The organism is Lacrimispora sp. (assembly GCF_031982545.1).
Taxonomy (GTDB): Bacteria; Bacillota; Clostridia; order Lachnospirales; family Lachnospiraceae; genus Lacrimispora.
The window spans coordinates 115,344-230,686 of the sequence record NZ_DALYXB010000009.1 but is presented as its reverse complement, the minus strand read 5'-3'; the positions used below and the strand labels follow the sequence as shown (position 1 = coordinate 230,686).

Here is a 115,343-nt window from a genome sequence, read left to right as displayed (position 1 = left end):
ACATTTTTAAGATTTTCCCTTGCAGGCAAATCTCAAAAATTGCTTAGAGAGCCACCCTTCCGGTGTGACACGCACCACCGGACAAGCGGCTCCGCCGCAACGTAATATTCACAGAGAACTACGCTGAAAGGGTTGATGTTATTGGACAAGGCAATCAAGGTCGTGAGCCTAGAGATGAGGGGATTTGACCAAGAGATGGTGATTGTTACGAAGATGAATAAATAGGAATATCAAATAAGGAAAAATGACTGCAACTGTAGTAGGAGCAGTTTCATTCCCGTTCAGTTAACATCCTATCACGTCCCCAATTATAAATAACTTCCAATGCAGGCACAAGTTGTAGTCCGTTTTCTGTTAATGAATACTCTACTCGAGGTGGAATTTGGTTAAATACTAATCTACTCACGAGTCCTTTTTCTTCCAAACTTTGAAGTGATCTTGTCAACATTATATTCGTAATCCCTACCAAACTTCTTTTAAGTTCATTATATCGCATGGCTCCATTTTGATATAATTTCCATAATATCGGCATTCTCCATTTTCCGCCGAGTATATCCATAGTATAGATCATTACACAATTTCGATTGGTAATTACTTCTTGGTGCTTATTGTTGGGCATAAAAATCTCCTTTTAAGGGCACAAAAATGTGCGTACTTGTATATTTGTGGCTAATTGTTTATATTTATTTTAACATTCAACAGTCTTAATGAAAAGTAAATATCAAATGACTATAAGGAGGATGAAAATGAAAAAGAATCAAATTCAAACTGAAAAAGCACCTAAAGCAGTTGGCCCTTATTCACAAGCGATTGAATTCAATGGTATTGTATATGTATCTGGAGTTATTGCAATTGATCCGCTCACAGGGACTTTATCCGGCACTGTAGAAGAGCAAACAGAAAGGATTCTGACCAATATGAAGGCAGTTCTGGAAGCGGCAGGTAGCTCTATGGCTAAAGTAATTAAAACAACAGTGTTTCTTAATGATGTAAATGATTTTGCAAAAGTAAATGCTGTTTATGAAAAGCATTTTGTAATGCCATTTCCAGCACGAATCTGCGTTCAAATAGCAAGAATACCCTTAGAGGCACTGATTGAAATAGATGCCATTGCACACGTATAGTTAGGAGGCAAGCGATATGTTGAAATACTATGTAGCTGATGCATTTGCGGATAAGATTTTTGAAGGAAATCCAGCAGGAGTATGTATATTGGACGATTGGATTTCAGAGAGCAAAATGGATAAAATCGCAAGAGAAAACAATTTATCAGAAACTGCTTTTGCTGTTAAAGAAGGAGATGTATACGGTCTAAGATGGTTTACTCCTGGTGGAGAGGTGGACCTTTGCGGTCATGCAACACTTGCAACGGCGTATATTTTATTTAGGTTTGTTGAAACTGATGCAAATGTACTCCACTTTAATACCAAGATGAAGAATTATCATTTGGTCGTAACAAAGAAAAATGATTTGTACGAAATGGATTTTCCGACTTCAACACCAGAAAAATACCATTTGACAGATATGATGTTCGAGGCATTGGGTGTGACTCCAACTGAGGTGTTAAAAACTGATCGGGATTTAATATTTATCTTTGACTCGGAAGATACTGTGAAAAATTTAACACCTGATTTCTCAAAGATGAAACAATTTCCAGAAGGACTATCGGCGTTTGTTACAGCAAAAAGTGAGAAATTTGATTTTGTTGCAAGGGCATTTTGGCCTAAGATCAATATTGATGAGGATCCAGTTTGTGGGTCAATGTACTGCTGCCTTATTCCGTATTGGAGAGAAAGAATCGGACTTGATAAAATGGTGGCAAGGCAAGTATCTGAGCGTGGAGGCACGGTTTACTGTGAGTATTGTGGCGATAGAGTCAAATTGAGTGGTCGAGCTGCTCTTTACGCTATTGGAAATATTTGCGTAGACGAAAAATAGCGCATTAGATTGTGTGGTAGAGAATCAGGGCAGATTTTAAATAATCTGCCCTGATTCTCGAGATAACTTAGTTGATGAATTACCGGTGTTTTACGTAATTGTATTAAATAAAGCCATCAAGCCGCAATTTGTTTGATAGTTCTATTATGTACTATTTTTAATAGCTTTTGAGTTGTAGCATCACTTCAAAGTGCAAGACAGAAGAGCAATTTTATCGGGTACAAGAAGAAATGAAAAGATGAAGCGCGAAAGTGAAAAAGATCCCTGGCAGAAGATACAGTTCAAAATATTCCCTAAGCAGACTTATCATCTACAGCGAATGCAAGAGTACTTACAATCGAGTAACGTGGCAGAACAAAGGTGGAAAATCATATGTCTGGCGATGTAAGAAAAGGTTGAAAACTGGGACTGCTTAGTACAAACAATCAGCATCAATACGAGAATATTGAGGTTAATGACATAACAAAGCAGATACTGAATAAAGTGATTGACCAAATTGTCATCAAGAATGAAAAAACTGCAACGGTGCACTTCAAATTCGGATTAATAATGGAAAAGACTTTAACATGACAATTGAATAATTGTTCAGAATAAAGCTCTCAAACCACAACAAGTTTGAAAGTTTTATTGCGCACAATTTTTACTAACCGGTAAAGTTGTAACAGCACTAATGTGCTGAACAGAAATGATGACACTTCCGATGTAAAAGAGCGGAGGCGGAAGCTAGAAAAATGAGGTTTTGAGAAACTTGTTTTCAGAAAAATACCTTTCCACCAAGGCATCAGTAGGTCTTCACGACATCATTTTTGTATACTCAAGGCACGTTGAGACGGTGGTATTGATGACAAATAGTGGTTCGGGCAAGATTAGGTAGCATATGACCAGAAGATGTTGTGGTCTTGTAACAAAAAATGAACAAAAATTCGGGCCTGAAAAGTGCGTTTTCAGCCCGATTTTTTTACCTTTTTTTATAGATGAATTCGGCATTCTTGCCAGAAACAACTATTGACATATTTCTCCCTTCATCCGTATCGAGTTGGAATTTCAGGCTTGACGTTTTTGGAGCATTTTTAGCCCCGATATCTTTCTCCGCTCTCATATATGGAGTCAGGCTGCATCAATTGAAGCCCGACTCGGATATCATGTTTGGTTCATTAGAAATTCTTTTATTTTTTCTTCTGTTTCTGATCCCGGCAAAGCGGTAAGAACTGTAAGCTTTAAGTTGGTATCTGATAAAACTTGATAGCTGGTATACTCAAACTTCAATTGTCCTAAAACCGGATGATTTATGTTCTTAAACATTTCCTCATCCGTTTTGACGTTATGCGTTGTCCACCATGAATCAAATTCTGTGCTTTCATGCCTAAGCTCATTTACAAAATCCTCAACCCATGGATCACCAGCAAATTTACCGTAAGTTGCGCGAAATATGGCAACCATCTTTTGCGCTGTGAGTTCCCAATCAGTATTCATTTTTTTGTATTCATCATTTGTAAACATGATTCGGAGTAAGTTACGTTTACTGGCACTGATTTTGCTATAATCCAGCAAAATTTTTGTAGTTGCTCTATTCCATGCAATAACATTCATACGGGAATCAAGAACCGTTGCAGGAGAAAAAATTAAACTGTCCAGTACATGCTGCAACATTGGGGTAGCCGTATCATTACAGATCGGGAAACTGGTTGGCGGTGTCTGTTTAGCAAGAGTATAAAGGTGCATTGTTTCCTGCTCATCAAGCATAAAAGTCCTTGCTAGACTTTCAAGTACTTGCGAAGATATTTGCATAAGACGGCCTTGTTCAAGCCATGTATACCACGTTAAACCAACGCCTGAAAGGAAGGAAACTTCCTCTCGTCTAAGACCGGGTGTACGCCTGCGTGTACCTTCAGATAAACCAACCTGCGATGGTAAAATTTTAGCCCGGCGTGTTTTTAAAAAATCTCCTAATTCTTTATATCGTTGACTTGGGTCATTCATAAACATATACCTTCCTTTATCATAGTAGTAGTAATACTAGTATAATTACATATCTATTACTATTATAAATATAAGAGTAAAATAAATACAAGCCAATGTTTCAAAACTGCGGATAAAGCAGAAAAATTCTGATTGGCGGAATTTATAAGAACAAAAAATTATTAAGAGATGGGAGATGTTTTTATCTATGAAAAAAATCGTAATTTTAAATGGAAGTCCACACAAAATTGGAAACACAATGGCGCTTGTCAATGAGGTGGTAAAGACTATGGAGAATAAAGAAACCGAAGTGAAGATTCATAATCTGAATACAATGCAGATAAGAGGCTGTCAGGGATGTTATGGATGTAGACCGACAGGCAAATGTATCATAAAAGATGATATGCAGCAAATATATCAAGATATTGATGATGCTGACGGCATTATTTTCGCTACACCTGTGTTTATGTGGCAAATGTCTGCACAGCTGAAGCTTGTCATTGACCGCCTTTTGCCTTATCTGAAAGAAGATTATTCAAGTTATCTTTCTCCAAACAAAAAAGTTTTATTTGCAGTGACATATGGTGGAGGGATTTTGTCTCAATATCAGGAGTATTTTGATTTGACTTGCAAAAGCCTTGTATTCCTAGGTTTTGGTGAATACAAAATTCTTATTACAGGAGGCTTAAGCGAGCCAAAAGAATTATTGGAACGTTCAGAAGTTTTGGCAGAAATAAAGGGACTGAGTGAATGGTTATTGGGGTGATAAATTCACTTTCAATTGTAGCTGCTAATATTGCATTGAGGCAAAAGGAGGGAAGAAATAATGAGTAATATCAAGAGTGCACTGATAACTGGTGCTAACAAAGGGATTGGTCGCGAAATTGCACGACAATTGGGAACGGATGGATATTCTGTATGGCTTGGTTGTCGGGACGCGGAGCGTGGTGAACGGGCTGCAGCCGAGCTGCGCGAAGCAGGTATTGATGCACATGCACTACTTCTGGATGTTACCAGCGATATAAGTGTGGTCGAAGCTGCGGCCAAGTTTGCTAAGGTAAGTGAGCACCTCGATGTGTTGGTCAACAATGCTGGCATCAATATTGACAGAAGAAGAGCAAGTGAGACAAAGATCGATAATATGCGTAACGTCTATGAAGTGAATGCTTTCGGACCAGTCCGTGTTACCCTTGCATTTCTGCAATTTCTTCGTAAAGCAGAGCATGCCAGAGTTGTTATGATGAGCAGTAGCCTAGGATCAATTGCTGCTGCGCTTGATCCCACTAGCGAAACCTATGATGTGAACCTTCTCAGTTATAATTCATCTAAGGCAGCATTGAATATGATTACTGTTATGCTTGCCAAAGACCTTCATGCCGAGGGCATCAAAGTCAATGCAGTCAATCCCGGCTTTACTGATACTGACCTTAATCAACATCATGGACATCGTTCAGTTGAGGAAGCAGCCAGGATTGCCGTAAAGCTGGCAACAATAGGAGAAAACGGTCCAACCGCAGGTTTTTTCCATGATGGCTATTTCAACGATCTCGGACGACATGCATGGTGAACACGAGTACTGATTATGAGAAATCAGTGCTTAATAAACAAGAATTATATTCATATTATTGAATTAATAACTTTATCCTAAAAGAAGATTGTATTCTCGATTTATTTTTGAATTTATGACTTGGAAGATTTAGTCACTACAACAAATACATTCTTATCATAAACCAGGAGATTCTGAGTAAAAAGATTATAGACATAGTAGTTCAGGAGAAATTTATGTTTCTGAAATAGGAGCTATATTCGAGCGGTAAGCTTAGAAATGTACTTTGTGTTTAAAAAGAATAACTACCCGCCAAGGCCCCGCCAGGCGCGGTTGGCATCTTTATTGACCTTTCAAGGCATGTTGAAGCGGTGATAATGATGACGTATTGTGGTTTGGACAAGAAAAACAGGGGTTAGACCACAATATGTTGTGGTTTTTGGGCGAAAAATGAGCAAAAAATGGGGCTAAAAAATACGGTTTTTGGCCCCGTTTTTTTGGCTCTTCCACGGATGACATAGGATAGTTGAAGGCAAAATCTTTCCAAATTGCTTTTATATATAGGGAAAAAGATGGGATATAGCTTAGCTGGGAGAATGCTTGAATGACATTCAAGAGGTCAGCGTTCGAATCACCCTTCCGCTTAAACAATAAGCTACAGACATGAATGCTTCTGGCTATTATTTTAACTTATAGGGCTGGGACACTTGGAAAATCAGGGACAGATATTGAAAGGCATGTTTTCAGTTATGAGAATGTGCCTTATTTTTGTGCGCCTTGCGGCGCACGTTTCTAATGGGTGAAAGTCCCTAGTCCGCCCTAGTAGTGGGAAGGACACAGCCAAGACCAAGGGTGTCCACCGTGAGGTGGAATCTGAAGGAAGGTGGAGGCAAATCTCTGGTCTGACGAACAGAAATCACAAGCGCTTGAATGGCATTCAAGAGGTCATGGGTTCGAGTCCCATTATCTCCACTTAAACTATAAGCCACGGGCAGGGATGCTTGTGGCTTAAATTACAACTTATAGGGACGGGGCACTTGGTAAATCAAGGGTAAAAAAGGTACATTTTCATTTTGAGAATGTGCCTTTTTTGCCCTAATTGTAAATAACAGGGGGGCATTATTAAGGTTATGTAAAAATGGTGATTTATTATGTGTGAGAAGTAGATAATTATATTTGTTGAATTATTTTATAATTTGACATAAAATAAATAAAGTACTCAAGTTATAAAATGTAAGTATATATTATGAAAATTTAAAATTAAGAATATTATATAAAATATTTGCATTTGAAAGGTTTAAAATGGTGTCTATGATTTTGAATTTGAAACATTGGGTTAAGGAAAATAAACATGTTATAGCCATAATAGGAACTCATTATTACTATGGATTGTAGTTAGCTGTGTTTAATTTGATGCATGAAGTAGATATATAGATTTGGAGGTAAATGTGCAGTACAGAGTGTTATTATTTGACCTGGATGGAACCTTGTTAAGAAGTGACAAAACAATATCCGGAAACACAATAAATATCATCAATATGTGCAGAAAAAAAGGGGTCATTATAGGTGTTTCAACTTCTAGAAGCAAAAAGAATATTATGATTTATTTAGATGATTTGAATCCAGAGATAGCGATAACGAGTGGAGGGGCATTAGTACATTTACATGATAAAATTATATATACTGCAAATTTTATGATAGATGAAGTGAATCATCTCATAGAAACAGCTAGAGCGATATGTGGCAAATTATGTGAAATTACAGTTGATACCCTCAATGAACATTATTGGAATTATAAAATTGATCCCCAAAAACTTGATGCCAACTGGGGGAGTAGTATTTATACAGATTTTGAAGATTTTAATCTGGAAGCGTTGAAAGTATGTGTTGAAATACATACCCCTGTTTTAGCACAAAAATTAAAAAATGTTTTTCCTGAATATGATTGCATTAGATTTTCCGATGGTGATTGGTATAAGTTTACAAAGAAAAATGCTACGAAAGAAAATGCAATTACTTATTTATGTGATTATCGTAATATTTCAAAAGAAAGTATAATTGCATTTGGAGATGATTACTCAGATATTGGAATGTTAAAATTATGCGGAATAGGAATCGCCATGGGAAATGCAATTCAAGATGTTAAAGTCATTGCAGATGAAGTAATTGGTAGAAATGATGATGACGGAATTGCAGATTATTTGATGCGGAAATTTATGATATAATTTATAGACTTTTATTGCTGATTACTTATATTAAGCGAGGTGAGTAACATAGTAAATTTAAGAAATGAGATAACAGATGCAATTGGAATTATAGCTCCTAATACCATACCTCATGTTGAGTATAGACTGCTGGACTCCACAAAGGCAGATGGATATACAAGACAATTAATTGAGTATGATTCTTGCGGAGACAAGGTCGTCGCTTTTCTTTTGCTTCCGGAAATTCTTGATAAAAATCCAGCTATTCTCATCAATCACCAGCACAACAGGGAACATCATTTAGGAAAGAGTGAAGTTTGCGGTTTAGCTGGAAATCCTTTGCAAGCTTTTGGGCCTGAATTAGTGAAAAAGGGATTTGTTGTGTTAGCTCCTGACTCAATATGCTTTGAGGAAAGACGTCAAGCTCCTCACGTGGAGGGTTTTGACTTTTGGCAGCATTTTAATGAAATGTGCTATCGAATAATAAAAGGCGATTATTTGATGAAAAAAGTACTAGATGATGCTATGAATGGGATAACATTGCTTTCTAATCTTACTTATGTTGATAATAAAAAAATTGGCACACTGGGACATTCATACGGGGGGAATACGGTCTTATTTCTTTCTGCGTTAGATGAACGAATAGCTTTTAGTTGTGCAAGCGGTAGTGCTTGTACGTATGAAAATCGCATGATAAATAATGTTGGAATTGAAATGGCGAGCGTAATTCCAAACTTCCACGGCAAATACGATATATATGATTTGGTATCTTGTATTGCACCAAGACGACTGCTTCTTGTTTCTGCGGAAGATGATAAATATTCAAAAGATGCTTCATATATCGTTGGAAGAGCCAGCTCAACCTATTTAGAATATGATGCCTTACAAAACCTGCACCACAAGAGATATCCAGGTGGTCATGGATTGACGGAAGAACGATTCGATTTTATTATAGAGTGGCTTGAATCAAATGCGAAACATTGTGTAGTATAAGTATAATGAGAAATTAACAAATCACAATTTTGTCTAGCAGTTTTAACTATCTAATATAATTAATTGGTTATATAAATCAACTGAGAGGAAAATTTCAGGTCTGGAGGTGATTAAGTTGAAAACTCTTTATGTTACAGATTTAGATGGAACATTATTAAATACACATGATACAATAAATCAGAAAAGTATCGATATTATAAATAATCTAGTTGAAAAGGGAATGAAGTTTACATATGCTACTGCACGTTCTTTAGTATCGGCATCAGTAGTAACAAAAGGCTTATCCACTAACATTCCGGTGATAACATATAATGGTGCTTATATTATTAATCCTGCTACGAATGAAATTTTATCATCCACAGAATTTACAAAAGAAGAAGCCGATAAGGTTATTTCAGTCATGAAAAAATATGATATTAGTCCATTGGTATATTCTCATATAGATAATGTAGAAACGGTTTCCTGGGTTACATGCAAAGAGAATAATGGAATGAAAAGATATCTCAGTTTAAGAAAGGGAGATAAGAGGTTACGCCCATTAATTAGTGATACAAAACTTTATCAGGGGATTATGTTTTATTATACCTGTATAGGTGAAAGAGAGGAATTACTTCAAGTATATAGGGCTTTTGCAGATGATGATAGATATCGTTGTACAATTCAGCAGGAATTATATCGTACGGAATATTGGTGTGAGATTATGCCAAAGAATGCAACAAAAGCAGAAGCTATCCTTAAGTTGAAAGAACTATGGGGATGCGATAAGGTAATATCCTTTGGTGATGCAATAAATGATATTCCAATGTTTCAAGTCTCTGATGAATGCTATGCAGTAGCAGATGCAGTGCTTGAATTAAAAAAAGTAGCTACAGGAGTTATAGGAAGTAATGATGAAGATGGAGTATCACAATGGTTGAAGTCGTATGCTAAATTCTAATGTATTGAATTATTGTGAATTCAAGGAAGGACTGTGTTTTTGAATAATTCCAGGTATTAAGCACTTTATCAAACTGTCCATTATGAATATACTATGCGAAGGTAGTATTGTTTGGTCTTTCATATAATTTAAAGGAGAAATACGAATTATGATATCAAGAACATGGCACTGAATTGTAAAAGGGGATTTATAGCTCAGCTGGGAGAGCGCTTGAATGGCATTCAAGAGGTCATGGGTTCGAATCCCACTATCTCCACTTAAACAATAAGCCGCAGGCATGAAAGCTTGCGGCTTAAATTATAACTTATAGGGACGGGACACTTGATAAATCAAGGACAAAAAAGGCGTATTTTCAGTTTGGAAAATGTACCTTTTTTGCCTTTAATCTAAGTTGAACTAGAGATAATAGGCAGTGAGCAATTGAAAAACTCACTGCCTATTTTTTATAAAAAAAAGCATCAAAAACATATCAAGTACTTTTTTAAAAGTTTATTTCAGCAGTGAAATAATGAATATTGCTGAGTTTTACGGAGCCGAGTGTGAGCAGTAGGCCCCCTTTCCGTGATACTCTAAATTACTTGCTTTTGAAAATTATTTGGATTGAATGTTTTTGAAATCAAGGCTGAAATAGTGAATACAGTCGATTTGTTTCCATGAACAAATGAATATGTAAAACGTTAATATAATTTTAAGGATAATATATAAATCAATTTAAGTTATTTATTAGAATTTGGTAAATTTTATGGTATAATTTAAAATAGAAAGTATAGCAATAGTGGAAAAATATATAAATGTAATTTGTAATAATATTGTAAAGCGAAAAGGAGGTTGAACATATGTCTACTCCCGGAATTGGAGACCCTTATTGGTATGAATGGTATGTAGGATTAGAAAATGTAATAAAAATGCTAAATCCAGATTTCGGGATTTCTTGCGTTATCTTTCAGCATGGATCTTATAACACTATCGATGATGTAGTAGTAGAATTTATTGATGGCAAAAAGCAATTGTGTTATCAGGTAAAACACGAAATTGATACTTCTACACCAAATAATCTAACATTCGGAAAAATGTTAGAATCTAAGAACGATAAGAAATGCCTGTTCGAAGCAATGTTTCAAGGATGGAAAGAATCCAGAACCACTACTGATTCTGCAATTAAACCAATTCTCTTTACGAATCGTAAGATTTTAAATAGACACGCCGGCCGTAGCCTTAATGGCGAAACCTATAGTGCTTATCCTGTTGATAAGTTTTTATTGAAAATGCAGACTGTAATTAGAAATGTAACGGACTACGAGAATGTCATAATTGATGACTCAACACTACTTTTCCAATGGAATGAATTATGTAGTGTTCTACCAAATGTGGATTCCAAAGAGTTAATGTTATTTTTGAAAGAGTTTTCAATCAACGCAAATCAGATGAGCTTAGCCTTAATGAAGAAATCATTAATTGCCTTGTTGGCACAAGTGTTTTCCTGCAACGAAGGTATCGCTTTGGAATTGTTTAGTAAACTGCTTTTAGGTCTTACCGAATGGACAACGACTGAACGGAGTAACGAGCGTGTTACTTTAGAGGATGTGTACTCGGTACTGGGTCTTGAGGAAGACATTGATGAAAGTCAACACAGACTAGCACCTCCATACCCTTTTTTTGAAAGCAGGCAAGTGTTTTGTGAGCAATTACAAACTCAGATCCATTCAACGGAACACAAGATTGTTTTTCTTTCTGGGGATCCGGGATCAGGAAAGACAAGTACGATCAGTTATCTGCAATCAAAGACCAATTTGTTTTGGCTTCGCTATCACACATTTAAACCCATTTCCCCAGAGCAGCATTTCTATAATGCGGATCCCGGTATGTGCACAGCTGATAATCTGTGGGGTACACTATTAATTCAGCTCCGAAAGAGATTTAAAGGTAAATTGGCTGAATACAATGTTCCAATTAGCAATAAGTTGGTAACCGCTGAAATGATGCGAAATCACGTTATCCGTTTGTTGGGCATTGCTGCTCAAGATACTGCTGGATTAGAAAAACGGATATTTGTTTGCATTGACGGAATTGATCATGCAGCACGTGCCAATGCTCCACTTTCATTTCTAACCACATTGCCGTTACCAAATGAAGTACCTGATGGTGTTTGTTTTGTAATTGTCGGGCAACCAATTACTATTTATCAAGACCAATATCCTTTATGGCTGTCGAACAAGGATTATGTTGAACATATCAGCATGCCAAAACTTAGCGTTGCCGATATAAAACAGTTGATTCTGGCACAAGCCAATCAATTTGAAAGCGATGCCGATGGCCTTGCGGATTTTATTTATAACAAAACGGAAGGCAATAATCTTTCAGCAGTTTTTGCAGTTGAAGAAGTAAAGGCATTATGCACTTTAGATGAAGCAGTCACAAAACTTCAAGAAAGCGGAATAAGTGCAGATGCTCAACAATATTACAATCATATTTGGACTTATATGAAGCGAGAACTTTCGGCGATTGTTCATATATCCGTATGTCCTGAGAGCATTGTTGCTTGCCCCATACTTTTGATGAATGGTCGTGTAAATACTAAAATTCTTGCAAAAGCTCTCACGTATGGAATGAGTGAGAGTGATTGGGAGATGATATTGAGCCGACTATATCCGCTTGTTGTACCAACAAAGAATGAAGGAGAGTATGCACTTTTTCATAATGACTTCCGGGTATTCCTTATGGGAATAATTAGACCATATCAAGCGCGTTACGAAGAAATTGCATTGACACTTGGAGAGTACCTCCTTCAAAGAGAGGAAGGTACTCTAGCATGTACCTTGGGTATTTATTTACTGAAATGTGCCAACAAAGAACATCTTATTCCGAAATACTTTACTCCAAATTTCGTTATTAATTCCTTAGCTGAAGGTGTGTCATTACAGAGATTAGACGAATTCGTTCACCTTTCATATGACGCTGCATGTATCAATCAAGATATGAAGGGATATCAAAATACATATCTGGCAATTAAAACGTTATATCAACATAAGCGGTGTTTTGAATATTTTGACAGGGACTATATAAGCGATGATTTCCCTGAATCAAGTTCAATTGATATTTCTGAAATACGAACGTTACCAATTACACCCCAGAATCTAGGTGAATTTAAAAATGTGCTAACTCTGTGCAGAAAACTTTATTCTTCCTGCAATCCAAACCATTGTTCGCGGGCAATTACACTGTATAAAAAATGGTTTGGAGGTTATTCCCCCATGTCATTTGTACCTCTTTGTGCAGATAAAGTTGCAGAAGATAAACCCTGGGAACTAAGGTCTACTGAAGTAGGTTTTTTCATTCAACATTGGGGAGCAGTCGCTGCCGAGTTAAACATTACTGTTCCACTAATGAGTGAAATCGACTCTGATATTAATCGTTATGCTGTAACCGCTTTTGGTGAACAATATTTCAATAATTGCATCAAAAACAAAAAGTTTAAGCTTGCCATACATGCTATACAATCAGGCTACGTGGCGCAAAGCATCTTCGCTGACAAATTAGAAGAAATTTATTTTGTAGGCGCTGCACATATATTTGAACCGGTGTTAACTCGAGTAAGCGAAAATAAGGAAAAGTCAGCATGGCAGCCCCTTGCGATTGCCATGAAAACAACGTGTGATCAACTATATCTACCTGATCAATTGGTAGTTAATGCGGAAGTCACTGTTAAACGAATATATGATGAATCCTGCTTTACACTTGTGTTAAGGGCATTTCTGCTTGGATGTATCGAAAAAGAAATTGATGACGACATCTTGATTGAACATTCAGCGAAATATTACTTGGAGCTTGAGGGTAATAAAACAGAGAAAAGCCAAGCGGCTTTTCTTATTAGGGTAGCATGTCTGCTAGGTAAATACTACTGGGATAGTGCACCAAACTCCAGTGCATTTGATGGTTGTGTAGAATGGCTTTTATCTGCACGTTTGTGGCGTTCACTAGATTATTCAAAGGCTCGCAGATTTCTACTTTATACTTTGCTTAATAGTTCTGCAGGTAAAACATTTAACAATGAAGAATGGTTCGTTGCTGCGCTACACGTGAGCTTATTCGACATTGACCACCTAGGGATGTATTATAAGACTTATATCCTGGACTATCTCCAACAGTTTAAACGTCTTGACATTATCAGTGAGTATATTCATGAGCTATATGGAGAAAACTGCTGTAACATAAGTTTGGAAGAAAATAGAGCCGATATGCATGCTCGCTTTCGTCCATATGGTGAACTTGTTGAACCGGAAATGATGCTTAAGTTCACAATGCAGCTCAAATGGGATGTTGTTGGTTACGTGGGTGACAAAGAGTATGCAATGCATGCACCGCTAGATTGTTTTAATTTTATTACCGAAGTTGATCCTAGCAGATGGAAAGACCTTGGGACAAATCTGTATAAACAATCCAGAATAGCTGAATTAACAAGCAATCATGCAGCTTATGAAATTAGCAACAACATTACGAAAGCCGCTGCAACATGTGGCATAATAGATTATTGGGAATTGCGCAATTGGGATGATGAATTTGCCATGAATCCTGACCAGATATACCATTCTCTTTTTGAGTTCATCCATAATGCGGTCAATGAAACTGATTTAGAAGTGATTTGGATATTAAGCTGCGGAATTCATTCGTGGTATACACAGCAGGGTCGTAGTGGAGCCAAATGCATTTATGATGCGTGCCAAGAGAAAGCAACAGAATTAAATAGTGATTTTGCTTTAAAAGTAAAGTCATTAACGCCGCAATGGTTAGTAATCATTGGACACCTTTCGGAAAGATCTGATTGGAAATCTGATTTAGATGATTATTCTAGTCGGTGTGCCAAGGATATCGGTGCTATACAAGTTCAATATGCCGATATTTCAATAGAGGAATCATTAGAACTACTTTCAACATTGAAAGCATCAACAAATCCTGTGGATCATTATTGTATAGTATTGAAAAAAATACTGTCGAGTGAAACAGATTGTAGTGGAAACTTCAAAAGTTTTCTGGACGTTGTTTGCCATTACCTTAAGAGCAAGGATTGGACATATGATAGGTATGATTCTGTAATTAGCTCACTTATTTCCGCAATGGGCAGTGAAGCATTCTGGGCACTGGCATGCTGTATTAGAACTCAATTATCAGACTACGATTACCAGATTTCTTCACGTAATATGCAACTGCTTTTCAAGTTAAATCGCAAAGAGGACATAGCCGAAATGCAAACACTACTCGAAGCAGAACTTCAAACTCAGGAATTATGGGTTACAGGAAATAATCATATTGAAGTTACCATAGATCAGAAAAAGTCTGTATCGCTATTCTCTACACCAAAGTCTATCCAAGAACTGGCACTTTATATTATGTTAGAACAGATAGATACTCAGAATGCCAGAAAGATGGAATCAGCAATATACGCTATCAGCCTGTTAGGCAAACAGTTTCCGTATGTTATGGATATTATTGCTGGGGTATGGGATACATTTACCCAAAATCAAGAAGAATGTCTGTTAATTATTATTGCAAGATGGGCATCTGATGGGATTTGCGCGGATAGTTTACGCAGTATATTGCAGAATATGTACGATGCTTGTACAGAGCTATCCAGAAAGTATTATTTACACAGCATCCTACTTCATCTGAATTCAGAGGGGATAAATCCAGAAGTGATTTCTTACAATGCTCCAGCTATAAATCACACACCTTCAACAGTCGGGATGGTGGTAGATGACAGCTACTATGAACGATTTTTTTCGTTGGTCGAAGATTGTGAAAATAGCGCCTCCATTGACTCAATTCGTAGATATATTTCCCAAATAGCGCCGTTGGAAATGTATTTGGAAGATCGCTATGGCGAAACTGGTGATAATAAAATCCCTATCGTCAACATGCAACCGGGCGAGATTCTTTATGGTAAAGACAAAGCAGGAGAATGGACATCTATTCCTTTGATACGCAAAAAATCCCGATTACTTCCAGTGGAGGATCCGTTCCTATTAACGGAAATGCCAATCGTTAATTTTGATAAAGAATGGTTTCCTGATGTACAGACCGCATATAATACAGAAAAAGAAAATGGGTTATCCAACGAACAACTACATGATATTGCACATGCACACATATCGGAAGGCAAAGTATTGCTTGCTGCAAGCCTATGGTATCCGTGGGGTCATAAAGGGGGAACTATATATATTGAGTCCTCTAAAATTGATTTCTCATTTACCAAGAGTCGGAGACAAGAATTTGATTGGTGTATTGGAAACTTTGGTCTACTTGCTTGTGAAGGCTCAATAGATGAAACTTGTAGGTCAACTTTTGGCAACGGTGGAGTTAGTCTATTCAATCGAGTTGGTGGAGGTCTAAAATTGTTCTTTGGAAACTGTCAAGTGGCACCAGCAGCGATCTGGCGCAAAATTTTTGCATGCCATCCAAAGCAAGGAAATCCCTACATTTGGCTAGATCAATATGGGCGTGAAGTTTTGTGGTTTGAACGTATTGTGTCGCCTGATCGAGAGGCGATGCAGGAAGCGTATATTCGACAGCCCATTTTGTTTAGATGGATTTGCGATGATAATTGGCTGACAAATATCCTGAATGGTTTTGTTATTAACCAAGTAATTGCAGTTGAATTATACTCCAATTTAACGAGAGAAGACTGAGATATTTTCTTGGTTTATTTTCTGTAGAATAGGTTGTATTACTTCCTGATATATTTGTCATGCACCATCGGAAGACGCGGGTAGTGCCTAACTCCAAATATTCCATTGATGGGAGGAGCATTACTTTAGGTTATGCTTCTTAATTACAATCTATATTGCCTCCTTTAAGAATTTTCAATTACAATAGAGGATACATATTGAAGGAGGTATATTTAGATGACAGATCAAAAAGAAATCAAAATTATTCCACCAACAGAAAATCATGACAAACATATATGAGTGGAACAAAAGCAACTCAAGGTAGCTGCCTATTGCAGAGTCAGTACACGGTTTGAGCAATAGGAAAATAGCTATGAAGCTCAGGTGAAGTATTATTCAGAAAAGATTGTAGCCAATCCAAAGTGGAGTTTGGCAGGTATTTATGCTGATCAAGGTAAACCGGCAACCAGTACTAAGCAGCGAGATAGCTTCAATCATATGATTGAAGATTGCTACGATAGTAAAATTGATATGATACTTACTAAGTCCATCAGTATGTTTGCAAGAAATACCGTGGATTTTCTAAGGATTATTCGTGAGCTTAAAGAACGGCAAATTCGTATTGTTTTTGAAAAAGAAAACATTGATATTATGGACAGCGCCGATAAACTGTTGATTACCATATTGAGCAGCCACGCGCTAGAAGAAAGCCAAATCCTAAGTGAAAATAATCGCTGGGGTATTGCTAGAAAGTTTGAGCAAAGCATTGTACAGGTAAACTACATGAAGTTTATGGGATACACAAAAGATGCTAACGGTAATTATAGTTCCCGAAGAAGCAGAGATTGTCCAAAAGATATTTGACCTATACTTACAAGGTTTAGGAACATATCGAATTGCAAAGGAATTAGAAAGATAAGGAATAAGAACATAAACGTTAATCCACAGGTATGAAAGTTTGTGAATTAAATTATGTATTATAGGGACGAACCACTTGGTAAACTAAGCAAAAAAAGTTACATTTTCAGTTTTTAAAATGTAACTTTTTGCCCTAATTGTAGATGATAAGAGAGCATTATTGCGGTTATGCAAATATGGTAATTTATAATAAACTACCATATTTTGATTGAATTATTTTACAATTTGTCATAAAATAAAAATAAGGTACTCAAGTTAAAAAATGTAGGTACGTATATAATTTATGAAATATTGTTGAGAGTATTTTGTACACAAGGCATAAGTATAGTAGTTATGGAAATACTTGAGATTGGAATTTTATTAATTATAATTGAACTTATTACTAATAAAACCGATTTCTTATTGATGAATTTCACTGAAATTATTCATAAAAGGTTTTTGCAGGTCATGGTATGTACTTCATTAAAATGTTTATTAGAAATGTATTGAGACGAACAAGGTAATGATGATACTAAAAATTATAGTAATTTGATGTAATCAGTAGTGCGGCACTCTAAATACTAACGTATAAAGGAGAAATAGCTATATGAATGGTTTTAATGAAAAAATTGAACTTAAAATACAAGAAACATGTGAGATTAAAATGCGTACATATTTTTCAATTCAACATATTCAGTCAGCAGCGCTTTTTTGCAGGTTAAGTAGTAAATTAGAAAATGAATATATTGGTAAGTTTAATCAAGAGTTAATTACAGAATATAAAGCTTATGTTACTAATTCGATTTTTTCATGTGTATGTTTTCTAGAAGCTAATATTAATGAGATCTTTTGCGATACGGTAGATAATCCGGAGAATATTAAAGGACTATCTAAAGATGAGATACGACTGTTAGCTAATATGTGGAATTTAGATATACCTCGGACAGCATCTTATTCTATATTAGAAAAATATCAGATAGCATTGACCTTACTGGGAAAACCAATAATTAATGAATGTGAATCGCCGTTTCAGAATGTAAAAATACTTATACAGCTACGAAATGCTTTAATGCATTATGAACCAGAATGGTCTATGGGAAAATCAAATAATTGTCATGAAAAAGTAGTACAGAATAAGATGGAGAAAAAGTTAATTGGAAAATTTGAAGTTTCAAAAATATTTATGAATTCGGGTAATCCTTTTTTCCCTGATAAAGTTTTGGGTTGTGGTTGTGCGAAATGGGCAGTGGATAATAGCATAAATTTTGTTGATTTATTTTTAAGTAAACTTGGAATAAAAGCCAATTATGATCATGTAAGAGATAAATTAAGATTATCATAAAAAGCTTATAGAATTTTTTATACCAAACAAGGTGAAGTACCTATGGGATCCATTGTCGATAGAGTCATCATTAATTTGTTATAAAATAAAACAAAGTATACAAATTATAAATATTTTCATATGGTTTTATACTATACTTTAATTAAAAGGAAAATTAATAAAGGAGTCTAAAATATGTTGCATCGTATTGGATCAATTGAAGATGGTGATAAAGAAAGTATCGTTGATCAGATTATTAATGAATTTGATTTAAAATATGTAGACATCGAAGGTGAAGCTTATTTAGGATACCCTATTTATATTGATGAGATAGCTAATAGGAGAATTTGTGTTGATTTAGCACTAGTAACTAGAATTGGAATCTTTATATTTAATATTTTATTAGATGCTGTAACTGACTATTGCCAAATTCAAGATGAAATATATATGAAAGTGAAAGCTAAATTTGAAAAACAACCCTTTTTAGTAAAAAAAAGGGAATTAATTTTTAAATTTTATACTATCACTTATTCAGTTGAAAAAATAAAAATACAAGAAGATAATCTTATAGGATTTTCTGTAAAAAATATTATTGATATTATTGATGAGTACAAAGAAGATTCTGTATTTAGCGATACTAAATATAACAATATACTTTCTGGAATTCAAGAGGCATATGGGATTAATAATAGAATAGAACGAAGTGATGCAGAAAATGGAACAAAAGCTTATTATATCAATCAAATGAATTCATTAATCGAGAAGTATGATGGTAGGCAAATGGAGGCAATTTTAGCTGACACAAGAGGAATCCAAAGAATAAGAGGTATGGCTGGTAGTGGAAAGACTATTGTTTTGGCTAGAAAAGCTGTAGAATTGCATATGGCACATAAAGAATGGACAATAGTTGTAACATATTCTACACGATCATTAAAAAATCAACTTGTTAATCTTATCTCAAAATTTTATGCTGCTAAAAATGATGGCTCTGATTATGATAGAACTAAAATTAGAGTAATGCAAGCATGGGGTTCATCTAATGCTATTGGTGTATATTATGATATATGCTTAAAGCATGGGGTTAGCCCATGGAATTTTACTGAAGCAAAAAATAAATATGGTAAAAATAGGGCTTTTTCTAAAGTATGTGAAATGGCTCTAAAGGAAATTAGTATTTTTAGCAAAATGTATGATTGTATTCTTATTGACGAGGCCCAAGATTTTGATAAAAATTTTATGTCGTTGTGCCTAAAGATATTAGGAGATGAGCAGAGATTAGTATATGCATATGATGAATTACAAAAATTAAATGAAGAAACTATGCCAACACCTATAGAAATATTTGGACAGGATATCTCCAAAGATACTCCATTAACAGTATGCTATCGAAATCAAGGGCCTGCTATAGTTACGGCTCATGCTATAGGGATGGGGTTATATAGGAAAAACGAAGGGTTGTTGCAAATTCCTGGATCAGCTGATGTATGGAATGCAATTGGTTATAGTAGTGACGAGCCTATTCAAGAAGGTAAATCTGCGTTATTGTATAGGACTGAAGAAACTAGTCCAGTCCTCTTAAAAGTTGATTCAAATGAAATTATAGACTTTCTTAGTTATAATAATTTTATAGACTTAAGACTCTCCTTACTAGAGATGTTAAAGAGAGATATTAAAGAAGAGCACTTATTACCAAGTGATATTATGATAATCGATATGGATGGCATTGAGAGTTCTCAAAATAGGGATATTTTGATGAATTTATTATATGCAGATGATGATTATGAGGATGAGTTCATGATACATTCAGCAGGAACTACGAGTCCTGAAGATTTTTTTAGAAAGAATTCAATAGTATATACCAGTATTTTCAGAGCAAAGGGTAATGAAACATTCATGGTATATATTGTAAATGCTCAAAAATGTATTAATTCTTTGACGCCTAGAAGTGACAGAAATGCATTGTTTACCGCTATTACGAGAAGCAAAGGCTGGGTGAGAGTATTAGGATATGGAGATGAAATGAGAACATTATGCGAAGAATTTAATGAGATTAGGAGTAATGAATATAAACTTAAATTTGATAAATATCCTACAAAAGAAGAGCAAAATGAGTTGATTCTAAATAATAAGGATCTTGATGATAGTATTATGAAAACAATAGGTAACACTAGAAATATGATTAAAAAATTGAGAAATGAAGAGAATATTACGGATGCTCGCTTGATAATGGAATTATTGGGCATATCAACTAAAGAAGAATTACTTAGATCACTTAGCGAGGAGGAAGAATATTGAGTACTCCAAGAATAGTTAAAGAGATTATTAGCGATATTAGAGTTACTAAAGAAGAGCTATTAAAGATAGGCATTGTAAAAGAAGCTATAGGCGAATCAGTAACATGCAAAGGACATAATGATTATGCTATTACATGGTCTACAAAGAATGATACAAGCAGTATTATCTATGATAAAGATATTTCAATTGATGAGTTAATAGATGGATTATTGATTAATAATCAATATTCCTTTCTATTATACGATAAGAGTATAATTCAGATTGAATATATGGTTAAAAATAATAAAATTTGTAAGCAAAGGCTGTTGTTTATAAAAAAACATAATAAAATTTGGGATAAGAAATTAATCGATCAATTTGACGAAGGAGACGATGTTTATTATTCTGATTGGTTCAGAGATAATGTTGGAATTCCGACGGTGTTAAGAATTGACTATGATGTTGATGAGCATGTGGAATGTAAACATGCTATATCACATATGACATTATCAAACAATCAATGTTGTAGGATACCTATAAGAGGTTTAGTTTCTTGTACGGAATTTTTAAGATTAATTCTTTTTCATTTTTATGATTTAAATTTTTCAGTCAATAAATTTGATTATGCGACATATACAATAACCAATAAAGAACAAGAAATGTTACATATGTCATGGAAATAATATATGATGTATAAGTTTGATATTATTAGAACTTAAGATTTAAATTGGAGGAAGAACTGATGGAAGAGTTTTCCATTAATAAGCAAGACGAATTAGAACTTGATAATCTTATAGAAAGAAAAAGAGCAGATTTTTTTTCTAAAAAAAACAATAACCATAGATGTATGTATTATAATTGTAATAAAAATGCGATTAATTCACACGCAATATCTCAGAAAATATCCTTGCAATTTATTGCAAAAAAAGGGAAATTAGGATGCTTTAAATCTAATAGGGATATAAAATTGGATAATGGAAAAACCTTTATTTATACAGAATCGGGTATAATTGAAGCATCATCTTTTAAAGGATTTTGTTGTGACCACGATAAAATATTTGATGCATTGGATAATTCATCAATTAAAGAAACTGAAAAAGATATACTATATCAAGTATATAGGAGTATTTGTTTTTCTGTATATAAAACAAAATTTGACAAAGTTCAAAATGAATTAGGTTATCAATTTTTTAAAGATAATAATTATTATACAGAAATAATCAATATTGTTAAGAAAGATATTGAATCTAAACTACAAAGTAAAGAAGAAATGTTATCAGAGAATGTAATGGAAAGTAAATTAGAAGAACTAATTTCCAAAAAAATCAATAAACAAAATGAGGAACATTATATATTATGCGAATATAAAAGTGTAATTGAAAATGAGTTACTCAATAATTATTCTAACAGTGTTAAGGAAAAAGATACAGTAGAAATTACCTGTGATAAATTGTGCATATTGTATAAGCACATTGGGATTCAAATTCCTGTTGCAATGTTAAATCATCACTTCTTGGGAATCAGTAATAATAAAAGCATATTATTATTTACTGTAGTACCATATGGTGACTCAACAGAACTTTATTGGATTTTTGATAAAAAATTATATCATGTATTAAAAAATGAATGGAATAAAATGACTGATAAACTTATAAATATTTTAAATAAAATTGAAGGTAGTATGATGCAATGTGACTATTGGCACATACAGCCGGATATCATAAATTTAATGCCAAGTCAGAGATTGCAATACATAAAAGATGATATTTATTTTAATCTTGAAAGATCTCCATTTGACGAATATGATCTTTCAATATTCGATGATTTACGAAAAGAATTTATAGAGAAAGAAGACGACTCAATAATTGATAAGGAATTAAAAAAATTAGATTGCAATATTCAAAGAAAAGATTTTAAAGAACGTCTAAAAGCACATAACCAAATAGTATTGAAGTTGCAATATAATGATGGTAATTAATTTTCTAGTATATATAGCTGGATTTTACTGGCGTAGAAATGAAGCTTGAAAAAAAGTGTACGGTATGCGGTTTATATTTGCCAGTCTATATACTCATAATAATTTAATTGCGTCTCTTGGTTTCAATGGAAACTGAGAGACGCTCTTTTTTTAACAACCTAATAACAAAATAATTATAAATAGGCGCTGTCTTTGAAAAAAAGATGGTGCCTTTTTTATTTTCAGCGAAAGGAGTGCAAAGCATGAATCAAAATACAAAACCAACAGAAAGAAAAGGTACGGGAGCAACCAGTTTACCCAAACGCTATGGTGTCTCACTGCCACAGGATCTCTCACGCTGTGATGGCTGCCCATACCCCCAAGTCGGTTTCATTTGCTGGAGTCCGGATGGAACCTGTATGAAAACGGATGTTGATGCAATCAACCGTCGCAGCAAAGGTAGGTGAATAAATGAACAGCATTATCAGCTGGGTGGGCGGAAAGAAGGCGTTGCGAGAGTTGATTTATCAGCGAATGCCCAAAGAGTTCGAACGTTACATTGAGGTTTTCGGCGGTGGTGGATGGGTGCTGTTTGGGCGTCCCATGGATACTGCCATGGAGGTGTATAACGATTTCAACTCCGACCTGACAAATTTGTTTAAGTGTGCAAAGGAGCAGACTCTTGACCTGGTTCGGGAGCTGAACTTTTTGCCGCTGAACAGCCGGGATGAATTTAGTGTATTGCGCAGGTATCTCTCAAAGAAGGAATTCACCAGCGAGTATCTTTCAAAGGAGCTGGATCTTGCTGAGCGTCACCTACCTCCACCTGATTATGAGGACATACAGCAGATTCTAACGGAGCAAGCGGTAATGAATGACGTTAAGCGTGCAGCTGCCTTTTTTAAGCTCATTCGCTACAGCTACGGAAGCGGCTGTACCAGCTTCGGCTGTCAGCCTTTCGATATCCGAAAGACCTTCCATCTGCTCTGGCAGGCCAACATTCGTTTAAGGGACACAGTCATTGAAAACAAGGACTTTGAAGATCTCATCCGGCAGTACGACCGGGAGAATGCCTTTATTTACTGTGACCCTCCCTACTATCAGACAGAAGGACATTATGCGGTAGAGTTCAGAAAGGAAGATCACTATCGCTTGCGGGATACGCTGTCAGTCTGTAAGGGTAAGTTTTTGGTCAGTTACAATGACTGCGAATTTATCCGGGAACTGTACCAGGGCTTTCACATTGAAGCAGTCAGCCGTCTTAACAATCTGGCACAGCGCTATGACAACGGAAGTGAATACGCGGAGGTATTCATCTCCAACTATGACACCGGAGAACGGCTGAGAGATAGGCCATTACAAATGAATCTTTTTGATTCTGAACTATTTTTCAATGAGTCTTAACCGGAAAAAAATATAAAGGAGGAACTTATTTTGAAAATTATGAAAACAAAAGCGGCAGTCGACCACCACGGGCTTCTAACTATTCCTGTGATTCCTGCCGGACTTACCCCTGGTGAACAGGTTGAAGTGGTGCTTGCATCCAGGGGAGATGAAGCAGCTTCACTTCTTTTACTTACGCAGGCAGGGATTGAAGTTGCCATACCACTGTGCGCTCTGCCGGAGGAGGATACGCTGGAAGAGAAGGATGAACCAGAGGATGAGGATGGTCTTAATCTTCCAGGAGAGGTGTTGGAGGGGGCGGGGATTTCTGCAGACAGTGATTTGGAAATCATCTGCGGCGATGGTGCTATTGTTATTTTAACCTCGGATATTTTGAACCGTTTGCCGGAGGAACTAGCTGGGCTTTTTCAGGAACTTGGAATTCACCCCGATACTATTCGGGAGGTAATGAGGAAGGAGGGATACTATTTATGAATTCAAAAAAAACATACCGAATTATTGACTGCAAGGGCCGTGTACTGATTCCAAAGGAGATGCGCTCCGCGTCTGGATTGGACTATGGCGATATCGTAAAGATGAATGTCCGCCAGGGTGCGGTCAGTATTCAAAAGGTGGAGCTCATCGAGGTGGGAGACCAGTCCCCGGAAGCGGTGGAAGCCTTCGTCCGTGCAGCCATTAAGCAAATGCCGGACGGCACACGTCTTGGACTGATCGGTGAATTGACTGAGCTTCTTAAGCAGCGGAAGGAGGACTAAGTTATGGAAGAAAATATGCTTTTTACCCCTCTGGATTGCCGGCAGATTGGATATGACTTTTCTATTGCCGGCAAGGTTGTCATTCTTTGCGCATCCTCTCTGCCTGAAAATGATAGAAGTGCGGAGAAACAGCTGTATTTTTGTACCGGAGGCTTCGGCAGCAAGCCCAATCCCAGCGGACGGGCGGTTTTTGCCGTGTCTCTGGAAAACGGGGAGCAAGCACGCTGGAACCGCAGCGATATCATGGGCATTGCAAAGCCAGAAATTATCACAGACCATGCCAGGCTCCAGCTTAGTCAGATACGCCCGGCAGGAGCGCTGGATTTAAAAAGCCATCAACCGCAGTACAGCGGCTATTGTTTTCTGCCAGATGGTCGCTACACCTCCGGCGTATGGCTTTGCAGCCAAAAGGAAATGCAGGAATTTATAGAAATGCAGATGGATTACCAGCATAGAATTATGATCTGCGACCGGAATGACTTCTGCGTATTTGAGATGCAGGAGGGAAAGCTCCTTTATCCGACCCAGGAAATGCTGGAAGCACATCAAAAGGAACAGGAGCAAAATGGCGGTATGGAGTTTAAGCTATGAAGATTACATACTTTAATTGCTTCTATCAAAAAAATGAAAGGAAGGTACTCTCATGACAGATAAAAAAAAGAAGAGGGTCGGCATGCTTGCCATCCTCCTTCTATTCCTGCTGCTTGGCGGCGTTTTTTTTATTTATACCCAGGAGCGTCCGGAATTGTTTATACCGAAGGATGAAATCATTACCCGCGGTGAATTTGCCGCAATTTTAGTACGGGACATTCCGCTGGATACGGCGGATGCAAAAAAGGATACAGCCAGCTTCCCGGATACCCGCGGTCACTGGTCGGAGAAGTATATTGAGGCACTCATCAATGCTGGGATCATTGATCCTGCTGATTATCCAGATGGCTTTAAACCAGATGAACCCGTTACCCGTGCCGAGATTATCAAGATGCTGGTGCGTATCAGCGGAAGGGATGAGGAAGCCAAGAATACCAAAGGCCACAGTGGATATGACGATGACAAGGATATCAAAAATAGTGACAAGGGCTACGTCATTATCGGCAGGGAGGATAACATTATTGGAGATGAGGATGGCGGCAAATTGAAGCCGAATAAACCAATCACCAAGGGGGAAGCAGAGAAAATGATTGATAAGACAAAGCCGCTGCCTATTCCAACCTCTGAAATACCCAAACCAACTCCAGAGCCCACTACGCCTGTTCCAGTGGAGCCAACGCCAATGCCGGTGGAGCCTACGCCAGAGAAGCCTACACCTACACCAAAACCCGGACGGGATTCGGATGACCACGGTGATTGCGGCGGTGGCTCCTGTTTCTATCCAGATACGCAGGTGCGCTTTGAGTTTCCCGTCACCGCTCATACCGATACTGAAATTAAAATCATGCCGGTATGGAAATACATGGAGAGCTTTTCCTGGTCATTGACGAAAACTGCTGCGGATGGCTCCGAACAGCCAATGGAGCTTGCCGGTATCGGCACTCTCGGTCTGGAGGGAGGAACGCTCCAGTTTAAAGAACCAGGGAAATACACCCTGACCGCAGCTGCAAAAAATGTCAGAGGGAAAGAAACTCTGCTGGCTAAAACAGTGACCATTTATCCGACGATTGACCTGACCTTTGCCCTGCCAGAAACGACTCACACAGACAAATCCGTCAAGCTGGCCTACTCTTTGGAAGCACTCTATGGATATGACATTGTGTGGACAGCAGAAAAGGACGGAGAAGCGGTTCAGCCAGCTGATATTCTGGACGGTACTCTCTCTAATGAGGGAGGCAGCTTTGTCTTTAAAAGCAAGGGCACATACACTCTTACTGCCACGATCATAGATAAAATCGGGCGCATCTTTATCCATACAGAAAGAACAAGAGTCTATCCCGTAGCGGAGATTGCATTCACGCTTCCAGAAGCTTCTCACACCGATACCGCCTTGGAAGTTACTGCAGCACATACGAATGTAGATGGATTACCTGTGGTCTGGAGCTTAATGAAAAACGGCGAATCGGCTGAGATCAAAGACGAGCTGGAAGGTTCCCTGACCAATGCGGGTGGAAAGATTCGATTTAAGGACAAGGGCGTGTATCGGATTACCGGAACGCTAACGGATGAAGCCGGCAGAGTCTTTGATGCTGCGCAAACTATTATTATTTACCCGGTAGGCTCCGTAGGTTTTTACCTGCCAGAAATTACGCACACGGACAAGAGTGTTCAGGTAGAAGCTACATTCCAGAATCTTGGGACTTCTGAAATTCAGTGGTCACTGACCCGAAACGGTGAAGACATCACTCTTTCTGATTATATTGAAGGAACGCTGATCGATAAAAACAGTACTGTCCGCTTTAAGAAAAAGGGAGATTATGTTTTAAAAGCTGCCTTTACAGACCCTGCCGGACGCAGCTACAGCTATACCTCACCCATTAAGGTTTATCCGGTTCCAGGTATTACCTACCAGCTGCCGGAAACAGCCCATACGGATACCCCCGTTTCTGTGATTCCCAAAACCATGGATTTGGATGGCTTAACTGTGGAATGGCTGTTAGAGAATAGCTTTGGATTCCAGAATCTTGCGACTTATCTTGATGGTACTCTAACAAATAGCGGCGGCACCATCCGCTTTAAGCACGCCGGAGTTTATGAGCTCATTGCAAGGATCACGGATGAAACCGGCCGTGTCTTTCTTTATGAGGACGGTGGGAAAGTCGAAGTCCTTCCGGTACTGTCTCTTTCTTTCGAACTTCCGGAAGCGACTCATACCGATCGAACTATTGACCTGCGCACCCGCGGTAACAATAACACACTGCCGATAGAATGGACACTTACAAAGGATGGAAATCTTGCGGAGCTTACCAATACGTTGGAGGGCAGCCTGAATGCCTTTGGCGGGAAAATCCGTTTTAAAGAAGTGGGAACTTATACCCTGACAGCTTCTATGACGGACGCATTGGGGCGGATATTTTCCTACAGTACCAGTACTACAGTATATCCAGTTCCTACGATTACACTAAATGTACCTTTCATCTGGTATACAGGTGAAGCCGGAACAGTCACCGTCAGCGGTACGGACCTGGAGAAGCTCACTGCCAGCTGGAAGATTATTCATGACGAAGGAGGCTTGGAGCCTTATGAAATCTACGCTTCCGGAACCCTTACCAGAATGGGCGGTACAATTACATTCCCTGCAAAGGGGAACTATCAGCTGATTTTGACAATGACAGACCCTGCCGGTCGTACCTACGAAAGAACCCAAAGCTTTACTGTATACCCAATCCCTGATATGAACATAAGTATTCCAGCATTGACCTACAGCGGAGATTCTATGGCGGTCAATACCACAGGTTCCGAGCTGGATAATATGAGTATAACATGGCTCCTTTCAGTGGATGACGGGGTAGCAAAGCCCTATACCCAGCATGCTGATGGCTCTCTTTCTGCGGATGGCGGAAATCTGCGTATCTCTACAGACAAAACAATAGCTGTAAAGCTGGTGGCAGAGGTAACTGATTCCAACAGTCGGAAATTCACCTTTACTTCCAATACCGGAACCATCAAGCCCATTGCCAGCTTCCCGTTTACAGTTCCATCTAACGTTCACATTGGTTCCGGTTTTCAAGTATTCCTGCCGTCAGCTACCGGACTGGACGGTAGAATCCTTTCGTGGTCATTAACAAAAGGGGGCAGTACTGCCAGCTATACTGGAAACCTATCTAACAACGGAGGTAATATTTCTATCAATGTCACAGGAAGCTATGTCCTGACTGCCAGCACTACCGACAGCATGGGCCGAACCTTCAGCTATTCCCAGAGCTTTGCGGTCACTAATAATGCGCCGAATAAGCCTATAGGATATGCCTCAGTCTATAGAACTGCTCGGAACGGTAAGCTGTTGGTAAACATTACTGCATCAGCTGCAGATCCGGATGGAGATGCAGTAACGCTGGAATACTCCGGTAACACTGCTGACAGCTATTATTCCGTGGGTACCCATACTGTTAGGGTACGTGCAAAAGATGCATGGGGGTGGTATTCCGACTGGACGGATATTACCTTTACCGTAACTAATTCTGCACCCAGCACTCCAGTCATTACCCGTACACCAAACGGAAACAGTATAGCCCCTGGTGTTCCTGTCACCATTACTGCTTACAGCACAGATCCGGATGGTGATGCCATTACCTACATTTGGGAGGGACGCCCTTCTGAAACCAGCACAACATATCCGCTGGGAAAAAATGTGGTACGGGTAAAAGCAGTAGATTCCACCGGAGCCGAATCCTCCTGGGCAGCCATAGTATTCTTTGTAGCTGACCCAAACCGCGGTGGCGGCATGACCCTGACCGGTCCGGAGTCAGTAATTGTGGAGCAGGGTATTTCCGGTGCAACCATCACCAACTATACCTTTACTGTGCCGCCGGTATCCGGACATTCCGGCAATGACTATGGCCGTGTCCGAGGCTACAACACCCTCACCGGACAGTGGGATCAGCTGGATTACGGAACCACCACAAACGGCATCACCTTCAGCCGTTCCATCTCGCCCGGCATCTACAGTCAGCTGGAGTTTTACTACTACACAAATCACAATTGCATGTATAACAAGAGTAATATTACATACAGCGTAGAGTTTTACTTCCAGTAAGGGTGAATGAATCTGAAGGGAGGGATTTTCATGAGCAACATTCAAATTAGAAGCAACCGTATTCTCTATTACGGCAACATAGCTGGTTACCTCTCAAGAGAAAAAGCTGTGGTAGATACCATGTTTCAGACCGATGAGCTGGAGTTCTATCTTACAGAAAAGAGAGGACTGGAGGTGGACTGGAAGCCCGGCACCTTTGAGAGACTGGCGGCAGGAACCATTGATCCGGAGGGCAACAAAGCATTGCTCAAACGCTGCCGTGTGTGGCAGCTTGCACCCGAAGTAGATATTATGATGAAATTCATTAGCTATGAAACGCTCACAAGCCGCTTCGGGGAGCCGGACTCTGCCAGCTATCAGGTAGTGTATGACGGCGAGGTGGAGACTAATGATTTGGAAGCACTCTATACGAAATTTAATATCGACCACCCACCCGGCTACAAGGGACATAGCCTTTCTATGTCCGATGTGTTGGAGTTATACGATGAAAATGGCTGTGCATTTTACTACTGTGATACCTGTGGTTTCAAAGAAATTTCTTTTCAGGAGCCGCAACAGGAGCAAGGTCAGGAACCGCAAATGAATTTATAATTACAAGCATTGCAGTTGAAAGGCTGCATTTTTTATTCTAGAACAAGGAGGAACTCAAATGGATTCACAGACAACACCTATGAAAATAGACGTGAAGATCGGCTCTATTCACCCGGACGGTAATGTTCGCGCCTATGCATCCGTTAATCTGAATGACTGCTTTGCCATTCGCAACATAAAAATTGTTGACAGTACTAAGGGCCTGTTCATTGCAATGCCAAGTTATAAGGCAGGGAATGGCGAATACAAGGACATCTGTTTTCCGGTTACAAAAGAATTTCGGGAACAACTAAATCAGGCAGTTTTCCAGGCTTATGATCTTGTTCTAACACAAAATCATGAACAAAACCAGCGGAAAGCCGAGATGCCTACTTCGGATCAAATGCCAGAACAGAATACTGGCATACAAATGGCAGGGCTTTGAGGTTCAACATTTTATCATCTGTTATTAAATAATTATTTTGGAGGGAAATTGTCATGAGAAATCTATTAAATAAGGTAAGATACAAAATGTCAGGTATTTCTGCAACTATTGAAAGTAAGCTGGTATCCCTATTTGATAAATCAAAAAATACTCTGACTGTTTCAAACGCATGGAAGCTTCTTAGCTCCCAGCGTGGGGAAGGTTTTGTGGATACTGCTATTAAGATTCTAATTTCTGTAGTCATTGGTGCGTTGGTGTTGTCGGGACTCTATGCCCTGTTTGGAGAAACGGTACTCCCGACTTTGAAAGAGCGCATTGTAGATATGTTCAACTATGGTAAGTGATTGGCCGCATCTGCTGCAGGGCGGCTTTTTTATTGCTTTACTGGTTGCAGCTACCATATGGGATGCAAAAAAACAAATCATTCCTGACGTGATTTGTCTTGGAATTGCTCTGACCGGGCTTTTGGACTTTACATCGGAAAAATTGTTTGGACTGTTAACCGCTGCAGTGTTTCTGTTTCTCGCGCTTTTCCTGGGTGGTTTATTCGGCGGCGATATTAAATTTTCGGCCGCAGTGGGTCTGGTATTAGGCTTTCAAAAGAGTATGACCGGTATGATTTTAGGGCTGATTCTGATGCTGACATTCCATATGATACATACTCTGATTTTAAAACGGGACAGGAAGGATATAAAAAAATCATATCCTCTTGCCCCTTTTCTTTCAATTGGCTGCCTTGCAGCTTATTTTTTATGTTAGGAGGAACATTCATGCGTTTTTTAAAGAACCGTACAGTACTTGGTGTTATTTGTATTATGCTGGCCTTACTTATCTGTTTTGGAATCACCCCTCTCTATAACCAGAGTATATCGCAAAAAACAACCATTGTCCGGGTGGTAAAAGAGATTGGAAGCGGAGAGGAGATTACTAAAAATATGGTTCAGTCGGTAGAAGTAGGTAGCTATAACCTACCGGAGCAGGTAGTTCGGCAAATGGATTCTGCCATTGGTAAGTACGCAGTAACGGCTTTGTCACCCGGTGATTATATTCTCACTTCAAAACTGGCGGCTGCTCCGGCAGAGGAAAATAATTACTTATATGACCTCGATGGAAACAAACAGGCTATATCAGTCAGTATCAAAAACTTTGCACAAGGGCTATCTGGCAAACTGGCATCCGGCGATATTGTCAGTGTCATAGCATCGGATTATAAAAAACAGGGGGCAACCGTGATTCCAACAGAACTGACTTATATCAAGGTCATTGGGGTAACTGCAAGCTCCGGTTATGATCTAAATCAGAATAACATCGAATCCAATCAATCGGCAGAAAAAGAAAAGAAGTTACCTGCTTCTGTGACCCTGCTGGCTTCGCCGGATCAGGCGAAAATCCTAGCAGAGTTGGAATCGGAGGGCAATATCCATCTTTCTCTTGTCTATCGGGGCAGCAAAGAAAACGCAGATAAGTTTTTAGATATTCAAAGTAAACTATTGGAGGCTTTGTATCCTTCCCCAAGCCGGAACAGTACCTCTCAGGCAGACAGTACAGTGCCAGAAGATGGTTCTTCTGATGATACATCATCAAATGACAGCTCTGAAACGGACACATATGCCAATTCTGCTGTAGAACCGGAAAGTAGGGGGAAAGAATGATTAATTTTATGAAAGGAAGTCTTTTTTTCAGGAATCAGCTGAAGCCATCCCAGGAGAACTTAAATCCAGATGTTCAGGTGTTAGCGGTGTGGGGCAGCCCTGGCAGTGGAAAGACCACGGTCAGTGTACGGCTTGCCAAATATCTGGCTACTCATAAACGCAATGCGTTGTTGCTTTTATGTGACATGACGGCGCCGATGCTACCATGCATATGTCCGCCGACAGAGCTGGAATGTGAACGTTCCCTAGGAAGTATTTTGGCAGCAACTCATATTACAGATGAGCTTATTCGTCAAAATTGTATTACCCTCAAAAAGATGGAGTATTTGACTATCATAGGAATGAAGAAGGGGGAAAATATGTATACTTACCCACCCTATACCACGGAGTTGGCGACGGAATTAATTGACCGTCTTCGGGATATTGCCCCTTATATTATCATCGATTGCAGCAGTTACATTGCCTATGATGTTCTTTCGGCTGTGTCCCTTCTGGAGGCTGATTCGGTTCTTCGGTTGGTAAACTGCGATTTGAAATCCATCAGTTATCTGTCCAGCCAGCTCCCGCTCCTAAAGGATCAGAAATGGGATGCGGATAAACAGTATAAGGTTGCATCTGACGTTAAACCAAATCAGGCAAGCGAGCATATTGAGCAGGTGCTTGGCAATGTAACCTTTAAACTTCCGCATTCTAATGAACTTGAGAAGCTGGGATTAGATGGGGACCTCCTTGGAGATCTTTCGCTTAAGGACAGCCGGGGCTTTCGCAAGGAGATAGCAGAAATCGCAAAGGAGGTGTTCGGTGTATGAGAAAAGAACCCGTACAAACGGATATCCTGTCGAATCAAAGCACAGACGGTAATCAGGAACTGTTTTTTTCTGCGGAAGGGTCGATCAGAGAGTTCCGGCAGGTGCTCAAAGAGGTGCAGTCCTATATTTCCAGTAAGTATGCAACGCTAATTACTGACGGAGATAGCGAAGAAGTCAAGTCCCAGGTAAAGCGATATATCAGCAAATATATTCAGGATTACCGCCTGGCAGTTGCCGAAATGACACAATCCCAGCTGGTTGATGCCCTTTACACTGAGATGGCAGAGTTTTCTTTCCTGACTAAATACGTTTTTGGTGCAGGAATTGAGGAAATCGATGTTAATGCCTGGAATGATATTGAGGTGCAGTATAGCAGCGGAGTGACCAAAAAACTAGATGAACAGTTTGAAAGTCCGGCACACGCGGTCAATGTGGTACGACGCATGCTTCATGTTTCCGGTATGGTTTTAGATAATGCAAGCCCTGCAATCTTGGGACATTTAAGTAAAAATATTCGAATTGCGGCTTTAAAATCCCCGGTGGTAGATGAGGATGTAGGCGTAGCCGCTTCCATTCGTATTGTAAATCCTCAGAGTATGCAAAAAGCTGATTTTATTCGGGGTGGAACAGCCACGGAACCTATGCTGGATTTTCTTACGGAATGTCTGCGGTATGGTATTTCCGTATGCGTTGCTGGTGCTACCAGTTCCGGTAAAACTACACTGGCTGGTTGGCTGCTTACCACAATCCCAGACAATAAACGTATTTTTACCATTGAAAACGGTTCCCGTGAACTGGCACTGATCCGTAAAAAGGACGGCAAAGTTACTAACAGTGTAATCCATACTCTGACCCGGTTCAGTGAAAATGAAAAACAGAACATTGATCAGGATATTCTTCTCGATATGGCTCTGCGCTTTAATCCTGAAATTATCTGTGTGGGCGAGATGCGTGGACCGGAAGCCTATGCCGCACAGGAGTCTGCCAGGACCGGGCATACGGTGCTGACCACCATTCATTCAAATTCCTGTGAAGCTACCTGGCGCCGTATGGTTACCCTTTGCAAGCGGAAATACGATATGGCGGATAACACCCTCATGGATCTGGTCACAGAAGCCTTTCCTATCGTGGTATTTGCAAAACAGCTTGAAAATAAAAAACGGCGTATGATGGAAATCATGGAGTGTGAAATCCTACCGGATGGCACAAGAAACTATCGGAGCCTGTTTCAGTTTCAAATCACGGAAAACCGTGTAGAGGACGGAAACTTTATTATAAGTGGAAGCCATCAGGCAATACAAGGCATCTCTCAAAGTCTGCAGAAACGCTTTCTTGAAAATGGGATGCCGCAGGATACCTTAAAACGGATTCTTGGGCTGGGAGGTGACATGGCATGACCACAATTCTTTTAGCCTCCTGCATCGGGTTAATAGCCGGCTTTTTCTTCTTATTAGGCTTAACTCCCATGGAATTTACAGATAGCCTGTTTGGATTTCTTACAAGAAAGAATAAGAGCATTCGTTCCGAAATAAACGAGGCGGACAAGCGGAAAAAGATGTCTCTTTTCCGGCGGGAGATTATAGAGATACAGGAAATTCTAAAGATTACAGAACGGAGCGGCTGGTTTTCTCTTGTCTGTGCCGCCTCATTGTTAGGCTTCGCCACCGGTGTCAGCCTTGCCATACTTATGAATAATGTATTTCTTGTTCCAGTTCTGGCTGTCGGTATGATGTTTCTGCCATTCTGGTATATAAGGCTGACCGCCAGCCATTACAAAAAAAACATCGCGGATGAGTTAGAAACGGCCTTATCTATTATTACCTCAGCATACCTTCGGAATGAAGATATCGTTACTGCGGTAGAGGAAAGCGTCTCTTACTTAAATCCTCCTGTAAAAAGCGTGTTCGCCGGATTTTTGACAAAGGTAAAACTGGTTAATCCGGATATTGTAGAGGCACTTCATGGCATGAACTCACAAATTGAAAATGAAGTATTCCATGAGTGGTGTGATGCTATCGCAGCGTGTCAGTATGACCGGAGCTTAAAAACGACTCTGACTCCTATCGTAAGCAAGCTGTCCGATATGCGAATCGTTAACGCGGAGCTGGAGTATATGGTGTTCGAACCAAGAAAAGAATTTATAATGATGGCACTCCTTGTAGTTGGCAATATTCCCATTATGTACCTGCTAAACAGAGACTGGTACTATACTTTGATGCATACGGCAGTTGGACAAATTGTTTTGTCGGTATGTGCGGCAGCAATCTTTATTTCAACAGCCTTTGTGATTAAGCTTACAAAGCCCGTAGAGTACAGGAGGTGATGAGATGATGGGACAACTATTTTTTGTTGGATTTTTACTTGCGACAGGACTGTTCTTTCTTTTGGCGGATGTTTTGAAGCTCCCCACTTTGAGTACGTCAAAAGCTATGCGGGGAGCAGGAAGCAGCAGTAAAAGAGCTTCTGGAACTGTGGAAGCCTGGTTGATGTCCGGTGCAGTAAAGGTGTCGAAATACATTCGATTGGACGAATATAAGCACAGTCGTATGAGCAACGTTCTAAAAGCTGCCGGTTATTCTGTGACCCCGGAAGTATATGAGGCATATGCCATCACAAAGACCGGAGCTATTCTGTCAGGAATTATTCCATGTCTGGTCCTGCTTCCGTTACTTACTCCTATTGTGGTGCTCCTTGCGGTATTGTCATATTTCAAAGAGATCCGAAAGGCGGACGAACAGCTGAAGGTAAAAAGGGATCAGATTGAAGGAGAACTGCCACGGTTCGTGGCAACCATAGAGCAGACCTTAAAAGCCAGTCGTGATGTACTGGCGATGTTGGAAACATACAAGAAGAACGTCAGCTCTGCTTTTGTTCAGGAGCTGGATATACTGACGGCCGATATGCGTTCCTCCAGCTATGAGGCAGCACTTACTCGATTTGAGGCAAGATTTAATTCACCCATGTTATCCGATGTAGTCAGAGGACTCATTGGCGTCCTAAGAGGAGACGATAGTGCTGTATATTTTCAAATGCTGGCTCATGACTTCAAGGCGCTGGAACTTCAGCGTTTAAAAGGACAGGCACAGAAGGTCCCTCCGAAAATCCGTGTGTATTCCTTTGTGATGCTGATGTGCTTTCTGCTAACCTATCTGGTTATCATTGCGATTCAGATTATGGATTCTTTAGGCAGCATGTTTTAGGAGAAATTTATGGTTAGAGATGTAAAAAGACAGGAAGAGGATGGTGGGAGCATGTACTTTGGCGTATCACGTTCAGAGAGTGGGAGAGATGGAGAACGCTATGTTTTAAAACTTAGGCGGGGTGGTACATTTATACTAAAACTCCTGCATTCTCAGTGCGGAGAGGGATATGTAGATGTGGTGGTACTGGCTCTGTGTGCCATGTTGGTGATAGCCGTCGGGGTTAGTGTTCTGCCGGTATTTATCTCCAAAAATAAGCTGGACATCTACGCAAGTGAGCTTTGCCGTGAAGCAGAAATAGCAGGATGTGTTGGAGTGGAAACCACCCGTAGAGCACAGATATTAACGGAACAGACAGGTCTTAAACCGGATATCTCATGGTCCCAGACTGGAAAAATTCAGCTGAATGAAGAGTTTACGGTAACTTTAACCATGCAGACAGATATCGGGATTTTCGGAGGTTTCGGCAGTTTTCCTATTACTCTGGCAGCTAAGTCATCTGGTAAAAGTGAGGTGTATTGGAAGTGACAACTGTTAAAGTCGGTGATATACTAAAAAGTAAGAAAGGTTCGTCTTTTCCTCTTACTGTTGCAACAGCACTTACCCTTTTACTACTTCTGTGTGTTATTTCAGAGGGCCTCCGATTGATGATTGTCGCACAAGGTGTTCGTGATGCAGTACAGTCTGCTGTGATTTCGACTGTAAATGACAGCTATGATGACGTATATCACGGTGTAAGGGAAGGTTACTCGGGAGCATATCAGCCGTTTGCGGATGATTTTGAGGAAAGTTTGGATTATGGTGATATTTACAGTCGTTTGGATCAAGTGCTTGGATTAAGACAGGAAAAGGGATACCACGTGAAATATGCCGGGAGCACAGCCGAGTTCCGATTGTCAGATCTATCTGTCAGTTTAGATAACATGCCGTTTGCTCCTGCAATTCCTAACAATTTCAATGGTCTTTTGGTTGATACGACAATCCGGTTGGAAGTTCCGGTATCTTTTGGAGGAAACTTCCTTCCGCCTATGACAATAAATCTGAAGGTTATGGCTAAATATATGCCTTTATTTTAAGTTCTCACATATGTACCATAGACTTGCGAAAGTATCTGTGGTAATGTGTGTTACTGAATAAAGGAGAAACTTATACTGAAAAAGGGGGAGAATTGAATGAAACTATCTGACAGGAAAAAGAAATGGTGTATTGTCACAGGAATCAGTGCCATGTGTATCATCCTGGTAATTGCTATTGTTTCCCGTTTTAAGGAGGAGACACTTATTGAAGCAGAGGCAACTACCGCTGCGTTGATAACAACTACAGATTCTCGGACCATTTCAACACTGAGTGTCACGGGAGAGGAAACGACAACTCCGGTTACTACGCAAGAAGTAAGCGTTCAGCCTACTTCCACAGAAGCGGAGAAACAGAATATGGATACCGCAGATTCAAGCGGTACCGAGCAGAGTATTCAGCCAGAGGTAACAAAACCCGCTGAATCTTTAGAAGAAGCAAAAAAAGATCCGACTAAAACACCAAGCGGAGAAAAAGTAACTACTGCGGTTCAGGCGGAAGAGAATAAGGTTCAATCAACGACTGCACCTACGCAATCATCATCAGAATCAGAAAATAATCATGAAGGGGAAATTTATGTTCCAGGTTTTGGTTGGGTAGAAGACAATGGCGGAGGCGTATCTCAAGAGACTATTGAGGATATGTACGAAAATGGAAATAAAATTGGTTCAATGGATTAATAGTAACAATTATCAGAAAATGCATCGCCTCAGATTTAGGGGTGGTGCTTTTTTTGTGGAAGGGAGCAGTATGAGAGGTATTTTTCATCTGATTCTTATGATTCTTATGGTGACCTTATCTCCAGTAACAGCCTATGCAATCGGCGATGGAAATATTGACAATGGTGGAGGAAGCATGGGACAGGGAACCTCACAAAACAGTTGGACTCCGGGAATGGAAGGGGTTCGGGTAACTGTGGTGGAAGCTGAGAGTCGAAAACCGGTCACGACACCCATTGATCTTACAAATAAGAGATTAAGCAATATTTCTTATTCGTTTGGAAAGGTTTGTAAGCTTTCTTATTCGGGTGGATCGGTGCTTAGTTTGAATACAGGAGTATATGTGTGTAAGAAACCGGATCAGTCACTTCCGAAGATTATCAGTTCCCAAAGTCTTGGAGCAGCCAGCATTGAGGCGATAAAAAGTTATTTCACAGATGAGCAGGTCATACGAAGCATCGCAAATCAGACAGGAATGGATTTTGAAGTATTGATTGGTGGAAGGTATAAGCTGTTGCTGGAACCAATTATATATGTTAAATTTCAGGGATTATATATGGCAATGACGGCAACAGAAGCAGTCATGTATGATGAATTAACAATCGGAGCGGTACGTGCTGTGCTTCCAACGTCTGCTTTTCAAAACTTACCTCTTTCCATGTTTTTGGAGGCGGAAGACTTGGGGTATCCAGCATGGAGTGGACCAAAAACAGGTATTCGAACTAATCAGGAAATAAAAACAGCCTTGGGTTTGGGGATTGTTCGATTTAAAGAGACAGATATACCGCCAGAAGCTGAGGACTATGATTACGAATATAGAATCAACACAGAGGTGATTACCTCAGTAACTGTTAGCGGTGAGCAAGCTGATCCAGATAATTCTGTAAAAGTTAAATTTACTGTTGGGAGTGAGACTTATACAGTAAGTGGTGTGTATTATCCGGAGGGAGATAGTCAGTTGGTTTGGATAAGGTGGACGACACCTTCTACTCCGCAGACCATGATTATACGTGTATCTGCGACAGGAGGAGGTGTGGTAAATAAGGGGAGAATTACCGCAAAGATTGTAGACCTGTTAGGAAACGACCCTCCTAATCCACTGGCGGATGATTGTAACGACTCATACACCGCCTCATCTATACCAAATAATATCCAGAAGACCTCGGCGTCATGGGGAGTCTGGCACCCATGGTGGCAGGAAAATTGGGTGTGGCATGACGGAGATGACGATGATGATGGGTATTGGGATGATGAGGGATGGTGGGAATTTGACTGGAATTCATATAGTGCAAGTCTTTCAGCCTCTATGAGTATCACTCCTGATGAAAAAGACCCAACTGCTTCAGACAAAGATTTGAAAAGTGGATACGGAATCAATCAAGCTACAGCTGCTCATGTTAGTACCAATCAATCATCAGCTGTGACGAATGCACAGACGGCCTTGACTTATTTACCAGAATTTAATTACCAGAACTATTGGAGGCTGCTTGATCAGACTCAGTCTGGATATAATGCAAAATTTGAATTTCCGAAAAATAAATTTTCAACTTATAAACGACGGACGCATTTCACTCCCATATGGATGCCAGACGGCAGATATACCCCGTATACATGGCTTTTTGACTGCTGGACCCCTGATGGTATGCTATCCATGAATCTAACTGACTCGGTGTACATTCATGGAAGTCTTTGGGACGATTGGCATATCGCTCCTGTAATGCCCTGATTGGCAGAAGGAAAGAGTGCACTGTTAACTTGGTGGTCTAATTTAAAATTAAAGAAAGAGGTGCAAATTCAATGAAGCTAAAACGTATCCTTGTAATCCTTAATATAGTATTCTTGTTGATTTTCCTGTTTGGAATGACTGCACTCGCTGCTGGAAGCGGTGATGTTGCTGGAGCCGTTGAGAGCACATGGAATGATGCGTCCAGCCAAATAAAGACCGTTGTTAACAAGGTTGTATTTCCGGCTATTGACTTAATTTTGGCAGTCTGTTTTTTTGCTAAACTTGGGACTACATATTTTGATTATCGTAAGCATGGTCAGTTTGAATTTGCTGCTCCTGCTATTCTTTTTGCTTGCCTTGTTTTTACTTTAACTTGTCCTTTATATATCTGGGGCATTTTGGGTATATAGGCAAAGCAGGAGCCGTTGCATCTTTGTTTTGATGCAACGGCTCAACTTCGTGATAAGTAAGATTTTATTTGGTTGGACTATTTTTCAAAATCCCGTGCAATGCTCATTTTATTCGCCCAATGATTTTCTTAAATCTATAACATAAGTTTCTTGTTGCCTTTTAAGATATGACTTTACAAATAAATTCATAATGGGATTTGCGACTTCAACTTCTTCTGTGAATTCAATCTTAGTGCCAGATCCGTCTTTTGAAAAAAGCCCAATCCAATGCCCGTTCATATTTTTGTTTTTCATATCAAATTCATAGCGTTCATATGGATTTTTAATCGTAATAGTAAACTGAGTTTCAAATCCATCTTTCGTAAATTCAGTAAAGCTATTGCCATCATCAGACACTTCAATTCTTACTACATTACTACGCCAAGTATACGCTGTATTGTCAGTAACAATGTTCCAAACGGTTTCGATTGGACTACAAAAATTTGCTATAATAGTTGACTCTTTTATCTTTTCCACCTTCTTGTTACATAAATTCGCTTCTTAAGCGTAAACTTCGATTACTACCTTTTTAAAAATATTTTACTGAGTAGAAAATCTAAGAAGAGTTTACCATAGAGACGAAATGGATACAAGCAACTCATTATGAATTAGCAGAAAAGCACAGAGAGTCAATTTTCCCTGTGCTTCTCCTTCTCCATTTGCTTGTCACCTTTACAAAACATCAATCATAAGCTGAAATATTAGTCTGCTGGTTTCCGGATCGCGGCACATAAGTCTGTCAAGCAATTCATCGGTAAAGCCTTGTGCAAATACTACTGCAATCGGTGCAAGCAGAAACCGCTTTTTAAGTCGTATGTTAAGTTCTTCCATAAATGGCTCACCTATAATCTGAGAAATTTGGTTATAAAACTCCTTCAGTTGGAAGAAATCAATCGCATCCTCTATAATTTTTACTTGCTCTTTTACAAAGCATTCAGTTGCATAAGCTTGTAGCTCGTCTTCAAGAAAGACCAGAAGCATATACAATTTCGTGTTATTTTCCTGAAAGGATAATTTTTTTCTCTGTGCTTCATAAGTTTCCAATATCCGATGGTAAAGAGGATGTAGATTATCTGGCTCAGTGCCGTCCAGTACATGAAGGCATAAGCTCTGGAATTCACCGCACCCCATAAAGCCATCACTAGCTGCTTCATAAGTAAGTATTGTGCTGACTCCTTCGAAAAAGAGGGAGAGATAGCAGTCCAGCAAATAGCCCTGTGTTCCAAGCCTCTGCCGAATCTGCTTGGCAAGCCTTAGCAGTAACAAGAGGGAGTCTCCAGAGTATTCAAACTCCTGCCTCCCGAGAAAACTGGATTTGTGTTCAAAAATATTCATAGTATCCCGACCTTTCATAATATGGTCGGGAATTTCCCGTATTATAAAAGCGCATGCAAAGGCGGGGGTAAGTACACCCCATTTCCCATGCACACGCTTATTTTTTTATCTTGTGCCGCACCGACAGATGCAGTATAATAACCTTGTCGTGGTGCCGCTTTGCGGTTGTGCTGGGTGCTCTAATCACCTTAGCGCAGGGTTGATGTGTTCCTGCACATCAGCCTGCCATGACGTTTTTTATTGTCGGGGAAACCCCGCCAATACCATGTAAACTCAGAAAAGATAAAATGTCAAGTCATGCTTTCCGAATCTCTCGGAGAGCTTTTTTTAATTTAATAAAATTGAAGGTAAAAATAGATGCAAATTGACTTCCACTGAATAAAGTGATATTATAATGTGTATAATAATGATGAAAAATGAAGTTGTAATATCACGTTGGAGGTGAATACGTGGAACGAATTGGATATGGAGAACACATTAGCAACGCTGTAGAAAATATGCCCTATGAGTGCGTAATTCAAACAGAGGATATTGCTAAAAAGCTGGCGGCAGAATTTGAACTTCCATATGATAAAGCGAAAGTCCTTACAAATGTAAAGTTAAAAAGAATGGCTGACAAAGGAGAAATTGAGAGAGTACAAAGAGGAGTATATTGCCATATAAAGCAAACCGTTTTTGGAAAGGTGACGCCAAGCATAGATGAAATAGTGATAAAAACTCTGAAGATACAGGATGACAAAAGAATTGGATATGAAAGCGGAGCATCTTTGCTAAACAGGCTGGGTCTTTCAACCTTGCTGCCACGTGATATTGAAATCACTACAAACCGGTATGGAGCAAAACTGCCAGAAGGCTGCCGCATCGTGACATGTAAGCCTGCTGTAACAGTAACGGATGAGAACTGGAAACTTCTACAGTTTATCGATTTGGTAAGTGAACTGCCCAATTCCCATATTGATGCAGAGAACCCGGAACAGTTATTGCGCCAGTATGCAAAAAAACAGCAGTTAGATACCCTTATGCTTATTTATACTGCGCGTAAATACTATTCTCCAAAAGTTTTAATACCGCTCATTGATTTATTTATGGAGGTGGAATATGAAGTTACATCAGGATAGAGATGCTTTTGAGGCTCTGATCTTTGATATTAGCCGTAGAACCGACATTCGAAGTGACATCATAGAAAAAGATTATTATTTAACCTTACTCTTACGTGAATTAGCGTCCAGACAAGATACGCTTCCAGCATACTTTAAGGGAGGCACCGCCTTATATAAAGCAATCGGACGCATGAAGCGCTTTTCAGAAGATATTGACTTGACTGTTGAAATACAGGACTGTTCAAAAAGTCAGGGAAAAAAACGTCTGGAAACAGCTGCAAATGGATACCATACACTCTCCAGGACATCCGATAAAGCAAGGGAAAGTAATCAAAGAGGCAGTATAACCAGCGTATATGAATATACCCCTATCACTGTAGTTGACGTCCAGGATGAGCTTCAACGCTTTGGATATGTGAAGGTAGAAGCGACATCTTTTACAATCAGTGAACCAGTTGAACCGCTGGAGATTTCACCGCTTATTTATTCGGAAGCTGCACCTGATCAGCAGGAAATTCTGGATTCAGTTTATGGGGTCAAGCCATTTGCAATTAATACCATTAAGCTGGAAAGAATTTTTGCAGACAAAATATTAGCTGCAGAGTTTTATTATCAGAGGCGAATGCTATTCGACACTGCCAAGCATCTTTATGATCTTGCTACGATGATGGAGCAGGAAAAAATACAAAATTTACTCGCCGCACCAGATGATTTAAAGGCAATGCTTGCATATAAGCGCAGAGAAGAAAGAGAACGGATTGGGAGTGATCTTGCAGAAAAACCATTTTCAGATTTTAGCCTGTTTCAAGCAGTTGGTATCGATACAGAACTGACCGCCGCTTTTATTCGAATGCAGGAAATATACGTATTTTCCCCTAAAGACCTGCTTTCACCTGAGCATCTTACTGTAGGCATGAAGGGACTGAATGAAACACTGATTAAACTGGATGAGGAACTTGAGCTATCACAAACAGCCAGTGAAGGTATTGAGCAGCAGATGCTTTAAAACATAGCTTGCTGAAACAAGAATAACAGTAAATAGCAAGGCTTTCGCATATTTTTGCGGGAGTCTTTTTTTCATCCCCATATGTTGTGGGGGGTTATTTGAATGATAGGAGCCTGAAAGGGCTCTTTTTTGGAGGTGATGCCATGTTCATATGGGACTTTGTAGTCGATACGATGCTGGGTCAGATTCTTGACTGGATTTATGGTCAGATCATCGGATTTTTAGGAAATTTTTTTTCTGCCATGGGTGGTATGGGTGCAGAGCTCTTCGAGATGAGCTGGGTTAAGTCCATCGTCCTATTTTTTGTTTATCTGGCTTGGACGCTCTATGGTACCGGGCTGGTAGTGTCCATGTTTGAATGTGCGATTGAATATCAGTCAGGAAGGGGAAGTATCCGTGATACTGCTCTTAACGCGATTAAGGGCTTTATGGCGGTAGGATTGTTTTCTACGGTTCCGGTGGAGCTTTACAAGCTGTCCATTTCTCTACAGAGCAGTCTGACAGCGGGCATAACCGGCTCTGGAAGCGGGTTGAACACTCTTGCAGGCAACATCATAAGCGAGCTATCCGCAGCAGGCAGCCTTGAGAGCGCCGGCAGTGTTGACGTATTTGGTGGGCTAGGAATAATTACCAGCCCCATCATGATGCTATTTATCCTGATTATGATGGGCTATGCCGTAATTAAGATATTTTTTGCAAATCTTAAGCGCGGAGGAATCCTGCTTATTCAGATTGCAGTGGGGAGTCTATATATGTTTTCTGTTCCTCGTGGCTACATCGATGGCTTTACTGGCTGGTGCAAGCAGATTATAGGTCTGTGCCTGACTGCTTTTCTGCAGGCCACCATCCTCATTGCTGGTCTGATGGTGATTAAAGATAATGCTCTGCTGGGGTTAGGTCTGATGCTGGCAGCAGGAGAAATCCCACGGATCGCCGGGGCCTTCGGGCTGGATACCAGTACAAAAGCCAACTTTATGAGCGCCGTCTATGCAGGGCAGACAGCCATGAATATCACAAAGACCATTGTTAAGGCGGTGGCAAAATGAAGCTGGTATATATTTACCCGAATGCCGGGAGTACTGAATCAGATTTAAAAACCATAGTTCTTTACATGACACCAATATCTAATGCCCCTATTTGGATGCCAGCTTCCCATTTTGCGGTAAGGCATTATTCAGAAACTATAGATATAGATGTACAGTGATAGAAATACATCTTTGCGCAATAGCATAGCAGTAAGCTTCTTTTGCAAATCGTTTATTTTTCTTATTATGGTATATTTCCGCAGATCTTGCAGACTAAACGTGTAGGCATGCTGACACGATATGTTGGAGAACTGGAAAGCAATTAATAATCGTAAAAATGAAGAGAAACTTAACCCCGAAACTCAGTGTATTCTATTTATAAGGTGATAAAACATAAATATTAATGTTATATTGACATTATTGATTAATGTTGATATCATTGCATTATATAGAGGTGATGAGATGGAACTTACAAAGAACGAACTAGAAATAATGGAAGTATTATGGAACGCTAAGCATCCCCTAACAAGTGCAGAAATTATTAATTTATCAATTAACACCAAATCTTGGAAGGATAGTTCTATTCATATTCTAATTAATAGTTTACTGAAAAAAAAAGCTATTAAAGAGCATGGTTTTGTTAAAACGGGCAAAGGTTATGGTCGTACTTTCGTACCGACAGAATCTGGTGAAGATTATTATGCGGGTTATTTGGCTGCAATTGCAGAAAGAACTAGTGTTAAAAGGATTTTTGCAAGACTTTTTGATAGTACAAAGATATCTGCTGAAACAATTACGGAATTAGAAGATCTATTAGAGAAGTATAAAGGAGAATCAGATTAAGAGATGGAGAAAATTAGTATCAGCTATTACTCTATAGTTAATGCTATATTGTTTTTTAACGTTGGTTTGATTATAATATTAATTTTTAGGCATAATTTGACCTTTTTTATGAAATATAGTACATGGTGCTTATTCCTGCTCTTTTTATTTTCAGTAATTCGGGTTTTACTGCCATTGGATATGACAAAAGCAATTGTTATTAACTCAGATAAGGTTTATCCTTGGTTGTTAGAAAAGTTAAATACTTCAATGTTTGAAAGTGAGCTTTCTCTTGGTTATATTCTACTTTGGATTTGGATATTAGGAAGTATTATACTATTCTCTAAAGATATTATTCAATTTATTAAAGAAATTCAAACAATAAGAAAGTTTATTTTGATTGATGACGAGCAAGTAAATAGAGTATCTAAAGAAAAATTTGCCGAAAATGTTGAAATTTATGTATCGCCTGGTATTATTGAACCCAAGGTTACTGGTATTCTAAAACCTTATATATATTTACCCCTAATGAATATAGCAGATGATGGATTGCGTTTGATTTTAAAACATGAAATTTCCCATATCCATGGGGGAGACATAATAATAAAATTGTTTTATACTATAATAAAAGATCTATTTTGGTGGAATCCATTAACATGTCTTTTTCAATATGAAGTTGAAAATCTCCTTGAGCTAAGATGTGATCTAGCTGTTACAAAAAAATGAGTCATCAGGAGAAGATAAATTATTTAAGTACTATTTTACAGGTTATTAAGCAAATAGAACATCCTGCCGAAAAGAGAGGTTTTTCTAAAAGCGTAATGAATTTTGTTAGTATTAGATCATTTGATATTACAAAACAAAGATTTCAAGTTGTTATGGAAAAAGATAATCATTGGAAATCTGGAATGCAAATAATTACATCTTCAGTTATCATTATTTTATTCATTCTTTCTTATTTCTTTATTGTACAGCCAGCATATTATCCGAACTTTAATGAAATGGAAGAAATGCAAGAGATAAACAAGGAAAATTCATATATTGTTGTCACTAATGAAGAGAGAATATTATATATTAATGATGAATTTTATGGTTATTTATCTGCTAATGAATTAGAAACTTTGCCTTATTCACAATTAACCATTATTAAAGAGGAGTAAAAAATGAAAGAATTAAAAGTGTTTTTATTATGTACAATCCTAAGTGTGAGTTTTATAACTCCCTGCTGGGCATCAACTATTCAGTATTCAACTTCTGAACAGATTGTATTACAAGAAATATCTATCAAATCAGAGGTGACGAAGTGGTATTATAGAAACCATGAAGGTATAAAGCAAAAGCGGTTATGGTCGATTACATATGGATATTGGAAAACAGATTGGATGTCTGTCTAAAAAAACACCCTCTACAATTAGTAGAGGGTATATCAAAAAACATGGACTGATATTAAAATGAATCATTAATGTATAAATGAATAAAAAGTAAACTAGAAGCTAGCATAAAAATAGATTTAATTATACAGAGATAGAGTTAATATGAATAATTTGTGTTCTATATATTGCAGGGATTCATTTATAAATACCTATTAATAGAATGATTTATGGCAACTTTTATGGTAATATTACTAATCCATTGAGCTTTTTATATCCGCAAGGTTGCCTACAATTATATAATGAGCTGTAATGTCATTATATTTATGTGGAGAAAGGGGGGAGGGCATAATTTCAATTAAGGTAACACATACATATTTAGTAGATTAATTCAAAGAAGGGGGGAATGATTTTACGAAGTACTAAAAATTTATATTCACTATTTAACTTACAGAATATCTGGCGGCATTTTAAGCGACTATTGTGCTTGCAAATGATATCAACATCTCTTGATTAAATAATTACTCAATATATGACGTATGTCAATAATGCAAGATTTGGTTAAAACGTTAGCAAAGAATAAATGCTTGTTTTTATCTTTATAGCAGGATATGTGGGCGAAGTGACAAAATGCTGGATTGTTGCAGGATTTTCTAAAAAGCCCGTATCAAGCATTTTTAAACCGAAAACCAATGTTATGGCTACTGTCCTCCAGTTATATCTGGCGATACCTATCGCTATTATGCTATAGTGATGCGTGGGTAGGGTCACTTCCCGATAGTAGGTTGTTTATGTGAAATAGCCAAATAGGCTGGAGCATAATGAACAAAAAACGAACAAAGCTATAGTAAAAAAGTAAAATACAAGAATGAAAGGAATATTACAATGAAAAGAATAAAAAGAACAGTTTTTACATTAATTTTAATGGTATGTCTTCTGTCAATGAATATAATGGTGTATGCAAAATCAGCAGACACTGTAGTACCATTCGCATATGGAACTAAATCAGTATCTGATTATAAAACTAAGACCTTACGTAGCAATGAAGGAAATTTAAACATAGGTTATACAATTTCGGGTCTGTATGTATATAATCTTAATACTGGTCAAATTACCAGGGCATATGACGGAAACTTGAAAGATGTAAATATTATATCTGGCCCTCACGATGGCGATTGGGAATTAACTGTTAAGGATATTGTTATAGGAAAACCTACCATTTCACCTGATGGTTCATCAGCTAAGTATCCGGTTAGATTCCATGTTTATGCAAAATTTCTTCCTGGCGGAGTAGGTCTTTGGAAGACGATTGATTTTGGTATTGTAAATGATTATGCAACAGCAAAAGCGGAATAAAGGCTGGATAGTACCATTCAAATTCGAGTTTATAAATTAATAGGATATATTTGCATATCATGATTCATAAGTATATTAAAAAAATCGCTTAATTATGAAAGGGGAAAACCTATGAAAAAAATATTAACTTTAATTTTATCAGTAATTATGTTGGTGAATTTATCTGCATTTACTAGTTTTGCAAATGAAAATGTGGCAGCTCGAAAAATATCATTTGAACAAATGATAACTAGATATTTCGAACATAAAGACACAACAGTGGTTTTAAATAAGGCAGGTAAAGACATTACGTCAGAATTTTTTTCTTATAACACTGTAAATTTTAACAATGGAGATTATCAAGCAATTCGGAATTATTTAGAAAGTAATGTTTCTAATCTGAGTTATAGGGTGGAAAGTAGTATAGAAAATAGGGTAGCTGTAAATGCTATGGGAACTTCTAAATATGTGAGTGATTATACTTCAATGCTAATATCAGATAAATACGGACATAAAGGCTATCTTACAATGGAAGTAGGCGGTACTCTAATATATAACCCCAATTCAGGGGAAATACTACGTGCTTATAATGCAAAACTTGTTCGATCAGAATATACTGATTTACAAGATTGGACATTAACTAGTAGAAATGTTAGAACAAGTTCCTCAATTTCACCTGATAAGTTTAAAGCTTTTTTCACAGCTAGTTTACATTCGATAGGTACGTACTCTTATTATACACAAGAATATGATTTTGGTATCCATCAATATACAGTGAGTGCAGAAGCGGGAAACTAAAAGAATGATGATAAATAAAAAAACAAAGATGTATTTTGGTGGTGTTACAGCCTTATCCATATTAGTGTTATCTTTTCATATGCTTGCTCTAAAATTTATATATAATTATTTAGGATTAATGCTGGAAGCAAATGGAGTAACAGTCGAAAAGCGAAAAGAAATGGCCGTACAAGCCGAAAATCTTAAAAAATATTCCCAATATTGTACCAATGCATTTCTATTAGCCAGCTTTTTCTTTCTGATTTTTATCGGAATTATATTGCTTACAAGAAAAATCAATTTAAAAATGTATCTAAGTTCATATTTTTTATTTGAAGTAATTCAGATAATTGGGATTTCGCTATTTATACAAATTTTTAATAAGTATGAATTAACAGAAGGCTTTGGGAGATGGAGAATTCTTCATCGTAATGTATTGTTTTGGATTATTTTAATTATCCCAATTATAATTTATTTGTTGAATAGAAAACAAAAGACATAAGAACTATGTTATCAAGATTAATATGGTATATTAATAAAATCAGTAAACTGAACTTGAATGGTTAAATGCAGCCTCTTTTTCTGTGTCATTCAAGAACCATATTTTTTAGGTACGGACATACCTAATTCATTTGATGGTGCAAGATATATGGCACTGGACAACAGTGTGGCGATTCCCTGTGTGGAGCATGTGCTCCGGGGGATCGCCTATTTTTTGTGGAAATTTAAAAGGGAACAGGAGGAATCCGTATGTACATATACCCCGATAACTTAAAATCAAAGGCCACGCTCTGGCTGTGGCAGCTCCGGGACATTGGCATTATCGGCGTGGGGCTTTTAATTTCTGTGTTTGCATTGGCACAGCTGTGGCTTTTGCCACCTATTGTGATTACCGCCCTTTATGCCTTTTTAACGATACGTTTTGATGATATCAGCATCCTTGACTTTATTAAATATGCCTGCGCCTTCTTTATAACAAAACAGCAGACCTACGAATGGGGGTATCCAAAATGAGTAAAAAAAAGATAAGCACAAGTCAGCGTCAGGTTACCCGTCAACTGATTGGAACCAGAGAGGTGATGGATTATTGTCTAGAAACCTACAGGAGCGATCGGCTAGTGTATTTTATGATTAAGCCCACCAATATTTCTGTTTTATCAGAGGAAAGCATATCAGCTCGGATATATGCACTGATGACTGTTTTAAAAGGTATGGCGGAGCTGGAGTTTCTGTGTCTAAACAGCCGGGAAAGCTATGAGGATAACAAGCGTTTTCTGAGAAACCGCATGGATCTGGAGACCAATACTGCAGTACGAAGGCTGCTGGAGCAGGATCTGGTACACCTTGACCGTATTCAGGTACAGATGGCAACGGCGAGGGAATTTCTCGTCATCATACGGCTTCGTAACGAAAAGGAAAGCGAGGTTTTCCCTTATTTAAGCCGCATAGAGAAAACCTTGCGGGAACAGGGCTTTATTGCTAAGCGGGCTGACAAAGAGGATATAAAGAGGCTTTTGGCAGTGTATTTTGAGCAGAATGTTACCACTGAAAAGTTCGAGGACTTCGATGGTGAGAGATGGGTTATCATGAACGAGTGAAAAAGGCGGAAAGCCAAGACTCTTCCCGGTTTTCCGCTTGGCATATTAATTCAATCTATTTTGGATAAACGCAATTCGTAAAACTGGCGCACCCAGGCTGGGAAATCGTTATATGTTGCTTCTTCAAGAATTCTTGATAGTGTCCTTTTGCCGACACGTCTATCCATAATCGCCAATACTTTTATGATATAGTTTTCGGATTCTAGAGCTTCTTGAATCGGCATATTACGAAATTGAAGAACCGCCTCTAAAAAGTCCATTTCACAGTAAGTGCAGTTGGCATCCCATTTAGGTTTCATTTTTTTGACCAGCTCTTCATAAGGAGAACCCGGCATTTCATTGTATAAGGGTGTAATATCTCTCTCCTGATAATACATTTCTATCCATGAAAAACAGACCATCTCTTTGCCATCAAGCAGGATGGCGGCTCTGCCATAGGAGTTATGTACATCATGATACCGAGTTAGAAAGTATGTTACCCTGTTTATTAATGTTTCACAAAGAGTTTCACTCAATTGCTTTTTAAGCCCTGCCCATGATTTGTAATGAGTCATAAATTATTTTCCTCAGATTGATCTAAAACGTGTTTTCCTTTTGTTCCATCGGGATTGATGTAGAATCCGTCAACGATTTCGTTCATTCCGCCGCCGAATGACCAATTATTTGCTTCTACAAAGGCAATGAATTTATCATAAAACTCGTCAAACGATAGGTTTTCAGGAATTTCTACACAGCCCTGTATTTCAATTTCTTTTCTCATAACATTCACCACCTTAATTATTTAACTGTCAATCTAGTCATTTGTACAGTTCTTTTCCATTATGAAATTAGTTAAAGTAATATCATTACGAATTACTGTATTCTCTTTGAGTGTACGATAGCCACGCTTTTCAAAAAAGGGTTTAGCAGTAATGGAAGCATGGGTTGTAAAAAGAGAAACACCGGAATGGATAGCCTGCTGCTCCAATTCATTTACAATAGCTGTAGCAATACCTATGTTTTGGTAGTCCCTGTGAACAAAAAGTCTATCAAGATAGCCCTTATCGTCCATATCACCGAACCCTGTAATCATGCCATTTATTTCTGCAATAACCGTGTTGTGTTTCAGAAAAGATTGATTCCAGGTATTTAGGTCTACCCTCCCTGTTGCCCAGGCTTTTAGCTGAGCTGTAGTATAATCTTTTGCGTTTACGGCATGTACAGTATCAAAAAAAAGCTCTGCCAATGCAGCGCAGTCCTCCGGTTTGTATTTTCTTAATTGCATGAAGTCTCCTAAGCATTAAATAATCTGTATTTGAACACAGTTATAATTCTGAAGCTAATTATACCTTACTTCTCCATCAAAGTGAAGCAATTTGTCCTTAAGCCGTCACCCAATGTGGCGGCTTTTCCTATACCCAAATTCAAAAACAGAAAGGAAGAAAGCGATGGCAAGAAGAACAAAGTCTCAATCCTTGCCGAAGGAGGATACCAGAGTCCAGGAATTTTTGGACATGATTGCCCCCTCGGTAATCAAATTTAATACCGATCACTTTATATGCGGCAATACCTACCGATGTGTATGGGCACTTCGTGAATACCCAACCGCTACTGATGAACAAGCCATCCTCCGTCATCTTGGTGAAAAGGACGGCGTGACGCTGCACCTCTATACCCGTCATGTTACCCCGGTAGAGGAAAAGAAGATCATCTCAAATGCTGCAAACAAAAACCGTATGCAAAGTACCAGTACGCAGGATTTACAGCAGACGGTCACAGCGGAAAGCAATCTACATGATGTTGCGACTATCGTGACGCAGATGCATCGGAGCCGGGAACCACTACTTCATGTTGCTGTGTATATAGAGCTGACCTCTCATGATTATGACCAGCTGAAGCTCTTACAGACGGAGGTTTTAACCGAACTCATCCGGAGCAAGCTCAACGTGGACCGCCTGATTCTGCGCCAGCAGCAGGGATTCCAATGTGCCATGCCCTCTGGTTATAACGTGTTCGGAGATCAGTTTGAACGGGTGCTGCCTGCCAGCTCAGTTGCAAACCTGTATCCCTTTAATTACTCCGGTAAAACCGATCCCAACGGCTTCTACCTTGGTCGGGATAAATTCGGAAGTAACATTCTGGCGGATTTTAACCGCCGTGCTGATGACAAAACCAATGCTAATATCCTCATTCTTGGAAATTCAGGTCAAGGCAAGAGCTACCTTCTTAAGCTCATTTTATGTAACCTGCGGGAATCCGGCATGCACATCATTGGACTAGATCCCGAAATGGAGTATGAGGAACTGACCCTCAATCTAGGTGGATGCTTCATCGACCTTATGTCCGGCGAATTCATTATCAATGTATTGGAGCCAAAAAGCTGGGATGAAACCGGCGACCCAAAGGATACAGAGGCGCCCCAGGCATTCCGCCAGAGTAGCAAGCTCAGTCAGCACATCAGCTTTTTAAAGGATTTTTTTCGTACCTATAAGGACTTTACCGACAGAGAAATTGACACAATTGAAATCATGCTGGGGAGACTTTATGAGAAATGGGGTATCACCGACCGAAGTAATTTTGACCGTTTAAAGCATACGGATTACCCTATTCTTTCTGATTTGTACGACTTTATAGAGACAGAATACAAGAATTTCAATGAAAGTCACCGTCAGCTTTATACAGCAGATTCTCTGCGGGAAATTTGTCTTGGACTCCATTCCATGTGCAAAGGAGCGGAGTCTAAGTTTTTCAACGGCCATACCAACATCACCAGCAATGATTTTATAACCTTTGGTGTTAAGGGTGTGTTAAATGCCAGTAAAAATCTGCGAAACGCCTTACTGTTCAACGTGTTGTCCTATATGAGCAATGAGCTTTTAACCACTGGGAACACCGCTGCCAGCATTGATGAACTGTATCTGTTCCTGACCAACCTGACCGCAATTGAATATATCCGCAACTTCATGAAACGTGTGCGTAAAAAGGAAAGCGCCGTCATTCTTGCCTCGCAGAATTTGGAGGATTTTAATGTAGAGCATATCCGAGAGCTGACCAAACCACTGTTTTCCATCCCGACTCACCAGTTTCTTTTTAATGCAGGCTCCATTGATGCAAAATTCTACATGGATACCCTTCAGCTGGAGAGATCTGAATTTGAGCTCATCCGTTATCCCCAGCAGGGTGTGTGTCTCTATAAATGCGGAAATGAGCGCTATAACCTGATGGTTCATGCACCGGAGCATAAGGCAAAATTGTTCGGAAAGGCAGGCGGTCGTTGATGACAGTCCGGAATATACGGCGAAGGGAGTATAACTCATGGACATGAAGGAACAGCGGTTTGGCATTGAAATTGAGATGACCGGCGTGACGCGTGAACAGGCAGCAAAGGTTGCCGCCGAATATTTTGGAACTGCCAGCCATTACGACGGCACTTGTTATGATACCTATTCTGCGCTGGATTCTCAGGGGCGTAAATGGAAGTTTATGAGTGATTCCAGTATTACTGCACAGAAAAAATCCGGACGTCAAATCGTTTCCGCGCCAAGTGAATACAAAACCGAGATGGTCAGCCCCATCTGCCGCTGGGAGGACATCGAAACGGTACAGGAGCTAATCCGCAAGCTTCGGGAGGCTGGTGCGATTACCAACAGCTCCTGCGGCATTCATGTGCATGTGGACGCATCACCTTTTGACGCAAACACGCTGCGCAATATCACCAATATTATGGCAGCCAAGGAGGATATGATCTATAAGGCTCTGCAGGTGACTGTCGACAGACAGCACCGATGGTGTAAGCCGGTAGAAAGCCGCTTTCTGGAGGAACTAAACCGCAGGAGACCTAAAACTCTAGATCAGGTCAGCAGCATCTGGTATAACGGCGGGGATGGCAGCCATGAGCATTACCATGACAGCCGCTACCACTGTTTAAACCTGCACAGTGTATTCCAGAAGGGTACGGTGGAGTTCCGTTTATTCAACAGCACTACCCATGCCGGCAAGATTAAAGCGTACATTCAGCTATGTATGGCGATTTCGGCACAGGCCCTCAATCAGCGCTGTGCCAGCCGAACCAAGACACAGACCACCAACGAAAAATATACGTTCCGTACTTGGCTGCTGCGCCTTGGTCTTATCGGAGATGAATTCAAAACCGCAAGGCTGCATCTGTTGGAACACCTGGATGGCTGTATTGCCTGGCGCGACCCGGCACAGGCCCAGCAGCAGAAAGAACGATTACGGCAGAAAAAAGAACGGCATTTAGAGGAGCAGCAGAGTGTTTCGGTGCAGACGGAATCAGTAACAGAATACGAAACAGATCAGGCCGGGGAAGAAGAGCAAAGCCCCGGTCTTACTATGTCCATGTAGAAGGAGGAATACCTAAATGAAAAAAGAAACCTTATATATTGCTTATGGCAGTAATTTAAACCTTACTCAAATGACCTATCGATGCCCTACTGCCGAGGTGATAGGCACTAGTGAAATTAAAGATTATGAGATGCTGTTCCGGGGGAGTCGCAGTAGTGCTGTTGCAACTGTGGAACCTTCTATCGGTGCAAGTGTTCCGGTTCTCTTGTGGAAAATTCGTCCCCAGGACGAGCTTGCTCTTGATAGGTATGAAGGATATCCGAATTTTTACCGAAAGGAGCTGTTTTCTGTGGAGTTGGGCGGCAGATCAGTAAATGCCATGGTGTATCTCATGAATGATGGGCGTCCGTTTGGAGCCCCTTCGGATTATTATCTTAATACCATTCTGGAGGGTTATCATTCGGCTGGTTTTGATACGGACTTTCTGGAACAGGCAGTGGAAAAATCGATCCAGTTAGCACAGAGTCAGGAACAGTATGAGCCGCAGCAAGGGAATCTGTTCGGACAGAAATGGTGGTGAAAAATAAGTTTTACTGCCCTTTTGGGATAATCCGTGTGTATGTTTACGAAAAGGAGGTGCAGCCATGGCTGATCCCGTAACGATTACCCTAGTGGCAAAGGCAGCAATTATGGCAGCCGCAGATAAACGAACCTGGAAGGAGGTGGGTGTTCTCATTGCCGCGATTTTAACACCTTTTATCCTGATTATTGTCATGATTTCCAGTCTTTTGTCTGGAACTGCGAACCATAACAACGCCGCTGTTCAGTTATCCTTTCATGACGGAGTTATTTCAGGTCAGGTACCGGAGGATTATCAAGAATATATTGAGGATATGCGTAAAAGTTTTTCGGAGCTGGATGTGATTATTGCTGAAATTACATTGATGATTGAGGAAGGAAGTCTTGACCCTGTACAGGTTAAGGCTATTTTTTATTCTCTGTATTTCGGCGCTGAATCTTTGCAAGGGATAGATTATCAGTCATTTACTGACTGCTTCGTCCGCTACGAGGAACGCACTCGTACATGGTCGGATGAGGACGGAGTGGAGCATGAGGAGACCTACACCGCAGCGGTGCCGCTTACTTCCCTTCCGGTAATTTATAGAAATTTAGAAAGTACACTCGGTCGCAGGATTTCTTTCGAAAATCAGGCAAATGCCTCAGAAATTTATTACCGGGCCTTGTATGGAACCGGCGCAGCAGGCGAAGGAGACCGATTTGATCAGTGGTCGGATTGGCTGCCGGAACAGTTTGTCAATCCGACCACTGATCTGGCAGCAGGAGAAACTGGTTCCCAGGCTGTTCAGCTTGCACTGTCCCGTATGGGAGATCCCTACTCACAGGAGCTTCGTGGTCAGGCAGGTTATACCGACTGCAGTTACCTTGTACAGTGGATATACCGTCAGCTGAGGGTTAATCTTCCAGGTACCGCCGCCGAGCAGGGAAAATATTGTGTCAACAATGGTCTGACCGTTTCGAAAGCCGATCTTACTCCAGGTGATCTTGTGTTTTGGAGTCACAAAGTAAACGGACGTTATCTCAATATTACTCATGTGGGTATCTATGCCGGCAATGGCAAGGTAGTGGACGCCTCATCTTCCAGAGGACGGGTTGTGTACAGGGACCTGTTTGATGCAGACAAGCAGGTGCTGTATGCAAGACCTTATGCGAAAAATACGGCACAGTGAAGACCGTGATTGCTGGATATAGAAATAAAAATTATAGGAGGAAAAGCAATGAGCATGTCTGAATTAAAGGTATCCTTTCCGTCGGAAAAACTGGAAGTACTCCGTTTTTTCATGGACAAAAAGGAACTTACCATTGAACAGGAGCTAAAGGATTATCTGGACAAAACCTATGAAAAAGCAGTTCCTGCTCAAGTGCGGGAATATGTGGAGAGCCGCATGGAGCAGGTGTCTGCGCCGCAGGAAGGCCAGGATACATCCTCTGCAAGAGAACGACCAGAACGACCAGTCCGTCAGAATCGACGCCAGAGGGAGCAGGCAGCTGCAGAGACACAGACAGAACACGTGCCATCCGAAACACCATCAGAGGATTCTCAGGAGGAAACGCCGGGTATGACAATGGGGATGTAACCATAAATGCAGAAAAAGAAAAAGGAGGTTTCTGCCATGATCAAGCTTGGAATAGATAATGGAAACTACAATACAAAATCCTCAGAAGGGATGCTTTATGCTTCCGGTTTTACTGCAAGTGACCGGGAGTTTTTAACACCGGAGCTTCAGCTGTTCTATGAAGGCAGCTATTACGCCATCGGAGAACGGCGCCTGCGTTTTCAGCAGGATAAGACAATGGAACAGGATACTTTTATTCTCACCCTGCCAGCCATTGCCGAAGTTATGAAACGTGCTGGTGTAACTGATGCAGATATTATGCTGGGTGTGGGGCTTCCCATCGACAGCTACGGTACACAAAAAGATGCGTTTCGGCGGTATTTTCTACAAAATGTGTCCTTTGAATTCGAAGGAACAGCATACCGATGTCGTATTTCTGACTGTAAAGTGTTCGCCCAGGGACATGCGGCACTGTGCCGGTATTATCCTCGTTTGCAGGAATACAGAAGCATTACCCTCGTTGACATCGGCGGTTATACGGTAGATGTTCTCACAGTCCATAATTTCAAGCTGGAGCGTGCAAGCTGTGTTAGTCTGCGTTTGGGAACGATCATCCTCTATAGCCGCATTCAGGACGCTCTGCAGAAAAGTGGCATTCTGCTTTCGGATGCTTTGATCACTGACGCAATCCGAGGGAAAATTCAGCACACTGATCGTAAGAAAATTGAAGAAACAGTGGAGTATGAAGTGTCTGCCTACTGCAAGGAACTGCTGAACGCTCTTCGGGAACGGGGCTTGGATTTAAGGCTTCCTACTGTGTTTGCAGGCGGCGGAGCGGAGTTGCTGGAATTCCGGCTGCGAGGTAATGAGATTAATATTGTTGCTGTGCTGAACCGGTTTTCCAATGCGGACGGGTACAAGCTCCTGCTGGGATAAGACTATGCGAAAACGATACTATCTGTCTTTTGATATGGACGATCCCAGACATCAGGAAGCCGAGCGGCTGTTTTTGCAGCAGGCCAGCCGTCACCGGACCGAATTTGTGGTGTCCAGTATTCTATCCGCTAAACAAAACAGCCATATGGAACAAATTGTGCGGCAGGCTGTTCGAGAGGAAATAAATCAGCTCTCATTGAGAGTTACTCCGCCACAAGAGGTCCAGGCTGTGGCAGCACAGCTGGAGGATATTCCAGGCAGTTTGATACATGCACTTGAGGATTTCTAGCACACTGATGTTTAACCCAGAAGAAAGATTGCACCAACTTGGCTCAAATTCATAGCCAGTTGCTTAAGATGTTTATGATGAATGCACCTACTTGGCTTACTTAAATGGAGGTTAAATATGAAAACAACTCTAATCCAAATATACTACGAACTGGAGAAATTGGAAGCTCTGCGGCAGTATCGAAATGACGCAGAACTAAATGCAGATCTGGAGGCTGTGCTTCAGGCTCTCTATGAAAAGAATGTTCCAGCAGAGGTTCAGGAACGTATTGAATCAGCAGGCAACATATAGGAATTTACTCTTTAATCCCTAAAATATTGAAAGTGGTCAGAACTATCAAAGCTATGAAAAGTAAAAACTACAAAAACAGGAGGATTTGCGCAATGGAATATAAAGAATTTATGGAAGAAATAGAACGGCATATCAAGGAATATTTGCCTGAGGAATGGAAAAATGCAGAGGTATCGGTTCGACAGCAGCTAAAAAATAATGGCATTCAGTTATATGGAATGAGTATACGGATACCCGGAAGTGATCTTACTCCGCAAATATACTTAGATAATGCCTACCAATCTTACAGCATGGGTGTCAGTATGGAGGAAATCTTAAAGAAGCTTGCGGAACAATACCTGGAGTCAGTGGAAGCAGCACCGAAGTTTGGCATACATAAGTTTGATTACGAAAATTTGAAAGACAGCCTGTTTATGTGTGCGATAAATGCTGATAAGAACCGAAAACTGCTGTCCTCTGTCCCCCATCAGATAGTAGAGGATCTGGCTGTTGTATACCGCTATTTAATTGAAGAGGATGGAGGCGTTTTTGGTACGGTCCTAGTCAATAATGATCATTTAAAGTTGTGGAATATTGATTCAGAGATGCTGCATGAACAGGCTGAAAAGAGTATGAAGCAGCTTATGCCATATGAGTTCCATAGCATGGACTATGTAATTGCGGATATGATGGGATGTCCCATAGAAGAGAGTCAACTCAGCATGGAAAACAGCTTTATGTTTGTATTGAGTAACAGCAAAAAGTGGCAGGGAGCGTCTTATATGTTCTGCCCGGATGTATTGGAATTAGTCTCAAAGGAGCTTGGCGGAAACTATCTGATTCTTCCCTCATCGATCCATGAGTTAGTTTTGATTCGTGAAGAAAAGGAAAGAGGAATTGAGGATTTAAAGGATATTGTATGTGATATTAATCAAAGCCAGGTTGATGAGGAAGAACGTCTTTCTAATGAAGTTTATCGGTATGATGCGGAAACAGGAAGTATATCAATGGTATCTGACGGAGAAATGCAGCAGGGTATGCATCTGGAGATGTAATGGTAAAAAATAATATTTTAGCCACTCAGTAAAGCATGTAACAACATGGAGGAAAGAGTCCCCTCGGTTGCCGCCTGTATGCCCCTGTGCCGCCTTTATCTATCAGGAGCGGAGTATTGCGCCATAAGACAGTAAAAGCCCCTGTTGCCACCGTTAACACCAAAATACGGACAGTGGTAAGAACTCCAAAACTGGGGTGAACCATAGGGTCGAAAATGATGCAGGTTAAAGGCAGGTGGTCGCTTTGCGCCCGCCTGCCCAAAACATCGCCCCGCAATGCGGGTCGTGGACGTTCAAAAGGGTGCACCTAAATGGGACGTTGGTCACCTCCTGGGTGGTTCCAACCCCTCTTAATTATTTGTTTTCCTTAGTAAAACAAGGCTTTTCCGGGGTGCACCTGTCAGGTGGTTCCCGTATATTTAGCAAAGGAGGTCAACCATGAGCGAAGAAATAAAAACAAGAATACCGCTCTGGCTCTATCCTAATACCATCAAAGGGATAGATGCAATTTTAATAAAAGATAACTGTAAGAGTCGAAGTGAATTCATAGAAAAAGCAATCCGGTTTTACAGTGGATATATTGCGGCGGAGGATGGAATGAAGTATCTCCCGACAGCCATTACCTCTGCTATGTCGGGCATTGTAAATACCTCGGAGAACCGCTTGTCAAGGTTGATGTTCAAGCTGTCAGTAGAAATGAGTATGATGATGAACATTCTTGCCGTCAATGCAGATTATGATGAAAATACTTTACGTAAGCTCAGGGGTAAATGTGTGGAGGACGTAAAGCGTTCGGTTGGTTCTGTGACCTTTGAGGAGGTAGCTAAATTCCAAAAGCGTGATTGACCATGCCCAGGATTATCTTTAAATGCCGTTATATAAAAAGTGCGGCAGATCATGCAGAAAATCTGGTAACCTACATTGCCACGCGGGATGGTGTAGAAAAACTTCCAGAGCGCATGCGAATCCGTCCTGCCACAGAAAAGCAGAAGTTTCTGGTGTCGGATATTCTTGATCGATTTCCGGATTCAACAGGACTATTTGAGTATGAGGATTATCTGGCCAATCCTACTATGGAAAACGCCTCTGAATTTATCTCGGCTGCATTGGATCAAAACCTAGACCAGCTGGCGCATCAGGAAGTATATGTTAACTATATTGCCACACGCCCACACGCTGAACGGTTAGATGCCCATGGTCTGTTCTCTGATGAGGATATACCGCTGTCGCTATCACAGACGGCACAGGAGGTTGCAGCTCACCCCGGCAACATCTGGACACCTATTATTTCCCTGCGGCGAGAGGATGCTGCCCGGCTTGGCTACGACAATGCCGCTGCGTGGATAGCCCTCTTGCGCCAACAAAGAAATATTTTTGCGGAACAGATGAAAATCGCATCGGTGAACTTGCGCTGGTATGCTGCCTATCACGATGAAGGACATCACCCTCACTGCCACATGATCGTGTATTCGGTCGATCCACGTGAGGGTTTTGTAACCAAGCCCGCCATTGAAGCCATGCGAAGCAGTCTGGCAAGGGAAATCTTTCAGCAGGATCTGCTCCAAATCTATACCGAGCAGACGGAGCGAAGAAAAGCGCTGACAGCACAGAGCCGGGATACCCTCCAGGATCTTCTGAGGCAGATGCAGGCGGGAAATTGTGATAATCCGGTTTTGGAAAATATGTTGACTCAGCTTGCGGAACTGCTTCGGCGAACCACCGGCAAAAAGCAATATGGCTATTTAAAAGCACCGGTCAAGAAACTGGTAAACCATATTGTTGACGAGCTGGCGAAGGATGGACGTGTATCGGCAGCTTATGTCCAATGGCAGGAACTGCGAAACGAGGTGCTACGTACTTACAAGGATGACCTTCCCGCGCCGCTGCCGCTTTCCCAGCAGAAGGAATTCAAGCAGATAAAAAATATGGTAATTTCGGAGGCAGTCAGGTTGTGCAATCAGGAGGTCGTTTTTGAAGGAGATGAACAGGCGGAACCGCTTCCAGAGGAAGAAAGCATTATAGAGGAAGCAGTAATCATGAATCATATAGAATCAATTGAAGAAGACGGTTCTGTTTTTCTTAATTTAGACGAAGAAGGGGAAATAAAAGCGTTGGAGCTTGAATTCGGGGCTGGACATAGCTCTGAATCATCATCCACTGAACACTCTAATAACGTATCTCCAGCACCTGCCTTAGTTACAGTGACCAGAAAGCCGCACATTGCATGGAACAGCCGCTATAAACAGGTCCTTACCTATCTTTATGGTACGGATATCGCAGAGCCGGACTTTGAACAAGCTTTGCCGTTATTTTTGCTAGAGGCAGAGGACGGTAATGCCCTTGCCATGCATGATTTGGGACGGATGTTTACTGATGGGCTAGGTGTGGAAATGAATTCAAATACTGCTTTTGTCTGGTACTCCAAAGCGCTTGCTGCTTTTCTGGCGATTGAAGCCAAAAAGGAACATCGGTATGTAGAGTACCGCATTGGCAAACTGTATGCAGCAGGGCTTGGAACGGAACAGGACTATGTGGAAGCAGCAAACTGGTTTAAGAAAGCAGCTTCCAAGAACCATAAATACGCTCAATATTCTTTGGGAGTTCTCTATTATAGGGGAAGGGGCGTAGAACATAATTTAAATACCGCGTTTCAACTGTACCAAAGTTCTGCTAAACAAGGTATGCCCTATGCAGACTATGAGATGGCAAAGATGTATCGGGACGGAATTGGGACAGCACGGAATACTGAGGAAGCGCAGCTGCACTTTAAGGCTGCTTTCCATGGTTTTCAGCAGATGGAACGACAAAGCCGTGATGATAAGCTTCAGTACCGCCTTGGTCAGATGCTCTACACCGGAACCGGAACGCAAAAGGACATGGACGAGGCAATCTACTATTTGGAAAAATCCGCCCGGCTGGGGAATGTCAATGCACAATATATGCTGGGAAAAATTTATCTGGATGTGCACTGCGAAAAATTTAACGTAGAGAAAGCTCTTCGATGGCTGACAAAAGCGTCAGATAACGGCAATGCTCTTGCACAGTATGCTCTCGGAAAGCTCTATCGGGACGGAAATTACGTGGAAAGGAACATACAAAGGGCAATAGATTTATTTACCCTCTCGGCAGAGCAGGATAACTTCTATGCAGCGTATGCCCTGGGGAAGCTGTATCTGCAGGAAGAAAGCATCTCAAAAGATACGGTTGCTGCTGTAAAATGGCTGACAAAATCTGCTGAACAGGGAAATCAATACGCCCAATACCAGCTGGGCAAACTGTATCTGCTGGGACAGGAGGTTCCCCGCGACAGGGAAGCTGCTGTGCGATGGCTCACTCTCTCAGCAGAACAAGGTAATATTTATGCGCAGTTTTTCCTGGACCACTTGGACTCCATCCGTAATCCCTCCATGTTTTTGGCAACAACAAGGTTACTGCATCATATCAGTCAGATTTTTCAGGAGGAAGTTAAAAGACTCTCTGGTAGTCCGGGTATTCAAACGGAAAGTAAGCTGCGCAGAAAGCTGAGACAAAAAAAGATTGCCCAGGGGCACGCTCCGAATGATCATGAACAAAAGCTCACTATTTACTAAAATAAAGGAGGTATGGTATTCCATGGGAAAGCAGTCACAGAGACAGAAAAAGAAACTGCCGCCTGTGCAAACCGTTCAATTATGTCAAAGGTCGTCCGTGCATCAGCGGGCGGCCTTTTTCTGCACTCGGCATGGGCATATGCGCTGTGGAAAACGTAAACGTTGATAAGGGAGGTGTTTCAGATGGCATATGTATATTTTACCGATGAACAAAAACATCAGGCTAATACAGTGGATCTGGTGGACTTCCTCCAGCGCCAGGGAGAACAGCTGGTTCGTTCAGGACGGGAATGGCGCTGGAAACGATATGACAGTGTAACCGTCCGGGGCAACGAATGGTTCCGCCATTCCCGCAAAGAAGGCGGATGTGCCATTGATTTTGTACAGCAGTTCTATGATATGAGCTTTCCTGAGGCGGTATGTTTCCTACTGGGCGGGGAATCCGGCGTGGAGTGGAACCAAACAGAGAAAAGCGCCCCGCCTCCACGCAAGGCTTTTGCGCTGCCGGAGGAAAACTACGACATGCGACGGGTGTTTGCATATCTCATCAAGCAGCGGTTTATAGACCGGGAGATAATATCATTTTTTGCCCATGAAAAGCTCATTTATGAGGACAGCCAGTATCATAATGCTGTGTTCGTAGGTATGGACGAAAACAGTATACCCCGTCATGCTCATAAGCGCGGCATCTATACAAAAGGAGATTCTTATAAGGGCAATGTGGAAGGAAGTGATCCGAAATTTAGTTTTCACTGGAGCGGAAACAGTGACCGAATCTATGTTTTTGAAGCACCGGTAGATATGCTTTCTTTTATCACCCTGTATCCAAGGGACTGGCAGGAACACAGCTATGTTGCTCTAGATGGAGTTACAGAACATGCACTGCTCCAACAGCTTCGGCAGAACACGCAGCTTAGAAAAGTATTCCTTTGTCTGGATCATGACGCAGCTGGGATCGAAGCAAATGTACGATTGAAGGATATTCTTTCCGAAAATGATTATATAGATGTAACCGTACTTCAGTCAATCAACAAGGACTGGAATGAGGACCTAAAAGCAAAAAACGGGATGCCCCCAATTCCCTCAGAGGAACATCCAAAGATCACACTTTTTCCGCAGGTATGTGCGAAATTGCTTGTATTATGCGAGAAAATCAGTCTCAGCCGGAATATAAGATATCTGTTAAAAGATACTTATCAAGCTTTGGAACCAATGGTAAGTGGCGGAAAGATTATGCCGGAAAATAAAGAGTCCGTAAGAGAATGTATAGAATATATGGCGGCGTGCTCCCTGTTGTTAACAAAGGAACTGTGCCGTCAGATGGAGCATCCGGTGACTACGGATAAACTTATGAAGAAACTTCAAACGAATTACAGCGTTCATAAAGACAGGGGAGGGCTTCGTTCCAGGCTGGAGGATATTCGGGGCGATATGACTGAGCTTAACCAAATTATTGATACTTTTGGTATCCGCACGGAGACTGACCAGAAACAGCTTGGCGGTTTATACCTTCGATTAGCATTAAACTGTATCAGAACTGAAATGTTCATAGAACTGGAGTTTCAAACGTTACAACAAAAACAGGAGAAAGAGGCGAATATGAGATTTAGCATGTAAGTAGGAACTACCTAAAACGCAGAAACCGTCAAGGAGTATGAAACTTTCCTTGGCGGTTTTCTTTTATAATGAAACGGAGGGCAACCGATGCAGATGTCACAAATAGTAACCTTGATTGTCGTAGGTACGACGATGTTTAGTATACTTGCTTCATTATCACTGCTTGCCCATTATTACAGCCTAAATGGTATAAAATCTAAAACTGTAGGTGATGGTCAACATGGTACGGCCCGATGGGCAACAAAAAAGGAAATTCAGACGGTCTATACCCCAATTCGATATGAGCCGGAAAAATGGCGTCAGGGAAACAACCTGCCCAAAGCACAGGGGTTGATTGTAGGCTGGAGAAAAGCCTCACTCTTTGATAAGTCAACGCATCACGGCTATGCTCTGGTAGATGACGATGATATCCACTGTCTGATGATTGGTGCGGCAGGTGTCGGCAAAACAGCCAACTTTCTCTATCCAAATCTGGAATATGCATGTGCCTCCGGCATGAGCTTTATCACTACCGACACGAAGGGAGATCTTTACCGAAACTACGCAGGGATTGCCAAGGATTATTACGGCTATCATGTATCGGTCATTGACCTGCGAAATCCTACCCGTTCGGATGACAATAACCTGCTTCATCTGGTCAACCGTTATATGGATTTGTACCTTGCTCACCCGGAAAGTATAACATACAAGGCAAGAGCAGAGAAGTACGCTAAGATTGCAGCCAAGACCATTATCAATTCTGGGGGATTCGACAGTGGTGCCGCAGGGCAAAATGCCTTCTTCTATGATGCAGCAGAAGGGCTTCTGACCTCAGTCATTCTGCTGATTGCCGAATTCTGTGAGCCAGGGGAGCGGCATATCGTATCCGTGTTTAAGCTTATTCAGGATTTGCTGGCGCCCAGTGGTGTCAAGGGCAGGACGCTGTTTCAGCTTCTGATGGCACATTTGCCTGACGATCATAAAACCAAGTGGTTTGCAGGTGCGGCACTCAACTCTGCAGAGCAGGCCATGCAGAGCGTTCTATCCACAGCACTGTCACGACTCAATGCCTTTTTAGATTCAGAGCTGGAACAGATTTTATGCTTTGACACTGCCATAGATGCTGAACGGTTTTGCACCGAGAAAAGTGCCATTTTCCTCGTCATGCCGGAAGAAGATTCCACAAAGTATTTTATAATCAGCCTAATTGTTCAGCAGTTTTACCGGGAAATTCTTTCTGTAGCCGATGAGTATGGCGGTAAACTGCCAAACCGCGTCATGATGTTTTTAGATGAAATTGGAACCATCCCTAAGATTGAGTCGGCAGAGATGATGTTCTCGGCCAGCCGCTCTCGGCGGGTATCCATCGTTGCCATAATCCAGAGCTTTGCACAGCTGGAGAAAAACTATGGCAAGGAAGGTGCCGCTATTATAACCGATAATTGCCAGGATACGGTGTTCGGCGGTTTTGCTCCTAACAGTGAATCGGCACAGATTTTGTCAAAGTCCCTCGGCAGTCAGACTGTTATGAGCGGTTCTGTCAGCAGGGGAAAGAATGACCCTAGTCAGTCTTTACAGATGATTGAGCGTCCGCTGATGACACCGGATGAGCTGAAATCCATGCCAAAGGGAAGGTTCATTGTAACCAAGACCGGAGCCTATCCCATGCGTACCCGCCTGAAGCTGTTCTTAGAATGGGGTATTACCTTCGGCAAGCCATATGAAATTGCAGAGCAATCCGCAAGAAAGGTGGAGTATGCCGACCACCGTAAAGTGGAGGAAGAAATCATCCGTCGAAATGCCGAATTTGAACCAGAGCCTGAAGAGAGAAAAGATAGGGTATCAGCTTCGGGAGGAATCGTACAAACTTCGAACCCTGTTATCAATTTAGAACCAATGGAGCAAAAACAGCATTCGGACAGGAGGTGAAAATATGGCCTATTTTACATCTGTGTATCAATCTGAGTTGCCTCACCGGGCAAAATCCGTATTCATGTATCTCCATGACAGGGCTGATCATAACCGCAAATGCTATCCGGCAATTGGTACCATTGCCAGAGAACTGAATCTTTCCAGAAGCACCGTAAAGAGAGCATTGTCAGATTTGGAGAAAAGCGGCTACCTTCGTAAGGAACAGCGCTGGAGGGAGAACGGCGGCAAGAGCAGCAATCTCTATTTTTTGAACAGTAGCCCGCAATAATCGGATATTTAGTACGAATTTTTTTAATGCTGATGGTTGGGGTGGTTAAGGTTTTAAAGCACATTATTACACCAAGAGATTAGTCTGCATTTTTCATGGACCGTGCCTTGGTTCGTGATGCACCGTGAATGAGAATTCCTCACTCTAAGAAAAGTTAATGGCAGAAAAAGAACATTAGACGTAATAATTGTTAATACATCAGATATACCAGAGATATATTTATCCTTATCCGCTAGTTGTATTGTCTTTAAAATCTCCCATAAACGATAAAATTAGTGCGTTTTGTACATTAAACAATAGTATTGATTGTCGTTATTCGTTGTTTTTGTGGTATTTGCATGTTATAATTTACATAGTTACAGAAAATAACAGACGCATTCCTTTGTTATGGGTGAATTTCTTAAAGGATAGGTGTGTTTGTAATTATTAACAAGTTTTACAGTGTTCAATGTGTGTGTATGGTTATATCTGATTCGTTAAAAACAGAAGTACCCGTAGTCATAAGAAATAGTTTTATTCACAATAAAATATGTCAAAGGCAAACCAGTTGAAAAACGGGGACGCAAAGCCAAGGATCTAAGGTGTTTCTTGCACTATGATAGCCTAGCCGCCAGAAAAAGCTTTATGGCACTTCTCCTCATTTGAGGGTAGGATTATGTCTTTTTTAACACCTTTTAAACATGGAAGAAATTAAGATACCGGTGTTTGCTTATTGCTTAAATAAAAGGGGTATCTGTATGCTTCATTCCAACAACTGTGTTTTGAGGTGGAGATAAAGACAGCCGAGTACATACACTTTGCCCACCTACAAATAAATATAATAACAAATCAGTACTGCACCTAACCTGGCGTAGTACTGATTTTTTTGTTTCGACAATAAAATTGTTCCAACGACTAAATAGTACAATAGAAGTCACTGAAAAAGTCGCTTTATACGGAATCCCGTCAATACCCCGATGCAGGTCTCCACCGCTTGTTCTTCATTCTTTGATTTTGAAAATCATGAAATGGAGGACAAGCCAAATGGCAAAAAGAATTAGAAGAATTAATTATCGGGAGAGGTATCCCGAAGCAAGTGATGCGGTTATTGAGGTACTGGAAAAAAGTGACCGCAAAATGGAGTATCAGCAGTATGACTTAAAGGTGGAACGTTACCATATTGACTGCGTTAGCTGTGCAATTACTCTCATTCCCAGCAGGGAGGATTCCTTTGAACGGCTGGAGGACTCAAATCACCAGTTTGCATCGGATGAAATAAGTGTTGAAGATGCTGCAGTCCAAGCGGTGTTAATTGAAAAAATGCTCTCCTGCTTAAAAATGCTTACACCAAAGGAGCAAGAACTGATAAAAGAGCTGTTTTTCAAAGAAAAAAGCGAACATCAAATATCCAGAGAAATAAATATCGCACAGAGAACCATACATGATCGAAAGGTAAGAATCCTTAGCAAATTAAAGAAACTGATGGAAAATTAAAAATTATTCCGCTCACCCCCCTCGCTTGACGTGAAAGTAAGTGAGGGGGTTTATCTATTCCTTCTATTGCTCCTTGAAAACTTCATATCCGGCAGCATTAATACATGATCTGTCCAGCCGTATAAAAGCGGCAGCGACATTGACGGGCGCGCCAGAACTGCCTGCGGAAGGTTGAGAGACATCCGTCGAACCGATGGCATCGAAGGTGATGAGCGAGAACGCCTGGTCATAAAACAGTCTATGGTGGACTGTTTCGCAATGAAATGGACAGTGCTAATGCTACTTCCGTCCAGCCACAGACATCGCAATGGGGGCGGCTCGCAGAGATCCTGAGAGAGGTGAAATTCCTATGAGGCCCGTTTAACCAACAGGCTGTTACTGTTGCCGCCCTATAGAAGAATCAATTGGTTCTTTGCGTTTTAGGAAGTTGTGTCGAATAAAAATGCAAAAATGAAGAATAAGTAGAAATATTCATTTTAGAGATCATGTGGCAGAGCAAAATTGCCCTGCCGCATTCCTGTGAAATGAATTTAAACAGACATAGTATTGGAAAATTTATGAATAAATGAAAATACATTTAAATGAAATAGAATGTAAAATATGTCCTGTTATTATTAACAGGCTGCCGGAAAACTTTGCTGTTTTTATATATGGTTGGACAGTCATGGATTCTTCCGAGTTCTAAGTAGTCGGAGAAAATCAATTCGACATAAAGGTATAGAAACAATTTTATTGGACTATTAAGCGCAATCTGTTTATAAATAAGTAATTGTATCTACACGACTGTATCTAAGAACTTTGATTCCGACAGAGTTCATGGAGGATTTCACGTTTAGCAGGTAGGAGGCATTGCTATGAATGAAATAAATAATGATTTAAAAAAGAATTCCTTGAAACTCACGATAAATGACAAATTGGTAACTTTAACATTTGCGCCAGAACCTAATTTAGAGGTGGCAGAATTTATAAAAAAAACTTTAATAAGTTCCTTTTCAATAAAAAAGGATTAAATAAATTCTTTGGCAAAACTTTTTTCTGCAAAACGGTGATATTCAAAGACCTGCGTAGTAGCTAAGAATTATTATTGATTATTTGCAGAAAAACTAATCTAATCAAAACAGAACAAATGTTCTTTTGCATGTTGCACTCCACGATATACTCAGTTATAATGTTAGAAGAGATGTGGGAGGAAGATGTGATGATACGATTATTTGAGTTTAAAGATGTAGATAGAATCATGGAGATCTGGCTGGAGGGGAATGTAAACGCCCATTCATTTATAGAAGAATCCTATTGGAAAGATAATTATAAATCTGTAAGAGCCATATTACCCAATGCGGAAGTATACGTGTATGAGGTTGGGAATGAAATACTGGGATTTATCGGAATGGATGCAGATTATATAGCTGGAATTTTTGTAGCAGAAGGCCATCAAGGACAAGGGATTGGTCATCAGTTGATAGATGCAATGAAGCGAAAAAAGAGATTATCCTTACATGTCTATGAAAAGAATAACGGTGCGGTGGCTTTCTATAAAAAAGAGGGTTTTTGTATTGAAAATTATTTAACAGAAAAAGAAACTGGTGAGAACGAGTATCTAATGGTATATAATGCGGGTTAATTCTGGTTCCTCAGTAAAAAAACATTCATAATATTGTTCTATAAGGAGGCGGTGAAATGGCAGTTTGGAATCCATGGCATGGATGCAAAAAAATAAGTCCTGGCTGTATGAATTGCTATGTTTATCGTAGAGATGCAGAATTTGGTAAGGATAGTAGTATTGTGACAAGGATGGCAAGCTTTGATTTGCCAGTTAAGCGTGACCGTAAGCGAGAGTATAAGTTACAACCTGTTAGAGAATGTGTATATACTTGCATGACTTCTGACTTTTTCTTGGAGGAAGCAGATGCATGGCGTGCTAAAGCGTGGGAGATGATCCGAGAACGAAGCGATTTACAGTTTGTAATTATTACAAAGAGAATTCACCGGTTCGATGTCGGACTACCAGAAGACTGGAGAGATGGCTACAATAATGTCACAATCTGTTGCACATGTGAGAACCAGAACCGTGCAGATTATCGCTTACCTATTTTCATGGAACTGCCAATTAAACATCGGATGATTATTCATGAACCAATGTTGGAGCCAATAAACATCCGGAGTTATCTGTCCATGGGAAAAATAGAACAGGTTACTTGTGGTGGAGAATCGGGGAATGAGGCTAGAATTTGCGATTTTGCTTGGATATTAAATACCATGCAGCAATGTATGGACTACGATGTGCCCTTTTGGTTTAAGCAGACGGGGAGCAGATTCAAAAAAGGCAATAAGGTATATACTATTGAGAGAAAGAATCAAATGAGACAAGCTGAGAAGGCAGGGGTAAATTATTGGGTCTAAGTTGGATTTGATATATTAATGTGGACTGATGATTGTCTATGGTCAATAACAATAAAAATTATTAGATTTGGCTAATGTAAATAGCTTACCAGTATTAATATGCTGAATGCATTGCCATTGTGAATTCTTATTCTATTTGGTATAATTATCCTGTAGTAGATTATGTTTGATTCTTTAACATAGTAATAATAATTATTTAATTTTTTATAATCTAATGATAAAAAATGTGGAGAAGAAGGAAAATGGAAGAAAAGAAAAAATCGTCAATTATAGATTTTATGGAAGTACATCTTGGCTTAATAAGTGCATTATCATCTTTATTTGGCATAATATTTACGGGTTTATTAAGATACAATTTCTATTGGTATGAAAAAGGTTATTTTGATTACTGGGAAATACCTGTTAGATATATGGAAATTGACCAAATCAATTTATTAATACAATTGTTTTATAATTTTTCTATTACATTTGTATTCATAACATTTTGTATTATATATATTAAGATATATGATTCATGCAAAAAGAAGGGTAGAATTCTTTTACATATAGTCCCTTTACTAATTAATATTCTTATAGTTTGGTATGTTAATTATAGAATAGGTGGAACATTTTCTGAGGTTTTGAATCTAAAAAATGAAGATATTTGTTATTTTTATATTTGGTTAGAATGTATTTTCTATCCCATGGAAATTGGATTCATACATTTATTTAAAAGAAAAAGTGTATCAAAGAGTAAAAAAGAAAATAAAAGACCTGCAACAATAGTTAAGAAGAAAAAGCCTTCAGAAGAAGTAAATGAAGAAATAGCTGAGACAGACTGCAAAGATATTAAGATAATTCAAGAAGCAGAGCATAAGCGGGAAAATAAAATTATTAATAGAGATTTTACAATATGGCATTTAGCTTTGGCCGTTTACATAATATGTGTTATTCTTTATATTAGTTTTAACCTCTATAATAATAGAAAAGATAAGTGTAAAGATACGACTAAGTTTGAAGTCATACAAGACGAAGCTGGAGAGAAGTATGTTATATTAGCAATATATGAGGGAAAAGTATTTGTAAAGCCATGCACCCTCTATGAAGAAAGACATTTTATTGCTATTAATGCTGATAAATACAGATTGATGGAGTTAGGAGATAAAGAAGTAGAAATCTATAATTTTAATGACAAGAAAGAAGCATTTAAGCTATTGAATAGTAAAGAGTATATGGAAGAGATATCCAATGATTCTAATTGATTGTTATAAAAGACCACTAATATCGAGAGAAAGAATAAATATTATGAAAGATTTAAAAAGATATACACGCCTAATTGAAAGCTTTGAATATTACATATCTGATTATTCTTTTAAGGTATATACTATTTCAGCGCAAGAAAGGGTCTACTTAATTGAGGATAGTATTATTGAGTATTTGTCAATAAGGGAAGAAGATTATGGTCGTCTAGTTATTGAGGAAATATTCAATGATTATAGGTATGATTTAATGTTGAAAAAATTTTTGATTCAGCAAGAAGATAGTATGGTTCAGTACTTTCCATACAATGGAAGTCTTGGTCTATCTACCCCCTTTATGCGAAGCCAATATGAAAAGATTAATCATCTATTACCTGAGTTGAATATAGATTATCGGTTTACGGTTTGGCCTGGGAAACCAATTCCATACTTAATATTTGAGCTGACAGGGAATAAAAAGGTAGGCTATGCAGCATGCCAAACAAATGCAAAGCAGACTATGAAAAAGGTAATTGATATTGGAAATACATTAGTCTTTGCCTGCGTGGGAGCACCAGACTTTGATATGATGTATAGTAAATTTGGACAACGATATGCTACTAGTGGGAATGATTATTATTTCATACTAGATAGAAATATGAAAGATATCATTATGCAACGATTAGCATCACCGAATGCAAGCTCTTATAAGAAAAAGAATTTAGGTATTGGTAGGATGGGAATAGAGGAGCAAGGAATGAAATTTTTCTGGATTAATGCCTATATAAAGAATCCAGAAGAATACTTTAATGGCAAGTTGATTGATGATATAAAGAAGGGGGTATATTCTGATGTTGATAAATATGAATATGTATTACCTGAGAATAAATGGAAATCAGAGCAATTAGTTTTTGAATTAACTAAGCAAATCTACCCTCAATGTGGCGTATGCTATCAATTTAGGCCGCCATTTCTCAACTCAGGAAAAGGTCAATTATCTTATGATGTTTACATTAGCAAACTGCGCATAGCAATAGAATATCAAGGTAAACAGCACTATGAACCAGTAGAAATTTTTGGTGGGGAAGAAAGTTTTAGGCGTCAAAAGGAGAGAGATGAAATAAAACAACAGCTTAGCCAGGAGCATGGCATAAAACTGGTTTATATAAGTTATTGGGATGATATTACTGTAAATTTAATAAAAGAACGCGTCGAAGGGTGAACTGCAGATTAACGTTCTTACTAAGTAAAAAGGTTTTATCATTTATATAAATAGAAATTTAGGTATCTCAGTTTTATTTTAACAGTTGGACGGAAAATGAAAAAGCCTGTGAATATTATAATTTGGTATCTAACAAGTAATGTTAGAATATCAGTATAAAGTACATAAATACAAAGCCTATATCAAAATTTTATATCTGTATATAAAGTTATTAACGCAAGAAATTTTGTTATAAATCAAACAGCAATGATGAAAGGCAGTGTGTTTTTTATGGATAAAAAGAACAATGCTGGAGCAATAGCATCTAATGCAGGAGATGATTTCCACTTAATTTGGGCCTGTAAAAAGCTTTTAGCAATATTAAAACCAAATAGTGAAATTACAGCTATATCTGTTGAAGGACCTGCATGGGAAGACTCTATTCAAATTGAGAATGAGAGTACCTTATATTCTATTGATCTGGCAGAGTATTATCACGGAAGCAACTTTGAACAAGCTCAATATGTTGTCTTTTCACAGCTGAAATATAGTGCTTTTCAAATGGAAAAACCATGGACTGCATCAAATTTATGTTCCAGTACAAATGTCGATGATAAAAAGAATAATTCTATTATCAGGAGATTAGCAGATACGTATAGAGGATTTTGTGAAAACCATACATCTGTTAATCAAAAGCTTACTTTAAAGTTAGTCAGCAACCGTAGTTTGCACCCGCGCCTTTCGGAGAATTTAAATGAATGTGTAAACGTATTAAAAGAAAAAAAGTACAAACGCATAACAAGTTTTTTGGCAAAACTATCCCCAGAATGTAAAGAAAATATTAATAAAATATACAAGACCTCAAATCTGAGTTCGTCTGCTTTCATTGATTTTTTGTTGATTTTAAATTTTGATGATTGCGGTACTGAAATTCGGAGTATCCATAAAGTAGAAATAATAAAACAATTAGGAATTTGGAATGCCAATAGTATCCGGAGTAGATATAATTCTTTAATTATGCATTTGAGGGAAATGATGCTGCCTGAAAATACACCTGGATTTCTAATGGACAAAGAATATGTTTTAGCAGCGCTAGATACTAGTATCAATGAGGTATTTCCGGCACCTATAAAAATTGAAGCCCCTTTATTCGCCTACATTGATCGTAATATTAGTAGAGACATTGTTCGGTGTATTAGAGAAAATCAAAAAAAGGTTATTTGTCTACAGGCTGCCGCAGGTGCGGGTAAAACTACTTTTGTAAGTCATATACAAAATGATTTACCCGAAGCATCGGTAACCATATTATATGATTGCTATGGTGGAGGTTCATTTCTACAACCAAGTGAGCGGAGACATTTAACGGAAGTTGCAATCCCACAAATTTGTAATACATTAGCAACTGAGTGTGGAACTGAGTGGTTAATTGGTCATCCTTCTAAAGATTATGAATATTGGCGGTTATTAAATGAACGACTGGAAAAGGCCGTATCGTTTGTGAAACAGCAAAATCCATCAGCAATAGTAGCAATTATCATAGATGCAGCAGATAACAGCATAGTAGCGGCTGACTTTTTTAAAGAAAAATGCTTTTTGCAGGGCCTGTTAAGTCAAACTTTTCCTGATGGTATCTGGATAATCGTTACTACAAGAACAGAGAGGAAGCATCTCATTCCGTTTGAGGCTGAAGTGGAAATCCTCAACATTCCTTCTTTCGAACTGTCTGATAGCGCCCAGCATATTCGCGCTGTATTTTCGGGGGCAACTAATGAGCAGTGTGAAGAATTCCATTTGCTTACTGATAGAAATCCCCGTTTACAAGCATATATGTTATCTGAGGCTGATTCGATAGATGAAATGCTGTCACAGATAAAACCAATAGGAAAGACGATGGACTCTTTGTTCAAAGAGTTTATTAATGCTGCCAAAAAGCAATATAGCAGTATAGTGGATATAAAAATTTTATTTTCTGTTCTAATAAACTTACCAAGACCTATTCCAGCATCAGTATTGTATGAACTTTGCTCTGTATCTTTTGATACTTTAAAAAGTATTAGTATAGAATGTCGCCGGGGTTTTTACATAGCAGATTCTTTTATATTTCTTAGAGATGAGGATTTTGAGACATATTTAAGAACATGCTATGGGGAAAATGTATCTGCAATCAAGCTTATTGCCAATTATATGTACGAAAATAGAATAACAAACTCGTATTGTGCTAGATATCTACATATTTTTATGGATAAAGCGGATTATTTTGATGGATTAGTTCAGATTTCTTTAAATGAGAGAGTTGATGATACCACTATTGGAATAGCACAAACAAACGAAATCATGAAGCAGCGTATACAATGTGTTCTGAAAAGGCAGGAGGTATATGATTCACAAAATCGCCTTTTAGCATGTAAATTAGTATATAGATTAATAGATTATAATGCCAAAGAAGATGCATTGAAAGAATTTCTCTTTAGTGCACCGGATGAGGCGGTTTTATACTGTGATGAATTGTCGGTATATAATATTTTTTATACGGAGTCAAATGATTTTGATAGCTTGGCTAAGGCAGCACTTGTGTTTTCTCGCTTACCTATCTACCAAGATAAGTCTCGACAATATATTAAAAGTTATCTAGCACAAATTAAAGTTTATTATATGAAAAAAGAAGATAAGAGGGGGTATCATCCGCAGCCGGGAGCAGAAGATATTATTAATATTGCAGAAGCAATGTTGAGATTGGGAGAAAATGAAAAAGCTATTAATTGGATATGCGGTTGGTATCCTGCAAAGGCTGTAAATAAATATGTTTATCAATTTTTTAAAAAGCTTTTAGAATATGATTATAGTGAGCTTTATGAACCTTTATTATTGCATAAATGGACAAGTCCGAATAAGCTGGCTATTGTTTGTGCCTATATCGTATTGGGGAAAATTCCGCCTCAAGTTTATATTTCTGATTTATTAAAACTATTTAAACGAATAACTATAATTCCGGAAACTCGTTTTAGTAAAGAGCAATTGCTACTTTTTATGGAGTATATGCTTTATATCGAAGATATAAAGATTGTATCGGATCTAATAGATAAGCTTTCTGTAACTCTTCAATTTTCAAATGTACCTTCTTTTTATAGAGAACATGAACGGGAAGAGTTATCTGTCGCCCTTCGGTATTATGCACTAAGGCATGTGTGTAAAGGAGTAGCTACTAATTCAGCTGATTTTTGGGGAGCTAAGGTAACTTCTGGACAGCGCCAAGCCGAAGATAACAAGAAGTCTATTGTACAAATGATTGATTTTCTGTTACCACTCTATCTTTTTCGCTTATCAGTTATTCAGAAAAATAACGATAGAGGTTTTCTATCAGCGTACAACGAAATGCTTTCAAAGATTGATGGTTGTTCATGGAACTTCCGTTCATATGATAAACACAAGTTATTAGAAACAGGATTATTGGTGTACACAGAGTCAGTTTCTTTAACACAAGTTTTAAAGCCAAAAGAAATAAAGGATTTAATAGATAAAGTTTTAAAAGTAAGTAATACATCACCCCAATTTAAGCTGGAGTTATTAGAAAAATTGGTATGCAATAAACTTACTTTCCATGCATGCTTAGCTATAATGGTAGAAATCGACGCTACCTATGAAAATTATCCGGCTTCATCTAAAGAAATGGCTGAAGTGTATTTAGGTTGCGCTAAAATGGAGCGGAGAATTGAAAAAAACTTTGGCTCAAAATATTTTACCAAGGCGATTGATGCTACCAAGGGAATAGATTATGAGTCTTATCGAAAAATCTATCTTTATAGGACTCTTGCTAAAAAAATCAGTGAAGAGAGAACAAACAATTCTGCTCTATCCTATAAAATTATTCGTTTAAGTGAAGACTTTTGCAGAAAGATAGGTGATACAAAGAATTTTCCATATCATGAAGCGTTATCGGCGGCAACTTTGCTCTGTGAAAAAAGTATTTGGGGTGCACTTTGCCGTCTGGATGATAGGGATAATTATGATGGATTTTCATTACGAGATACCATTCCAATTATACTAACTACACTGTTAGAAGCAAATCGAATTTCGATAGAGGAATGTACGGCCTTAATAGGGTTACTACTTCCAAATTTATCGTCTCAGTACAATGATTTGGTAGATATTATTTTAAAGAAGATCTCCCAAATTACTCCTGGAGAGCAAAAGACAACACTTAAAATTCTAATACATGACGTACTTTATAATATTCCAATGGATGAAAAGAAGTATAGAAGTCACTGTATTGTGAAGTATTTAGACTCTACTGTGATTTCTCCAGAACTGAAAACTGATAAAATTAGAACAATGGATAGTTTTCTCCAGCAATTAAAAACTACAAACCATAACTATGATAGCAACAGGTCAATTACACGAAGTGAAGTAAATGTGAAGGAATACGTATCTGAAAGCGGCATTGTATCCAAGCAAATGCTTGAAAAAAGTCTGGAAGCACTAAATTCCTCTGACAGAGAAGTATTTGTTAAGGAATGGCTGGAAAACCTTTTGCCTGATGAGTATACGACGGCTTTATCATGGTTATTTGAGATAATTTCAAATGATTCCAGATACAGCAGTATAAAAATACTAAGTATCATTGAAGACTTTGTTGAAAATTCAAAAGCGTGGCCAAAGATGGCTGATTGGCTCAATAATATTCCGAGACAAAAATACTTTTTACAAGCATTTTCGCGAGAATTACTACATTTATATGATGGATATGAGGAAGAATACAATACAATTCTTCATATTTTTCAGGCGAATTCTTCGACTCAATATGAGGCCTTTATAGAATACGTAGCAAATCATATTAAGCTTTATGGTGAACAGCTTGTAAAGGCAATTTGCAGGATGTCAGTTGCTCTATCAATAGAAGACGCTAAAGAACTGTTGACCTGGGCGCTAGAGATTGAGATGTCTAAAATCCATCCTGCTTCTGGAGACAGTGAAAGCTATAAAATAGATATGGGGTTAAATAGAGATTTGGATAGTAGTTTAGCATGTTTTATATGGCGTTTGCTGGGACACAAAGATAAAGGATTACGTTGTAAGGCTGCTCATGTTATACTGCGCACTAGTCTGTATGGGGACGTAAAGATAATAAAACTGATTTCAGGATTATACCACCAACCATTATCTCAAGATTATTTAGATAAAAACAACTACTTTTTTATAGAGTCGGCAAGAACCTGGTATTTGAGTACGTGTTTGCGTATTGGAAAATCTGCTCCTGAATTACTAGTATCATTATATTCCTTTTTTAAATCTATTGCATATAGTGAAGGGGTAGTACATGCTCTGCAGCGCAGAATAGCCAGAGATATATGCCTACAAGTAGCTCCAGCCTGCGCACCTCAAGAAATAGAGAGATTATCTGTATTTGACCAGTGTATGAGTGGCGTTAGTTATATGGAATCAATGTTTTATCAACAACGCGAACGTAAAAGCAGTGCTAAAAATTGGAAATTCCATTTTGATACGATGGATACTTTGAGATATTGGTATAATGATTTAGCAAGAATGTTTGCATGCACACAAGAAGAAATAGCGACAGAATGCGATTATTTTGTTGCTCAGTTTGGTATTACTGATCAGGATGCAAGAGAATGGAGTAAGTGCTACTTAATGAATGATGATTACCAAAAGATCTCGAATGATCATGGTTTTATTCCTACGATAGAAACATTAGAAAAATATGCTGAATGGCATTCTATGTTTTATGTTGCAGATAAATATAAGCAGGCCAAACAACAGATAAAAGATGAGGGTACATCATATGAAGATTGGCTAAATTGCTATTTCCCAGGAAAATCAGGTTTCTGGTGTTTTGAGTTTCGTAATCATATTCCACTTATTCCTTTTCTTTGGGATTTTACAAAACTAGTAGATGATAAGCCCGATCAAAAATATTTTATCCCTGATCATTTAGCAGAAACAATATTAGAACATAGCTTGGGCATTTCTCTTAATATGGAATATCATGCCAATTTTCAAAAGAGCAATAAGTACATTCGTATTGGCAGCGGATTATTAAAAAAAGAACAGCTTGATAATCTAATAAAAGAAATGAAAAAACCTCATATAACGATTGAATATTTATATTATGATGAAGAAGACAGGTATGACCAGCAAATAGGATTTACTGTTTACCCAACATGTGATGTAATCACTACATTTCCAGATGATGCGCTCGATAAAAAAGACCTATTATTAAAAGACTATCTAATTACATCTAACTATTTAATGGGTTTATCTGATGATATTGCAAAAGATTTTTCTGTATCAAAAGAGGAACAACTTTTAAATTCAAGAGTATATGATCTCAATATGTTTCCTGTACAAACTTATCATTGGAGTGAGCCAGAAGAGGAAAGTGGATATGAAAAACATAGTACATATGGAAACATGGTTGTTATAAAAAAAGAATATTTACAGGATATATTGAGAAAGAGAAATCAGGTAATTGTATTTGAGGTATCAATATCTTTTGAAGATGATAGCTATAAGTTTTATGGAACTCCAAGCAAGCCAGCTAAAGAAAAAAGATTGTTTTCTTTAGAAATAGAAGATGTAAGCAATAAGCTAATCTGGCGACAACTATTATTTAAGGGGGAATAAGAATCTCTATTCTGCCCATTTGAGGAGATTGGTTGAGTATTATCTTCTTCGCTAACTGAAAGTTTTTTGGAAAGTTAACCGGAGAATGAATGAAACTCAGTAGATATTAACTTTTATATCTCTAGCGAACAACTAATTAGATGAGTGCCATAGGTCATCAAGTAAATAAGTAATACCTATCATAGTATACAAGGGTGCGAATTTGATAAAGTTTATGTTCAACTTAAAAATGTGCTATGCATCATTTATTATATTTATGGAGGGTATTTTTGTGAGTAAAAGACCAGGTGATTTTAGGAGTAAAACTATAAATACATTAGGCAGAAGATGTGGTTTTATATGTAGCAATCCAGCGTGTACCTGTCTAACTGTTGGAGGGCATAGTGACCCAAACAAATCCTGCACAATAGGAATCGCTTCCCATATTGAAGCCGCATCGAAAAGGGGCCCTAGATATAGTCCTAATATGACAGTTGAGGAGCGACGTTCAATAGAAAATGGAATATGGCTATGCTCAATATGTGCACATGCAGTAGATATTGATCCAGAGGTATATACAGTTGAATTGTTGAAACGATGGAAGAAACAAGCAGAAAGTAAAATATCTTTAGGAAATAATACCTTAGAAAAAATAATATGTAATAAGGTAAAAGTAATTGCTGTAACGAATCTAGCAGGTGGCGTGGCAAAATCCTTTGCGTCAGCAGCTTTGGCATATTGTTTGTTTAAAATTACTAAAAAGAAAGTTCTTTGTATAAGTTGTGCAGAATTGGATAATGCTCCTATGGCTTTAGGTATAGGCTATGACGTCATAAAAAAGGTTAATGAAGAAAAGAATACTTATAATATAACCAGAGCGTTAGATATTTTTAGTTCTCCAGCTAAGGTAGATATTGTATGTAGATACAGTTTAGAAAATAATAAAATGTGGCAGGAACAAAATTATGGCGTATCCTCATTTAATAGAGTTTTAGAATATCTTTTAGAAATAGATGAATATGGCTTTATAGTATGTGATTGTGGTAGAGGAGATGCGTCAATTCAGCAGGATATTATATTGAATGCGACAGATGTAGTTATTCCTATAGGTGAAAATAGTAATTCTTATAGAGGCATGTCGTTTATTGCTTACGCATTGAGGAAAAATAAAGTAGAAAAGAAAATATGGGTTCTCAATTCAATGGGTTTGCTGGCAAATTTGCATAGTAAATTATATGAAGATTTTTTAAAGGCGAAAGAATTATTCTTGAAAATAAACTGTATCAAAGTAAAAGATTTTAGTACAATAGTTCCCTATAATAGTGAAGTGGATCACATTTTATCGAAAAGTGGTAATCTATTTGAATTTGAACAAATTAGTGATGTAATGGATGCATATATGAAAGTTGTAGACGAGCTAATTAGTGAAAGATAAGATGTTTGTATATACAGTATGCCGATGGCTATAAGGGTACTTTTAGTTTTGCATTAATATTTAAGAAACTATTCATATAGCTTTCCAATGAATTGTGTGAGATAATAAGGCTGGCTAAAGTCAAAGCTCCTTGAAAATTTTATATATCAAGTGTCCGGTCTCTCACACAATTTTTATATGAGAGGAAGGATACAATATGGCTGAAAGAGTTTATTGTTTATACAGAGTTTCTACCACCAAGCAGGTAGATCATGATGATCAGAATCAAGCAGATATACCTATGCAGAGAAAAGCCTGTCATGAATTTACGAAGCGTATGGGCTGGACAATCATTCGTGAGGAACAAGAAACCGGCGTTTCTGGATTTAAGGTCAGTGCAGCAGATCGAGATAAACTTCAACTCATTAAAGAGCATGCTGAGAAAGGAAAATTTGATATTCTTCTGGTGTTTATGTTTGATCGACTGGGGAGAAAGTCTGATGAGACTCCTTTTGTTGTGGAATGGTTTGTAAAGAAAGGTATCAAAGTATGGAGCGTCAATGAAGGTGAACAACGCTTTGAGTCACATACTGACCGTTTAACAAATTACATACGATTCTGGCAGGCTGATGGTGAGAGTCAAAAAACTTCCATAAGAACCAAAACTGCCCTTGGACAGATGGTTCAGGAAGGTCGTTTCCGCGGTGGCGTAGCGCCATATGGGTATCGGCTTGAAAAAAGCGGAGTTGTGAATAAGCGTAAGCATGAGGTCAATAAGCTGGTGATTGATGATGAAGAAGCTAAAGTAATACGTATGATGTATAGCTTATGTGCATCTTCCGGATATGGACGCTGGCGTATCGCTATGTTTTTAAATGACAAAGGTATCAAAACCCGAAATGGTGCAAACTGGCATGAATCATCAGTAGGAGCAATACTAAAGAATGTAACCTATAAAGGGGTACTCCGAAGCGGAACCACTTTTTCGGAACCATTTAAGGAACTTCAAATTATTGATCCATACACTTTTGATCTTGCTCAGGAGCTAATAGAAGAACGCATCAATGAGAAGAAGGAAGAGAGAACTACTCCGTTAAATACTTCAGGACAGTCACTTCTATCGGGGAATGTGTTTTGTGGTCATTGTGGAGGCCGTCTGGTCTTAACAACTAACGGCAAAGTAGTTAGACTAGCAAATGGTGAAACAAAAGGCGTTAAGCGAATACGATATATTTGCTATAATAAAACAAGACGCCGTCTTGAGTGCGATGGTCAGACAGGATATACAATGCACTTACTTGACGATGCTGTTACTCAAGTGCTGCATCAAATTTTTGAGCGTATGTTAATAGTTCCTGACAACATGGTTGTTAGCAGTGCACAAGATCGTCATATGACAGAACTCCGGACAGAAATAAAAAGGGTGAAAGCTGAGAATACCAAGGCAAATACAGAATATGAATCATTAAAGGCTGAAGTTGTCAAAGCAGTACAAGGGAAAAGTAAAATGCCCGTGGATGTCCTGTCGGAATTAGTCAATGAAAGCCGTGATAGGTTACTTGTAACCAGTGAGCGACTAACCGTACTTATGGCAGAGCTTGAGCGAGGGAACGAAAAGGTCATGGAAATGAAAAATGAACTTTCCCGTATTCACACATGGTCAGAAATTTTTGATGAAAGTAATATGGAAGTAAAGAAGATGATAACCAGTTACATTATAAAACGGGTAAAGGTATTTAAGGATTATAAACTGGATATTGAGTTAAACATGGATATACAGCAATTTCTTAACGGAATTGATAGTATAACCGAGGAAAAAGCTACTACAGTAGCATCGTAAAGTAACACACATTCGCAATAAGCTCTTTACAGCTGAGTAAATATATCTTACATATAAAAAAGTGTTTTTTGGGGGTGCACACCCGACATATCGGGAGAGCGCTTGAATGGCATTCAAGAGGTCATGGGTTCGAATCCCACTATCTCCACTTAAACAATAAGCCACAGGCATGAAAGCTTGTGGCTTAAATTATAACTTATAGGGACGGGACACTTGGTAAATCAAGGGCAAAAAAGGTACGTTTTCAGTTTTGAAAATGTGCCTTTTTAATAGTTTATTTTACAGATTGAAATTGAATTAATGATTATATTAAAAAATGATAGTTACGTTTTTTTATATATGAGGCATATCGAGTGCGTAATTCTGATGCAGCCAGCTTATTTCAAATTGGAAATCGTTGGCGACACCCTTGCTATTAGCAATGCTTCTACATCATTTGATCTCATGTCAAGACCCTATGCTGTGATACACTGTCTACCTTTCATGCCGAACCATTCTCACTATAGTGTTAAGCAATGCCGGTTACGTTGGTTGCTTAACATTTTTAAAAATATATAGCTAATAATCCAAAAGTACTAATGCAATCATCAAGTAAAGACAATTTAGAGGATCATCTAAATCCATATTTATAAAAGTAGAGATTTTATTTAATCGTTCTAAGAGAGTAGTGCGGTGGATAAACATTTTTTTTGCAGCATGTGTTGCATTGAATTTTTGATCAATATATGTTTTTAGAGTGAGGACATATTGAGTATTATGATTCTTATCATATTCTCGCATCTTGATCAGACCATCTGGACAAAGAGATTCTGGTGTAAGGTTCTGGCAGGGACTATTTAATATATACTCAAGGCAATAGTTGTCAAATTTATAGCAATGCAAATTCGGATTTAAATGTTTGCCAAGTTCCAGTGCAGAGGAAGCCTGAATATAATAATTTCTCACATTAGTAATATCGCTAAATTCTTTACTCTTACCTAATCTAAGGTTACTACTCTGAAGAAGTAAGTGTAATTTTGTTTCAGTTTTAGTATCGCTCAGTAAGGACAAGTTGATTACTGCACAGAGATTGTTGTGATATTCGAATACGATGGCAGAGGTAGTAAAGATTTTTTCAATTTGGGCACATTTGGATTTAATCATATTGTAGCGGATATCCATTTCAGATAATTCAATAAAGCAGAAATAAAAATTATGGTTTGCCTTCCAACTATGGGATGTGAGCACTTTTTCAAGTGTCTGTTCTGTAACTTGCTGTTTATTTAAATACTGTTTTAGAATATAATCCAACGAAGTATAGTGGTTTTGCTTATGAACTTGATTTTGCTCAAAATTGAGCAGGGCATAATGAGCCATGTGTCGCAGCAGAATCGGGTCGCTCTCTCGGAAAGGTGCGCGCGCTTCCATAATCGAGATAAAAAGTACAAATCTGCTCTGAGATCGAACTACGATGGAAAGGTGCCGGTAATCGTGATCGGAAAATGTTGGTATCCCGTTGTTCCACATTTGCTCATAGTTTTCACTTTGCTTCAAATCAGTCAAGCATTTTTCTGGTATATAGTTGTATTTAATATTTAGTGGGTTATTTTTTGACTCTGCAAGTATACGATAATCGGCATCACTGAAGTAAATAGGATTGTGGAATATAATGTCTGACACATCAATAATATCTTGTAAGTCTGCATTGTAATTGACACATTGTTGCAGACGTTGATCCCATGCGTCATATTGATCAAATAATGCTTGTACTTCATTGAAAAGAGCAAGGATGTTGATTTCATCCTTAACACAGATAATAGAAAGCTTCTTATTAAAAAAAACTTCCGGTGGCTTTCCTACACAGATTAAACAAGCACCGAGCTCTGTCTTGAGAGAAGCCGGTAATGATTGCTGAGAAGAAATATATATATGGTCACATAATAATACCTCCTGATTAATATAATGTTCTGGTCGATTCAGATGTAATTCATCGGAGTAGTTATCATTTTTTGAACAAAGGATAATATCTGATAATTGTTCCAGAAGAATAGAAACATTAAGATGCATAATTATACCTCCTTTATAAACACTACAAATTGTAGCTTGTTTTATTGAAAAAAGCAATAGTTTACGGCTATCTATTTCTAACATGCAGGAGTAGAATATAATCATGCTCAAATTAAACAACAATATGTTGGTATAAAGAGTATGCTGTGTAAAATTAATTTTCAGGATAGGAGAAAGATAAGATGAACGAGACAATCAAAATTATATTAAACAGAAGAAGCATCCGCAAGTATAAATATGAACAGGTTAAAGATGAGGAGCTGCAAATGATACTGGAAGCTGGAAAATACGCTCCTTGTGGCTTGAATCAACAATCTACCTACTTTACTGTAGTACAAAATGAAAAGATGCTAAAAAAAATTAATGATGTGTGCAAGCAAGTCTACCTCAGTTCAGGGATTAAAGTTTTTGAGAATCGAGCAAAGGCTGATGATTTTTGTGTATATCATGGTGCTCCGACGTTTGTTATAGCATGTGGTGAAAAGGAGGTGGCCGCTTATCTCAATAACGGCAGTGTGGCACTAGAAAACATGTTGATTGCTGCTGAATCTATGGGAATTGGTTCATGTTGGATTCATGCATTGACCATGATTTTCCAGACAGAGGAAGGACAAACATTGAAAAACGAATTAGGAATTCCAGACAATCATGTCTTTGTTGGTGCAGCAACTTTTGGATATAAAGACATACCACAGCCATCTCCGGCTCCAAGAAAGGAAGGAACAGTAAATATTATTCGTTAAATAATCTTTAGTAGATAAAGTAAATATTTACTGCTAGTTATAAGGCATAGATTATTGGAGCTACCTATGATTGCGAGGATTGTTAAAATAAAATGTATTACAGGGATGGAAGATCAATTAATCAGGGTAGGTAAGAATAAGTTGGTTTCACTAAATGTTAAAGCTGGTTGTATCGAAGTACATTTCCTAGAGCCTAACTATGAGGCAGATAACCCGCATTTTGGTGTTATCAGTTTGTGGAAAGATCAACAATCGCTTAATTCCCTAAGAAATAATAAAGAATACCGTTCGTTACAAAGTGAATTAGCACCAATGCTTGAGTTGATAACAGAAGAAATATATACCGTATCTATTTAAGGATAAGCGGATTAATCAGTTATCTGACAATACAAACGTAATAAAGGAGATTATAAAAATGACACAGATTTATCCAAATCTTTATCAGTTCACGGATGTTGTTGAGCCAATTAAACTTTCTATGCACCAATACCTGCTTTTAACGGATGAGCCCATCCTTATTCAAACAGGCTCTGTAACACAAGCTCAAGCCATGTTACCTAAGATTAAGGAGTTGCTAGGTGACTGCTCACTCAAATATATTTTAATTTCTCATTTTGAAGCGGATGAGTGCGGAGGTCTGTCACTGATTATAAAGGAGTATCCAAATGCAATTGCTGTTTGTTCGGAAGTGACTGCAAGGCAAATCTTAGGGTTTGGAATTGCAGCAAATGTTGAAATTAAAAAACCGGGAGACTTCTTCTCCGGAAGTAACTTTGACTTTGAAATAATTAGTTATCCCTCTGAGGTGCATATATGGGAAGGCCTTCTGTTCATGGAAAAGAAGAACAGAATTTTTTTCAGCAGCGATTTGATGTTTGGAATGGGAGAAAACCATGGACATGTTCTAGAAGCGAGTTGGGACGATGCGGTGGGTGACAGTGGCGCAGAGTCTCTTCCCACCCTCGATATGCAAAAGAAATTGATTGATGATTTGAAAACACTTAGTCCTGTGTTTGTAGCTTCTGGACATGGACCTTGTATCAAGATTATGTAAGCATCAGAATATGGTACACTAAAAACAGCTTAAGCAATTAGATGGATGTAGGCATGAATGGTAGTCAGGTACTATATCCATAAATATATTGTAGTAAATAGCAGAGAAAATAGGGGAAGGAACATAGATGAGGAAAATAACTTGGGGAATAATAGGACTTGGTAATATTGCCAATAAATTTGCTCAAACACTAAGGGAAATGAATGAAGTTGAACTTAAAGGCGTCGCTTCAAGAAACAAGCAAAAATCAGAGAATTTTGGTAAAGAGTATGGAATTAACTCAAATAAATGTTATGGAAATTATGAAGATTTAACGAAGGACGAGGATATAGATGCTATATACATTGCAGTTCCTCATGTCTTTCATAAAGAAATATCTATTTTATGCTTGAAAAACGGCAAGTCAGTATTGTGTGAAAAGCCTGTTGCAATGAATGAAAATGAAATAAAAGAAGTCATTAGTGTTGCAAATGAGTATAAAACATTTTTTATGGAAGCTATGAAAACCCGTTTCCTACCAGTTAATCAAAAAATAAAACAATGGATTGATGAAGGAAGAATAGGAAAAGTAAGCCTATTACAGGCAGATTTTGGATTTAGAGCACAATTTGATCTACAGAACAGACTATTTAAAAAAGAATTAGGTGGCGGCTCCTTATTAGATGTAGGTGTTTATAATATTTCTTATAGTTCATTTATTTTTGATAAAACTCCTACAGATATCTGTAGTAATATATTTATCGGAGAAACTGGAGTAGATGAAAGCGTTTCAGTTATTTTATCTTATAAAGATGGAGAGCAGGCATTACTTTATAGCGCTATAAACCTTGATACCATAAGAGCTGCCAATATTCTTGGAACGAAAGGGAGGATATGTGTCCCCAAATTTTCAAATGCAGATACTGCTTATATTCTTACTAATGGAGTTGAAGAAAAAATACACATGCCTTTTGAGATAAACGGTATGGAGTATCAGGTTAGAGAAGTAGTAAAGTGCATGAATGAGGGGAAAATTCAAAGTGAAATTATGAGTTGGAACGATTCAATTGAAATAATGAAAATAATGGATAGTGTAAGAAGCCAAAAGAGATTCTCATAATTGTGGTATACGTATTATCACTGAAGAGGGCTGTCAGCTTCAAATGAACAGGAACTTTGTAACCTTAAATAATGTGCATAAACCCTAAATGTAAAAACTTTAAAAGTATATAAAAAGAGCTGGGTACCAGCTGATAGATCATCTTCTTATTTAGGTTTTTCCATATCACTAAGCAAGGTGCCGTTTATGGCAAAGGTATCTTCGTCTAAATAATGGTAGGCAAAAATACTTGTCTTTGATTCACCCAGAATATCAATAGTTGCAGCCTTAACAGCCACAGCAAGTTCAGCAGTCTTTTCTTTTCCAATCGGAGGCCCCTGAACCTCTACAGTTACCACCGGGTTTTCACTTGTAATAAGTTTACCATTGATGTGATAGCTGTCGTATTCATTAAAATAAATTTCGATAGCCGGAATTCCTATACTGTTATAGGATATCTCATAAATTTTATCTGCAAAAATGTTTTTTACAGATTGATCTAACTTTAATGTTTTAATGTTTATAATTGGCATACAAATTCTCCTTATATTATAGTTTATTTTTGATTGGAAACCCAGCACTAGTTTGTAGAATATCATAACATATTTGTTTTTACTACCCGTAATTTGTTGATTTTTCTTATTTAAAACACTATAATTTGTAGCACAGAGGTATCAAGAGAGAAGTTAAAAAGGCTACAGAATTCTATTGAAATGGCATATCATCACATTCTGACGCTCTAAAAATCTATGGTTAATAATCCATGAGTACTAATGCAATATAAGCTAAAGACAATTACGGATATGAGATTTAATCATATTGTATCGAATAGACATTTCAGATAATTCAATATATCATATATAAAAGTTGTAATAAGTTTTCCAGCTATGGTATACTAGCACTTTTTCAAGATTCTGTTCTGTAACATATTGCTTGTTTAAATACTGTTTTAAGATGTACTGCAATGAAGTATAGTGGTTTTTGTTACGTGCCAGATTATTCTCATAATCGAGCAGTGCATAATGAGCCATGTGTTGCAGCAGGGCAGGAGTGTTGCCTTGGAAAGGAGTTATAGCTTCCTTAATCGAGATAAGTTCTGAGGCCAAAATACATTGGAAAGATGCCGGTAATTGTGTTCAGAAAATTTTGGCATCCCTTTATTTCGCATTTTTTCATAGTCATTAATTTGTTATAAAATTAAACAAACTTTGTTAAGTAGGTTATTTTATTATTCTGCAAGATTGCAATAATCTGCATTGTTGAAATAAATCGGAATATGATAGTTAGTTTACTGTTTCTGATGGCATACTATAATTTGCAATTAAATCACCTCTACATCTATATAATGTTATAATAATTTGTAAAACTTTCAAAAAATATTGACCTAAACTTAGGTTTAGGTATTATGCTATTCTCATAGCCCAGGATGAAGAAGGTTATCAAATAAAAGTTAAAAGCTACCGCGGAAGAGAGCGGCAAATTTACCAGGGAAAATGTCTGTGATTTTGTGGTTGCTTTAGGTGCCGTCCGCGTGATGGATGTATACAGCGTTTTGGACGCTCCTGGATGATCCTGAGATATGCAGAAAAACCGGACGATTTAAGAAAAAGTCAAATTAAAAATAAATAAAAGTATCTTTTGGGAAAGGTGGTGAATGCCAATGTATAACCCTCAACTCGAAACTTTTATCCGTGTAGCAGATGCAGGCAGCTTTAATAAAGCAGCGGAGGAATTATATATCACGCCGCCCGCGGTGATTAAACAGATCAACCTGCTGGAAGCGGAACTGGAACTTACGCTGTTTGTCCGTACCCATCGGGGATTGAAATTGACAGATGCAGGTAAGTCTCTATATAACGACGCGAACTATGTGGTGCAGTATTGTAAAGATTCCGTAACAAGGGCAAGAAATGCAATGAAAAACGGTGACAACATCATTCGGATCGGTTCGTCGCCCATGACGCCGGCACAGAGTCTTGTTGAACTGTGGCCTAAAATACAAGAGCGCTGCCCGGATATCAAATTTCAGATTACTCCATTTGAGAACACACCGGAAAATGCACGGGAGATTCTGAAAAACCTTGGTCAAAATATAGATATTATCGCAGGGATTTTTGATGAATCCCTTCTTGACTACCGTCAGTGTGCTGGAACGGAATTATCAAAAATCCCTATTTGCTGTGCTGTGTCCATACATCATAGACTTGCTACGAAAGACAAATTGAACATACAGGATTTGTATGGGGAGAACCTGCTGCTCATGCGGCGCGGCTGGAGTCATTATGTAGATTTACTGCGGAATGACCTCTGGAAAAATCATCCGCAAATCCAAGTGATTGATTTTAGCTTTTATAATGTAGATATCTTCAACCAATGCGAAAACAGCAATGACATTCTAATGGCAATCAATAACTGGAAGCTTGTGCATCCGCTGCTGAAAGTTTTACCGATCGACTGGAACTACACCATTCCGTTCGGATTATTGCACTCTCCCAACCCTTCTAAGACTGTGAAACGCTTTTTGGAGGCGGTGACAGCCGTGATAGAGTTATAACAGAATATTTAGTGATTACCTTTGGGTATACACTGCATAACAAATCGAGACTTCTGCGGAAGCCTCGATTTGTTTATAATATTCGTATAACTAAATTGCCGGAGGTATAGGCTATGCAAAGAAAAAATCTTTTGATTATTGGTTCACTGATTATCATCTGCGTTTTAGGTTGTACAGCAGGCAGTGGTATCTCCGACAACACAGAGCCATCGAAAAACGAGCATTCCTACAGCACAGCGGATTCCGGCGAGACCAAAGGAGAATATACAGATGTGAATGCAGATGCAACTGTCATCGATGTGATTAATATGCCTGATTTTGAAGGCTTCGGACGCTTCCTTTTTCCAACAGAACACGGAATGCCGGAGAGCAGCATGAAACTCAGCGATATTGATTCCCTGCTGCCTTATCATAATCATATTAATATTAATACGAACACCACGGTGGATGTTCTAAATTCCATGATGGATGCTTTGGATCGCGGCGAAACCATCATTTATAACATTTACACTGACAAAGAAAAAGAGGCTGATCCAACGAAAGAAAACACCGGACTATTTTTTCCCCGGGGAGAGCCGGATGCGCCCTTTGCGGTCATAAGCGAGGGGGGCGGCTCTGTGATGGACTGCTGCAAGGCCATCTCTCTGGCAGCCCGGTATGAGGGGGTCGTCTGGACAGACTTTTGGGCAAGACCCGGTGTCGTCGATTTTGAACCGCTGCCCCTCGGCGTGATTGTAACCGTGGCAGGCACCGGCAGCGAGTGCAATGGCGGTGCTGTGATTACCAATGAAAAATTGAAAACCAAGACCGGGCGGGACTATCCGAAATGCAACCCTAAATTCGCTCTGCTTGACCCTATCTATACCTACAGCGTTCCGAAAAAGCAGATGGTGTCCGGCAGCTTCGACATTCTCTCTCACATCATGGAAATCTATTTCAGCGCGCCGGATGAGAACAATGTTTCCGACGATATTGCTGAGGCGCTGATGCGGAATGTGATTCGCAACCTGAGGGTTGCCATTCAGAACCTGGAGGATTATACCGCCCGCAGCAATCTGATGTGGGATGCCACGATGGCGGAAAAACGCATCATTAAGCTGGGAAAGCGGACTGACTTTGAGTGCCATCGGAACATTAGTTGGGCGCGTACACAGACTGCAATCATGGCGCAGGCCTGGCAGTTTTGCCCCCGTTTATTATCGCCATATCTGCGAAGCGGGAAAAACGAAATTTACCCGCTTTGCAATGGAAGTTTGGGGTATCCCGGAGGCAGGAAAATCCCAAATAGTACTGGCCAAAGCCGGTGTGGAAGCTCTTGCTGACTTTATCAAAGAAATCGGTCTGTCCACTACTTTGCGGGAGCTGGGCGTGGAAGAGGTCACGGAATTGAAAGCCATTGCCGATTCCTGCAATATCGTTACCGGCAGCTACAAGAAAATGACCCATGAAGAAATCTTTGAAATTTTAAAGGAATGCTTTTAACAAAGGAGTCCAGCTCTATGAAGAAAATAACCGCTTTTTTAATGTGTCTGATGCTCAGCTTCAGCCTTGCCGCTTGCAGCAGCAATCAGCAGCCTCAGAACAGTACATCTGCACTTTTGTCGGAGTCGGGCAGCGAAGCAACTCCGGAGCCTGAAACTTCTGCCCCTATCTCTAACGAGCCAGAAGAAACTAAAACAGAGGATGAAAAAACTTTGGTCGTTTACTTCTCCTGGTCGGGCAATACAGAAGAAATGGCACATACCATCGCAACCGAGACTGGCGGCGAGCTTTATGAGATCGTTCCACTGAACGCATACCCGGAAGATTACGATGAATGTACCGATGTAGCCTTAAAAGAAAGGGACAATAATGCCCGTCCGGAAATCGGTAATCTGCCGGAATTAATTGACGAATATGACCGAATCATCATTGGCTACCCCATCTGGTGGCACACTGCACCTATGGTTATCGGTACTTTCCTTGAAAGCTACGATCTGAACAATGTAGATGTTTATCCGTTTACACAGTCTGCCTCCATGAGTAACGAGCAGTACGAGAACTCTATGGAATTTGTTCGGAAAACAGCAGCCGGTGCAAATGTACATGACGGCCTGTTTGCGGATGCGGATGATACCGAGGCAATCACCTCCTATCTGGAGCAGAATGGATTAACGAACTAAGGAGGGGGTATCCGATGAAAAGAATTACAGCACTCTTTTTGTTATTGACTATGATATTTTCACTGGCCGCCTGCGGGAAGTCATCCGATAATAGTTCTGATGCATCAACGGAATCACCCGAAAGTGAGCAAAGCGTTTCCGAAAGTGAACCGGAAACCCCACAACCTTCGAGGCAAAACTCCCGCGTTTTGATTGCCTACTTCTCTATCCCGGAAGATGTAAGTACTGACGGAGTGGATGCCATTGCCGGAGCCAGCGTTATGGTAAAGGAAGGCGAAAAAATGGGCAATACGGAGTATGTTGCAAAGATGATTCAGGAAACGGTAGGCGGCGATCTGTTCCGCATTGAAACCACCGAGTCCTATCCTCTGGTTCATGACCCTCTGGTGGAGCAGGCGGCGGAGGAGCAGGACGCGGATGAACGCCCAGAACTTGCAACCCATATCGAAAATCTGGAACGATACGACACCATCATTTTGGGTTACCCCAACTGGTGTGGAGATTTGCCCCAGCCTCTTTATACCTTTTTAGAGGAATATGACTTCGGTGCAAAGACGATTATCCCCTTTGTGCCCCACGGCGGCAGTGGATTTTCCAATACACGGGATACCATTTCTCAGCTACAGCCGGGAGCTTTTGTGAGTGACAACACACTTTCGCTTTCCCGAAACGATGTGGCTGACAGTGAGGATGAAGTGATTGCCTGGGCAGTAAGCCTTGGGCTTCATGCGGAGGATGAAATGCCGGAAAACAACACCGATACCGTAGCAACTGTCGTAGCCGATCCTGTCAATCAGCAGACGCTTTATCTATGGGAGGAGGGCAATGTTCCTACTACCACGGAATACACCGAGAATACAGGCAACTATTTTGATTACCCGGATTTTTACTCTTATGTGGTAACCTTCCCAGCGCCAATTTGCGGCCTCCAATCTGCCGCCTACCTATTTCTGCTATGGCACCCGTGACCTATTTGTGGGTGAGTTTGAAGAATGTATCGAAGCCCTGCTTCAGGCGGATGTCCCGGTGGAGGTCAATATTCTGGACGGCAGACCTCACGGTTACGGATATACCGAGGGCTGGATTCCGGCGTATGCCAAGTGGCTGGAAAACATTTTTGATAAAAATACGTAATCACACATTTCAACCAAGAAAGGATGTTCAAAATGAATCAGGATTATAAGGGGATTTTCCCGGCTGGTGTACCGAATGATGCGCCGGAAAGCCGCTTTGTCGGCCAAAGCTATTTGAATCCACTCTGCACAGAGGGTGTTTTCGTGTGCGATGTCACATTTGAGCCGGGTAGCCGCAATAGCTGGCACATCCATCATAAGGGCGGTCAACTGTTGCTGTGTACCGCAGGACATGGATTTTATCAGGCTTGGGGCGAGCCTGCACAGGCACTCAAAGCCGGTGACGTGGTGAAAATCCCCCCAGAAGTGAAGCATTGGCACGGCGCTGCGCCGGATAGCTGGTTTGAGCATGTTGCGATTGCCATTCCGGCAGAAGGGGCAGAAACAGAGTGGCTAGAGCCGGTGGAGCCGCAGGATTACGAAAGCATGCGATAAACAAAAACAGAGATTGGAAAGGAAAGTATATCATGAGAAAAATTACAACCGGCAGAGATGCCATGAACGACTTTGCACCTAAATTTGCGGAACTGAACGATGATGTTCTGTTTGGAGAAGTTTGGAGTCGGGAAGAGCAGCTTTCTCCGAGAGACCGCAGCCTGATCACCATTTCTGCGCTGGTAGGCAGCGGCATTCTGGATGGTCCACTGGTCAACCACATTCGTATGGGAAAGGAGCACGGCATTACCGAAACGGAGATTTCCGAAGTCCTCACACAGCTTGCTTTCTATGCAGGCTGGCCGAAAGCGTGGGCTGCCCTTCGGATAGCAAAAGAAGTATACCATGAATAAACCATATGTTGTCTGCCATATGCTCACCTCACTGGACGGAAAAATAGACGGTGCGTTTATGGCTGCACCGGAATGTGCGCCTGCTCTTGCGTCATACGGAAACCTCCGAGAATTTTATGAGTGTCAGGCGACCTTGTATGGCACAGTAACAATGGCAGGCAGCTATTCAGACGGATTGACGGGTAAACTGCCGGTCAGCGAAATTACTTATCCCAAAGAGGACTATATCGCTGCTTCGGATGTTGCACATTATATTGTCTCGGTTGACCCAAAAGGGGCTTTAGAGTGGAAATCCAACTACATCGAGAAAAGGAATCGTCCGAAAGCCCATGTGATCGAGGTATTGACCGAAGCGGTATCAAACGATTATCTGGCCTACCTGCACAAATTCGATATTTCCTATATTTTTGCAGGGAAAGAACAGCTTAACTGTGGGTTTCTTCTTGAGAAACTCCACAGCCTGTTTTTCATCGACCGGCTGATGATAGCCGGGGGTGGTTTTATGAACTGGTCGTTTTTACAGAATGATCTGATTGACGAGTTAAGCCTTGTAATTGCACCGGTGGCCGATGGGAATACCACCTCTGTCTCGATTTTTGAAAAATCAGAGTTTCTCCCCTCAAGAATGCCTGCCGCTTTCCGTCTGGAGGAGATCAAGAAATTAGAGGGCGACAGTCTTTGGCTGCGCTATATGCTTAAATCATCGGAGGAAATATGAAGCACAGAATTTTAGGAAAAGATTTGAAGGTCTCTGCTATTGGTCTTGGTTGTATGGGCATGAGCCATGCCTACGGCGCTCCGGCAGATAAAAAAGAAATGACCGAGCTATTGGCTCAGGCCGTGGATATGGGCTACACATTTTTTGATACAGCCGAGGTTTACGGTACGCCGGAAAACCCCCACGAAAACGAAGAACTGGTGGGTCCAGCGCTGAAGCCGTACCGGGAAAGAATTGTCCTTGCGACGAAGTTTGGCATTCGTTTTGATATGAACAGCCCCCAGGTGAAAAAGCCGCTGATACCGGATTCACGCCCGGAGGTTATTCGTGCAACGGTTGAGGCATCTCTTAAAAGACTGAACACCGATCACATTGATCTGTACTATCAGCATCGCCCTGACCCGAATGTTCCAATCGAGGAAGTGGCTGGTGTGATGGCAGATCTGATCAAAGAGGGGAAGATCACACATTGGGGGCTTTCGGAGTCCACGGAGGAACTGATCCGCCGCGCCTACGCGATTTGCCCGGTGACGGCCATTCAGAACCGCTACTCTATGATGGCACGGTGGTATGAGGAACTGTTCCCTGTGCTGGAGGAACTGAATATCGGCTATGTAGCCTTTTCGCCGTTGGCGAATGGCTTCCTGTCGGCAAAATATGGAAAGGGGTCAAAATTCGATGCCAGCACCGACTATCGCAATGTGATGCCTCAATTTTCGCCGGATGCCATCGACAAAAACAAAGCCTTGCTAGAGCTGCTGTATCAGATGGCGAGTGAGAAAAGCGCCACTCCGGCACAAATCTCACTTGCATGGATGCTCTGCAAAAAACCATATATTGTACCCATTCCCGGCACCCGTAAGCTGGAAAGACTAAAGGAGAACTATGGAGCCGCAGTTGTTTGCCTGACTACTCAGGAGATTCACTCTTTCGATCAGGCACTTAATTCTATGGAAATGTCGGATGTATTCGGCGGTACGAAAACAACAAATAAACCAGATAGGAGAAATGCATCATGAGAAAAAACTTTGGAACAAAAACCTGGATGTACCCACTGCCAGTGCTGATTGTGGGCAGTTATGATGAAAACGGCAAGGCCGATGCTATGAATGCGGCATGGGGCGGTATTTACGATGCAAACCATGTTGTACTTTGTCTGAGCGCAGGACACAAGACCACGAAGAATATCAAGGCTAAGGGTGCATTCACCGTCAGCTTTGCAGATGACACCCATGTAGTTTCGGCGGATTATGTTGGTATGGTTTCGGCCAATAACACCTCAGAAAAGCTGGAGAAGGCAGGTTTCACCACCGAAAAGAGTGCCTTTGTAGATGCGCCCATTATCTGCGAATTGCTGATGACCCTGGAATGCCGCCTGGTCAAAGTAAACGAGGATGGGAATATTATCGGAGAAATCGTCAATGTCAGTGCAGATGAAAGCATCTTGGGCGAGGACGGTTTGATGGATGCTGCAAAGCTGCGTGCCATTTCCTTTGATCCGGTTCACAATGACTATCTGGTATTGGGGGAAAAGGTGGGCAATGCTTTTCAGGATGGCAGTGCTTTGAAATAATCTCTATATACCTTTTGAAAAACCTATATCCGATAAAATAGAAGCATCAAAATAAACATCTCAAAACGGAGGGATCAATCATGGAATATGTAACTTTGAATAATGGGATCAAAATGCCGGTGTTGGGCTACGGCGTGTATCAGGTAAGCAATGAAGAATGTGAGCGCTGTGTGCTGGATGCCATCAGTGTTGGCTATCGCTCCATCGATACCGCACAGGCTTACGGCAATGAAGAGGCTGTCGGTAACGCTATCCGCAAATGTGGTGTTCCCCGCGAGGAGCTGTTTATCACCACAAAGGTATGGATCAGCAACGGCGGCTATGAAAAAGCAAAAGCATCCATTCAGGAATCATTGCGGAAATTACAGACTGAGTATATCGACCTTCTCCTAATCCATCAGCCTTTCAATGATTACTACGGTACCTACCGGGCAATGGGGGAAGCCTATAAAGAAGGCTGGATTCGGGCAATCGGTGTTTCCAATTTCTATCCTGACCGTCTGATCGACTTGTGCAATTTTGTGGAAGTAGCACCCGCTGTGAATCAGGTGGAAACTCATGTGTTCCAGCAGCAAAAGACCGCTCACGGATATATGGAAAAATACGGTGTGCAGCATGAATCATGGGGGCCTTTTGCCGAAGGACGCAAGGACTTCTTTACAAATCCTGTTCTGAATGAAATCGGTAAAAAGCATGATAAGAGTGCCGCACAGATCGCTCTTCGCTTCCTCATTCAGAGTGGCATTGTTGTCATACCGAAATCCACTCACAAGGAACGCATGATTCAGAACCTCGATGTGTTCAATTTTACTTTGGATGAGGCGGACATGGCGGCGATTCAGGCGCTGGACGAGAAAGAGAGTCTGTTTTTCTCCCATTATGACCCGGCTACTGTAGAAATGATGACGGGGTTGCACAGATAAGGATAATTCTAATGAAACGATTACTTGCATTATTATTAATCGTGGCTTTAGCGTTTTCTCTTGCCGCCTGCGGGAATAGCCAAAACGATACGACCTCTGCTTCCGTTTCGCAGGAGCCGATAACATCACAAAGCGCACAGGCTGCACAGCTCCCTGAAAAAGATGCCTCTTCATCCGGCGAGGATGAAAGTGGCTCCGGGAGTAAAATTCTGATTGCTTACTTTACAGCTGCTGAAAACAGTGGTATAGATGCCGTTACTTCTGCCAGCTATACCACCGTAAATGGTACGTCAGTGGGCCGTGTCCGTGCTGTAGCCGATATGATTGCGGCGGAAACTGGCGGAGAACTGTTCTCCATTCAGACCTCAGTGGTATATCCCACCGATGGCGGGGAACTGATCGATTATGCTGCCGGGGAACAGGATGCCAATGCCCGCCCGGAGTTGACCCGCCAGATTGAAAACCTTGATCAGTACGACGCAATTTTCATCGGTTACCCTAACTGGTGGTACGATATGCCCATGGTAATGTACAGCTTTTTTGAAAAATATGACTTTGCGGGCAAGACCATCATCCCTTTCAATGTGCACAACGGCAGCCGCTTTTCCAGCACCATCAAGACCATTCAGGAGCTGGAGCCGGAGGCAACAGTAGTCGAAGACGGCTTTACTGTCAGCGAGAGAACGGTTGCCGATGCTGCCGGAGATGTCGCTTCCTGGCTGGATGAACTGGGTTACTAAAATGAACAGTAGAAAATTAGTATTTGTTTTTCTGATTGCATTTTGTATGTTGTTTTCCGCTTGCGCAGGTACGCCTGCTGAGCAATCTTCCGCAGAGGAAATATCACCTACCTCTGAATTGCAGCTGTCTTCCTCGACAGTTCAACCCTCCGTCGAGAAAGAAATGCCGCCTGTGAAAACCGGCTTTATCACAGAACAAATACTGAACAATCCGTCAGTTCAGGCGACTGGTATGTGGCAGGCGCGCCAGACCTGCTATGATTTTGCAGAAGCCTATACCGCCCAGGGTGGAAACTGTACGGTGGTGGATCTACCTAAGGAAGGCATTACAGGAAATGACCATTTCCTGTTCCAGGATCTGAATAATGATGTGATTGCAAATCATGTTGAAAAGTGGATACAGGCAAATGTGAAGTAAGTAATGATTTGGAATTTGATTATCACGGTGGCAGAAATATTTTATTTAATGATGAATCAATCTTGAACTGGATTCTCTCACATATCAAGTAAACCACTCTATAAAACTAAAGGAGGAAACACGATGAAAGTATTGCTTGTAAATGGTAGTCCGCATAAAGAGGGCTGTACTTATACGGCACTCTGCGAAGTGGCCGATACATTGAATAAAGAAGGAATTGAAACTGAGATCTTTTGGATCGGAAATAAGCCTATTGGTGGCTGCATCGCCTGCATGAAATGCCGGGAAAAGGGCGTCTGCGTATTTGACGATGCAGTTAACCGTTTCAGAGAAAAAGCCTATGATGCGGATGGCTTTATTTTCGGCAGTCCGGTACATTATGCTGCAGCCAGCGGTAACATGACCGCTTTCATGGATCGCCTGTTCTATTCAGAGTTTGGCGGCAATGGCAACAAGGCATTTTATATGAAACCTGCGGCGGCTGTTATCTCTGCCCGTCGCGCCGGAACAACGGCCACCTTCGACCAGCTCAACAAATATTTCACCATTCAGGAAATGCCTGTTGTGTCCTCCCGATACTGGAATATGGTTCACGGTACAAATCCGGAACAAGTTCGTCAGGACAAGGAAGGCTTATATACCATGCGGGTGCTGGGCCGGAACATGGCCTATCTGCTTTGTTGCCAGGAGGCAGCGCGAAACATTGGTATTGCTTTACCTAAGCAGGAAACGCCCATCTTTACGAATTTTATCCGATAACACGTAGAAAGGTGGCGGTTTGCGTAAAGCCTAAAATGATGCTAAAAATAGCGGTGGATATTGGTATGACAGTTCTGCTGACTATGCTTGGTTCAATGATCAGCGGGATAATTTTATCTCGCCATGCCCTTTCCTTTCTCCCTATTCAGGAAGGACGTTCCTTTGCAAGAAATTTACACATGGTCTGCGCCTATGGCGGCTTTGTACTGATGAGCCTTCATTTAGGATTCTATTGGAGCATGATGATGGGTATGGCGAAAAAGCATATTAAGCAGTCGTCTCAAACCCGTAAGTGGATACTGCGCGGGCTTGCCGTTAGATTGCAGGCTATGGCATATATGCTTTTATGAAAAGAAATATCGGTAGCTATATGCTTCTGAAAAAGCAGTTTGTGTTTTTCGATTTTGATGAACCGCTGATTCTTTTTCTCCTGGATTACATAGCGTCTATGGGGCTGTTTGTATTCGTGGGTCATTATCTCTCCGAAGGGCTGAAACGAATTCAGCGGCCGAAAAAGCGCCATGAAAGCTAAAGGTAAAAGAGTTGTTTATGTAGCAGGCGTATGGCTGTTAGGTGATATTGAAAGAAATAAGTCGATGACTGAGGCTTTTAGATCGGAAAACAGGTTTGAGTAGTTGCGTATTGTGCAAATGAAGTTAAGATAATTAGCGGTTTTAAAGATACTGCACCGCTTAAATTTCAAATAGAAAGGAAAGATATTTCATGAAAAAACGCATTTTAGGAAAAGAACTGGAAGTTTCTGCAATCGGACTGGGATGTATGGGTATGAGCCACGGTTACGGGTTGCCCGCGGACAAAAAAGAGATGATTTCAATGCTTCATTCTGCCGTAGAAAAAGGCGTTACCCTCTTTGATACAGCGGAGGTTTACGGACCTTATATCAATGAGGAGCTGGTTGGTGAAGCTTTGGAGCCTTACAGAAATCAAGTCGTTATCGCAACGAAATGCGGCATCAAAGTTTTGGAGGGAAAACAAGTCGTAGACGGAAAACCGGAAGTAATCCGCAAATCGGTAGAAGGGTCTTTAAAACGCCTGAGAACTGACTGCATTGATTTATATTATTTACCTCGCGTTGATCCTTCCGTTCCCATAGAGGAAATTGCTGATACCATGAAGGAATTAAAGCAGCAGGGCAAAATCTGCCATTGGGGACTTTCCGAAGCCGGTGTTCAGACAATCCGCCGCGCCCACGCGGTCTTCCCTTTGACTGCTGTTGAAAGCGAATATTCCATGTGGTGGAGACAGCCGGAAGATGAGCTGCTGCCCGTGCTCGAAGAACTCGGGATTGGCTTTGTGCCGTTCAGTCCACTGGGAAAAGGATTTCTGACCGGACGGTTCGATAAAAACTCCACATTTGGGGAAGGAGACTTGCGTGCCAGATTCCCCCGCTTCTCAGTGGAAGCAATGGAGGTCAACCAGGTCGTCGTTGATTTTGTAAAAGGGCTGGCCTGTAATTGATGACACTTGACAAATGGGCTCTATTGGTTACTTATACTATACCATTTACCGGAGAAAAAATTAATTTAGAAGCTAGAAAACCTAGTAAAATCAATGGTTGTGGCGTTTTACAAACGCCTACATATAGAGTTTATAGGAGAAAATGATGAGAGAAGTATTTCAGCCGGAATATGTATCTAAATTTAATTGTATTACATCCGAGTGCAATGATACCTGTTGTTGCGGATGGCGAGTAATGGTTGATGAAGACAGTTATATGAAATATCAAGAGCTTCTGAACTCGGAATCCCCCAATTTGTTTGAAGGCACAATCACTAATGAATGCACTATTCCCGTAAATGGGAGCAGTGCAGAAATAATAATGCTCCCAGGGAATATTTGCCCATTTCTAAATAAGAGAAAGATGTGCAGTATTCAAGAAATATATGGTGAGAGCTATATTTCTGTCACTTGTAGTATTTTTCCCCGCATTTACAATCTGGTAAACGGACAATTAGAATTGGTACTAGATATGTCATGCCCTCATGCAGCCAACCTTGCCTTATCTAACCCCAGCTCGATGCGTTTTGAAGTACGGCACCTGAGTGATATTATACGAATTAACAAAATACCGACACTGAATTTATCCGATACAGCTTATCCTGATAGTGTTTATTCCTATTTTGGTTATGTACGTACTTTCATATTAGAACTTTTGCAAAATCGAAACTATTGTTTTGAAAATCGTTTGGTGATTTTAGGTCGATTTTGCGACGATCTCAATTTAAGTACTAATCCATCAAATGAACAAGTCTTAGAACTGATTAGTGAATATCGCCACTTCGTTGACACGGATGGTTTTGGTTCATTTATAAAGAGTATTCCCGATCAGCCGGCAGCCTTTTTAAAAACGTTAACCAATCTGATCGAATACCAAATAAAGACAAGTGACATCAGCAAGCGGTTTACAGATCTTTTTGAATTGTTTAAGAAAGGATTAAATTACTCAGTTCAAAACTCAGACGAGTCTCTGTATGCCACCTATTCGGAAACTAAGTCTAAGTACTATATGCCCTTCATGAAAGAGAAAGATTATATTTTTGAAAACTATTATACAAACTACGTTTTTAAAATGCTTTTTCCATTTGGTACGCAGTCTAGTATTTTTAAAAACGATGTTTTTTTTGTGAATAAAAATGTATTTACTGAATACGTGTTAATGGCATTACATTATGCGTTTATTAAAAATATATTAGTAGGCATAGCGGGTTTTTATAAAGAACAGTTTGGAATGCAGGAGGTATTAAAGTTAATTCAAGTATTTGAAAAAAACATTGTTCATGATGTTCCTTATCAACAGAAACTTCTTCGCTTTTTTGATGAGAACAAAATGCTTAATGTCGCCGCTGTGATTATGTTGATCAAAAGTTAAAGAAAAGATATGTGGTGGCAGACATATTTGGTCATTACAGCTAACAATGAAAATGATAAAGAACAATAATCAATGGTTAATTACAGAAGCAGTGGCTTCAACATATTGATATGATGTTATAAAATTATGCACAAATGGAGTTAACTCCAGCGTGTGTACAATAAATGAGAATTTCACAAACGTTAATAACAAAGTAAAAAAATCTTGCTTTGGAGTTAACTCCAAGTGATATAGTTGTAATAGAAAGAGATATAGGAGGTTTCTGCTATGAATTATGTAACATTAAATAATGGAGTTAAAATGCCAATCTTAGGATATGGAGTATATCAGGTCACACCAGAAGAATGTGAAAGATGTGTACTTGATGCAATTGAAGCAGGGTATCGATCCATTGATACGGCTCAGGCTTATCAGAACGAAGAAGGAGTTGGAAATGCAATTGAAAAATGTGGCATTCCACGAGAAGAGCTGTTTATTACCACAAAGGTATGGATTTCTAACGCAGGTTTCGAAAAAGCCAAGGCATCTATTGAAGAGTCGCTAAGAAAGCTGAAAACAGATTATATTGATTTATTGCTGATACATCAGCCTTTTGGAGATTATTATGGAACCTATCGTGCAATGGAAGAAGCTTATAAAGAGGGAAAAATCAAAGCCATTGGTGTGAGTAATTTCTATCCAGACAGATTAATTGATATCTGTCAGTTCACTGAGATTACCCCGGCAGTAAATCAGGTAGAGACACACCCATTTAACCAACAGGCACAGGCTCATGAAATCATGGAAAAATACAAAGTACAACATGAGTCATGGGGACCATTTGCAGAAGGAAGAAAAGATATGTTTACTAATCCGGTGATTTCCGAAATTGCTGCAAAATATAACAAATCGGTTGCTCAGGTAATCTTAAGGTATTTAACCCAGAATAATGTAGTGGTAATTCCAAAATCTACGCACAAAGAAAGAATGATTGAAAATATCAGTGTTTTTGATTTTGAATTAACGGAAGAGGATAAAAAAGCAATTAAATCTCTGGACGAAGCGGAGAGTGCATTCTTCTCACACTATGATCCACAGACAGTAGAATTTTTAACAGGACTAGGTAAGTAAATATTAGGAGAAAAATGAAATGTCAAAAGAATTAATCGTTTATTTTTCTAGAAAAGGAAATAACTATGTAAATGGTTCAATTAAGAACCTGTCAGTTGGCAATACAGAAGTTGCAGCAAAAATGATACAGGAGTTAACAGGAGGAGATCTTTTTCACATTGAACCTGTCACAGAATATGATTCTGATTACGATACTTGTACAAAAGAAGCGCAAAGAGATTTAAGGGCAAATGCCAGACCGGAGTTTAAGAATGCTCTGGATCATATTGGTGAATATGATACGATTTATCTTGGATACCCAAATTACTGGGGAACTATGCCTATGCATGTATGGACATTACTGGAAAAATACGACTTTACAGGCAAAACCATTAAACCACTATGCACTCACGAAGGAAGCGGTATGGGACATAGTGAGAGTGATATTAAAAAGTTATGTCCTGGAGCAAAAGTCGAAAAAGGACTTGCAATTCATGGCGGCAGTGTAGGAAATGCAAAAAAAGCAATTGAAAAGTGGATATAAGTAATTTGAAAGAAGAGGTGGCTTGCCGCAGCAGCAATTGTTTCAGCCCGAAGAGCAGGAACTACAGCAACACTTGACCAGATAAATAAATATTTCCTACATCACAGATGCCGGTGATTCCATCGAGATACTGGAACATGGTTCATGGTGCCACGCCAGAACAAGTTCGTGAAGACAAAGAAGGTATGCAAATCATGAGAACTCTGGCTAGAAACATGGCATGGTTTCTAAATTGTAAAGAAATAGGCATGAAACATGGTGTTTCCTTTCCAGTACGCGAAGAACGTATTTCTACAAATTTTATTCGATAGATATCAAGGGGGTTATTCATGGAAAATATAAAAAAGAATTTTGGCTTTGGATGTATGCGTTTGCCAATGAAAGAGAATGAAGTGGATTATGCTGAATTTTCAGCTATGATTGACACCTTCATGGAGAATGGATTTAACTATTTTGACACAGCTCATGGATATATCGGTGGTAAAAGTGAAACTGCACTTAGGGATTGCCTGACAAAGCGTTATTCCCGTGAACAGTATATTTTAACGAATAAACTATCTACCCACTTTTTTGAGAAACAGGAACAGATACGTCCGTTATTTAAGAGTCAGTTAGAAGCCTGTGGTGTAGATTATTTTGATATCTATCTGATGCATGCACAAAGTAAAGATATTTTTGCAAAGTTTAAAAGGTGTGAAGCATACGAAACTGCACTGGAACTGAAAGAAGAAGGAAAAATCAGACATTTCGGAATCTCATTTCATGACAAGGCTTCTGTTTTGGAAGAAATCCTGACGGAGTATCCCCAGATTGAAGTTGTTCAGATTCAATTCAATTATGTAGATTATGAAGATCCGGCTGTTGAAAGCAGAAAGTGCTATGATGTCTGTCGCAAATATGGGAAACCGGTTATCGTTATGGAGCCAACGAGGGGCGGTAATCTTGTAAATCTTCCAGATGATGCAAAAACGATATTAGATTCGCTTCATGGTGGAAGTACAGCTAGTTATGCAATTCGTTTTGCTGCTGGTTTTGAGGGAATTATGATGGTACTTTCAGGAATGAGCAATATGGAGCAGATGGAGGATAACATCAGTTACATGAAAGGCTTCCATCCACTGTCTGAAACAGAACTAAAGGCAGTAAACAAGGTATGCGAAGTGTTCAAGGCTCAGAATCTGATTCCCTGTACAGCATGCCGCTATTGTACCGATGACTGCCCTAAGAAGATTGCTATTCCAGATTTATTTGCCTGCCTGAATGCGAAAAAGGTATTTCATAACTGGAATACTGACTACTATTATCATAATGTACATACGGTGCAAAATGGAAAAGCCAGTGAATGTATTAAGTGTGGAAAGTGCGAGCATGTTTGTCCTCAGCATTTGAGAATCCGTGATTTGCTGGTTACTGTAGCAGAAGAATTTGAAAGAAGATAAATTTTGATGTAAGAAGTTCGGAGAATATATGATGGAATACAGAAAGCTTCCGCACGGAGAAGAGAATGAAGTATTCAGCACTCTTGGTCTTGGTATGGGAGGAATTCAAAAATGCAGTGAAGTCGAAATAGAAAAGGTCATCCGAAAAGCAATCGATCATGGAATTAATTTTTTTGATTTCTGTGCCGGAGGCAGGAATGTATATGTTCCTTTTGGGCGTGCCATAGTTGGACAGCGCGAGAAAGTATTTTTGCAGCTTCACTTTGGAGCTGTATATAATTCCCAAGGAGATTACGGCTGGTCAAGAAATTTAAAGCAAATTAAAGATACCTTTCAATGGGAGCTTGAAAGTCTTGGAATCCATTATACCGACTTTGGTTTTCTGCATTGTGTTGATACAGAAAACGACCTGGATGAATTGATTACTTCTGGAGTTCTGGATTATCTGAAGGAATTAAAAGCAGAAGGAAAGGTTCGTCATATAGGGTTTTCTTCCCACACACCTGCTGTTGCTAACGGAATTATTGATACCTGCTTGGTTGACATGATGATGTTCAGCATCAATCCTGCTTATGATTTTGAAAAAGGCGATGAGTATGGAATTGGTTCTATCTCTGAACGAGCCCAGTTATTTCGAAGATGTGAGCGGGACGGGATAGGAATTTCCGTCATGAAACCCTTTCACGGAGGGCAGCTTCTTGATGAAAAATCCTCCCCTTTCGGAAAATCATTGACAAGATATCAATGTATACAATACGCTCTTGATCGCCCCGGCGTATTGACGGTTGTTCCGGGAGTCCGAAACCTGATGGATTTAGAACAACTGCTTGAATTTTCCGAGGCACCTGCATCGGAAAAGGATTATTCGGCTATTGGTGGTTTTATGGAGATCATTGACACTGGGAACTGTGTATACTGTAATCACTGCCAGCCGTGCCCAGCGAAAATTGATATCGGGCTGATCAATAAATATTACGATTTGTCTCTTGCTGGAGACAAAATGGCAACAAATCATTATGAAAAATTGAATATCAAGGCGGATGCCTGCTTTGAATGCGGTCATTGCGACAGCCGCTGTCCGTTCCACGTATCTCAAAGTGCACGGATGAAAGAAATTGCAGAGTATTTTAAAACATATAATCATTAAAGTAGAAAAGGAGACAAAGTAATGAATAATTTTATATATGATATACCGACAAGAGTATACTTTGGAGAAAATCAATTAGGACATCTTGGAGAGGAACTGAGCAAATATGGGAAAAGAGTTCTTCTCACTTATGGTGGAGGATCTATCAAAAAAACAGGACTTTATGACAAAGTCGTTGCAGAAATTAAAAATGCTGGATTAGAACTTTTTGAATTATCTGGGATTGAACCAAATCCAAGAGTTTCATCCGTAAACGCAGGTGCAGAAATCTGCAAGAAAGAAAACATTGATGTATTACTTGCAGTAGGTGGTGGTTCTGTTATAGATTGTACGAAGTTTATTGGTGCAGCCGCTTTTTATGACGGAGATGCATGGAATATTCTTATGCAGAAAGTTTCTGTTGAAAAATGCCTTCCAATTATTAATATCTTAACTCTGGCGGCAACTGGTTCTGAAATGGATTGTGGCGGAGTAATCAGTAATCCGGAAACAAAGGATAAGATTGGATTGATGTTCCCGGTTATGCAGCCAAAGGTATCCTTCCTTGATCCAACCAGTACTTATACAGTTAGTAAATATCAGACAGCATGCGGTGCAGCAGATATGTTGAATCATATCATGGAAGTCTACTTTAATATGAATCAGGATCTGTATATGCTCGATACAGTTATGGAAGGATTAATGAAGACAATCATCAAATATGCCCCTGTCGCAATGAAAGAGCCGGAAAACTATGAAGCGAGAGCAAATCTTATGTGGACATCTTCCTGGGCAATCAATGGATTTGTCAATGGAGGAAAAAGACAGGCATGGAGCTGCCATCCTATGGAGCATGAAATCTCTGCATATTATGATATCACTCATGGTCTTGGGTTAGCAATTCTTACTCCTCGCTGGTTGGAATACACTTTAGATGAAACAACTGTTTCCAAATTCTATCAGTTCGGATGTAATGTGTTTGGCATAGATGCATCACTGCCGCAGATGGAAGTTGCTAAGAAGAGCATCGAAATGGTGAAGGAATTTTTATTCCAGACATTAGAACTTCAGAGTACATTTACTGAGATTGGAATTGATGATAGTAACTTTGAAATTATGGCTAAAAAAGCAGTTGCAAGTGGCGGTCTTGGCTTTGCATTTAAACCATTAAATGAAGAAGATGTAGTAAAGATTTTTAAGATGTGCATATAAGAATAAAAGGGGACAGACGCAATCTGCCCCCTTATTAAAAAGGGAGGAAGGTGCCTATGAGAAGAAAAGTGGCTATATTAGTTCTATTCATTGCTGTTATTTTCAGGTTGCGCCTGAATTTTGAAGAGCGTGTAACCAGAAGTGTGATATCCAAATTGGTGGGGTACCATTCCAATGCCGGTTTTTAGTTTTTTAGAGTCATATGATTTCTCAGGAAAGACAATTATTCCATTTTGCAGTCATGAGGGCAGCGGCCTTGGAAGCGGAGTTTCAGATATCGAAAAACTATGTCCGGATTCTGTGATTTTAGAAGGGCTGGCAATCCGCGGATCCAAGGTTAGTGAATCAAAGAACGATATAACAGAATGGATTGATTCACTTGGTATTTAGAAATATTTTTTATGTAAGAGGAAATGAAGATGAAAGGCCACATAGAATGCTTTTGTGATGAGTGCTATTGTGTTGTAGGCGACGACTGCTTTGTCGGTGTAGATGCATGCAAATGTATGGAGGACAAAATTATAAAAATTAAATCAGGAAACTACATCGGTGAAAATGCTGTATTTCAAAAAATTGACGGAAAGTTATGCCTGTTAGGAGTAGATTTTGTGATTGAAGAGTTAGAAGGACTCGAAATTGAAATGGGGGAATGTGAGGAGGAATAGAAGAAAAAATATCAGATAGTTCTTGATACTGCGATGACTATATTGATGGTGTTGCATTTGCATATCAATTGACGGATAACCTATATCATGAAGTGATTGGAGTTTCATTATTTATACTCTTTATCATTCATATTATTCTTAATAGAAAGTGGTATAAGAATCTATGGGCAGGCAGCTATAGTAGGTTCCGGACTTTATCAATCAGTATCAATGTTTTAATCATTCTATGTATGCTAGTACTGGTAGGAAGCAGTATAATGATATCCAGAGATATTTTTGCTTTTTTAGATTTAAAAAGCGAATTTGTATGTAGGAGTATACATACTACGGCAGCTCAGTGGGCATTGCTTCTTGTATCAGTGCATTTAGGATTACACTGGAATATGATTTTGAAAGCATTTAGCAGAAATTTACTGAAAGACAAAAAAGGTCTAACAACATGGATTCTTAGAGGAATTTCTGGTGTGATTGCTATGAAAGGCATAGAAAGGCAGAAAAACTAAAGGTCAGGCGCATGGAATAAGGGTGAAATCTTTAGTAGTGAAACTATGAAAGAGGCTTATACAATGGGCAGTAATATATAGAAAAGGAGTAGCAGATTATGACGATTGCAGAGGTAAGTAAAAAGTATGATTTAACAGCTGACACTTTGCGTTACTATGAACGCATCGGACTAATACCTCATGTAACACGTAACAGCAGCGGGAATCGGGATTACACAGAAGAAGATTGCCGTTGGGTACACTTTATCAAGTGCATGAGAAGTGCGGGGCTGTCGATAGAAGTCCTAATAGAATATGTAAGTTTATTTCAACATGGAAATGATACGATTGACGCCAGAAAAGAATTATTACTAGAACAAAGAAGACAGATTGCAGATAAAATTGAGGAATTGAGGAATACATTAAAATATCTTGATACGAAAATCGAGGGTTATGAAGAACGTTTGCTGAAATTCGAGAAAAATTTAAAAAAGCATGAAGAATAGTATTAGGAGAGATAAAGGATGTGAATGAATACAAGAAAGCTGGTTTTGTCAGCATTGTTCTTGGCAATTGGAATTATGCTACCGACGGTGACGCTGCATGTGCCGGGGATAGTTCCTACGATTGTAATCAGTTTAAAGAAAACGAATATGAAAGTGTATTTATATGGGAAAAGAGAAGTTAGTGATAACGCAATCTTGTAAAAACAAGTTTGCTCCGATAGTAGAGTATATTAGTGAAATGCTAAAAATAAATGAAAGTTCATCTATTCTGATTGGAATTGATGGAATGTGTGCTTCGGGGAAGACAACACTTGGATATTATCTACAAAATGAATTTGATTGTAATTTATCCCATATGGACGATTTTTTTCTTTAAAAACATCAAAGAACACTGGAGCGCCTCAATGAAATTGGTGGAAATGTTGATTATGAAAGATTTAAGAAAGAGGTAATTGTTCCGACGCTAAATAAGCAAATTATAAAATATCGTCCCTATAACTGTACTTTAGGGACGATACAGGTTGGGGAAGAACTTTCATTTAAACGGTTAAATATTATTGAGGGTTCATATTGTCAGCATCCCTATTTTGGAGACATTTATCAAATAAAAAAAAGGAGTATTTTGAAAAATATCAGATACGAGAAAATAGTATATTGATTGAGAACTAAATCCTATATTGATATCAGATAAAAAAACTGTTTTTATAGCTTTCCTATTAATAGTGTAAGATAATAAGGCTGGAAGAGTTTATTGTTTATACAGAGCCTCTACCACCAAGCAAGTAGATCGTGATGAACAAAATCAAGCAGATATACCTATGCAGAGAAAGGCCTGCCGTGAATTTGCAGAGCACAGGGGTTGGACAATCGTTCGTAAAGAACAGGAAGCCGGCGTTTCCGGATTTAAGGTTAGTGCAGCGGATCGAGATAAACTTCAACTCGTTAAAGAGCATGCGAAAAAGGGAAATTTGACATTCTGCTGGTGTTTATGTTTGATCGACTAGGAAGAAAATCTGACGAAACTCCTTTTGTTGTGGAGTGGTTTGTAAAGAAAGGCATCTAAGTGAGATAATGAGCTGGAATGATTCTATTAAAATCATGGATATTATGGATCATGTAAGCCGCGCTGGCTGAGACAAAACGGAGGGAGAGTGAGCGATTATGAAAGGTTTATTTGTCCGTCAATGATATATATGTGTGTTAAGTGAATATTTATGATACTTAAACCATGTGATTTTAGAGAAATTATATTAAAGGAGGCACTATGCTTACAATTGGTTATATTGGGAATGGTAAAAGTACGAACAGGTATCATCTGCCCTTTGTTCTGCAAGGAAAAAATTTAAAAGTAAAAACTATTTATCAAAGAACCCCGGAGCATGAAAAATGGAAAAGAATTGAGGGAGTATATTATACTTCTGATTTAGATGAACTTCTGAATGATGAAGAAATACAATTGGTCGTAGTGTGTACGACCCATGACAGCCATTATGAATATACAAAATTGGTATTGGAACATAACAAACACTGCTTGGTTGAGAAGCCATTTATGAAAACAACAGAGCAGGCAAAAGAAATATTTACCTTGGCAAAAGAAAAAAAATTGATTGTACAAGCTTATCAAAACAGACGCTTTGACAGTGATTTTTTAACCGTTCAAAAAGTTATTGAGGAAGGAAAATTAGGTGAATTATTTGAATTAGAGATGCATTTTGATTATTTCAGGCCTGAAATACCGGAATCTACTGCAAGCTTTAAATCTTACATGTCATATTTATATGGTCACGGCTGTCATACTCTTGACCAGGTAATCAGCTATTTCGGCAGACCAGATCGTATTCATTATGATGTGAGACAATTGCTGGGGAAGGGCAGGATGAATGACTATTTTGATTTGGATCTGTATTATGGGGTCCTAAAGGTATCCGTAAAATCCAGTTATTTCAGATTAAAGAGCAGGCCAAGCTTTGTTGTATATGGGAAAAAAGGGTGTTTTGTAAAAGAGAAAAGAGATCGTCAGGAAGAGCATTTGAAGCTGTTTTATATGCCCGATAACAAGGATTTCGGCATTGATACACTTGATCATTACGGTATAATCACTTATATCGATGATAAGGGAGAAATTCATGAGGAAAAAGTAAAATCAGTGAATGGAGATTATGGAAAGGTATATGATGATTTATATGAAGCAATTGTAAACGGCAAAAATAAAACAATCACGGATGAACAAACATTATTGCAAATGGAAATACTAGAGACAGGGGTAAAGGGTTTGAAGTGACGACTTTTCCTGTATTTAATATGGGATAGAAGTACTCCAAATTTTATTGTGTGGAAGTGGTAGGAGTTGCTTTTGATGGTTTTACTAAATAATAGCCCTGATGTGATCATATCATCCCGTCAGGGTTGTATTTTTATAAAAAAACAACCCTTATCTACGGGGAAGATGCTGAATAGCATTAAAGAGGCTATGGGTTCCAATCCACTATCTCCACTTAAATTTAAGCCACAGGCATAAAAACTTGTGGCTTAAATCATAACTCATAGGGACGGGACACTTGGTAAATCAAGGGCAAAAAATGAAGGGTACGTTTTCAGTTCTGAAAATGTGCCTTTCATTTTTTGCCCTTTTCTATGGAGGGCATGAGAATGCTCATTGGAAGTAAGGTTTAAAGCATGTACAAAGCTGAGCAGCTCTTCACCAGAATAAAATGCGTATATTTCAAACTTTACATTGATCAGGTGCTGATGTTCAAGTATAAGCATTTCAATTTTTCCGACTATGCTAGTATCATCATCACAAATTGCTATACGCACAAATATCCCCCCGTAATGATAATTAAGAAAAAAGGTTATTTTTAATCCCTAAAATATTTGCTTTTAATAAGTGTAAAGTCATGGAGTGTAGCTGCTCCATCTTCGAAGTGGCAAAGAAGCTTCAAGAGGGTGTGAGAATAATTGCACCTTTTATAAAAATAGTCTTTTAAAATTTATTTCTTGCCAGTTTACAAAATGGAATATTGCACCTTTTTTAAATAGTATAAGCGCTTATGAACATTAGTACTACTGGTAAAGATCTTATAAAGATTTATGAGAAATACCGTTTTGATGTCTATGATGATGGCTTTGGATTCCTTACAGTTGGGTATGGCCATAAGGTAGTTGCTGCAGATAATCATAAAAAGTGGCATTAATCAACATCCAAAAGTATCTGGGTTTACGCAGACCCAGTATGATGCCGTTGCTTCTTTGGCATTTAACGCTGGAACGGTGTATATCACAAATTCTAATAATGATTTATACAAAGCACTCAACAAGAGAACCTTTGTTAAAAGTGAAGTAGTAAACGGTTTTACTGCCACAATAGCGGGGGGGAGATCAATACAATCCGGCTTAGTAAAGCGACTTAACGCAGAGCTTGAAGTTTTGGCGTTTCACAAACACCTAATAAACAACCAATAAGAAAGGAGAAATAAAAATGAAATCAAAGATCTTAATGAAAGAAATAAGCAGGAAATTGAGACGAACATTTTCCATACTCGCTGTACTTTTCGCAATACCTGTATGCTCAGTGGCGGCGGAAACGCTCCCAAACTCTCCACCATCAGGCTATGACCAAGTCAAGACCAACATTCCACACGGTCAGGTCAGCTATATTACTTATCAGTCCACGGCAACAAACGGCCAGCGGAGGGCGAGAATTTACCTGCCGCCAGGATATTCAACGAACAAAAAATACAGCGTCATGTATTTATTGCATGGCATTGGCGGGAATGAAGACGAGTGGTATAACAACGGCGCACCCAATGTCATCCTTGACAATCTCATTGCTGCCGGTAAAATTCAACCCTTTATCCTTGTATTACCAAACGGAAATGCTACGGGAACGGGAGTAAGGGATGGTTGGGAGAATTTCACAAAAGATTTGATCAATTCTCTTGTACCCTATATCGAATCACACTATTCCGTTTATACTGATGCCCAGCACCGGGCGATTGCCGGCCTTTCACAGGGTGGTGCCCAATCGCTGAATATCGGGTTGCCGAACGTGGATAAGTTCCCCTATATCGGTGGCTTTTCCTCCTCCCCCATCACCAAACAGGTTAACCAGCTGTTTCCTGACGGCGGGACAAAGGTTAAGGCAAATTCAAAACTGCTGTTTCTCTCATGCGGAACCTCAGATGGACTTATATCCAATAACAATCGGGTAAGAGATTATTGCAAGTCCAATAATATTCGCTACACTGAATGGCTTCTCTCAGGTAAAGGCCATGATTGGAGCGTGTGGAAGCCAAGTCTGTGGAATTTTGCCCAGATGGCGTGCTCAGCAGGATTTACAGATCAGAACACGCCAACACCAACCCCTGATCCGAGATCGGTCTTTACACAGATTGAAGCGGAAAGTTTCGATAACCAGAAGGGAGTCCAAACCGAGACCTGTACCGAAGGTGGGGAGAATCTGGGGTATATCGAGAATGAGGATTATGCTGTTTACAGCAATATGGATTTCGGCACCGGCGCGGCAGGCTTTCAGGCCAGAGTAGCCAGCGCCACCAGTGGTGGTAATATTGAGATCAGGCTGGATAGTATTACCGGTACTTTGATCGGTACTTGTCCGGTTGCAGGAACCAGTGGTTGGCAGACTTGGACCGATGTAACTTGCAATGTCAGCGGGGCAAGCGGAAAACATGACGTATATCTGAAATTTACAGGCGGAAGCGGATACCTATTCAACCTCAACTGGTTTAAATTTACGGCGACATACAGTATGGAAAGCCTGGGGGTTGTAAACGGACAAGGTCTTACTCTTACGTCTTCACAGACACCCGAGCCGACAACAACTCTAACATCAAAAGCAGGCAAATTCCACTGTTTTCTGTTATTAGGTCAATCCAATATGGCAGGTTATGCGTTGGCGCAAGCGTCTGATAAAGTGGAAGACCCCCGCGTACTGGTATTGGGGTATGATAATAATGCTGCACTCGGACGGGTAACCAATAAGTGGGATGTGGCATGTCCACCTCTTCATGCTTCCTGGCTTAATGCGATCGGTCCTGGGGACTGGTTTGGCAAGACCATGATACAGAAAGTTCCGGCGGGTGATACCATCGGACTGATACCCTGTGCGATCAGCGGTGAAAAGATCGAGACATTTATGAAATCGGGAGGCACCAAATATAATTGGATCATCAACCGTGCAAGACTTGCACAGCAAAATGGAGGCGTCATTGAGGGCATCATTTTTCACCAGGGCGAATCCAACAGCGGCGACCCCAGTTGGCCCGGCAAGGTAAAAACACTGGTGGAAGACCTTAGAAAAGATTTAAACCTGGGGAATGTTCCTTTCCTCCCAGGTGAACTGCTTTACAGTGGTCCTTGTGCAGGTCACAATAAGTTGGTAAACCAACTGCCTTCCCTGATTCCGAATTGCTATGTAGTCTCTGCAAGTGGTCTGGTAGTAGACCCTGGCGATACACAATACCGTCTCCATTTTAGTCATGATTCATCAGTTACCCTGGGCAAGCGATATGCTGAAAAAATGATTCAGGCCCTCGGCTGGTGAGTTGGCATATAAAACCTATGATTTTACCGTCTTTAAAAAGTACTTGCTGTGTACAATTTCGAAATTACCTCATATGC

At 39.5% G+C, this 115,343-nt stretch carries 116 protein-coding genes, 2 tRNA genes, 2 pseudogenes and 1 riboswitch; of the genes and pseudogenes, 110 read left to right on the top strand and 10 right to left on the bottom strand.

Annotated features, from left to right (window positions below; translation table 11 throughout):
- Positions 1-271 precede the first annotated feature (271 nt).
- Entirely contained in the window at positions 272-619 is a 348-nt protein-coding gene (locus tag ABS301_RS16680) for a winged helix-turn-helix transcriptional regulator (protein ID WP_349673304.1), read from the bottom strand.
- A gap of 127 nt (positions 620-746) precedes the next feature.
- Between ABS301_RS16680 and ABS301_RS16675 the strand changes: the two genes are divergently transcribed.
- Together ABS301_RS16675 and ABS301_RS16670 are read left to right on the top strand one after the other, a co-directional pair.
- On the top strand, positions 747-1,124 hold the full coding sequence (locus ABS301_RS16675) for a RidA family protein (RefSeq protein WP_349673303.1): 378 nt from the start codon (positions 747-749) through the stop codon (positions 1,122-1,124).
- Positions 1,125-1,140: 16 nt separating this feature from the next.
- Positions 1,141-1,938 carry a PhzF family phenazine biosynthesis protein gene (locus ABS301_RS16670; protein ID WP_349673302.1) on the top strand — a complete coding sequence of 266 codons (798 nt, stop codon included), beginning with the start codon at positions 1,141-1,143 and terminating at the stop codon, positions 1,936-1,938.
- A gap of 1,140 nt (positions 1,939-3,078) precedes the next feature.
- Here the strand turns inward: ABS301_RS16670 and ABS301_RS16665 are convergent.
- Entirely contained in the window at positions 3,079-3,918 is an 840-nt protein-coding gene (locus tag ABS301_RS16665; RefSeq protein ID WP_349673301.1) for a helix-turn-helix transcriptional regulator, read from the bottom strand.
- 187 nt (positions 3,919-4,105) lie between these two features.
- On the opposite strand from ABS301_RS16665, the gene ABS301_RS16660 reads away from it, so the two are divergent.
- The 33 genes from ABS301_RS16660 to ABS301_RS16505 all read left to right on the top strand — a co-directional run bounded on the left by ABS301_RS16660 (position 4,106) and on the right by ABS301_RS16505 (position 40,136).
- Positions 4,106-4,663: a flavodoxin family protein gene (locus ABS301_RS16660; RefSeq protein ID WP_349673300.1), complete on the top strand. Its 558-nt coding sequence runs from the start codon at positions 4,106-4,108 to the stop codon at positions 4,661-4,663.
- Between the two features lie 60 nt (positions 4,664-4,723).
- Positions 4,724-5,464, top strand: a complete 741-nt coding sequence (locus tag ABS301_RS16655) for an SDR family oxidoreductase (protein WP_349673299.1) — start codon at positions 4,724-4,726, stop codon at positions 5,462-5,464.
- An 858-nt stretch (positions 5,465-6,322) separates the two neighbouring features.
- A tRNA-Ala gene (locus tag ABS301_RS16650) sits at positions 6,323-6,415 on the top strand.
- A 476-nt stretch (positions 6,416-6,891) separates the two neighbouring features.
- Positions 6,892-7,668: a Cof-type HAD-IIB family hydrolase gene (locus ABS301_RS16645; protein ID WP_349673298.1), complete on the top strand. Its 777-nt coding sequence runs from the start codon at positions 6,892-6,894 to the stop codon at positions 7,666-7,668.
- 39 nt (positions 7,669-7,707) lie between these two features.
- Positions 7,708-8,640 (top strand): alpha/beta hydrolase family protein, encoded by a 933-nt coding sequence (locus tag ABS301_RS16640; RefSeq protein WP_349673297.1) that lies wholly within the window; start codon positions 7,708-7,710, stop codon positions 8,638-8,640.
- 115 nt (positions 8,641-8,755) lie between these two features.
- Positions 8,756-9,577 carry an HAD family hydrolase gene (locus ABS301_RS16635; RefSeq protein ID WP_349673296.1) on the top strand — a complete coding sequence of 274 codons (822 nt, stop codon included), beginning with the start codon at positions 8,756-8,758 and terminating at the stop codon, positions 9,575-9,577.
- A 181-nt stretch (positions 9,578-9,758) separates the two neighbouring features.
- Positions 9,759-9,833: transfer RNA gene (locus ABS301_RS16630), tRNA-Ala, on the top strand.
- Between the two features lie 580 nt (positions 9,834-10,413).
- On the top strand, positions 10,414-16,257 hold the full coding sequence (locus tag ABS301_RS16625; RefSeq protein ID WP_349673295.1) for an ATP-binding protein: 5,844 nt from the start codon (positions 10,414-10,416) through the stop codon (positions 16,255-16,257).
- Between the two features lie 363 nt (positions 16,258-16,620).
- The gene (locus ABS301_RS16620) at positions 16,621-17,100 is read left to right on the top strand and encodes a recombinase family protein (RefSeq protein ID WP_349673294.1); all 480 of its coding nucleotides are present in this window, start codon (positions 16,621-16,623) and stop codon (positions 17,098-17,100) included.
- Positions 17,057-17,155 (top strand): recombinase family protein, encoded by a 99-nt coding sequence (locus ABS301_RS25815; protein WP_502877977.1) that lies wholly within the window; start codon positions 17,057-17,059, stop codon positions 17,153-17,155. Before ABS301_RS16620 ends, ABS301_RS25815 begins: the two co-directional genes overlap by 44 nt.
- Before the next feature lie 585 nt (positions 17,156-17,740).
- Complete coding sequence (locus ABS301_RS16615; RefSeq protein WP_313182734.1) at positions 17,741-18,475, top strand: hypothetical protein; 735 nt, start codon at positions 17,741-17,743, stop codon at positions 18,473-18,475.
- Positions 18,476-18,649: 174 nt separating this feature from the next.
- Positions 18,650-20,749 carry a DEAD/DEAH box helicase gene (locus ABS301_RS16610; RefSeq protein ID WP_349673293.1) on the top strand — a complete coding sequence of 700 codons (2,100 nt, stop codon included), beginning with the start codon at positions 18,650-18,652 and terminating at the stop codon, positions 20,747-20,749.
- The gene (locus ABS301_RS16605) at positions 20,746-21,411 is read left to right on the top strand and encodes a DUF2290 domain-containing protein (protein WP_313182737.1); all 666 of its coding nucleotides are present in this window, start codon (positions 20,746-20,748) and stop codon (positions 21,409-21,411) included. The genes ABS301_RS16610 and ABS301_RS16605 overlap by 4 nt, the downstream gene beginning before the upstream one ends.
- Positions 21,412-21,470: 59 nt before the next feature.
- Entirely contained in the window at positions 21,471-22,706 is a 1,236-nt protein-coding gene (locus ABS301_RS16600) for a hypothetical protein (RefSeq protein ID WP_313182738.1), read from the top strand.
- A gap of 450 nt (positions 22,707-23,156) precedes the next feature.
- Positions 23,157-24,089, top strand: coding sequence for a DNA adenine methylase (locus ABS301_RS16595; protein ID WP_349673292.1), 933 nt, complete (start codon positions 23,157-23,159; stop codon positions 24,087-24,089).
- A 30-nt stretch (positions 24,090-24,119) separates the two neighbouring features.
- Positions 24,120-24,563 carry a hypothetical protein gene (locus ABS301_RS16590; protein ID WP_349673291.1) on the top strand — a complete coding sequence of 148 codons (444 nt, stop codon included), beginning with the start codon at positions 24,120-24,122 and terminating at the stop codon, positions 24,561-24,563.
- Positions 24,560-24,844, top strand: a complete 285-nt coding sequence (locus tag ABS301_RS16585) for an AbrB family transcriptional regulator (RefSeq protein WP_312501481.1) — start codon at positions 24,560-24,562, stop codon at positions 24,842-24,844. The genes ABS301_RS16590 and ABS301_RS16585 overlap by 4 nt, the downstream gene beginning before the upstream one ends.
- Positions 24,845-24,847: 3 nt before the next feature.
- Positions 24,848-25,435, top strand: a complete 588-nt coding sequence (locus ABS301_RS16580; RefSeq protein WP_313182741.1) for a hypothetical protein — start codon at positions 24,848-24,850, stop codon at positions 25,433-25,435.
- 52 nt (positions 25,436-25,487) lie between these two features.
- Positions 25,488-29,531, top strand: coding sequence for an S-layer homology domain-containing protein (locus ABS301_RS16575; RefSeq protein WP_349673290.1), 4,044 nt, complete (start codon positions 25,488-25,490; stop codon positions 29,529-29,531).
- A 30-nt stretch (positions 29,532-29,561) separates the two neighbouring features.
- Positions 29,562-30,122: a YodL domain-containing protein gene (locus tag ABS301_RS16570; RefSeq protein ID WP_349673289.1), complete on the top strand. Its 561-nt coding sequence runs from the start codon at positions 29,562-29,564 to the stop codon at positions 30,120-30,122.
- A gap of 58 nt (positions 30,123-30,180) precedes the next feature.
- Positions 30,181-30,546 (top strand): SpoVG family protein, encoded by a 366-nt coding sequence (locus ABS301_RS16565; protein ID WP_349673288.1) that lies wholly within the window; start codon positions 30,181-30,183, stop codon positions 30,544-30,546.
- Between the two features lie 53 nt (positions 30,547-30,599).
- On the top strand, positions 30,600-30,890 hold the full coding sequence (locus ABS301_RS16560; RefSeq protein ID WP_349673287.1) for a DUF6133 family protein: 291 nt from the start codon (positions 30,600-30,602) through the stop codon (positions 30,888-30,890).
- A complete protein-coding gene (locus ABS301_RS16555; RefSeq protein ID WP_349673286.1) occupies positions 30,880-31,305 on the top strand; it encodes a prepilin peptidase in 426 nt (141 codons plus the stop codon). The genes ABS301_RS16560 and ABS301_RS16555 overlap by 11 nt, the downstream gene beginning before the upstream one ends.
- Positions 31,306-31,316: 11 nt before the next feature.
- Positions 31,317-32,198, top strand: a complete 882-nt coding sequence (gene cpaB / locus ABS301_RS16550; RefSeq protein ID WP_349673285.1) for a Flp pilus assembly protein CpaB — start codon at positions 31,317-31,319, stop codon at positions 32,196-32,198.
- Positions 32,195-33,007, top strand: a complete 813-nt coding sequence (locus ABS301_RS16545) for an AAA family ATPase (protein ID WP_349673284.1) — start codon at positions 32,195-32,197, stop codon at positions 33,005-33,007. The genes cpaB and ABS301_RS16545 overlap by 4 nt, the downstream gene beginning before the upstream one ends.
- Positions 33,004-34,404, top strand: a complete 1,401-nt coding sequence (locus tag ABS301_RS16540; protein WP_349673283.1) for a type II/IV secretion system ATPase subunit — start codon at positions 33,004-33,006, stop codon at positions 34,402-34,404. The genes ABS301_RS16545 and ABS301_RS16540 overlap by 4 nt, the downstream gene beginning before the upstream one ends.
- Positions 34,401-35,330, top strand: coding sequence for a type II secretion system F family protein (locus tag ABS301_RS16535; protein WP_349673282.1), 930 nt, complete (start codon positions 34,401-34,403; stop codon positions 35,328-35,330). Before ABS301_RS16540 ends, ABS301_RS16535 begins: the two co-directional genes overlap by 4 nt.
- 4 nt (positions 35,331-35,334) lie before the next feature.
- Complete coding sequence (locus tag ABS301_RS16530; protein ID WP_349673281.1) at positions 35,335-36,207, top strand: type II secretion system F family protein; 873 nt, start codon at positions 35,335-35,337, stop codon at positions 36,205-36,207.
- Positions 36,208-36,339: 132 nt separating this feature from the next.
- A complete protein-coding gene (locus ABS301_RS16525; RefSeq protein ID WP_349673335.1) occupies positions 36,340-36,735 on the top strand; it encodes a DUF4320 family protein in 396 nt (131 codons plus the stop codon).
- A complete protein-coding gene (locus ABS301_RS16520) occupies positions 36,732-37,283 on the top strand; it encodes a hypothetical protein (protein ID WP_349673280.1) in 552 nt (183 codons plus the stop codon). Before ABS301_RS16525 ends, ABS301_RS16520 begins: the two co-directional genes overlap by 4 nt.
- A 96-nt stretch (positions 37,284-37,379) precedes the next feature.
- Positions 37,380-37,961 (top strand): DUF6550 family protein, encoded by a 582-nt coding sequence (locus ABS301_RS16515; RefSeq protein ID WP_349673279.1) that lies wholly within the window; start codon positions 37,380-37,382, stop codon positions 37,959-37,961.
- A gap of 70 nt (positions 37,962-38,031) precedes the next feature.
- Positions 38,032-39,726, top strand: a complete 1,695-nt coding sequence (locus ABS301_RS16510) for a DUF8193 domain-containing protein (protein WP_349673278.1) — start codon at positions 38,032-38,034, stop codon at positions 39,724-39,726.
- Between the two features lie 71 nt (positions 39,727-39,797).
- Positions 39,798-40,136: a DUF3852 domain-containing protein gene (locus tag ABS301_RS16505; RefSeq protein WP_349673277.1), complete on the top strand. Its 339-nt coding sequence runs from the start codon at positions 39,798-39,800 to the stop codon at positions 40,134-40,136.
- A gap of 108 nt (positions 40,137-40,244) precedes the next feature.
- Here the strand turns inward: ABS301_RS16505 and ABS301_RS16500 are convergent, their stop codons facing one another.
- Together ABS301_RS16500 and ABS301_RS16495 are read right to left on the bottom strand one after the other, a co-directional pair.
- Positions 40,245-40,652, bottom strand: coding sequence for an SRPBCC family protein (locus ABS301_RS16500; RefSeq protein WP_349673276.1), 408 nt, complete (start codon positions 40,650-40,652; stop codon positions 40,245-40,247).
- Positions 40,653-40,847: 195 nt separating this feature from the next.
- A complete protein-coding gene (locus ABS301_RS16495) occupies positions 40,848-41,441 on the bottom strand; it encodes a hypothetical protein (protein WP_349673275.1) in 594 nt (197 codons plus the stop codon).
- A gap of 518 nt (positions 41,442-41,959) precedes the next feature.
- On the opposite strand from ABS301_RS16495, the gene ABS301_RS16490 reads away from it, so the two are divergent.
- From ABS301_RS16490 to ABS301_RS16430, 13 genes are all read left to right on the top strand, one after another.
- Positions 41,960-42,628 (top strand): DUF6088 family protein, encoded by a 669-nt coding sequence (locus tag ABS301_RS16490; RefSeq protein ID WP_349673274.1) that lies wholly within the window; start codon positions 41,960-41,962, stop codon positions 42,626-42,628.
- Positions 42,609-43,616, top strand: a complete 1,008-nt coding sequence (locus ABS301_RS16485; protein WP_349673273.1) for a nucleotidyl transferase AbiEii/AbiGii toxin family protein — start codon at positions 42,609-42,611, stop codon at positions 43,614-43,616. The genes ABS301_RS16490 and ABS301_RS16485 overlap by 20 nt, the downstream gene beginning before the upstream one ends.
- A 143-nt stretch (positions 43,617-43,759) precedes the next feature.
- Positions 43,760-44,662 carry a conjugal transfer protein TrbL family protein gene (locus ABS301_RS16480; protein ID WP_349673272.1) on the top strand — a complete coding sequence of 301 codons (903 nt, stop codon included), beginning with the start codon at positions 43,760-43,762 and terminating at the stop codon, positions 44,660-44,662.
- Entirely contained in the window at positions 44,659-44,820 is a 162-nt protein-coding gene (locus tag ABS301_RS16475; RefSeq protein ID WP_349673271.1) for a hypothetical protein, read from the top strand. Before ABS301_RS16480 ends, ABS301_RS16475 begins: the two co-directional genes overlap by 4 nt.
- A gap of 283 nt (positions 44,821-45,103) precedes the next feature.
- Positions 45,104-45,484: a BlaI/MecI/CopY family transcriptional regulator gene (locus tag ABS301_RS16470; RefSeq protein WP_349673270.1), complete on the top strand. Its 381-nt coding sequence runs from the start codon at positions 45,104-45,106 to the stop codon at positions 45,482-45,484.
- Positions 45,485-45,487: 3 nt separating this feature from the next.
- Positions 45,488-46,189 (top strand): M56 family metallopeptidase, encoded by a 702-nt coding sequence (locus ABS301_RS16465; RefSeq protein WP_349673269.1) that lies wholly within the window; start codon positions 45,488-45,490, stop codon positions 46,187-46,189.
- On the top strand, positions 46,186-46,623 hold the full coding sequence (locus ABS301_RS16460; RefSeq protein WP_349673268.1) for a hypothetical protein: 438 nt from the start codon (positions 46,186-46,188) through the stop codon (positions 46,621-46,623). Before ABS301_RS16465 ends, ABS301_RS16460 begins: the two co-directional genes overlap by 4 nt.
- 3 nt (positions 46,624-46,626) lie before the next feature.
- The gene (locus ABS301_RS16455; protein WP_349673267.1) at positions 46,627-46,857 is read left to right on the top strand and encodes a hypothetical protein; all 231 of its coding nucleotides are present in this window, start codon (positions 46,627-46,629) and stop codon (positions 46,855-46,857) included.
- Positions 46,858-47,718: 861 nt separating this feature from the next.
- Complete coding sequence (locus ABS301_RS16450) at positions 47,719-48,189, top strand: hypothetical protein (RefSeq protein ID WP_349673266.1); 471 nt, start codon at positions 47,719-47,721, stop codon at positions 48,187-48,189.
- Positions 48,190-48,300: 111 nt separating this feature from the next.
- Positions 48,301-48,966 carry a hypothetical protein gene (locus ABS301_RS16445; protein WP_349673265.1) on the top strand — a complete coding sequence of 222 codons (666 nt, stop codon included), beginning with the start codon at positions 48,301-48,303 and terminating at the stop codon, positions 48,964-48,966.
- Between the two features lie 4 nt (positions 48,967-48,970).
- Positions 48,971-49,447, top strand: coding sequence for a hypothetical protein (locus ABS301_RS16440; RefSeq protein WP_349673264.1), 477 nt, complete (start codon positions 48,971-48,973; stop codon positions 49,445-49,447).
- Between the two features lie 248 nt (positions 49,448-49,695).
- Positions 49,696-49,959 (top strand): hypothetical protein, encoded by a 264-nt coding sequence (locus ABS301_RS16435; RefSeq protein ID WP_349673263.1) that lies wholly within the window; start codon positions 49,696-49,698, stop codon positions 49,957-49,959.
- Entirely contained in the window at positions 49,956-50,543 is a 588-nt protein-coding gene (locus tag ABS301_RS16430; protein ID WP_349673262.1) for a hypothetical protein, read from the top strand. Before ABS301_RS16435 ends, ABS301_RS16430 begins: the two co-directional genes overlap by 4 nt.
- Before the next feature lie 50 nt (positions 50,544-50,593).
- On the opposite strand, the gene ABS301_RS16425 is transcribed toward ABS301_RS16430, so the two are convergent.
- Genes ABS301_RS16425 through ABS301_RS16415 form a run of 3 tightly spaced genes read right to left on the bottom strand, consistent with a single transcriptional unit; the run spans position 50,594 to position 51,807 of the window.
- Entirely contained in the window at positions 50,594-51,097 is a 504-nt protein-coding gene (locus tag ABS301_RS16425; protein WP_349673261.1) for an SF0329 family protein, read from the bottom strand.
- The gene (locus ABS301_RS16420) at positions 51,094-51,303 is read right to left on the bottom strand and encodes a YggL 50S ribosome-binding family protein (protein ID WP_349673260.1); all 210 of its coding nucleotides are present in this window, start codon (positions 51,301-51,303) and stop codon (positions 51,094-51,096) included. Before ABS301_RS16420 ends, ABS301_RS16425 begins: the two co-directional genes overlap by 4 nt.
- Positions 51,304-51,336: 33 nt before the next feature.
- Positions 51,337-51,807, bottom strand: a complete 471-nt coding sequence (locus tag ABS301_RS16415) for a GNAT family N-acetyltransferase (RefSeq protein WP_349673259.1) — start codon at positions 51,805-51,807, stop codon at positions 51,337-51,339.
- Positions 51,808-51,970: 163 nt separating this feature from the next.
- Between ABS301_RS16415 and ABS301_RS16410 the strand changes: the two genes are divergently transcribed.
- The 23 genes from ABS301_RS16410 to ABS301_RS16300 all read left to right on the top strand — a co-directional run bounded on the left by ABS301_RS16410 (position 51,971) and on the right by ABS301_RS16300 (position 83,061).
- Positions 51,971-53,800: a VirB4 family type IV secretion system protein gene (locus ABS301_RS16410; RefSeq protein WP_349673258.1), complete on the top strand. Its 1,830-nt coding sequence runs from the start codon at positions 51,971-51,973 to the stop codon at positions 53,798-53,800.
- Positions 53,801-53,837: 37 nt separating this feature from the next.
- Positions 53,838-54,887: an amidoligase family protein gene (locus tag ABS301_RS16405; protein ID WP_349673257.1), complete on the top strand. Its 1,050-nt coding sequence runs from the start codon at positions 53,838-53,840 to the stop codon at positions 54,885-54,887.
- Between the two features lie 16 nt (positions 54,888-54,903).
- Positions 54,904-55,407 carry a gamma-glutamylcyclotransferase family protein gene (locus ABS301_RS16400; protein ID WP_349673256.1) on the top strand — a complete coding sequence of 168 codons (504 nt, stop codon included), beginning with the start codon at positions 54,904-54,906 and terminating at the stop codon, positions 55,405-55,407.
- 64 nt (positions 55,408-55,471) lie between these two features.
- Entirely contained in the window at positions 55,472-56,575 is a 1,104-nt protein-coding gene (locus ABS301_RS16395; RefSeq protein WP_349673255.1) for a C40 family peptidase, read from the top strand.
- A 48-nt stretch (positions 56,576-56,623) separates the two neighbouring features.
- A complete protein-coding gene (locus ABS301_RS16390) occupies positions 56,624-56,983 on the top strand; it encodes a DUF6103 family protein (RefSeq protein ID WP_349673254.1) in 360 nt (119 codons plus the stop codon).
- A 6-nt stretch (positions 56,984-56,989) separates the two neighbouring features.
- On the top strand, positions 56,990-57,898 hold the full coding sequence (locus ABS301_RS16385; protein WP_349673253.1) for a ParM/StbA family protein: 909 nt from the start codon (positions 56,990-56,992) through the stop codon (positions 57,896-57,898).
- Between the two features lie 4 nt (positions 57,899-57,902).
- Complete coding sequence (locus ABS301_RS16380) at positions 57,903-58,187, top strand: plasmid segregation centromere-binding protein ParR (protein WP_349673252.1); 285 nt, start codon at positions 57,903-57,905, stop codon at positions 58,185-58,187.
- Positions 58,188-58,304: 117 nt separating this feature from the next.
- On the top strand, positions 58,305-58,478 hold the full coding sequence (locus ABS301_RS16375; protein WP_349673251.1) for a hypothetical protein: 174 nt from the start codon (positions 58,305-58,307) through the stop codon (positions 58,476-58,478).
- A 92-nt stretch (positions 58,479-58,570) separates the two neighbouring features.
- Positions 58,571-59,512, top strand: a complete 942-nt coding sequence (locus ABS301_RS16370) for a DUF5688 family protein (protein WP_349673250.1) — start codon at positions 58,571-58,573, stop codon at positions 59,510-59,512.
- A 438-nt stretch (positions 59,513-59,950) separates the two neighbouring features.
- Positions 59,951-60,358, top strand: coding sequence for a hypothetical protein (locus ABS301_RS16365; protein WP_349673249.1), 408 nt, complete (start codon positions 59,951-59,953; stop codon positions 60,356-60,358).
- Between the two features lie 2 nt (positions 60,359-60,360).
- Positions 60,361-63,102: a MobP3 family relaxase gene (mobP3, locus tag ABS301_RS16360; RefSeq protein WP_349673248.1), complete on the top strand. Its 2,742-nt coding sequence runs from the start codon at positions 60,361-60,363 to the stop codon at positions 63,100-63,102.
- A 183-nt stretch (positions 63,103-63,285) separates the two neighbouring features.
- Positions 63,286-64,719 (top strand): DUF3991 domain-containing protein, encoded by a 1,434-nt coding sequence (locus ABS301_RS16355; RefSeq protein ID WP_349673247.1) that lies wholly within the window; start codon positions 63,286-63,288, stop codon positions 64,717-64,719.
- A gap of 87 nt (positions 64,720-64,806) precedes the next feature.
- Complete coding sequence (locus ABS301_RS16350) at positions 64,807-66,627, top strand: VirD4-like conjugal transfer protein, CD1115 family (protein ID WP_349673246.1); 1,821 nt, start codon at positions 64,807-64,809, stop codon at positions 66,625-66,627.
- 4 nt (positions 66,628-66,631) lie between these two features.
- Positions 66,632-66,898 carry a helix-turn-helix domain-containing protein gene (locus ABS301_RS16345; protein ID WP_349673245.1) on the top strand — a complete coding sequence of 89 codons (267 nt, stop codon included), beginning with the start codon at positions 66,632-66,634 and terminating at the stop codon, positions 66,896-66,898.
- Between the two features lie 527 nt (positions 66,899-67,425).
- Positions 67,426-67,513: riboswitch (cyclic di-GMP riboswitch) on the top strand.
- A gap of 408 nt (positions 67,514-67,921) precedes the next feature.
- Complete coding sequence (locus ABS301_RS16340) at positions 67,922-68,371, top strand: sigma factor-like helix-turn-helix DNA-binding protein (RefSeq protein ID WP_349673244.1); 450 nt, start codon at positions 67,922-67,924, stop codon at positions 68,369-68,371.
- 854 nt (positions 68,372-69,225) lie between these two features.
- The gene (locus tag ABS301_RS16335) at positions 69,226-69,381 is read left to right on the top strand and encodes a hypothetical protein (RefSeq protein WP_349673243.1); all 156 of its coding nucleotides are present in this window, start codon (positions 69,226-69,228) and stop codon (positions 69,379-69,381) included.
- A gap of 188 nt (positions 69,382-69,569) precedes the next feature.
- Positions 69,570-69,992, top strand: a complete 423-nt coding sequence (locus ABS301_RS16330; protein WP_349673242.1) for a GNAT family N-acetyltransferase — start codon at positions 69,570-69,572, stop codon at positions 69,990-69,992.
- Between the two features lie 56 nt (positions 69,993-70,048).
- Positions 70,049-70,771, top strand: coding sequence for a DUF5131 family protein (locus ABS301_RS16325; RefSeq protein WP_349673241.1), 723 nt, complete (start codon positions 70,049-70,051; stop codon positions 70,769-70,771).
- A gap of 242 nt (positions 70,772-71,013) precedes the next feature.
- Positions 71,014-72,012, top strand: coding sequence for a hypothetical protein (locus tag ABS301_RS16320; protein ID WP_349673240.1), 999 nt, complete (start codon positions 71,014-71,016; stop codon positions 72,010-72,012).
- A gap of 43 nt (positions 72,013-72,055) precedes the next feature.
- Positions 72,056-73,210 (top strand): putative endonuclease domain-containing protein, encoded by a 1,155-nt coding sequence (locus tag ABS301_RS16315; RefSeq protein WP_349673239.1) that lies wholly within the window; start codon positions 72,056-72,058, stop codon positions 73,208-73,210.
- Between the two features lie 270 nt (positions 73,211-73,480).
- Positions 73,481-79,828 (top strand): NACHT domain-containing protein, encoded by a 6,348-nt coding sequence (locus ABS301_RS16310; RefSeq protein ID WP_349673238.1) that lies wholly within the window; start codon positions 73,481-73,483, stop codon positions 79,826-79,828.
- Between the two features lie 271 nt (positions 79,829-80,099).
- A complete protein-coding gene (locus ABS301_RS16305) occupies positions 80,100-81,242 on the top strand; it encodes a ParA family protein (RefSeq protein WP_349673237.1) in 1,143 nt (380 codons plus the stop codon).
- 196 nt (positions 81,243-81,438) lie between these two features.
- Positions 81,439-83,061, top strand: coding sequence for a recombinase family protein (locus ABS301_RS16300; RefSeq protein WP_349673236.1), 1,623 nt, complete (start codon positions 81,439-81,441; stop codon positions 83,059-83,061).
- Between the two features lie 558 nt (positions 83,062-83,619).
- Here ABS301_RS16300 and ABS301_RS16295 read toward each other — a convergent pair.
- Positions 83,620-85,107: a PucR family transcriptional regulator gene (locus ABS301_RS16295; protein WP_349673235.1), complete on the bottom strand. Its 1,488-nt coding sequence runs from the start codon at positions 85,105-85,107 to the stop codon at positions 83,620-83,622.
- A gap of 182 nt (positions 85,108-85,289) precedes the next feature.
- Between ABS301_RS16295 and ABS301_RS16290 the strand changes: the two genes are divergently transcribed.
- From ABS301_RS16290 to ABS301_RS16275, 4 genes are all read left to right on the top strand, one after another.
- Positions 85,290-85,850 carry a nitroreductase family protein gene (locus tag ABS301_RS16290; protein WP_349673234.1) on the top strand — a complete coding sequence of 187 codons (561 nt, stop codon included), beginning with the start codon at positions 85,290-85,292 and terminating at the stop codon, positions 85,848-85,850.
- A 66-nt stretch (positions 85,851-85,916) separates the two neighbouring features.
- Positions 85,917-86,207 carry a putative quinol monooxygenase gene (locus tag ABS301_RS16285; protein WP_349673233.1) on the top strand — a complete coding sequence of 97 codons (291 nt, stop codon included), beginning with the start codon at positions 85,917-85,919 and terminating at the stop codon, positions 86,205-86,207.
- A 58-nt stretch (positions 86,208-86,265) separates the two neighbouring features.
- Positions 86,266-86,904 (top strand): oxygen-binding di-iron domain-containing protein, encoded by a 639-nt coding sequence (locus tag ABS301_RS16280; RefSeq protein WP_349673232.1) that lies wholly within the window; start codon positions 86,266-86,268, stop codon positions 86,902-86,904.
- 127 nt (positions 86,905-87,031) lie between these two features.
- Positions 87,032-88,003, top strand: a complete 972-nt coding sequence (locus tag ABS301_RS16275; protein ID WP_349673231.1) for a Gfo/Idh/MocA family protein — start codon at positions 87,032-87,034, stop codon at positions 88,001-88,003.
- A 146-nt stretch (positions 88,004-88,149) separates the two neighbouring features.
- Here ABS301_RS16275 and ABS301_RS16270 read toward each other — a convergent pair whose 3' ends face one another.
- Positions 88,150-88,515 (bottom strand): hypothetical protein, encoded by a 366-nt coding sequence (locus ABS301_RS16270; protein ID WP_349673230.1) that lies wholly within the window; start codon positions 88,513-88,515, stop codon positions 88,150-88,152.
- Between the two features lie 1,121 nt (positions 88,516-89,636).
- Between ABS301_RS16270 and ABS301_RS16265 the strand changes: the two genes are divergently transcribed.
- From ABS301_RS16265 to ABS301_RS16105, 33 genes and pseudogenes are all read left to right on the top strand, one after another.
- A complete protein-coding gene (locus ABS301_RS16265) occupies positions 89,637-90,536 on the top strand; it encodes a LysR family transcriptional regulator (protein WP_349673229.1) in 900 nt (299 codons plus the stop codon).
- A gap of 113 nt (positions 90,537-90,649) precedes the next feature.
- Entirely contained in the window at positions 90,650-91,858 is a 1,209-nt protein-coding gene (locus ABS301_RS16260) for an iron-containing alcohol dehydrogenase (protein ID WP_349673228.1), read from the top strand.
- On the top strand, positions 91,782-92,018 hold the full coding sequence (locus ABS301_RS16255; protein WP_502877973.1) for a hypothetical protein: 237 nt from the start codon (positions 91,782-91,784) through the stop codon (positions 92,016-92,018). Before ABS301_RS16260 ends, ABS301_RS16255 begins: the two co-directional genes overlap by 77 nt.
- A gap of 17 nt (positions 92,019-92,035) precedes the next feature.
- The gene (locus tag ABS301_RS16250) at positions 92,036-92,698 is read left to right on the top strand and encodes a flavodoxin (RefSeq protein WP_349673227.1); all 663 of its coding nucleotides are present in this window, start codon (positions 92,036-92,038) and stop codon (positions 92,696-92,698) included.
- Positions 92,699-92,712: 14 nt separating this feature from the next.
- Entirely contained in the window at positions 92,713-93,666 is a 954-nt protein-coding gene (locus ABS301_RS16245; RefSeq protein ID WP_349673226.1) for a flavodoxin, read from the top strand.
- 7 nt (positions 93,667-93,673) lie between these two features.
- Entirely contained in the window at positions 93,674-93,832 is a 159-nt protein-coding gene (locus ABS301_RS16240; RefSeq protein WP_349673225.1) for a hypothetical protein, read from the top strand.
- Between the two features lie 32 nt (positions 93,833-93,864).
- Positions 93,865-94,266, top strand: coding sequence for a cupin domain-containing protein (locus ABS301_RS16235; RefSeq protein WP_349673224.1), 402 nt, complete (start codon positions 93,865-93,867; stop codon positions 94,264-94,266).
- 32 nt (positions 94,267-94,298) lie between these two features.
- A complete protein-coding gene (locus tag ABS301_RS16230; RefSeq protein ID WP_349673223.1) occupies positions 94,299-94,619 on the top strand; it encodes a carboxymuconolactone decarboxylase family protein in 321 nt (106 codons plus the stop codon).
- Positions 94,612-95,337, top strand: coding sequence for a dihydrofolate reductase family protein (locus ABS301_RS16225; protein WP_349673222.1), 726 nt, complete (start codon positions 94,612-94,614; stop codon positions 95,335-95,337). The genes ABS301_RS16230 and ABS301_RS16225 overlap by 8 nt, the downstream gene beginning before the upstream one ends.
- Positions 95,334-96,356: an aldo/keto reductase gene (locus ABS301_RS16220; RefSeq protein ID WP_349673221.1), complete on the top strand. Its 1,023-nt coding sequence runs from the start codon at positions 95,334-95,336 to the stop codon at positions 96,354-96,356. Before ABS301_RS16225 ends, ABS301_RS16220 begins: the two co-directional genes overlap by 4 nt.
- Positions 96,353-96,910: a flavin reductase family protein gene (locus ABS301_RS16215; RefSeq protein WP_349673220.1), complete on the top strand. Its 558-nt coding sequence runs from the start codon at positions 96,353-96,355 to the stop codon at positions 96,908-96,910. Before ABS301_RS16220 ends, ABS301_RS16215 begins: the two co-directional genes overlap by 4 nt.
- 80 nt (positions 96,911-96,990) lie before the next feature.
- A complete protein-coding gene (locus tag ABS301_RS16210) occupies positions 96,991-97,833 on the top strand; it encodes an aldo/keto reductase (protein ID WP_349673219.1) in 843 nt (280 codons plus the stop codon).
- Between the two features lie 41 nt (positions 97,834-97,874).
- Entirely contained in the window at positions 97,875-98,573 is a 699-nt protein-coding gene (locus ABS301_RS16205) for a flavodoxin (protein WP_349673218.1), read from the top strand.
- 1 nt (position 98,574) lies between these two features.
- Positions 98,575-98,991, top strand: a complete 417-nt coding sequence (locus ABS301_RS16200) for an alpha/beta hydrolase family protein (protein ID WP_349673217.1) — start codon at positions 98,575-98,577, stop codon at positions 98,989-98,991.
- Between the two features lie 123 nt (positions 98,992-99,114).
- Positions 99,115-99,750, top strand: a complete 636-nt coding sequence (locus ABS301_RS16195) for a flavodoxin family protein (RefSeq protein WP_349673216.1) — start codon at positions 99,115-99,117, stop codon at positions 99,748-99,750.
- Positions 99,751-99,815: 65 nt separating this feature from the next.
- Positions 99,816-100,100 (top strand): DUF4405 domain-containing protein, encoded by a 285-nt coding sequence (locus ABS301_RS16190; RefSeq protein ID WP_349673215.1) that lies wholly within the window; start codon positions 99,816-99,818, stop codon positions 100,098-100,100.
- The gene (locus ABS301_RS16185; protein ID WP_349673214.1) at positions 100,097-100,282 is read left to right on the top strand and encodes a hypothetical protein; all 186 of its coding nucleotides are present in this window, start codon (positions 100,097-100,099) and stop codon (positions 100,280-100,282) included. Before ABS301_RS16190 ends, ABS301_RS16185 begins: the two co-directional genes overlap by 4 nt.
- 191 nt (positions 100,283-100,473) lie before the next feature.
- Positions 100,474-101,229 carry an aldo/keto reductase gene (locus ABS301_RS16180; RefSeq protein ID WP_349673213.1) on the top strand — a complete coding sequence of 252 codons (756 nt, stop codon included), beginning with the start codon at positions 100,474-100,476 and terminating at the stop codon, positions 101,227-101,229.
- A 142-nt stretch (positions 101,230-101,371) separates the two neighbouring features.
- On the top strand, positions 101,372-102,640 hold the full coding sequence (fliB, locus tag ABS301_RS16175; RefSeq protein WP_349673212.1) for a flagellin lysine-N-methylase: 1,269 nt from the start codon (positions 101,372-101,374) through the stop codon (positions 102,638-102,640).
- 267 nt (positions 102,641-102,907) lie between these two features.
- Positions 102,908-103,750 (top strand): aldo/keto reductase, encoded by an 843-nt coding sequence (locus ABS301_RS16170; protein WP_349673211.1) that lies wholly within the window; start codon positions 102,908-102,910, stop codon positions 103,748-103,750.
- Positions 103,751-103,769: 19 nt separating this feature from the next.
- Complete coding sequence (locus tag ABS301_RS16165; RefSeq protein ID WP_349673210.1) at positions 103,770-104,273, top strand: flavodoxin; 504 nt, start codon at positions 103,770-103,772, stop codon at positions 104,271-104,273.
- Positions 104,274-104,303: 30 nt separating this feature from the next.
- Positions 104,304-104,584: pseudogene (locus ABS301_RS16160) on the top strand (flavodoxin family protein); the annotation flags it as partial.
- An 18-nt stretch (positions 104,585-104,602) separates the two neighbouring features.
- On the top strand, positions 104,603-105,712 hold the full coding sequence (locus ABS301_RS16155) for an aldo/keto reductase (protein ID WP_349673209.1): 1,110 nt from the start codon (positions 104,603-104,605) through the stop codon (positions 105,710-105,712).
- Between the two features lie 28 nt (positions 105,713-105,740).
- A complete protein-coding gene (locus tag ABS301_RS16150) occupies positions 105,741-106,859 on the top strand; it encodes an aldo/keto reductase (RefSeq protein ID WP_349673208.1) in 1,119 nt (372 codons plus the stop codon).
- Between the two features lie 21 nt (positions 106,860-106,880).
- Positions 106,881-108,050 carry an iron-containing alcohol dehydrogenase gene (locus tag ABS301_RS16145; RefSeq protein WP_349673207.1) on the top strand — a complete coding sequence of 390 codons (1,170 nt, stop codon included), beginning with the start codon at positions 106,881-106,883 and terminating at the stop codon, positions 108,048-108,050.
- A gap of 56 nt (positions 108,051-108,106) precedes the next feature.
- Positions 108,107-108,238, top strand: coding sequence for a hypothetical protein (locus ABS301_RS16140; protein WP_349673206.1), 132 nt, complete (start codon positions 108,107-108,109; stop codon positions 108,236-108,238).
- Positions 108,225-108,440 (top strand): flavodoxin, encoded by a 216-nt coding sequence (locus ABS301_RS16135; protein ID WP_349673205.1) that lies wholly within the window; start codon positions 108,225-108,227, stop codon positions 108,438-108,440. The genes ABS301_RS16140 and ABS301_RS16135 overlap by 14 nt, the downstream gene beginning before the upstream one ends.
- A 29-nt stretch (positions 108,441-108,469) precedes the next feature.
- The gene (locus tag ABS301_RS16130) at positions 108,470-108,715 is read left to right on the top strand and encodes a hypothetical protein (RefSeq protein ID WP_349673204.1); all 246 of its coding nucleotides are present in this window, start codon (positions 108,470-108,472) and stop codon (positions 108,713-108,715) included.
- A gap of 92 nt (positions 108,716-108,807) precedes the next feature.
- Positions 108,808-109,218 carry a DUF4405 domain-containing protein gene (locus ABS301_RS16125; RefSeq protein WP_349673203.1) on the top strand — a complete coding sequence of 137 codons (411 nt, stop codon included), beginning with the start codon at positions 108,808-108,810 and terminating at the stop codon, positions 109,216-109,218.
- A 98-nt stretch (positions 109,219-109,316) separates the two neighbouring features.
- A complete protein-coding gene (locus ABS301_RS16120) occupies positions 109,317-109,703 on the top strand; it encodes a MerR family transcriptional regulator (protein ID WP_349673202.1) in 387 nt (128 codons plus the stop codon).
- Between the two features lie 20 nt (positions 109,704-109,723).
- Positions 109,724-109,885, top strand: a complete 162-nt coding sequence (locus ABS301_RS16115) for a hypothetical protein (protein ID WP_349673201.1) — start codon at positions 109,724-109,726, stop codon at positions 109,883-109,885.
- Between the two features lie 579 nt (positions 109,886-110,464).
- Positions 110,465-110,707: pseudogene (locus ABS301_RS16110) on the top strand (recombinase family protein); the annotation flags it as partial.
- A gap of 260 nt (positions 110,708-110,967) precedes the next feature.
- The gene (locus ABS301_RS16105) at positions 110,968-111,984 is read left to right on the top strand and encodes an oxidoreductase (protein ID WP_349673200.1); all 1,017 of its coding nucleotides are present in this window, start codon (positions 110,968-110,970) and stop codon (positions 111,982-111,984) included.
- A 260-nt stretch (positions 111,985-112,244) separates the two neighbouring features.
- On the opposite strand, the gene ABS301_RS16100 is transcribed toward ABS301_RS16105, so the two are convergent.
- Positions 112,245-112,520: a hypothetical protein gene (locus ABS301_RS16100; RefSeq protein ID WP_349673199.1), complete on the bottom strand. Its 276-nt coding sequence runs from the start codon at positions 112,518-112,520 to the stop codon at positions 112,245-112,247.
- A gap of 345 nt (positions 112,521-112,865) precedes the next feature.
- Here ABS301_RS16100 and ABS301_RS25810 point away from each other — a divergent pair, with 345 nt between their 5' ends.
- Together ABS301_RS25810 and ABS301_RS16095 are read left to right on the top strand one after the other, a co-directional pair.
- A complete protein-coding gene (locus ABS301_RS25810; protein WP_502877972.1) occupies positions 112,866-113,165 on the top strand; it encodes a glycoside hydrolase family protein in 300 nt (99 codons plus the stop codon).
- 16 nt (positions 113,166-113,181) lie between these two features.
- A complete protein-coding gene (locus ABS301_RS16095; protein WP_349673198.1) occupies positions 113,182-115,266 on the top strand; it encodes a sialate O-acetylesterase in 2,085 nt (694 codons plus the stop codon).
- The last annotated feature ends 77 nt before the right edge of the window (positions 115,267-115,343 follow it).

Coding starts and splice junctions, on each gene's coding strand:
- ABS301_RS16680 (WP_349673304.1), bottom strand. CDS start 619: ATGCCCAACAATAAGCACCAAGAAGTAATTACCAATCGAAATTGTGTA.
- ABS301_RS16675 (WP_349673303.1), top strand. CDS start 747: ATGAAAAAGAATCAAATTCAAACTGAAAAAGCACCTAAAGCAGTTGGC.
- ABS301_RS16670 (WP_349673302.1), top strand. CDS start 1,141: ATGTTGAAATACTATGTAGCTGATGCATTTGCGGATAAGATTTTTGAA.
- ABS301_RS16665 (WP_349673301.1), bottom strand. CDS start 3,918: ATGAATGACCCAAGTCAACGATATAAAGAATTAGGAGATTTTTTAAAA.
- ABS301_RS16660 (WP_349673300.1), top strand. CDS start 4,106: ATGAAAAAAATCGTAATTTTAAATGGAAGTCCACACAAAATTGGAAAC.
- ABS301_RS16655 (WP_349673299.1), top strand. CDS start 4,724: ATGAGTAATATCAAGAGTGCACTGATAACTGGTGCTAACAAAGGGATT.
- ABS301_RS16625 (WP_349673295.1), top strand. CDS start 10,414: ATGTCTACTCCCGGAATTGGAGACCCTTATTGGTATGAATGGTATGTA.
- ABS301_RS16615 (WP_313182734.1), top strand. CDS start 17,741: ATGAATGGTTTTAATGAAAAAATTGAACTTAAAATACAAGAAACATGT.
- ABS301_RS16610 (WP_349673293.1), top strand. CDS start 18,650: ATGTTGCATCGTATTGGATCAATTGAAGATGGTGATAAAGAAAGTATC.
- ABS301_RS16600 (WP_313182738.1), top strand. CDS start 21,471: ATGGAAGAGTTTTCCATTAATAAGCAAGACGAATTAGAACTTGATAAT.
- ABS301_RS16595 (WP_349673292.1), top strand. CDS start 23,157: ATGAACAGCATTATCAGCTGGGTGGGCGGAAAGAAGGCGTTGCGAGAG.
- ABS301_RS16585 (WP_312501481.1), top strand. CDS start 24,560: ATGAATTCAAAAAAAACATACCGAATTATTGACTGCAAGGGCCGTGTA.
- ABS301_RS16580 (WP_313182741.1), top strand. CDS start 24,848: ATGGAAGAAAATATGCTTTTTACCCCTCTGGATTGCCGGCAGATTGGA.
- ABS301_RS16575 (WP_349673290.1), top strand. CDS start 25,488: ATGACAGATAAAAAAAAGAAGAGGGTCGGCATGCTTGCCATCCTCCTT.
- ABS301_RS16570 (WP_349673289.1), top strand. CDS start 29,562: ATGAGCAACATTCAAATTAGAAGCAACCGTATTCTCTATTACGGCAAC.
- ABS301_RS16565 (WP_349673288.1), top strand. CDS start 30,181: ATGGATTCACAGACAACACCTATGAAAATAGACGTGAAGATCGGCTCT.
- ABS301_RS16560 (WP_349673287.1), top strand. CDS start 30,600: ATGAGAAATCTATTAAATAAGGTAAGATACAAAATGTCAGGTATTTCT.
- ABS301_RS16555 (WP_349673286.1), top strand. CDS start 30,880: ATGGTAAGTGATTGGCCGCATCTGCTGCAGGGCGGCTTTTTTATTGCT.
- cpaB (WP_349673285.1), top strand. CDS start 31,317: ATGCGTTTTTTAAAGAACCGTACAGTACTTGGTGTTATTTGTATTATG.
- ABS301_RS16545 (WP_349673284.1), top strand. CDS start 32,195: ATGATTAATTTTATGAAAGGAAGTCTTTTTTTCAGGAATCAGCTGAAG.
- ABS301_RS16540 (WP_349673283.1), top strand. CDS start 33,004: ATGAGAAAAGAACCCGTACAAACGGATATCCTGTCGAATCAAAGCACA.
- ABS301_RS16535 (WP_349673282.1), top strand. CDS start 34,401: ATGACCACAATTCTTTTAGCCTCCTGCATCGGGTTAATAGCCGGCTTT.
- ABS301_RS16530 (WP_349673281.1), top strand. CDS start 35,335: ATGATGGGACAACTATTTTTTGTTGGATTTTTACTTGCGACAGGACTG.
- ABS301_RS16515 (WP_349673279.1), top strand. CDS start 37,380: ATGAAACTATCTGACAGGAAAAAGAAATGGTGTATTGTCACAGGAATC.
- ABS301_RS16510 (WP_349673278.1), top strand. CDS start 38,032: ATGAGAGGTATTTTTCATCTGATTCTTATGATTCTTATGGTGACCTTA.
- ABS301_RS16505 (WP_349673277.1), top strand. CDS start 39,798: ATGAAGCTAAAACGTATCCTTGTAATCCTTAATATAGTATTCTTGTTG.
- ABS301_RS16485 (WP_349673273.1), top strand. CDS start 42,609: ATGAAGTTACATCAGGATAGAGATGCTTTTGAGGCTCTGATCTTTGAT.
- ABS301_RS16480 (WP_349673272.1), top strand. CDS start 43,760: ATGTTCATATGGGACTTTGTAGTCGATACGATGCTGGGTCAGATTCTT.
- ABS301_RS16475 (WP_349673271.1), top strand. CDS start 44,659: ATGAAGCTGGTATATATTTACCCGAATGCCGGGAGTACTGAATCAGAT.
- ABS301_RS16470 (WP_349673270.1), top strand. CDS start 45,104: ATGGAACTTACAAAGAACGAACTAGAAATAATGGAAGTATTATGGAAC.
- ABS301_RS16465 (WP_349673269.1), top strand. CDS start 45,488: ATGGAGAAAATTAGTATCAGCTATTACTCTATAGTTAATGCTATATTG.
- ABS301_RS16460 (WP_349673268.1), top strand. CDS start 46,186: ATGAGTCATCAGGAGAAGATAAATTATTTAAGTACTATTTTACAGGTT.
- ABS301_RS16455 (WP_349673267.1), top strand. CDS start 46,627: ATGAAAGAATTAAAAGTGTTTTTATTATGTACAATCCTAAGTGTGAGT.
- ABS301_RS16450 (WP_349673266.1), top strand. CDS start 47,719: ATGAAAAGAATAAAAAGAACAGTTTTTACATTAATTTTAATGGTATGT.
- ABS301_RS16445 (WP_349673265.1), top strand. CDS start 48,301: ATGAAAAAAATATTAACTTTAATTTTATCAGTAATTATGTTGGTGAAT.
- ABS301_RS16440 (WP_349673264.1), top strand. CDS start 48,971: ATGATGATAAATAAAAAAACAAAGATGTATTTTGGTGGTGTTACAGCC.
- ABS301_RS16435 (WP_349673263.1), top strand. CDS start 49,696: ATGTACATATACCCCGATAACTTAAAATCAAAGGCCACGCTCTGGCTG.
- ABS301_RS16430 (WP_349673262.1), top strand. CDS start 49,956: ATGAGTAAAAAAAAGATAAGCACAAGTCAGCGTCAGGTTACCCGTCAA.
- ABS301_RS16425 (WP_349673261.1), bottom strand. CDS start 51,097: ATGACTCATTACAAATCATGGGCAGGGCTTAAAAAGCAATTGAGTGAA.
- ABS301_RS16420 (WP_349673260.1), bottom strand. CDS start 51,303: ATGAGAAAAGAAATTGAAATACAGGGCTGTGTAGAAATTCCTGAAAAC.
- ABS301_RS16415 (WP_349673259.1), bottom strand. CDS start 51,807: ATGCAATTAAGAAAATACAAACCGGAGGACTGCGCTGCATTGGCAGAG.
- ABS301_RS16410 (WP_349673258.1), top strand. CDS start 51,971: ATGGCAAGAAGAACAAAGTCTCAATCCTTGCCGAAGGAGGATACCAGA.
- ABS301_RS16405 (WP_349673257.1), top strand. CDS start 53,838: ATGGACATGAAGGAACAGCGGTTTGGCATTGAAATTGAGATGACCGGC.
- ABS301_RS16400 (WP_349673256.1), top strand. CDS start 54,904: ATGAAAAAAGAAACCTTATATATTGCTTATGGCAGTAATTTAAACCTT.
- ABS301_RS16395 (WP_349673255.1), top strand. CDS start 55,472: ATGGCTGATCCCGTAACGATTACCCTAGTGGCAAAGGCAGCAATTATG.
- ABS301_RS16390 (WP_349673254.1), top strand. CDS start 56,624: ATGAGCATGTCTGAATTAAAGGTATCCTTTCCGTCGGAAAAACTGGAA.
- ABS301_RS16385 (WP_349673253.1), top strand. CDS start 56,990: ATGCAGAAAAAGAAAAAGGAGGTTTCTGCCATGATCAAGCTTGGAATA.
- ABS301_RS16380 (WP_349673252.1), top strand. CDS start 57,903: ATGCGAAAACGATACTATCTGTCTTTTGATATGGACGATCCCAGACAT.
- ABS301_RS16375 (WP_349673251.1), top strand. CDS start 58,305: ATGAAAACAACTCTAATCCAAATATACTACGAACTGGAGAAATTGGAA.
- ABS301_RS16370 (WP_349673250.1), top strand. CDS start 58,571: ATGGAATATAAAGAATTTATGGAAGAAATAGAACGGCATATCAAGGAA.
- ABS301_RS16365 (WP_349673249.1), top strand. CDS start 59,951: ATGAGCGAAGAAATAAAAACAAGAATACCGCTCTGGCTCTATCCTAAT.
- mobP3 (WP_349673248.1), top strand. CDS start 60,361: ATGCCCAGGATTATCTTTAAATGCCGTTATATAAAAAGTGCGGCAGAT.
- ABS301_RS16355 (WP_349673247.1), top strand. CDS start 63,286: ATGGCATATGTATATTTTACCGATGAACAAAAACATCAGGCTAATACA.
- ABS301_RS16350 (WP_349673246.1), top strand. CDS start 64,807: ATGCAGATGTCACAAATAGTAACCTTGATTGTCGTAGGTACGACGATG.
- ABS301_RS16345 (WP_349673245.1), top strand. CDS start 66,632: ATGGCCTATTTTACATCTGTGTATCAATCTGAGTTGCCTCACCGGGCA.
- ABS301_RS16340 (WP_349673244.1), top strand. CDS start 67,922: ATGGCAAAAAGAATTAGAAGAATTAATTATCGGGAGAGGTATCCCGAA.
- ABS301_RS16335 (WP_349673243.1), top strand. CDS start 69,226: ATGAATGAAATAAATAATGATTTAAAAAAGAATTCCTTGAAACTCACG.
- ABS301_RS16330 (WP_349673242.1), top strand. CDS start 69,570: ATGATACGATTATTTGAGTTTAAAGATGTAGATAGAATCATGGAGATC.
- ABS301_RS16325 (WP_349673241.1), top strand. CDS start 70,049: ATGGCAGTTTGGAATCCATGGCATGGATGCAAAAAAATAAGTCCTGGC.
- ABS301_RS16320 (WP_349673240.1), top strand. CDS start 71,014: ATGGAAGAAAAGAAAAAATCGTCAATTATAGATTTTATGGAAGTACAT.
- ABS301_RS16315 (WP_349673239.1), top strand. CDS start 72,056: ATGAAAGATTTAAAAAGATATACACGCCTAATTGAAAGCTTTGAATAT.
- ABS301_RS16310 (WP_349673238.1), top strand. CDS start 73,481: ATGGATAAAAAGAACAATGCTGGAGCAATAGCATCTAATGCAGGAGAT.
- ABS301_RS16300 (WP_349673236.1), top strand. CDS start 81,439: ATGGCTGAAAGAGTTTATTGTTTATACAGAGTTTCTACCACCAAGCAG.
- ABS301_RS16295 (WP_349673235.1), bottom strand. CDS start 85,107: ATGCATCTTAATGTTTCTATTCTTCTGGAACAATTATCAGATATTATC.
- ABS301_RS16290 (WP_349673234.1), top strand. CDS start 85,290: ATGAACGAGACAATCAAAATTATATTAAACAGAAGAAGCATCCGCAAG.
- ABS301_RS16285 (WP_349673233.1), top strand. CDS start 85,917: ATGATTGCGAGGATTGTTAAAATAAAATGTATTACAGGGATGGAAGAT.
- ABS301_RS16280 (WP_349673232.1), top strand. CDS start 86,266: ATGACACAGATTTATCCAAATCTTTATCAGTTCACGGATGTTGTTGAG.
- ABS301_RS16275 (WP_349673231.1), top strand. CDS start 87,032: ATGAGGAAAATAACTTGGGGAATAATAGGACTTGGTAATATTGCCAAT.
- ABS301_RS16270 (WP_349673230.1), bottom strand. CDS start 88,515: ATGCCAATTATAAACATTAAAACATTAAAGTTAGATCAATCTGTAAAA.
- ABS301_RS16265 (WP_349673229.1), top strand. CDS start 89,637: ATGCCAATGTATAACCCTCAACTCGAAACTTTTATCCGTGTAGCAGAT.
- ABS301_RS16260 (WP_349673228.1), top strand. CDS start 90,650: ATGCAAAGAAAAAATCTTTTGATTATTGGTTCACTGATTATCATCTGC.
- ABS301_RS16255 (WP_502877973.1), top strand. CDS start 91,782: ATGGAAGTTTGGGGTATCCCGGAGGCAGGAAAATCCCAAATAGTACTG.
- ABS301_RS16250 (WP_349673227.1), top strand. CDS start 92,036: ATGAAGAAAATAACCGCTTTTTTAATGTGTCTGATGCTCAGCTTCAGC.
- ABS301_RS16245 (WP_349673226.1), top strand. CDS start 92,713: ATGAAAAGAATTACAGCACTCTTTTTGTTATTGACTATGATATTTTCA.
- ABS301_RS16235 (WP_349673224.1), top strand. CDS start 93,865: ATGAATCAGGATTATAAGGGGATTTTCCCGGCTGGTGTACCGAATGAT.
- ABS301_RS16230 (WP_349673223.1), top strand. CDS start 94,299: ATGAGAAAAATTACAACCGGCAGAGATGCCATGAACGACTTTGCACCT.
- ABS301_RS16225 (WP_349673222.1), top strand. CDS start 94,612: ATGAATAAACCATATGTTGTCTGCCATATGCTCACCTCACTGGACGGA.
- ABS301_RS16220 (WP_349673221.1), top strand. CDS start 95,334: ATGAAGCACAGAATTTTAGGAAAAGATTTGAAGGTCTCTGCTATTGGT.
- ABS301_RS16215 (WP_349673220.1), top strand. CDS start 96,353: ATGAGAAAAAACTTTGGAACAAAAACCTGGATGTACCCACTGCCAGTG.
- ABS301_RS16210 (WP_349673219.1), top strand. CDS start 96,991: ATGGAATATGTAACTTTGAATAATGGGATCAAAATGCCGGTGTTGGGC.
- ABS301_RS16200 (WP_349673217.1), top strand. CDS start 98,575: ATGAACAGTAGAAAATTAGTATTTGTTTTTCTGATTGCATTTTGTATG.
- ABS301_RS16195 (WP_349673216.1), top strand. CDS start 99,115: ATGAAAGTATTGCTTGTAAATGGTAGTCCGCATAAAGAGGGCTGTACT.
- ABS301_RS16190 (WP_349673215.1), top strand. CDS start 99,816: ATGACAGTTCTGCTGACTATGCTTGGTTCAATGATCAGCGGGATAATT.
- ABS301_RS16185 (WP_349673214.1), top strand. CDS start 100,097: ATGAAAAGAAATATCGGTAGCTATATGCTTCTGAAAAAGCAGTTTGTG.
- ABS301_RS16180 (WP_349673213.1), top strand. CDS start 100,474: ATGAAAAAACGCATTTTAGGAAAAGAACTGGAAGTTTCTGCAATCGGA.
- fliB (WP_349673212.1), top strand. CDS start 101,372: ATGATGAGAGAAGTATTTCAGCCGGAATATGTATCTAAATTTAATTGT.
- ABS301_RS16170 (WP_349673211.1), top strand. CDS start 102,908: ATGAATTATGTAACATTAAATAATGGAGTTAAAATGCCAATCTTAGGA.
- ABS301_RS16165 (WP_349673210.1), top strand. CDS start 103,770: ATGTCAAAAGAATTAATCGTTTATTTTTCTAGAAAAGGAAATAACTAT.
- ABS301_RS16155 (WP_349673209.1), top strand. CDS start 104,603: ATGGAAAATATAAAAAAGAATTTTGGCTTTGGATGTATGCGTTTGCCA.
- ABS301_RS16150 (WP_349673208.1), top strand. CDS start 105,741: ATGATGGAATACAGAAAGCTTCCGCACGGAGAAGAGAATGAAGTATTC.
- ABS301_RS16145 (WP_349673207.1), top strand. CDS start 106,881: ATGAATAATTTTATATATGATATACCGACAAGAGTATACTTTGGAGAA.
- ABS301_RS16140 (WP_349673206.1), top strand. CDS start 108,107: ATGAGAAGAAAAGTGGCTATATTAGTTCTATTCATTGCTGTTATTTTC.
- ABS301_RS16135 (WP_349673205.1), top strand. CDS start 108,225: ATGCCGGTTTTTAGTTTTTTAGAGTCATATGATTTCTCAGGAAAGACA.
- ABS301_RS16130 (WP_349673204.1), top strand. CDS start 108,470: ATGAAAGGCCACATAGAATGCTTTTGTGATGAGTGCTATTGTGTTGTA.
- ABS301_RS16120 (WP_349673202.1), top strand. CDS start 109,317: ATGACGATTGCAGAGGTAAGTAAAAAGTATGATTTAACAGCTGACACT.
- ABS301_RS16105 (WP_349673200.1), top strand. CDS start 110,968: ATGCTTACAATTGGTTATATTGGGAATGGTAAAAGTACGAACAGGTAT.
- ABS301_RS16095 (WP_349673198.1), top strand. CDS start 113,182: ATGAAATCAAAGATCTTAATGAAAGAAATAAGCAGGAAATTGAGACGA.